This window comes from uncultured Pontibacter sp., assembly GCF_947495565.1.
Taxonomy (GTDB): Bacteria; Bacteroidota; Bacteroidia; order Cytophagales; family Hymenobacteraceae; genus Pontibacter.
Genome location: NZ_CANLZM010000014.1, coordinates 1 through 114,944 on the forward strand (window position 1 = coordinate 1; position 114,944 = coordinate 114,944).

Annotated in this window: 113 protein-coding genes and 2 tRNA genes (1 of these 115 running past the window's edge); 46 read left to right on the forward strand and 69 right to left on the reverse strand. The window is 47.6% G+C overall.

Annotation, left to right across the window (positions count from 1 at the left end; translation table 11 throughout):
• Positions 1-152 precede the first annotated feature (152 nt).
• From Q1B04_RS16330 to Q1B04_RS16365, 8 genes are all read right to left on the reverse strand, one after another.
• Positions 153-509, reverse strand: coding sequence for a hypothetical protein (locus Q1B04_RS16330; protein WP_299760738.1), 357 nt, complete (start codon positions 507-509; stop codon positions 153-155).
• A 109-nt stretch (positions 510-618) separates the two neighbouring features.
• Positions 619-1,146, reverse strand: a complete 528-nt coding sequence (locus Q1B04_RS16335) for a hypothetical protein (protein WP_299760740.1) — start codon at positions 1,144-1,146, stop codon at positions 619-621.
• Between the two features lie 877 nt (positions 1,147-2,023).
• Positions 2,024-4,054, reverse strand: a complete 2,031-nt coding sequence (locus Q1B04_RS16340; protein WP_299760742.1) for a TonB-dependent receptor — start codon at positions 4,052-4,054, stop codon at positions 2,024-2,026.
• 56 nt (positions 4,055-4,110) lie between these two features.
• Entirely contained in the window at positions 4,111-4,920 is an 810-nt protein-coding gene (locus Q1B04_RS16345) for a FixH family protein (protein WP_299760744.1), read from the reverse strand.
• Positions 4,921-5,105: 185 nt separating this feature from the next.
• Positions 5,106-5,477, reverse strand: a complete 372-nt coding sequence (locus Q1B04_RS16350; RefSeq protein ID WP_299760746.1) for a hypothetical protein — start codon at positions 5,475-5,477, stop codon at positions 5,106-5,108.
• 196 nt (positions 5,478-5,673) lie between these two features.
• Positions 5,674-8,079, reverse strand: coding sequence for a TonB-dependent receptor (locus Q1B04_RS16355; RefSeq protein WP_299760748.1), 2,406 nt, complete (start codon positions 8,077-8,079; stop codon positions 5,674-5,676).
• A 169-nt stretch (positions 8,080-8,248) separates the two neighbouring features.
• The gene (locus Q1B04_RS16360; RefSeq protein ID WP_299760758.1) at positions 8,249-8,806 is read right to left on the reverse strand and encodes a PepSY-associated TM helix domain-containing protein; all 558 of its coding nucleotides are present in this window, start codon (positions 8,804-8,806) and stop codon (positions 8,249-8,251) included.
• Positions 8,807-9,032: 226 nt separating this feature from the next.
• Entirely contained in the window at positions 9,033-12,230 is a 3,198-nt protein-coding gene (locus Q1B04_RS16365) for a glycosyl hydrolase (RefSeq protein ID WP_299760760.1), read from the reverse strand.
• Positions 12,231-13,155: 925 nt separating this feature from the next.
• On the opposite strand from Q1B04_RS16365, the gene Q1B04_RS16370 reads away from it, so the two are divergent.
• From Q1B04_RS16370 to Q1B04_RS16380, 3 genes are all read left to right on the forward strand, one after another.
• A complete protein-coding gene (locus Q1B04_RS16370; protein WP_299760761.1) occupies positions 13,156-16,119 on the forward strand; it encodes a TonB-dependent receptor in 2,964 nt (987 codons plus the stop codon).
• Between the two features lie 11 nt (positions 16,120-16,130).
• Positions 16,131-17,612 (forward strand): RagB/SusD family nutrient uptake outer membrane protein, encoded by a 1,482-nt coding sequence (locus Q1B04_RS16375; protein WP_299760762.1) that lies wholly within the window; start codon positions 16,131-16,133, stop codon positions 17,610-17,612.
• Positions 17,613-17,822: 210 nt separating this feature from the next.
• Entirely contained in the window at positions 17,823-20,960 is a 3,138-nt protein-coding gene (locus Q1B04_RS16380) for a glycosyl hydrolase (protein WP_299760764.1), read from the forward strand.
• Positions 20,961-21,239: 279 nt separating this feature from the next.
• On the opposite strand, the gene Q1B04_RS16385 is transcribed toward Q1B04_RS16380, so the two are convergent.
• Positions 21,240-22,424, reverse strand: a complete 1,185-nt coding sequence (locus Q1B04_RS16385; protein WP_299760766.1) for a M12 family metallopeptidase — start codon at positions 22,422-22,424, stop codon at positions 21,240-21,242.
• A 536-nt stretch (positions 22,425-22,960) separates the two neighbouring features.
• Here Q1B04_RS16385 and Q1B04_RS16390 point away from each other — a divergent pair.
• Positions 22,961-23,650, forward strand: coding sequence for a LuxR C-terminal-related transcriptional regulator (locus Q1B04_RS16390; RefSeq protein ID WP_299760768.1), 690 nt, complete (start codon positions 22,961-22,963; stop codon positions 23,648-23,650).
• A gap of 193 nt (positions 23,651-23,843) precedes the next feature.
• Here Q1B04_RS16390 and Q1B04_RS16395 read toward each other — a convergent pair whose 3' ends face one another.
• Both Q1B04_RS16395 and Q1B04_RS16400 read right to left on the reverse strand, forming a co-directional pair.
• Positions 23,844-24,686, reverse strand: coding sequence for a pseudouridylate synthase (locus tag Q1B04_RS16395; RefSeq protein WP_299760770.1), 843 nt, complete (start codon positions 24,684-24,686; stop codon positions 23,844-23,846).
• A gap of 103 nt (positions 24,687-24,789) precedes the next feature.
• A tRNA-Glu gene (locus Q1B04_RS16400) sits at positions 24,790-24,864 on the reverse strand.
• A gap of 201 nt (positions 24,865-25,065) precedes the next feature.
• Here Q1B04_RS16400 and gap point away from each other — a divergent pair.
• From gap to Q1B04_RS16420, 4 genes are all read left to right on the forward strand, one after another.
• Positions 25,066-26,058, forward strand: coding sequence for a type I glyceraldehyde-3-phosphate dehydrogenase (gene gap, locus Q1B04_RS16405; protein WP_299760772.1), 993 nt, complete (start codon positions 25,066-25,068; stop codon positions 26,056-26,058).
• Positions 26,059-26,314: 256 nt separating this feature from the next.
• Positions 26,315-27,166, forward strand: coding sequence for a universal stress protein (locus Q1B04_RS16410; protein WP_299760774.1), 852 nt, complete (start codon positions 26,315-26,317; stop codon positions 27,164-27,166).
• A 99-nt stretch (positions 27,167-27,265) separates the two neighbouring features.
• Complete coding sequence (locus tag Q1B04_RS16415; protein ID WP_299760776.1) at positions 27,266-28,147, forward strand: YegS/Rv2252/BmrU family lipid kinase; 882 nt, start codon at positions 27,266-27,268, stop codon at positions 28,145-28,147.
• Positions 28,148-28,215: 68 nt separating this feature from the next.
• On the forward strand, positions 28,216-28,563 hold the full coding sequence (locus Q1B04_RS16420) for a translation initiation factor (RefSeq protein WP_299760778.1): 348 nt from the start codon (positions 28,216-28,218) through the stop codon (positions 28,561-28,563).
• A gap of 81 nt (positions 28,564-28,644) precedes the next feature.
• Here the strand turns inward: Q1B04_RS16420 and Q1B04_RS16425 are convergent, their stop codons facing one another.
• The 7 genes from Q1B04_RS16425 to Q1B04_RS16455 all read right to left on the reverse strand — a co-directional run bounded on the left by Q1B04_RS16425 (position 28,645) and on the right by Q1B04_RS16455 (position 33,658).
• Positions 28,645-29,067: a hypothetical protein gene (locus tag Q1B04_RS16425; RefSeq protein WP_299760780.1), complete on the reverse strand. Its 423-nt coding sequence runs from the start codon at positions 29,065-29,067 to the stop codon at positions 28,645-28,647.
• Between the two features lie 19 nt (positions 29,068-29,086).
• The gene (kdsB, locus tag Q1B04_RS16430; RefSeq protein WP_299760782.1) at positions 29,087-29,827 is read right to left on the reverse strand and encodes a 3-deoxy-manno-octulosonate cytidylyltransferase; all 741 of its coding nucleotides are present in this window, start codon (positions 29,825-29,827) and stop codon (positions 29,087-29,089) included.
• 68 nt (positions 29,828-29,895) lie between these two features.
• Positions 29,896-30,597, reverse strand: coding sequence for a DNA alkylation repair protein (locus Q1B04_RS16435; protein ID WP_299760783.1), 702 nt, complete (start codon positions 30,595-30,597; stop codon positions 29,896-29,898).
• A gap of 227 nt (positions 30,598-30,824) precedes the next feature.
• Positions 30,825-31,154 (reverse strand): hypothetical protein, encoded by a 330-nt coding sequence (locus tag Q1B04_RS16440; RefSeq protein WP_299760785.1) that lies wholly within the window; start codon positions 31,152-31,154, stop codon positions 30,825-30,827.
• Between the two features lie 101 nt (positions 31,155-31,255).
• Positions 31,256-31,522 (reverse strand): hypothetical protein, encoded by a 267-nt coding sequence (locus tag Q1B04_RS16445; RefSeq protein ID WP_299760787.1) that lies wholly within the window; start codon positions 31,520-31,522, stop codon positions 31,256-31,258.
• Positions 31,523-31,601: 79 nt separating this feature from the next.
• A complete protein-coding gene (locus tag Q1B04_RS16450; RefSeq protein WP_299760789.1) occupies positions 31,602-32,300 on the reverse strand; it encodes a hypothetical protein in 699 nt (232 codons plus the stop codon).
• Positions 32,297-33,658: an NfeD family protein gene (locus Q1B04_RS16455; protein WP_299760791.1), complete on the reverse strand. Its 1,362-nt coding sequence runs from the start codon at positions 33,656-33,658 to the stop codon at positions 32,297-32,299. The genes Q1B04_RS16450 and Q1B04_RS16455 overlap by 4 nt, the downstream gene beginning before the upstream one ends.
• Before the next feature lie 107 nt (positions 33,659-33,765).
• Here Q1B04_RS16455 and Q1B04_RS16460 point away from each other — a divergent pair, with 107 nt between their 5' ends.
• Positions 33,766-34,533 carry a DUF4905 domain-containing protein gene (locus tag Q1B04_RS16460; protein WP_299760793.1) on the forward strand — a complete coding sequence of 256 codons (768 nt, stop codon included), beginning with the start codon at positions 33,766-33,768 and terminating at the stop codon, positions 34,531-34,533.
• Positions 34,534-34,538: 5 nt separating this feature from the next.
• Positions 34,539-35,498 carry a LysM peptidoglycan-binding domain-containing protein gene (locus Q1B04_RS16465; RefSeq protein WP_299760795.1) on the forward strand — a complete coding sequence of 320 codons (960 nt, stop codon included), beginning with the start codon at positions 34,539-34,541 and terminating at the stop codon, positions 35,496-35,498.
• 214 nt (positions 35,499-35,712) lie between these two features.
• Here the strand turns inward: Q1B04_RS16465 and Q1B04_RS16470 are convergent, their stop codons facing one another.
• The 6 genes from Q1B04_RS16470 to Q1B04_RS16495 form a co-directional block, all read right to left on the reverse strand.
• Positions 35,713-36,711, reverse strand: a complete 999-nt coding sequence (locus Q1B04_RS16470) for a beta-ketoacyl-ACP synthase III (protein WP_299760797.1) — start codon at positions 36,709-36,711, stop codon at positions 35,713-35,715.
• 147 nt (positions 36,712-36,858) lie between these two features.
• Positions 36,859-37,800 (reverse strand): phosphate acyltransferase PlsX, encoded by a 942-nt coding sequence (gene plsX, locus Q1B04_RS16475; RefSeq protein ID WP_299760799.1) that lies wholly within the window; start codon positions 37,798-37,800, stop codon positions 36,859-36,861.
• 51 nt (positions 37,801-37,851) lie between these two features.
• The gene (rpmF, locus tag Q1B04_RS16480) at positions 37,852-38,049 is read right to left on the reverse strand and encodes a 50S ribosomal protein L32 (RefSeq protein WP_046311713.1); all 198 of its coding nucleotides are present in this window, start codon (positions 38,047-38,049) and stop codon (positions 37,852-37,854) included.
• A 50-nt stretch (positions 38,050-38,099) separates the two neighbouring features.
• Positions 38,100-38,645, reverse strand: a complete 546-nt coding sequence (locus Q1B04_RS16485; protein WP_299760803.1) for a DUF177 domain-containing protein — start codon at positions 38,643-38,645, stop codon at positions 38,100-38,102.
• 71 nt (positions 38,646-38,716) lie between these two features.
• Positions 38,717-39,739, reverse strand: a complete 1,023-nt coding sequence (gene pdxA / locus Q1B04_RS16490; protein ID WP_299760805.1) for a 4-hydroxythreonine-4-phosphate dehydrogenase PdxA — start codon at positions 39,737-39,739, stop codon at positions 38,717-38,719.
• 7 nt (positions 39,740-39,746) lie between these two features.
• Entirely contained in the window at positions 39,747-41,180 is a 1,434-nt protein-coding gene (locus Q1B04_RS16495; RefSeq protein WP_299760807.1) for a leucyl aminopeptidase, read from the reverse strand.
• Between the two features lie 159 nt (positions 41,181-41,339).
• Here Q1B04_RS16495 and rsmA point away from each other — a divergent pair, with 159 nt between their 5' ends.
• From rsmA to Q1B04_RS16520, 5 genes are all read left to right on the forward strand, one after another.
• The gene (gene rsmA, locus Q1B04_RS16500) at positions 41,340-42,125 is read left to right on the forward strand and encodes a 16S rRNA (adenine(1518)-N(6)/adenine(1519)-N(6))-dimethyltransferase RsmA (RefSeq protein WP_299760809.1); all 786 of its coding nucleotides are present in this window, start codon (positions 41,340-41,342) and stop codon (positions 42,123-42,125) included.
• Between the two features lies 1 nt (position 42,126).
• Positions 42,127-43,479 (forward strand): magnesium transporter, encoded by a 1,353-nt coding sequence (mgtE, locus tag Q1B04_RS16505; protein ID WP_299760811.1) that lies wholly within the window; start codon positions 42,127-42,129, stop codon positions 43,477-43,479.
• Between the two features lie 167 nt (positions 43,480-43,646).
• Positions 43,647-44,603 carry an NAD(P)-dependent oxidoreductase gene (locus Q1B04_RS16510; RefSeq protein WP_299760813.1) on the forward strand — a complete coding sequence of 319 codons (957 nt, stop codon included), beginning with the start codon at positions 43,647-43,649 and terminating at the stop codon, positions 44,601-44,603.
• Between the two features lie 362 nt (positions 44,604-44,965).
• On the forward strand, positions 44,966-45,439 hold the full coding sequence (greA, locus tag Q1B04_RS16515; RefSeq protein WP_299760815.1) for a transcription elongation factor GreA: 474 nt from the start codon (positions 44,966-44,968) through the stop codon (positions 45,437-45,439).
• A gap of 3 nt (positions 45,440-45,442) precedes the next feature.
• Positions 45,443-45,844, forward strand: a complete 402-nt coding sequence (locus Q1B04_RS16520; protein ID WP_299760817.1) for an HIT family protein — start codon at positions 45,443-45,445, stop codon at positions 45,842-45,844.
• A gap of 613 nt (positions 45,845-46,457) precedes the next feature.
• On the opposite strand, the gene ruvC is transcribed toward Q1B04_RS16520, so the two are convergent.
• On the reverse strand, positions 46,458-46,964 hold the full coding sequence (gene ruvC, locus Q1B04_RS16525; RefSeq protein ID WP_299760975.1) for a crossover junction endodeoxyribonuclease RuvC: 507 nt from the start codon (positions 46,962-46,964) through the stop codon (positions 46,458-46,460).
• Between the two features lie 90 nt (positions 46,965-47,054).
• On the opposite strand from ruvC, the gene Q1B04_RS16530 reads away from it, so the two are divergent.
• The 11 genes from Q1B04_RS16530 to Q1B04_RS16580 all read left to right on the forward strand — a co-directional run bounded on the left by Q1B04_RS16530 (position 47,055) and on the right by Q1B04_RS16580 (position 56,919).
• Complete coding sequence (locus Q1B04_RS16530) at positions 47,055-48,044, forward strand: lysylphosphatidylglycerol synthase domain-containing protein (protein WP_299760819.1); 990 nt, start codon at positions 47,055-47,057, stop codon at positions 48,042-48,044.
• A complete protein-coding gene (locus Q1B04_RS16535) occupies positions 48,041-49,189 on the forward strand; it encodes a glycosyltransferase (RefSeq protein ID WP_299760821.1) in 1,149 nt (382 codons plus the stop codon). The genes Q1B04_RS16530 and Q1B04_RS16535 overlap by 4 nt, the downstream gene beginning before the upstream one ends.
• Entirely contained in the window at positions 49,170-49,427 is a 258-nt protein-coding gene (locus tag Q1B04_RS16540; protein WP_299760823.1) for a hypothetical protein, read from the forward strand. The genes Q1B04_RS16535 and Q1B04_RS16540 overlap by 20 nt, the downstream gene beginning before the upstream one ends.
• 630 nt (positions 49,428-50,057) lie before the next feature.
• Positions 50,058-51,281: a PP2C family protein-serine/threonine phosphatase gene (locus Q1B04_RS16545; protein ID WP_299760825.1), complete on the forward strand. Its 1,224-nt coding sequence runs from the start codon at positions 50,058-50,060 to the stop codon at positions 51,279-51,281.
• An 83-nt stretch (positions 51,282-51,364) separates the two neighbouring features.
• Positions 51,365-51,994: a polysaccharide deacetylase family protein gene (locus Q1B04_RS16550; protein WP_299760827.1), complete on the forward strand. Its 630-nt coding sequence runs from the start codon at positions 51,365-51,367 to the stop codon at positions 51,992-51,994.
• A complete protein-coding gene (locus tag Q1B04_RS16555) occupies positions 51,991-53,082 on the forward strand; it encodes a glycosyltransferase (protein WP_299760829.1) in 1,092 nt (363 codons plus the stop codon). Before Q1B04_RS16550 ends, Q1B04_RS16555 begins: the two co-directional genes overlap by 4 nt.
• A 234-nt stretch (positions 53,083-53,316) precedes the next feature.
• Positions 53,317-54,084 carry a TatD family hydrolase gene (locus tag Q1B04_RS16560; protein ID WP_299760832.1) on the forward strand — a complete coding sequence of 256 codons (768 nt, stop codon included), beginning with the start codon at positions 53,317-53,319 and terminating at the stop codon, positions 54,082-54,084.
• A 1-nt stretch (position 54,085) separates the two neighbouring features.
• Complete coding sequence (locus tag Q1B04_RS16565) at positions 54,086-55,153, forward strand: type I asparaginase (protein WP_299760834.1); 1,068 nt, start codon at positions 54,086-54,088, stop codon at positions 55,151-55,153.
• A 61-nt stretch (positions 55,154-55,214) separates the two neighbouring features.
• Positions 55,215-55,302: transfer RNA gene (locus Q1B04_RS16570), tRNA-Ser, on the forward strand.
• Positions 55,303-55,343: 41 nt separating this feature from the next.
• Positions 55,344-56,627: a phage integrase SAM-like domain-containing protein gene (locus Q1B04_RS16575; protein WP_299760836.1), complete on the forward strand. Its 1,284-nt coding sequence runs from the start codon at positions 55,344-55,346 to the stop codon at positions 56,625-56,627.
• 67 nt (positions 56,628-56,694) lie between these two features.
• Positions 56,695-56,919 carry a hypothetical protein gene (locus tag Q1B04_RS16580; protein WP_299760838.1) on the forward strand — a complete coding sequence of 75 codons (225 nt, stop codon included), beginning with the start codon at positions 56,695-56,697 and terminating at the stop codon, positions 56,917-56,919.
• 180 nt (positions 56,920-57,099) lie between these two features.
• Here Q1B04_RS16580 and Q1B04_RS16585 read toward each other — a convergent pair whose 3' ends face one another.
• The 36 genes from Q1B04_RS16585 to Q1B04_RS16760 all read right to left on the reverse strand — a co-directional run bounded on the left by Q1B04_RS16585 (position 57,100) and on the right by Q1B04_RS16760 (position 85,948).
• The gene (locus tag Q1B04_RS16585; RefSeq protein ID WP_299760840.1) at positions 57,100-57,915 is read right to left on the reverse strand and encodes a DUF2971 domain-containing protein; all 816 of its coding nucleotides are present in this window, start codon (positions 57,913-57,915) and stop codon (positions 57,100-57,102) included.
• A 277-nt stretch (positions 57,916-58,192) separates the two neighbouring features.
• The gene (locus tag Q1B04_RS16590; RefSeq protein ID WP_299760842.1) at positions 58,193-58,477 is read right to left on the reverse strand and encodes a hypothetical protein; all 285 of its coding nucleotides are present in this window, start codon (positions 58,475-58,477) and stop codon (positions 58,193-58,195) included.
• On the reverse strand, positions 58,470-60,323 hold the full coding sequence (locus Q1B04_RS16595) for a hypothetical protein (RefSeq protein ID WP_299760844.1): 1,854 nt from the start codon (positions 60,321-60,323) through the stop codon (positions 58,470-58,472). Before Q1B04_RS16595 ends, Q1B04_RS16590 begins: the two co-directional genes overlap by 8 nt.
• 22 nt (positions 60,324-60,345) lie before the next feature.
• A complete protein-coding gene (locus Q1B04_RS16600) occupies positions 60,346-65,055 on the reverse strand; it encodes a strawberry notch-like NTP hydrolase domain-containing protein (RefSeq protein WP_299760846.1) in 4,710 nt (1,569 codons plus the stop codon).
• Positions 65,048-65,209: a hypothetical protein gene (locus Q1B04_RS16605; protein ID WP_299760848.1), complete on the reverse strand. Its 162-nt coding sequence runs from the start codon at positions 65,207-65,209 to the stop codon at positions 65,048-65,050. Before Q1B04_RS16605 ends, Q1B04_RS16600 begins: the two co-directional genes overlap by 8 nt.
• A 74-nt stretch (positions 65,210-65,283) precedes the next feature.
• Positions 65,284-65,508 (reverse strand): hypothetical protein, encoded by a 225-nt coding sequence (locus Q1B04_RS16610; RefSeq protein WP_299760850.1) that lies wholly within the window; start codon positions 65,506-65,508, stop codon positions 65,284-65,286.
• A 28-nt stretch (positions 65,509-65,536) separates the two neighbouring features.
• Positions 65,537-66,271: a hypothetical protein gene (locus Q1B04_RS16615; RefSeq protein ID WP_299760852.1), complete on the reverse strand. Its 735-nt coding sequence runs from the start codon at positions 66,269-66,271 to the stop codon at positions 65,537-65,539.
• The gene (locus Q1B04_RS16620; RefSeq protein WP_299760854.1) at positions 66,271-66,507 is read right to left on the reverse strand and encodes a hypothetical protein; all 237 of its coding nucleotides are present in this window, start codon (positions 66,505-66,507) and stop codon (positions 66,271-66,273) included. Before Q1B04_RS16620 ends, Q1B04_RS16615 begins: the two co-directional genes overlap by 1 nt.
• A gap of 67 nt (positions 66,508-66,574) precedes the next feature.
• A complete protein-coding gene (locus Q1B04_RS16625) occupies positions 66,575-67,153 on the reverse strand; it encodes a glycosyl hydrolase 108 family protein (RefSeq protein ID WP_299760856.1) in 579 nt (192 codons plus the stop codon).
• Positions 67,154-67,155: 2 nt separating this feature from the next.
• The gene (locus Q1B04_RS16630) at positions 67,156-67,797 is read right to left on the reverse strand and encodes a hypothetical protein (RefSeq protein WP_299760858.1); all 642 of its coding nucleotides are present in this window, start codon (positions 67,795-67,797) and stop codon (positions 67,156-67,158) included.
• Positions 67,784-68,470 (reverse strand): hypothetical protein, encoded by a 687-nt coding sequence (locus Q1B04_RS16635; protein WP_299760860.1) that lies wholly within the window; start codon positions 68,468-68,470, stop codon positions 67,784-67,786. Before Q1B04_RS16635 ends, Q1B04_RS16630 begins: the two co-directional genes overlap by 14 nt.
• A complete protein-coding gene (locus Q1B04_RS16640; protein WP_299760862.1) occupies positions 68,470-68,652 on the reverse strand; it encodes a hypothetical protein in 183 nt (60 codons plus the stop codon). The genes Q1B04_RS16635 and Q1B04_RS16640 overlap by 1 nt, the downstream gene beginning before the upstream one ends.
• On the reverse strand, positions 68,645-69,511 hold the full coding sequence (locus Q1B04_RS16645; RefSeq protein WP_299760864.1) for a hypothetical protein: 867 nt from the start codon (positions 69,509-69,511) through the stop codon (positions 68,645-68,647). Before Q1B04_RS16645 ends, Q1B04_RS16640 begins: the two co-directional genes overlap by 8 nt.
• Before the next feature lie 233 nt (positions 69,512-69,744).
• On the reverse strand, positions 69,745-71,076 hold the full coding sequence (locus tag Q1B04_RS16650) for a hypothetical protein (RefSeq protein ID WP_299760866.1): 1,332 nt from the start codon (positions 71,074-71,076) through the stop codon (positions 69,745-69,747).
• Positions 71,069-71,383 (reverse strand): hypothetical protein, encoded by a 315-nt coding sequence (locus Q1B04_RS16655; protein ID WP_299760868.1) that lies wholly within the window; start codon positions 71,381-71,383, stop codon positions 71,069-71,071. The genes Q1B04_RS16650 and Q1B04_RS16655 overlap by 8 nt, the downstream gene beginning before the upstream one ends.
• Entirely contained in the window at positions 71,380-73,125 is a 1,746-nt protein-coding gene (locus tag Q1B04_RS16660; protein WP_299760870.1) for a hypothetical protein, read from the reverse strand. The genes Q1B04_RS16655 and Q1B04_RS16660 overlap by 4 nt, the downstream gene beginning before the upstream one ends.
• A 6-nt stretch (positions 73,126-73,131) precedes the next feature.
• Positions 73,132-73,965, reverse strand: coding sequence for a hypothetical protein (locus tag Q1B04_RS16665; protein ID WP_299760872.1), 834 nt, complete (start codon positions 73,963-73,965; stop codon positions 73,132-73,134).
• Between the two features lie 25 nt (positions 73,966-73,990).
• Positions 73,991-74,299, reverse strand: a complete 309-nt coding sequence (locus tag Q1B04_RS16670; RefSeq protein ID WP_299760874.1) for a hypothetical protein — start codon at positions 74,297-74,299, stop codon at positions 73,991-73,993.
• Between the two features lie 26 nt (positions 74,300-74,325).
• The gene (locus tag Q1B04_RS16675) at positions 74,326-74,697 is read right to left on the reverse strand and encodes a hypothetical protein (RefSeq protein WP_299760876.1); all 372 of its coding nucleotides are present in this window, start codon (positions 74,695-74,697) and stop codon (positions 74,326-74,328) included.
• Between the two features lie 91 nt (positions 74,698-74,788).
• Positions 74,789-75,400, reverse strand: coding sequence for a hypothetical protein (locus Q1B04_RS16680; protein WP_299760877.1), 612 nt, complete (start codon positions 75,398-75,400; stop codon positions 74,789-74,791).
• A 64-nt stretch (positions 75,401-75,464) separates the two neighbouring features.
• Positions 75,465-75,923, reverse strand: coding sequence for a hypothetical protein (locus tag Q1B04_RS16685; RefSeq protein WP_299760879.1), 459 nt, complete (start codon positions 75,921-75,923; stop codon positions 75,465-75,467).
• Positions 75,924-75,955: 32 nt separating this feature from the next.
• Positions 75,956-76,528 (reverse strand): hypothetical protein, encoded by a 573-nt coding sequence (locus Q1B04_RS16690; RefSeq protein WP_299760881.1) that lies wholly within the window; start codon positions 76,526-76,528, stop codon positions 75,956-75,958.
• 51 nt (positions 76,529-76,579) lie between these two features.
• Entirely contained in the window at positions 76,580-78,265 is a 1,686-nt protein-coding gene (locus Q1B04_RS16695; RefSeq protein ID WP_299760883.1) for a transglutaminase-like domain-containing protein, read from the reverse strand.
• A 9-nt stretch (positions 78,266-78,274) separates the two neighbouring features.
• Positions 78,275-79,147 (reverse strand): transglycosylase SLT domain-containing protein, encoded by an 873-nt coding sequence (locus tag Q1B04_RS16700; RefSeq protein WP_299760885.1) that lies wholly within the window; start codon positions 79,145-79,147, stop codon positions 78,275-78,277.
• 2 nt (positions 79,148-79,149) lie between these two features.
• Complete coding sequence (locus Q1B04_RS16705; RefSeq protein WP_299760887.1) at positions 79,150-79,620, reverse strand: hypothetical protein; 471 nt, start codon at positions 79,618-79,620, stop codon at positions 79,150-79,152.
• Between the two features lies 1 nt (position 79,621).
• Complete coding sequence (locus Q1B04_RS16710) at positions 79,622-79,891, reverse strand: hypothetical protein (protein ID WP_299760889.1); 270 nt, start codon at positions 79,889-79,891, stop codon at positions 79,622-79,624.
• Positions 79,892-80,158: 267 nt separating this feature from the next.
• On the reverse strand, positions 80,159-80,368 hold the full coding sequence (locus Q1B04_RS16715; protein WP_299760891.1) for a hypothetical protein: 210 nt from the start codon (positions 80,366-80,368) through the stop codon (positions 80,159-80,161).
• A gap of 715 nt (positions 80,369-81,083) precedes the next feature.
• Positions 81,084-81,731: a recombinase family protein gene (locus tag Q1B04_RS16720; RefSeq protein WP_299760893.1), complete on the reverse strand. Its 648-nt coding sequence runs from the start codon at positions 81,729-81,731 to the stop codon at positions 81,084-81,086.
• Entirely contained in the window at positions 81,718-82,059 is a 342-nt protein-coding gene (locus Q1B04_RS16725) for a hypothetical protein (protein WP_299760895.1), read from the reverse strand. Before Q1B04_RS16725 ends, Q1B04_RS16720 begins: the two co-directional genes overlap by 14 nt.
• Before the next feature lie 183 nt (positions 82,060-82,242).
• Positions 82,243-82,647, reverse strand: a complete 405-nt coding sequence (locus Q1B04_RS16730) for a hypothetical protein (RefSeq protein WP_299760897.1) — start codon at positions 82,645-82,647, stop codon at positions 82,243-82,245.
• 10 nt (positions 82,648-82,657) lie between these two features.
• On the reverse strand, positions 82,658-82,984 hold the full coding sequence (locus tag Q1B04_RS16735) for a hypothetical protein (RefSeq protein WP_299760898.1): 327 nt from the start codon (positions 82,982-82,984) through the stop codon (positions 82,658-82,660).
• A 3-nt stretch (positions 82,985-82,987) separates the two neighbouring features.
• The gene (locus tag Q1B04_RS16740; RefSeq protein WP_299760900.1) at positions 82,988-83,197 is read right to left on the reverse strand and encodes a hypothetical protein; all 210 of its coding nucleotides are present in this window, start codon (positions 83,195-83,197) and stop codon (positions 82,988-82,990) included.
• Entirely contained in the window at positions 83,194-84,765 is a 1,572-nt protein-coding gene (locus Q1B04_RS16745) for a primase-helicase family protein (protein ID WP_299760902.1), read from the reverse strand. Before Q1B04_RS16745 ends, Q1B04_RS16740 begins: the two co-directional genes overlap by 4 nt.
• On the reverse strand, positions 84,740-85,219 hold the full coding sequence (locus tag Q1B04_RS16750; RefSeq protein WP_299760904.1) for a hypothetical protein: 480 nt from the start codon (positions 85,217-85,219) through the stop codon (positions 84,740-84,742). The genes Q1B04_RS16745 and Q1B04_RS16750 overlap by 26 nt, the downstream gene beginning before the upstream one ends.
• A gap of 4 nt (positions 85,220-85,223) precedes the next feature.
• A complete protein-coding gene (locus Q1B04_RS16755) occupies positions 85,224-85,487 on the reverse strand; it encodes a hypothetical protein (protein ID WP_299760906.1) in 264 nt (87 codons plus the stop codon).
• 128 nt (positions 85,488-85,615) lie between these two features.
• The gene (locus Q1B04_RS16760) at positions 85,616-85,948 is read right to left on the reverse strand and encodes a hypothetical protein (protein WP_299760908.1); all 333 of its coding nucleotides are present in this window, start codon (positions 85,946-85,948) and stop codon (positions 85,616-85,618) included.
• A gap of 224 nt (positions 85,949-86,172) precedes the next feature.
• On the opposite strand from Q1B04_RS16760, the gene Q1B04_RS16765 reads away from it, so the two are divergent.
• The 8 genes from Q1B04_RS16765 (at position 86,173) to Q1B04_RS16800 (ending at position 97,430) form a co-directional block, all read left to right on the forward strand.
• Positions 86,173-86,556, forward strand: coding sequence for an XRE family transcriptional regulator (locus Q1B04_RS16765; protein ID WP_299760910.1), 384 nt, complete (start codon positions 86,173-86,175; stop codon positions 86,554-86,556).
• Positions 86,557-86,573: 17 nt separating this feature from the next.
• Complete coding sequence (locus Q1B04_RS16770; RefSeq protein ID WP_299760912.1) at positions 86,574-86,918, forward strand: hypothetical protein; 345 nt, start codon at positions 86,574-86,576, stop codon at positions 86,916-86,918.
• A gap of 387 nt (positions 86,919-87,305) precedes the next feature.
• Complete coding sequence (locus Q1B04_RS16775; RefSeq protein ID WP_299760914.1) at positions 87,306-87,587, forward strand: Arm DNA-binding domain-containing protein; 282 nt, start codon at positions 87,306-87,308, stop codon at positions 87,585-87,587.
• 24 nt (positions 87,588-87,611) lie between these two features.
• Complete coding sequence (locus Q1B04_RS16780; protein WP_299760916.1) at positions 87,612-88,547, forward strand: site-specific integrase; 936 nt, start codon at positions 87,612-87,614, stop codon at positions 88,545-88,547.
• A gap of 476 nt (positions 88,548-89,023) precedes the next feature.
• A complete protein-coding gene (locus Q1B04_RS16785) occupies positions 89,024-91,126 on the forward strand; it encodes an ATP-dependent endonuclease (protein WP_299760918.1) in 2,103 nt (700 codons plus the stop codon).
• Entirely contained in the window at positions 91,108-93,033 is a 1,926-nt protein-coding gene (locus Q1B04_RS16790; RefSeq protein ID WP_299760920.1) for a UvrD-helicase domain-containing protein, read from the forward strand. The genes Q1B04_RS16785 and Q1B04_RS16790 overlap by 19 nt, the downstream gene beginning before the upstream one ends.
• Positions 93,034-93,364: 331 nt before the next feature.
• A complete protein-coding gene (locus Q1B04_RS16795; RefSeq protein ID WP_299760922.1) occupies positions 93,365-96,541 on the forward strand; it encodes a TaqI-like C-terminal specificity domain-containing protein in 3,177 nt (1,058 codons plus the stop codon).
• Between the two features lie 457 nt (positions 96,542-96,998).
• Entirely contained in the window at positions 96,999-97,430 is a 432-nt protein-coding gene (locus Q1B04_RS16800; protein ID WP_299760924.1) for a helix-turn-helix transcriptional regulator, read from the forward strand.
• 91 nt (positions 97,431-97,521) lie between these two features.
• Here the strand turns inward: Q1B04_RS16800 and Q1B04_RS16805 are convergent, their stop codons facing one another.
• The 6 genes from Q1B04_RS16805 to Q1B04_RS16830 all read right to left on the reverse strand — a co-directional run bounded on the left by Q1B04_RS16805 (position 97,522) and on the right by Q1B04_RS16830 (position 102,206).
• The gene (locus Q1B04_RS16805) at positions 97,522-98,049 is read right to left on the reverse strand and encodes a hypothetical protein (protein WP_299760926.1); all 528 of its coding nucleotides are present in this window, start codon (positions 98,047-98,049) and stop codon (positions 97,522-97,524) included.
• Entirely contained in the window at positions 98,046-98,981 is a 936-nt protein-coding gene (locus Q1B04_RS16810) for a relaxase/mobilization nuclease domain-containing protein (protein ID WP_299760928.1), read from the reverse strand. The genes Q1B04_RS16805 and Q1B04_RS16810 overlap by 4 nt, the downstream gene beginning before the upstream one ends.
• Positions 98,956-99,351, reverse strand: coding sequence for a plasmid mobilization relaxosome protein MobC (gene mobC, locus Q1B04_RS16815; RefSeq protein WP_299760930.1), 396 nt, complete (start codon positions 99,349-99,351; stop codon positions 98,956-98,958). Before mobC ends, Q1B04_RS16810 begins: the two co-directional genes overlap by 26 nt.
• Before the next feature lie 107 nt (positions 99,352-99,458).
• Positions 99,459-100,415, reverse strand: a complete 957-nt coding sequence (locus Q1B04_RS16820) for a toprim domain-containing protein (RefSeq protein ID WP_299760932.1) — start codon at positions 100,413-100,415, stop codon at positions 99,459-99,461.
• 298 nt (positions 100,416-100,713) lie between these two features.
• Complete coding sequence (locus Q1B04_RS16825) at positions 100,714-101,658, reverse strand: zincin-like metallopeptidase domain-containing protein (RefSeq protein ID WP_299760934.1); 945 nt, start codon at positions 101,656-101,658, stop codon at positions 100,714-100,716.
• A gap of 77 nt (positions 101,659-101,735) precedes the next feature.
• Positions 101,736-102,206 (reverse strand): JAB domain-containing protein, encoded by a 471-nt coding sequence (locus Q1B04_RS16830; protein ID WP_299760936.1) that lies wholly within the window; start codon positions 102,204-102,206, stop codon positions 101,736-101,738.
• Positions 102,207-102,710: 504 nt separating this feature from the next.
• On the opposite strand from Q1B04_RS16830, the gene Q1B04_RS16835 reads away from it, so the two are divergent.
• Both Q1B04_RS16835 and Q1B04_RS20050 read left to right on the forward strand, forming a co-directional pair.
• On the forward strand, positions 102,711-102,995 hold the full coding sequence (locus Q1B04_RS16835; RefSeq protein WP_299760938.1) for a helix-turn-helix domain-containing protein: 285 nt from the start codon (positions 102,711-102,713) through the stop codon (positions 102,993-102,995).
• 35 nt (positions 102,996-103,030) lie between these two features.
• Positions 103,031-103,288 (forward strand): MIT C-terminal domain-containing protein, encoded by a 258-nt coding sequence (locus Q1B04_RS20050; RefSeq protein ID WP_366524719.1) that lies wholly within the window; start codon positions 103,031-103,033, stop codon positions 103,286-103,288.
• 85 nt (positions 103,289-103,373) lie between these two features.
• On the opposite strand, the gene Q1B04_RS16840 is transcribed toward Q1B04_RS20050, so the two are convergent.
• Complete coding sequence (locus Q1B04_RS16840; protein WP_299760940.1) at positions 103,374-104,348, reverse strand: nucleotidyl transferase AbiEii/AbiGii toxin family protein; 975 nt, start codon at positions 104,346-104,348, stop codon at positions 103,374-103,376.
• Positions 104,345-105,070, reverse strand: a complete 726-nt coding sequence (locus tag Q1B04_RS16845) for a DUF6088 family protein (protein ID WP_299760942.1) — start codon at positions 105,068-105,070, stop codon at positions 104,345-104,347. Before Q1B04_RS16845 ends, Q1B04_RS16840 begins: the two co-directional genes overlap by 4 nt.
• A gap of 687 nt (positions 105,071-105,757) precedes the next feature.
• Here Q1B04_RS16845 and Q1B04_RS16850 point away from each other — a divergent pair.
• The 10 genes from Q1B04_RS16850 to Q1B04_RS16895 all read left to right on the forward strand — a co-directional run.
• Positions 105,758-107,017: a DUF1036 domain-containing protein gene (locus Q1B04_RS16850; RefSeq protein ID WP_299760944.1), complete on the forward strand. Its 1,260-nt coding sequence runs from the start codon at positions 105,758-105,760 to the stop codon at positions 107,015-107,017.
• Positions 107,018-107,084: 67 nt separating this feature from the next.
• Positions 107,085-108,995: a P-loop NTPase fold protein gene (locus Q1B04_RS16855; RefSeq protein WP_299760946.1), complete on the forward strand. Its 1,911-nt coding sequence runs from the start codon at positions 107,085-107,087 to the stop codon at positions 108,993-108,995.
• Positions 108,995-109,798, forward strand: a complete 804-nt coding sequence (locus Q1B04_RS16860) for a hypothetical protein (RefSeq protein WP_299760947.1) — start codon at positions 108,995-108,997, stop codon at positions 109,796-109,798. The genes Q1B04_RS16855 and Q1B04_RS16860 overlap by 1 nt, the downstream gene beginning before the upstream one ends.
• Positions 109,795-111,165 carry a Qat anti-phage system QueC-like protein QatC gene (qatC, locus tag Q1B04_RS16865; RefSeq protein ID WP_299760949.1) on the forward strand — a complete coding sequence of 457 codons (1,371 nt, stop codon included), beginning with the start codon at positions 109,795-109,797 and terminating at the stop codon, positions 111,163-111,165. The genes Q1B04_RS16860 and qatC overlap by 4 nt, the downstream gene beginning before the upstream one ends.
• Positions 111,162-111,890: a Qat anti-phage system TatD family nuclease QatD gene (gene qatD / locus Q1B04_RS16870; protein ID WP_299760951.1), complete on the forward strand. Its 729-nt coding sequence runs from the start codon at positions 111,162-111,164 to the stop codon at positions 111,888-111,890. Before qatC ends, qatD begins: the two co-directional genes overlap by 4 nt.
• Before the next feature lie 570 nt (positions 111,891-112,460).
• The gene (locus Q1B04_RS16875) at positions 112,461-113,117 is read left to right on the forward strand and encodes a hypothetical protein (RefSeq protein WP_299760953.1); all 657 of its coding nucleotides are present in this window, start codon (positions 112,461-112,463) and stop codon (positions 113,115-113,117) included.
• 203 nt (positions 113,118-113,320) lie between these two features.
• Positions 113,321-114,061 carry a hypothetical protein gene (locus Q1B04_RS16880; protein WP_299760955.1) on the forward strand — a complete coding sequence of 247 codons (741 nt, stop codon included), beginning with the start codon at positions 113,321-113,323 and terminating at the stop codon, positions 114,059-114,061.
• Between the two features lie 11 nt (positions 114,062-114,072).
• Complete coding sequence (locus Q1B04_RS16885) at positions 114,073-114,330, forward strand: hypothetical protein (RefSeq protein ID WP_299760957.1); 258 nt, start codon at positions 114,073-114,075, stop codon at positions 114,328-114,330.
• A gap of 50 nt (positions 114,331-114,380) precedes the next feature.
• Positions 114,381-114,722: a hypothetical protein gene (locus Q1B04_RS16890; RefSeq protein WP_299760959.1), complete on the forward strand. Its 342-nt coding sequence runs from the start codon at positions 114,381-114,383 to the stop codon at positions 114,720-114,722.
• A gap of 58 nt (positions 114,723-114,780) precedes the next feature.
• Positions 114,781-114,944 carry the 5' portion of a hypothetical protein gene (locus Q1B04_RS16895; protein WP_299760961.1) on the forward strand. 88 nt of this gene lie beyond the right edge of the window, so 164 of the gene's 252 nt are visible here — the first part of the coding sequence; the start codon lies at positions 114,781-114,783; its stop codon lies beyond the right edge, outside the window.

The window sequence follows — 114,944 nt, forward strand, 5'->3', positions numbered from 1 at the left end:
TCAACGAGAGAAGGGAAAATATAAGAACAAAGAAGGTCTTCATCTATTTTTTTTATGATTTCGCTTACGCACAACGTGTTGGTGTATACCTTGTGCGAGGCCATCAGCCGAAGCATAGGGTATAAACTGTGTTGTGCTATCGTGCTTTTATTTCAATCTTTACGATATGTACCTGAAGCCTTTAATTCTTTTGTTAATAGAATCGTCAAAGCAACAATGTAAGCTATTATTGATGAGAGTGAATATGCAGCATATACTTCACGCGACCAGCCTTTACTAAAAGAACTAATTATTGATAATTGGCCATCTATTGCAAAGAATACCAGTTCGTAAAGAATAAAATAAAAAGTCAATCCTATTATTTTTTGTCTTCTTTCGATTAGATACTGCCTGAAAACAAGTGCCAACACCATTCCAATAAATAACTGAATTATAAGCACAAAACTTAGTATAAAGGGTGCCATTCCGACTTCACCCCCAGGTAAACTGGTACTGGTCACCCAAATCATAAAGGCAACCATTGTGAGTGCAGCGTGAATGAAAAGATACCTTACCAATTTTTTATTTTATTTTAATGTATGCAGCACAACGTGTTTGGCTATGGTGCATTTAAATGCACTATAGGCTTTGTTGTGGTATGGTGTTCTGCTTAGTGGCTTCTAAGTATTTTCTTCTTTTTACTATTATTACGATTGTTACTATTATCAATAAGGTCAAACAGATAGAGAAGAATAAATCAGCATAAATGTAGTCCCACTTTTCCTGATTAGTCATTTCTCTTTCAGTATCGTTTATTAAAATACTTCTGGAATAGGTCCTGACTTTACCCGCAGCAATTACCACATATACCAACGAAGGAATCAATGCGACACAAGTCGCCAATAGTCCTAAGAACAAGCCTTTTCTTTTACCTGTACTTATACCTATTCCACCGACAAATAGCAGTAGCCAGAATAAAAACACAGTGACCACTTCTAAGTATGGTCTTGGGTAACCAAAAGTATACGTGTCCAAGCCCCAAGTTTCACTATAAAACAGAACATGGTAGCCAGACTTAAATAAAAAATAAGAAGATACAGTAATAACCAAAACACCAGTTAAAATAAAGACCCAGCGGCTATTGATTATTCTTTCTATCATTTTCATCACTTCACTTTACCACAACTACTGTATAGTAGGAGTACCTACTCCTACTATCTGCACTATGTGTGGAGTACTGTTAAGACCTTTTCTACGGGTTTTCGTTTTAGATCTTGCTTTCTTTTCCATTCTTCCATAGCGCAACACTAATATAGTTAAGTTCTTCAAATTATCAAGCGGACTTACAATTTCATCCAAGGCGTAGGTGGCCACGTGCGTGTAAATTTCGGTGGTCTTACTGCTCCTGTGCCCTAGGTACCACTGGTAACTAAGGCATCTAAAGGCTCCGATTGTTTGTTAGGCCCGGTCATAACTACGCCCATAGTTGGTCGCAGGTGCTTTGGACGGTTCAGGGAGCGCTTGTCTACCAGGGCAATACTCAGAAAATGCTGGTGCAGTTGCTCTATGGTTTGCTGCGTTGTGTGCGCTACATAGCGTTTGTAGGTTTTAGAGTTTTTTATAAAGCTGCTCTCTTTCGGGTGTTTGCCTATGCGTTGATCGGGCTTGTACCAGAGGCAGATACATATTTTCCATTGGTGTGGTATATAACAGGAGCATATATGGTAAAGAGTAATACAAAGCCTAAAGTGACAAGTGTTAAAGCGCTACCCGTGAATTACCCGTGTATACCCGGGTTATCCGGGTATACACGGATATAGAGTGGCGGCCAGATTAATTTGGTGGCTAAAACAAAATGAAAAGCCGCTTCAGGTTAAGCTGAAGCGGCTTTTCTAGTTAATTGAAGTATGAATTTTATATCTTCAGCTATTCGGGTTTAACTGCAGTTGCAGAACATTGTAACGTGATGAAACCTTGCCAAAGCTATAATCTGGAGTACCTGGTACACTTAAATTTTATGCAACCACTAGTGCTATACTTTGGATCAGAACCCCATGGTTAACTGTAGAAACAAATTGCGGCCGGGGCGGCTTATTTTGCCCCAGTCCAGGTGCTCACGGTAGTTCACATCAAAGATATTTTCCACGCCGCCGTTCAGCTGCCATACTTTTTTCTCTGTCTCTTTCTTATACCCGGCGCGCAGGTGCCACAGCATAAAAGCGTTAGTTGGCTGCTCTGCAAAGTCCTCGCTGTTTCGGTGTTGCGCGGCTGCAACCTCCGTTTCGGCCTGCAGCCACAGGTAATCGCCTAAATACTTGCGTAGGGAGGTAACGTTGCGCAGGGGCGGCATCATCGGGAGCGGTTCTCCAGCCGCATCACAGCCATAGCTATACTTTATAGTGCTTACCAGTTGGGTATAGCCATTTAGGTTGTAAACAGCGCTTGCCTCAGCGCCAGCCAGAAATGCATGAGCTGTGTTCTGGTATACTTTCACACCGCGAGCTCCGATGGTCATGGCGCTCAGGTTTGGCGCGTATGAGCCTAAAATGTAGTTGTCTACCTTCGCTGTGTATGCTGTTGCCTGCAACCGCAGCCTCGGCTCTTGCCAGGACAGAGTCAACTCGCCCTGCATGCTTTTCTCGGCTTTCAGGTTGGGGTTGCCAATGTAGTCATACCCATCAAACTGGCTGAACAGGTAGAAGCCGTACAACTCGCTGGCTGTTGGCGCACGCCCGTTCAAGCTCCCCGAAACAGTAGCTTTTAGCTTCTGGAGCAGCATGCGGCTCAACTGCAAGGAAACAGACGGAATCAGAAACAGCTGCTCCGTGTCCGTATATCCAAACACTGACAACTGGTCGCGGCCCTCGCCGGTGGTAATAGAAAAATCCGAAGCGTTGAGGCGGCTGTTGAGCTGAACTTGGATTTTACGGCCAACCTGCAAAGTATATTGCGCCGCCAGCCCCGCCTGCACCTGTCGGTTATCTGGCCAGGTAAGCATATACATTGGCGTTTGGCCTTCCTGGTACATTGTCATGGAAGCTTGCAGGTGAGAAACTGATGCATCGGCCCGCAGGGTGAGGCTTTGGTGAGCGGCCGGTGCCGCAGTGCCTTCCATATACATGCCGGAAGTACGGCTCAGGCCGGGCATATCCATGCGTACAGGCAAGTCTGGGCGGGTGCTGTCATCCATGTAATGGGCGATCCGGTTGGCATACAGGCGCGCCTCCAGCCGGTTCCAGCGCCTTTCCGCATTCTCGCGCAGCAGGGTGAGGGAGGCAATTCTAGCCTGTGCTTCGCCCACGTCCATCGGCAGTGCTGGAAAGCCCATATCCCAGCCGGCATCTGCAATAAAATCAGCTTGTAAAACAAGGTCATCGTGCAGTAAAAACTTTCCGTTAAGGGCATAATTAGCCTTTTCGTACTGCGAGTACAGCACCCGTTCCCCGTTTCCGGCACGGTAGTTTTGGCTCTTGCGATAGGTTCCTGAGGCACGAAGTCCCCAAGTAGGAGTGGCATAGCTCAAGCGTAAGTTGCCCAGCACTGCACGGGCAGCTGTTTGGTAGCCGCTGCTTAAAGATCCTGATAACGTGGGCATGTCTGCCAGTTCGGCCTCAGCCAACTTCATGTTCAGGCTGCCGCCAATGGCTGCCCCCTGCATGACACTGCCCCCCGCTGTATGCACCTCCATACTTTGCAGGTTCAGTGGCTCGATGTAAATAGTGGCCGGGTCCATTTTGTCGGTGCAGGCACCCTGTATGCGCATGCCATCCACAGTTACACTGACCTGGTTAGGGCTGTAAGCACGTATGGTGGGCTCCATGCCATAGCTGCCACGCCTGATAAAAGAGACTTCCGGTATGCGCGATAGGAGCTCTTCTGTTGTGGCGGCTTGGTTGGCACCGTAAAACTGCTGCAGGTGCAACCGGTGGTTCTGCTGCTTAGCCGAAACCGCAACTTCTTGCAGCACAATGGTGCGAACGGTGTCGGAGGGTATGGCGTTTTGCTGGGCATAACCTAACTGCACAGCCAGCGTGTAGGCTGCCGCTATAAGGTACTTCTTTATGTGCTTTATCATTTTAAAATATGATGTCCGCTCCACAGCGTATAATGCCGGAGAGCAGACATACCCATCTAGAAGTTAACCTCAAAGTATAGCTGGCCGGCCTGGCCGGAGGCGTCGTTCAATGTAAGGTTCAGATACCATAAACCGGTCATGGTAAAGTTTACCTTGCCTTTGTAGTGCCCGTTGCTGGTGTGTGTCGGGTTTTGATTGTTGGGCGAGCCGTGGCCCATGGACGGCATTTCAGGGTCCAGTTCCATCGTCAGGTCTGTCGCAGCGGGGAAGTCCATCATGGTGTTCATTTTATAAACAGCCACCTCCAGATCGTTCACCCCGATTTTAGGCTGCTGCGGCTGCAGGTAAGCCACATAGTACCTGGTGCCATCGGTAGCTGAAACAAAAGACTTTAGGCGGCTGGTAGCAGGCTCTTGTACAGTGATCGGGAGGGTAACAGTGTCCGTCTGCCCGTTTGCCGTTACGCTGACTGTCAGAGACCAAGCGCCCATTTCCCCGGAAGGCATTGTAAAGACCACAGCGCCTGAAAAATAACCCTCTGCGACTTTTTCGGAAGCGGGATTCTCAAACGGGGTGGCATGCTTCATGGTCATCATATCCATCAGCGGCATAAAGCTGATGCCTGCCTCTTCCACACGCTTTCCTGCCGCGTCATATACAGCAACGTGCAGCGGGTTATACCCTGTGGTCAGTTCGCTTTCGGTGCTGTAAACCTTTACTTTGAATACATTTGATTCAGTCTGCCCTTCGGCAATTTTATTGTATGTCGTGGTAGGCTCTGGTGTTGGACTGTTTGAGTCGCAGCCGGTTATAAATAGCGTGGCAAGGCAAAGCGCCCACATGGTAAGGCATGTGTGTAATTTCATGATAGTTTTTTTAAAGCCCAGGAACGGGCAAATAATCAGGTATAAGTTATTGAACGCGACAGCAAGCCGCACTGCAAGAGCTGCATAGCCAGGTATGCCGCTACAGCTTCCGGAAAATCAGGCATAGCAAAGCCGGGCCATACTTTAAAAATGGCAGGAGACTTTATCCGGAACAGAGAAAAGACTTATACCTGGGGCGGGTGAAAGCAGGAGGGGAGGTAGGCGCAGCGGTAGCCGCTCTCACGGAAAATGCAGTATTTGGTGCTTTGAGCGGCAGGCACAGTAGCTGCTGCCCAGAAAGGCCCTGGTGTGGTAAATGGGCTAGAGTCCAGCTTAAGGGTGAGGCCCGATGCGTTACCCTCGGGTGCCTCGGCTTTTTTTAGCTGCTTTTTAAGGTAGCATTTGCCTTCGCACTGCAGTTCGGGCTTTGCCTTGTTCTCGCACAGCACCGCCGCGATGTAACTCTTGTTAGCGAAATAAGACGAGAAGACAATTCCCTTGTACATCACCTGGAACGTCATCAGAATTAACAATATTGTCGCTATTGTTGGTCTCATTTCGGCCGCTAAATTAAGACAAAATTGTTTGCCGTGATGATTTGCTGCTTAATTAAATTTGAGCTGGATAAGATTTTAGTAGGGGAGGAGGCAAAGAAAGCAGATACACTATGTTTAGTGACTCTGGAGAAGTATGGCAGTAGCTCAGTTTATGCTTAACATAAGCCCCGCACTTTATTAAATGCGAGGCTTAAGATTAGAAAGTAGCTCTTAGGGAAAGTATGAAGTTCCTGCCCGGCGCTGCAATGCCAGATGTATAGGGCCTGTAACGCTGGTTGGTGATGTTCTCCACACCGGCGCTTGCCATTAAATGATCTGATATTTTATAGAGCGCCTTGATGTTCAGGGTTGTCCAGGCTGGGGAATAAGGTTTGCCGTTTTCATCTATGGCATACATGTAGTCCTTGTCCTGCTCCTCGGGGGCCAGGTTTGCATTGCTTATTTCGCCGTTGTACACAGCATAGACATCTGCCTTAAACCTGTTTATACTATAGGTCAGGTGTGTGGCTCCGAACCAGGGGGCAGCGTGGCGCAAGGGTGCTGTTTCGCCGTTTTCCAGCTCTTCTTCCCCTTCTTGGTAGTTAAACCTGGAAGATAAGCCAATACCGCAATTAGTTGTTAACTCAACGCCGGCCTGAATGCCCCATACTTTCGCGTTTGCCGCGTTCTGGAGCGCTTGCACCTGGCTTTTCTCCCCATCGTACATAATGCTGTCTTGGCCATTCAACAAGAAATCGCGGCGCACTAGGGCATTGTTCAGGTGCGTGTAAAACGCGGAAGCATCTACTTTTAAGAAACTTCCAAACGTTTTGGCAATGCCAAAATCAACGTTGTAGGCATATTCCGACTCCAGGTCTGGGTTTGGCACAACCACAATGCCCGGTGCGGAGTCGAATACCTTCCCGATATCATCGATGTTAGGCGCGCGGAAACCGGTAGACAGGTTGCTGCTGACTTGCCAGGATGGCGACGGGTGATACACCAGGCCTGCGCTACCTGTAAGTGCCCCGGCATTAACCGCAGCTTCGGAAAAAGGGAAAGGGTAGAATGTGTTGTCAAACGCGGCATTAAGTATAAAATGGTTATACCTGGCGCCGGTTTGCAGGCTTAATCTTTCGCTGGGCTTAAACTGATAGGTGGCAAAAGCTGCGTAAGAGCTCCAATCAGAGCCATCAGGGTAGCGTGCGGGGCCAGTCACTTCTTCGCCGCTACGCACATTCTCATCGGTACCGCTAGAGTTTATCTTATTGTAAACAGCCTCGGCGCCATATAAAAGCAAGTGTTTCTCGGCAAGCTGCTTTTCAAAATCCAGGTTGGCAGACCAGGCACTTACCTTCTCGGTGCGGTTATACTTGGTTGGCTGGCCAAAATCCCGGTCGTGGCGACTTTCTTTGAAAAACTGGTGCGCCAGGTTTATACTTAGTTTATCGTAAAGTTTACCTCCTGCATTCCGCTCTATCTTCAAATGGTTCATCATCCATTCCTGTGGGCCGTAGTGCCATTCTGCTGAGCGAAGCGCGCCCTTGCGGTAACGAATCAGACGGTCATACCTGGCGTAATCAGAGGTGGTGGAGTAATGAAAACCATAGTTGACATCCCAAGCCTCGTTCGGGTTAAAGCGCACTTTCTGCATTAGGTTTATTTGATTGTAACCGGATGATGCCTGCTCGCGTGGATTAGAATTGGTTAGTACCTCATCGGTACCATTTATGGTTTTGGCATACTCCGGGCGCAGGTATTCTTCGGGGCCGTGGGTGCCCATGGTCAGGTTGTCGTAGTCGCTGTACGTGGCGCTGGTCAGGAAAGCCCATTTCTCTAAGCCAATGGAAAAATCGATATGGCCGGTTTTCTCGTTATTTGCCGACGACCAGCGGCTCGCGGCGCTACCGTTTACCTGTATCGTCTCGTTGCTTACCATTGGCGGCGACAAAGTATAAAAACTCATGACGCCGCCAATGGCATCGCTTCCGTAGCTTACAGAGCCTGGCCCGAAAAGCACCTCGGTTCTGCTCAGCGCAAATGGGTCAAGAGAGATTACGTTTTGCAGGTTGCCGCTTCTGAAAATAGCCGTGTTCATGCGCACGCCATCAACAGCCAAAAGCACACGATTCGTGGCAAAACCCCGGATCATCGGGCTGCCGCCACCTAACTGGCTCTTCTGGATGTATACTTCACCGCTGGCTCCGAGCATGTCGGCGGCAGTTTGCGGGTTTTGCAGCAACACCTCTGCCGTGCTGATGGTCGTTACTTTTCCAGGCACCTCTCGTTTCTCCTGCTTCCAGCGGGCCGCAGAAATTACCACCGCATCCAGCGACACATTGTCCTCAGGGAGCAGCACCTGAAATTTATTATTCTGAAGCTCGGCAAAACTTAGCGAAATGCTTTTGTAGCCAATGCTGCGCACGGTAATCTGAGTGGCATCCTTTAATGAGCTTATATCTGCCTTGCCCTGGCTGTTGGTAAGTATGGCATTGTCTGCGTTGCTGTATATCAGCGCTGCCTCCACGGGTAAGTGGGTAACCTGGGCTTTTACGGTTACTGTTTGCGCTTGCGTAGCAGAAGCAAGCAAGAGTAACATACCTATGTATAAAAATTTTTTCATACTGATTGAGTTTTATCTGCTGCCTTGTCAGTCAGCAGGTCCTCCTTAATTTCCGCTTCAACATGCTTCCGTATCATCTTCTGCACATGCTGCTTTATCTTTAAAGTGAGGCAAAGACTGGCAGTAGGCATTAATGAAAGGAAGCGATTTTGGGCATGTAGCTGGATTATTATTTTTTGAGTTGCCTAACTTTTCTGGGGAATAGCCAAAGTATAAATCCTGAAATAACCAGTGCCAGCAGGCCGAGGCCCAGCACATTCATACTTATCAGTTTAAACCCATCGCTGATGATGGAGCCGTCGTGCAGGTGCTCAATCCAGTCGGAGTGGCGGCGGGCCACAGAGAGTACGTTACCTGTGCTGCCATCAAGCTGCACCTCCCAGTAACCTTCGGCAAACAGCACTTTCACAATGCCTTTGTCTGGGCGGGCCTCCAGTCGGTCAATGGGTGTGTTTGGGAGTTGCTGCGCAGAGTCCAGGGCAGCCTGGGCAATAGTAGCCATCTCGGCCAGCGAAATCCATTGGGGTAAATCTGTGGTAGCGCCTTTTTGGGTTGGGGGCTGCAGCAGGTCGACATCCTTTTTCCAGCCCAGTAACAAACCTGTTACGCTGCTAACAATAAGAAACATGCCAAGCCCTAGCCCCAGGTAGCGGTGGTATACCCGGTAGGAGCGTAGCAAACCTGTAAGTCGCTTTATTTTTGATTTATGTGTTTGAGTAGTAGTCAAGTATAAGATCTTTTAAAGTAGGTTTTCCAGGCCGTAATCCAAGCATCTAAACATAATCCAAAATGGCCTTTAAGTATAGTTAGACAGGTTGTTAAGTAGTTGGTTTAAGCTTGTGTGAAATATAAAGAATATCAGGGGTAATGTGTAGGTTATTAAAAGCAAAAGCATCCCCCAGCACTAAAAAAATGCTGAGAGATGCTGATAATGCATAGCGAGATGCTGAAGACTACTCTATAGAAGAGGTCGCCTTGCTTTGAGCCTTTTCTTTGTTAAGGCTGATCGCATTTACACCTTTTTCCTTCACCAGCTTATTCAGGGCTGGCACATCTTGGGCTTTTACCTGCTTAAAGGCAGTCAGTTGTGCATCAATTTTAGATGTTACCTCCTGCTTAAACTCATAGGCTTGCTTTGTAGGCGCAAAGTCACCTGAGCTTACCTGTGTGGCAAGGTTTGCCAGTTTGTTGTTCAGCCGGATAGGGAAGTTCAGTGGGTCCTGGTTGCTGCGGTTTTTAGTTTGGTACAACGTTTCCTCTATCGTGGTGATCTTCTTATCTATCGCCTTCGCCGATTCCACCACATCTGCATAATTGTCCTGGCCTTTCAGGTTGCTCTGCAGGGTATTAAGCTGCGCCCGGATTGCTCTGATTTCCTTAATGGCATCGTGCGTTTCGGTTAGCTTGTCGCGCACATCCAGCATAAAAGCGAACTGCGCCTGCAGATCTTCCGGTTTAGCGTCTGAGCGTGGGTCTTTTAAAATAGTAAAGGCAGTTTCCTGGCTTTGGCCGCCTACGGTTAATCGGGCTTTATACTCACCTGGCATCGCTTTTGGCGATAAGTTGCCGCGGGCTCCCCAAAGGATCATGCCATCGAAGGTGCTGGCTGCCGGGTAATACATGTCCCAGACAAAGCGGTTCAAACCTTTCTTCACCTCAAGCTTCTCTTTCTTGTCTTTGGCGTCGGTGGCGTAGCTGCTGATAAGCTTTCCGCTCTGGTCCATGATCTCCAGTTTCACCACGTTGGCCGAGTCTGGCTTGGCAGGCAGGTAGTAATGCACCATCACGCCGCCCGGGTGGTTCTGGCCGGCTGTTTTGCTATCGCCACGGCTGCCGCCATTCATCTTGTAAGAGTCCATTGGCTTGTAAAGGTGGAACTTGCTGCTGGCAACTTCTTTGTCCAGCTGGTGCAGTGGGGTAAGGTCATCAATAATCCAGAAGCTGCGGCCTTGGGTGGCGGCAATCAGGTTATCGTTTTTGATGGTCAGGTCCGTAATCGGCACGATAGGCAGGTTCTGCTGGAATGGTTGCCAGTTATCGCCGTCATCAAAGGAGACATACATGCCATACTCTGTGCCTGCGTAAAGTAAACCTTCCCGTTTAGGGTCCATGCGAACAACGCGTGTAAAGTGCGTATCTGGAATACCGTTTGTTATTTTGCGCCAGCTTTTACCGTAATCCGATGTTTTGTACAAGTATGGGTTAAAGTCGCCGGTTTTATACTTGGTGCCCGCCACATACGCTGTGCCTTTTATACTTGGATGCACGTCGATGCTGTTGATCATCATCCACTCCGGCATACCTTTCGGGGTCACGTTTGTCCAGTTTTTGCCGCCGTCGCGGGTTACATGAATAAGGCCATCGTCAGAGCCTGCCCAGATAACGCCTTCCTCCACCGGAGATTCACCAATGGCGAAGATAGTACCGTAGTACTCCACGCTCGTGTTATCCTGCGTGATCGGACCACCCGAAGTACCAAGTTTAGAGTCATCGTTGCGGGTCAAATCCGGGCTGATTGTTTCCCAGGACTGGCCATTGTTTGTCGTGTAATGCAGGTGGTTTGAGGCTGCGTACAGCTTCTTGGGGTTGTGCGGCGAGTACATGATCGGGAAGTTCCACTGGAATCTATACTTCATACTTTCCGCGCCTGCGCCCATCGGGTTATCTGGCCACACGTTTACAACGCGTTGCTGCCCGTTTTCGTGGTTTACCATCTCCAGGAAGCCGCCATAGTTGCCGCCAAACACAACGTCCGGGTTTTCAGGGCTTACGGCCAGGTGTGCACTCTCGGCACCGGCTGTTTCCTCCCAGTCGTCTTCGGTAATGGCGTAGCCGCTGGAGCGGTGCGAAATACGAATGGTAGAATTATCCTGCTGCGCACCATAAATGCGGTACGGGAAGTAGTTGTCGGTGGTAACGCGGTAGAACTGCGCCGTTGGCTGGTTCATATACGTAGTCCAGTTCTCGCCGCCGTCCGTGGATACCTGTGCGCCGCCATCATCGGCAATAACCATTCGCTGTGGGTTTTCAGGCGCAATCCAGAGGTCGTGGTGGTCGCCGTGCGGGGCGTTAAAGCTTTCGAACGTCTTGCCGCCGTCCTTGCTGCGGTGGTATGATACGTTCATCACGTATACCTGATCCTCGTTTTTAGGGTCGGCATAGATGCGTGTATAGTACCAGGCCCGTTGGCGCAGGTTGCGGTCATCGTTCACCTTTGTCCAGGTTTCACCAGCATCATCGGAGCGGAATAAACCGCCTTCTTCAGCTTCTACCATGGCAAATACCCTGCGTGGGTTAACCGGGGAAACCGTAACGCCAATTATACCCAGCGTACCTTTCGGAAGGCCTTTGTTGCTGGAGAGCTCTTTCCAGGTTTCGCCGCTGTCGGTGCTTTTCCAGATGCCGGAGCCGGGGCCGCCGGAGGAGAAGCTGTAAGGTGTACGACGCACGTTCCAGGTGGTGGCGTACAGGTTTCTGGCGTTGGATGGGTCGATGATAAGATCTACAGCGCCTGCGTCTTTATTTGCAAAAAGAGTTTTCTGCCATGTTTTTCCGCCATCGGTGCTTTTATAGACACCGCGTGCTTCGGTAGGCTTGTACAGGTCGCCCATGGCAGCTACGTATACTATGTCCGGGTTATCCGGGTGTATCCGGATGCGGCCGATGTGCTTTGTATCTTTCAGGCCAATGTGCTGCCAGGTTTTTCCCGCATCCACCGACTTCCAAAGGCCAAACCCGGAAGATACGTTTCCGCGAACGGTTTGCTCGCCCTCTCCCACATAAATTACATTCGGGTCGGATTCGCTTACGGCCACAGCCCCAATGGAGCCGCCAAAGTAACCGTCCGAAATATTCTCCCAGGTAGAGCCGCCATCCATGGTGCGCCAAACGCCGCCGCCGGTTGCGCCACCATAATATAGGTTAGGGTGGCCGGGCACGCCGGTTACGCTGCTCATACGGCCACCTCTAAAAGGACCGATGGAGCGCCAGTTTAAGCCGTCGTAAAGTTCCTGCGGGAAGGTGGCTTTGTCAGATTTCCGGGCTTTGGACTTCTTCTGAGCCTCTGCCGGATGGCTGGTAACGATGAGCGCCAAAGCTGTAGCGAGCATGAGCCGCCGGGGCTTGAGCGCCGAGCGTAAAGCTGTGATCATATCTGAAGGTTTTTAGTTGATAAAAGTTTAGATTTTAGTGATGTGTAAGCATTGGTGGCGTAAGCTATTGTTTGGTGAAAGTTGTTATAACTATAATAAGGCATGAGTTAAGTATAAATACTTAATTTCGCAAAGATTTGAATATGATTATTTTTAATTTATGAACATGGTTTTGTGCAGCCATTGTTATAATTCGATGGTAAGTCAAACTTGCTGGCGTAACATGGAGTGTGCAAATAATAGTGTTTAGCTATTGAAATGCGGGTTTTAAGCTGGTTAATCTACTGATGCTATAACATTAGATATTGCATCATAATTATGCTGAAATTGCTGCAGGTGCATTTTGGTGGGTGCTGTTGTTGAAAATTAGTTTGCTAAAATGTTGATTTGCTTGAAAATAAAAAATATACTTACAGTCGTAAGCCTATTAATTTTGGTGAAGCCAGGTAAATAGGGGCTAAGAAAGCATCGTAATTGAAGCTGCAGTATTTGCTTTAGTTAAGGTTTGGTGAACCTCTGTTGATGTTCTTAACTCTTTGAAACTTGGCATTAACGTTTTTTACGAAGCTGTTTTACCGGCACATGTATTCCGCTTTCCGGAATTTGCCGGTTCTGCAACAGTATTTCTCAGCGATTTTGACGAATGAGGGTATGCGCCTTGTTCGGAGCTGATTACTTTTCTACTACTCGCATACTATTGATCTACAGCTGGCTAAGTTTGGGCGCTTCTTTCAAGCGCATCCGGATGCAGCCACGGAACCCAGGAATTACTTTTCTTTTGGAGCCCTGTAACAGCAGGTAAAAATTGCATTTTAAGGATAATGTGATATTGGCGAAGCCATGCCTTTTTCTTAATATGATTTTGGATTTTACCATTTGCTGGCAGAGTTAAACAGTTTTTTTCTAACAAGTAAATGATTTACTTATGAAACACTATTTACTCATTGTATTTTTGACATTGTGCGCGCCTTCTATGGCTGTTTTAGCGCAAGGGAGAACCGTTTCGGGCAAAGTAACTTCCGAAGCAGACGGTTCTGAATTGCCGGGAGTTAGCGTGGTGCTGAAAGGTACTACCACTGGCGTAACAACAGGCCTGGATGGGTCTTATCAACTAAATGTGCCAAGCAATGCAGGCACGCTGATGTTTCGCTACATCGGTTTTCAAACGAAGGAGGTGGAAATCGGTAGCCAGAGCGTTATCAATGTGCGTCTGTCTTCTGATGTGAAGTTGCTCAAAGAGGTGGTGGTGACTGGTTATGGCGAGCAGGACCGAAAGACACTGACCAGCGCCCAAACATCGGTCAGCTCCGAGGAAATAGCAAACCTGCCAGCCGCCAGCAGCGACCAACTTCTGCAGGGCCGCGCAGCAGGTGTGCATGTTGCTGCTAACTCCGGTACACCGGGTGGCGGTGTGTTTGTACGTGTGCGTGGTACCTCCTCTATAAACGGCTCCAGCGACCCGCTGTACGTAGTGGACGGCATTCCGATTCAGGCGAACAACTTATCTGACTTAGACTTAGGAGGTGGCACAACCAGCCCCATTGCAGACATCAACCCAGCCGATATCGAATCGATGGAGATTCTGAAGGATGCATCGGCCACGGCCATTTATGGTGCCAGAGCGGCAAACGGTGTGGTGCTCATCACTACCAAGCGCGGCAGCAGCGGCAAAGCAAAAGTAAGCTTAGGAGTATACCACGGTACACAGTATGCTCCTAGGAAACCTGAAGTGGTGGATGGCCCAACATATGAGCGCCTAATCAACGAGGCTTTTGTAAACAACGGCAAGGCGGCTCCTTATGCTAACCCAGATGCAGCCATCTCTACAGATTGGTCAGATGCTATTTTCAGGTCGGCAAGCATTTCAAACTATGATCTGTCGGTGAGTGGCGGCACGGATAAAGTGCATTACCTGGTATCAGGTAACCATTTTAACCAGGAAGGCGTGCTGATCGGCTCTGATTTTAAAAGAAACAGTGCGCGTGTAAACCTTGATTTTTATCCGGTGGATAAACTGAAAATAGGTACAAGCATTTTATACTCCAGTAACAAGCGCAATCGTTTAAGAAACGATGATAACATTTCAGGGGCTTTACCAGGGGCTATCAACTTTCCGTCTGACCGCCCATACTACCAGCCGGATGGTTCCTACTCTAAGTTCAGTATTTTTGAGAACCCGATTGCCGCTGTAGAAGAAAGCGACATCAAGATGAACACCAACCGCTTTTTGGGTAGCCTGTATGCCGAGTATGAAATAACAACCGGCCTCCGACTGCGCTCCAGCTTTAGTATAGACAACAGTTCTATACAGGAAGACCTGTATGACAACACCTTGCTAAACAACGGGGCAGGCACGAACGGCTACGGGGTTTCGCAGGCAACGCAAAGCGAGAACTGGATTCAGGAGAACGTTTTAAGCTATGAGTTTGCCCGAAACGACCATTCGTTTAACGTGCTCTTAGGTACTTCACTTCAGGAGTCTGAGTATTCTATCACGGAGGCAATTGGAGAGCAGTTTCCGAGCAACAACTTCCGTAAAATTACCTCTGCCGCTGTGCAACGCGCCCGTTCTAACGCCTCCAGCTGGGGTATCGCCTCTCTGTTTACGCGCATAGGCTACGACTATAAAGACAAATACCTGGCGACCATAAACGTGCGCCGCGATGCATCCTCGCGCTTCGGTAAAGACAACCGCTGGGGCACATTCCCTTCACTGGCCTTGGGTTGGATAGTGTCAGAAGAGCCTTTCTTTGACGCTGCGCCAGCATTTATCGGCGACGTTAAAATAAGAGCGAGTTATGGTATAACAGGTAACCAGAGCGGCATCAACGATTTTCAGTCGCTTGGCCTTTGGACAGGTTCTGCCTCCTATGCAGGCTTGCCGGGTATCAGCCCGCTGCAGTTGGCCAACAAGGACCTGAAGTGGGAAACCACGGCACAGACAGATATTGGCTTAGATTTCAGCCTTTTTGGTGAGCGCATCAATATCATCGCTGATTACTACGTGAAAAAAACATCTGATTTGCTGTTGCAGGTGCCGCTACCAAGAACCTCAGGTTTCAACTCACAGTACCAAAATTTTGGCAGCCTCGAAAACAAGGGCTTTGAGCTGGCGATCATCGCGAACGTAATCAACTCAACTGATTTTACCTGGAATACCAACTTCAATATTGCCACCAACAAGAACAAGGTAACCAAACTGGCAGCACCGTTCAACGTGTACAACCGCGACCTGTTCAGGTATGAGGAAGGCTATCCGATGTTCTCCTTCTATTTTCATGAGCAAACCGGCGTAGACCCTGCCACAGGCGATATTCAGTTTGCCGACGTGGACGGAGACGGAGAGTTTGACCCGAACGTGGACCGCAAGATTGTAGGCGATGCCAACCCGGACTTTTTCGGGGGCTTTACAAATACGTTCAAGTATAAAGCGTTTGACCTTTCGTTTTTCCTGCAGTACTCCTACGGTAACGACCAGCTTAACTGGAACCGCTTCTTTAACGAGCACGGCGGTACGCGCGACTTTAACTTCAATGTAAGCCAGCTGGACAGATGGCAGAATCCGGGAGACCAGACTATGATCCCGAAGATGACTGCAGCCAACTATGCGGGCAACCTGAGGCCTTCGCGCTTTGTGGAAGATGGTTCTTACATGCGCCTCAAGAACATCACGCTTGGCTATACGCTCCCGCAGACACTGCTTAGCAAAGTGGGTATCTCTTCGGCCAGAGTTTACTTAACCGGCCAAAATATCTTTACCATCACAAACTACACTGGCCTTGACCCGGAACTGACAGGAATTGGCGATAACCCACTTATTCAGGGCGTTGAGTTCTTCAGCCTGCCGCAGCCTCGAGTATTCATGGGTGGTTTTAATCTTAGCTTTTAAGGAGGATTTTTATGCATACAACTATAAACAAATCAATGGCCGAAGCGGCCATAAAGCTCAGAAAGAAATTAGTTAGAGGAGTAGCAAAAAGGAACGCCGTTTATATGATCGGGCTAGCCTGTTTGCTGGGAGGCGCCAGTGCCTGCGAAACCCTGGACCATGAGCCGCAGGCGGAGGTATCGGATGATGCAGCAATCTCTGACCGCAAAGGAGCGCAGGCAGCATTGGCTGGGTTATATGACCAACTCCAGAGCAGTAACTATTATGGTGGCAATTTCATGATCATGTCGGATGTGTCGTCGGATGTGGCGCAAAGTATAGGCTCCTGGGATTTTTATCGGGAAATGGACACTTACCTCATCGATAAAAGTAACCTGGAAAATGGCAACCTCTGGACTAGGGCATTTAGAGCGATAAACGTTGCCAACAACATTATTGACCAAGTGCCACCGTTGGCTGACCTTTCTGAGGAAGAGAAAAACGCTATAATCGGCCAGGCATATTTTGTAAGAGGATTGGCATACTTCGACTTATCCAGAGTTTACGGCGGTGTACCGGGTGTTGTAGGAAACCTGGGCGTTCCTATCGTTACAATGCCTTCAAGGCAAGTGGATGATTCATTGTTCCCGTCCAGAGCAAGCTTGACGGAATCTTACGGCCAGGCAGAAGCGGACTTTCTGAAAGCGCTAGAATTGTTGCCCGAAAAGTATGGTGATGACAACACTACCAAATCTCAGGCAGTGAAAGGAACAGCAAGGGCACTGCTCTCGCGGTATTACCTGTATGTTAATCAGCCAGGACAGGCAGAAAGTTATGCCGATGCCGTAATTGCAGATCCGAAGTATACTTTGTCGCCGAGCTTTGCCAACATCTTCAGCAGTAAGTTTACCTCAGAGGCTATTTTTGAGCTCAACTTTAACAGTGCAGACCAAAGCACGATTAACAATTGGTATTTCCCGTCATCCAAAGGTGGCCGCGGGGATGTGGCAGCGCATTCAGATTTTTATGCGGAGGCAACTGCTAACCCAGATGATGTACGCGGTATGATGTTCGGCTATTACGAAGGCAAGGATGTATACTATCCGACAAGGTATGCCAATACCAGCGGCATAGATAATATCCATATCATCAGGCTTGGCGAAGTATACCTAAACCGTGCGGAAGCAAGGGCGAAAAGCGGAGATATTAGCGGTGCCCTGGAAGACCTGAATAAAATCAGGGAGCGGGCTGGCATTGACCCGATCGAAGACCTGACTGACCAGCAGGAAGTGCTGGAGGCAATCTGGCAGGAGAGAAAGCTGGAGTTAGCCTTTGAAGGACATAGCTTCTTCGACCTTGTACGCACTGGCCAGGCCTTAAGCGTAATTTCCGGAGTGCCGCGCACCAATGGCCCCGATGTAGACCTGCTAGACCCGAACCGGCAGGTGTTTCCAATCCCGGCCTTCGATATTGATGCGAACAGCAATCTGGTGCAAAACGAAGCGTACAAATAGGATACGATGCAAAAACCACTATACATACAGCCTGAAAAGCAAGTGCTGCAATGTATTATGAAGTTGCCAAAATCGGTGCAGGGCCTTCCTGCACCGATTTTTTTATGCCTGTCCGCAAAGCTGGGGCTGGTTCGTAGCCATCCGGAAGCCAGGTTTTGTATTTCCATACTTGAATCATTCTTTCAGACTCATTTTTAAAAGATAACGCTTATGAAAAGTATACTTACGCTTATTTTTCTGATTGGCCTGGTCGGGCAACCGCTTGATGTAGAGGCGCAGCGGAACAGAAAAAAGTCAAAAACTAGTACGAATAAGGTCGGTGCTACAGCGCCTGAGTTTTACAAAGCGATGGAGTGGCGCAACATTGGGCCTTACCGAGGTGGCCGTTCCGTAGCAATTACCGGCGTACCCACTAAGCCAAGCACATTTTACGCAGGCTATACCGGTGGCGGACTCTGGAAAACCACTGACTCCGGAAGCTCCTGGAAAAACATCTCCGACGGTTATTTTACCGCCAGCTCCATTGGGGCGATAGATGTAGCCACTAGCGACCCGAACGTGATTTATGTAGGTACCGGTGAGGCTGCTGTGCGTGGTGTAATGACAGTGCACGGCGACGGCGTTTACAAATCCACGGATGGAGGAAGCACCTGGAAAAACATAGGCCTGAACAATACCAGGCAGATATCCAAGGTAAGAATCGACCCTAAAAATGCAGATATAGTATACGTGGCCGCACAGGGCAGCCCTTATGGAGCCAACAAGGAGCGTGGCATTTACCGCACCAAAGATGGCGGGAAGAACTGGGAACTGGTGCTGCACGTGGACGAAAACACCGGCGCCAGCGACCTAAGTATGGATGTGACAAATCCCAATGTACTGTATGCAGCCTTCTGGCAGCACCGCCGCTACCCCTGGAAGGTAGAGAGCGGTGGCCCGGGCAGTGCCATCTATAAATCTACGGATGGCGGCGATACCTGGAACAAGCTGGAGAACGGCCTTCCAAAACTGATGGGTAAAATCGGGGTGGCTGTATCGCCGGCAAATCCGCAGCGCGTTTGGGCCATTGTAGAGGCTGAAGATGGCGGCTTGTTCCGTTCCGACGATGGTGGCAAAACCTGGGCAAACATCAACAAAGACCGTACGCTAAGAGCGCGGGCCTGGTACTACATGCACGTATTTGCTGACCCCGTGGATGAGAACAAAGTATACGTGATGAATGCGCCGTTTATGAAATCGTTGGATGGCGGCAAAAACTTTACGAGCTTGGCAACGCCGCACGGCGATAATCACTTTTTATGGATAAACCCACTGCAGCCACACATCTGGGCCAACGCAAACGATGGCGGCGGCAACATCTCGCATAACAGCGGCGAAAGCTGGTCTACGCAGCAAAACCAGCCCACGGCACAATTTTATCGCGTAAATGCCGACAATAAATTTCCGTACACCGTGTACGGTGGTCAGCAGGATAACTCTACGGTAGCCATACCTAATGCGCATCCGGGGCCAGGCATTCCGTGGTCTGCGTTTTATCCGGTGGGTGGCTGTGAGTCGGCGTACGTAGCCTTCAACCCTGATGACCCGAATTATATCTATGCAGGCTGTTACCAAGGCATCATTAGTGAATGGAACGCCGAAACCAAAAGTACGCAGGATGTCATGGCTTACCCGTTCCTGGGGCTTGGCTCCAAGCCGCTGGATCAGAAGTATCGCTTTAACTGGAATGCGCCCATCATCGTGTCTAAGTTTGACCCTTCGGTGATTTATCATGCCGGTAATGTGGTACTGCGCTCTAAAAACAGAGGGCAATCCTGGGAAGAAATCAGTCCGGACTTGACGCGCAACAAGCCGGAGTTTTTAGAGAATGGTGGTGGCCCGATCACGAACGAAGGCGCAGGTGGCGAAATATACCAAACCATTTACTACCTGATAGAGTCGCCGCACGACCAGCAGGTGCTATGGGCCGGCTCCGATGATGGACTAGTGCACGTAACCAAAGACGGCGGGAAAAGTTGGCAGCAGGTTACACCTAAAGGGCTAACTTCCACTACGCTTATTAATGCCATCGAAGTATCGCCGCACGAGCCCAACACAGTATACTTAGCCGTTAACGATTACAAATCAAACGACTTTACGCCGCATGTCTTTAAAACTACTGATGCCGGAAAAAGCTGGAAAAGAATTGTAAATGGCATCAAGGCAGAACATTTTACAAGAGTGGTAAGAGAAGACCCAAAGCGGAAAGACCTATTATACTTAGGCACTGAATCCGGGCTGTATGTATCGTTTAACGGAGGAGAGGAGTGGAAACCGTTCCAGTCGAACCTGCCCATCACACCTATACTTGACCTGAAGGTGCACCAGGACGATTTGATTGCCGCCACCGGTGGCCGCGCCTTCTGGATACTGGACGACCTGACGCCGCTTCATGCGCAACAGAGCCAACTTACTTCCTCGGATGTGGTGCTGCTAAAACCGGCAGATGCCATTCGGGCCGACTTTGTGCAAAGCAAGAAAGCCGCGGAGTCGCTGTTAGGTGAGAACCCGCCGCATGGTGCCCTGATTCATTTCGCGGTGAACAAGGCCGTGGATACAACAGCTTTAAAGCTGGAAATATTTGACACAAACGGAAGCCTGATCAGAACACTATCTTCAAAAGCGGAAAATGAAAAGGATAAAATTAAAGTAACGCAAGGCCTGAACCGTGTGCTGTGGGACCTGAGCATACAGGCAGCTAAGCGCCCTGATGGTTTGCTGGCCGGTTTTGGAGAAGGAAACTACCGTGCGGTGCCGGGCAAGTATAAAGTAAAGCTAAGCTACGGCGGTAAAGTACTGGAAGAAGACTTTACGGTGAAAGGCGACCCGCGCTACCAGGTGCCTGCCATGGCCTATGCAGACCAAGGCAAGATGCTGGAAGCCATACAAAGTAATCTCACAGAAATTTACCAGTATGTAAACAACATCAGGCTGGTAAGAAAACAGGTGAACCTGGTGAAGGAAATTATAAAGAACACGGATAAAAACGATGCGCTTCTGGCATACGCTGATTCCATCATAAAGCAGACTGAGGCAATGGAAAAACTACTGGTGCAGCCGCAGCAGCAAACCTTCCAGGATGTTATAAACTTCGATAATAAGCTGGATAACCACTTTATCCACTTAACTGGTTTGGTTGATGAAGCTGTGCCACCGGTTACTAGCGGCCAAAAGCAACGTTACCAGGACTTGCAGAAGCAATGGGTGGCTGCCAAAAGCAAGATAGACTTGTTTATGAAAGAAGATGTAAAGCGCTTCCATGAGAAACTGCAACAGCAAAACGTAACCCTGATTGGGCTCGTGAACTAGCGCAACTTGTTTATAGAGTATGCTTGCGACTCGGTGCTAAAATAGCACGGCACCTTGTCTGAAGTACATTAAAAACCTCTCAATTAAAGTTGAGAGGTTTTTTTATAAGTATAGAGCTGTGTCATTATGCTGCTATTGCTCTGGATACGCTTCTGATTTTTATCAAGGATAATAAATCAGTTTTTAAATGGAAACCTGAGAGCTTCAGGTTCCGAATTTGGCTTTTGTATGATTCTTGATCAAAATTAGTTTACACTTAAAAAGCAGTACACAGACTTCTTAATTCGAAGCAAGTGATACCAGCCCTGTTTTGTATTCTTCTATCATAGCATAAAGATCGGATGCTTTTGGACCTGTTATAAAGTGAGACATTTGAGGTGATGAGGTAGTATGAATGCGCTTCTGTGTATAACTAAGCTGCGTGTGAGCTCCTTGTAGGTTACCTTTTTCCATCAATTTTTGTGCACTAACAAGCATATCCCTAAAGGTTTTTAATCGGCCGGCTGCAGACTTGCCAGGCCCGTAACCTACTATACTCTTTTCTAAAACATAGTTATCGAATGCCATAATTATCTGGTCTATCTCAAGTAAGACCGGAGTTGGATACATAGATTCGATGATTGACACATCACCAGGTGACAAGACATCTCTTTGAACTTCGTAGAAGGAGCCATCTGCTTTGGTGATTGTAGGAGCACCGTTTTTAGAAAAAGCCCAACCTTCATACATCATGATGGAGCCAAAGTCAAACGGACCATGATCAAACCCGTCAAACCCTTGCTCATCATATGTTTGGAAGGCATGAAGGTATCCATCTTGAATATTTTCAGGGTAAATCTTTACATACTCATCCCTATCAGAGCGACTCTGCTCATGCCATAAACCAACAGCGTGGCCAATTTCATGAATGGTGCTTCCTGTTGTACATCCTTCTCCGATACTTATAAACTGGTTGCCACCAATCATGCCAACGTAGGAATAACAGCCCTCGTCATCTCCAAAAGTTACATAGTTACTTTGTGTGGTGCGCTTAACAAATTTAAACCCTGTGTTGGCCTCCCAGTGTGCCATGGCCTCATAAACTCTTTCCTGGCGCTCCAGGTTAGGGTCAATGACATAGGGCACGGTTTTGTTGGGCCATCTGGTGGCTAACGCAGAGCGCCCTGTTCCCTCAGTTCTGGTTTTGGATTCACCGTCAGGAGTTGCACCTGCTGAAAGCTGGTCTTTGGAAAGGATAATATCACCCTGGAAAACAGGCTTTTGGTTGATTCTGGAAAATTCAATGGGGTGGCCATACAAATATCCGCTTTCTTTAACGCCTACCATACCAGGATAGGCTTCCTCAACCTTATTAACATGATTGCTTTCACTAACAGGAGCGGCTACAGAGCTCTCCGTGTCTTTTTCACAAGCTGTAAGCAACAGTACAGCCATGATTGCCATAAATAAAGATGTTTGTTTCATAGGAATGTGTAGTTATGATGTGAATAATAAATTTTAATAAAGCAGAGCATCTAAACGTTGAGCAAATACCCTTAAGAACTAATGCTATTGCAAAGCTTAAAGGTTGCTTAGAAGCAAATTGAGTAGTGACAGCTTGTTAAATTGTCAAACCCAGTATTCAGGATTCAGAATATTAAATGTGATGTATAAGGTATTTTCAGAAATAAACCTAAATATGGTCTGTTTAATAATTTTTATAAACGTATCTGAATAGCGGGGCAATAGCAATACCTATTTCCATGTAATTTATATCGACCTATATTTGAATATGCCATGAAAAGGCGAAAGCTAAGTAGCGGAGTTGGATAATAGCGTTTGAAACTAATGAGTTGTTGTTTTAGAACACCTACTAAGTATAAATTTATGCGCTATACTTCAATCAGTTTGATTATGCGATTTTAATTATGTCAAACTGTATGCATGATTTTGTTGCTAATTGATACCCTAGTTCGATAGTTGTCTGCCGAGTCTGTTGTTATACTTTATTTGTAACGCTTATGCATAAAGCACCATTAAGTAAAAGCTTAGAAAAGAAGATAGAGAATAAGATAGCCTCCATTGCAGCTGTAGCCGATGATATTCCGGGTGTGTTCATTATCCATGATCTGCGAGGCTATTCGGTAAAATATATCTCACCGGCAGCTGAGGCTTGGTTAGGCATGTCACTTGAAGAGATCAAAAAACTAGGCGATCAGTATCTAACCCACTTCTTTAATGAAGAAGATTCTGAGGATTACGTACCTAAAATAAAGGGGCTGCTGGAGCGTAACAATCCGGGAGAGACCATCTCATTTTTCCAGCAGGTGCGCAGTTTAAACTGCCAGGAATGGGTATGGCACATGAGCAGCATCAAGGTTTTGCTGCAAGACGAGCAGGGCAAGCCATTACTATCTCTTACCATTTCTTTCCCCATAGACCCACTTCACCATGTAACTGCCAAAGTTTCGCGGTTGCTGGAGGAAAATAATTTCTTAAGAAAGCACTTGCACGATTATAACAAGCTGGGCAAGCGAGAGCGAGAAGTATTGCGGCTCATGGCATTGGGCAAAAGTGCTCCAGAAACAGCAGAAGTCTTATTTATTTCTACGGCCACAGTAGAAACTCATCGCAGAAACATCAAGCAAAAACTTAGCACGAACTCCTTTTATGAGCTCTGTGAGTACGCAAGGGCTTTTGATTTGATTTAAGCACAGCTAAGAATTGGGCAAGAATCTTATATACCTTCTAAACTTGAGTTAGAGAGATTTTTTGAAAGGGATATATTTTACTGATTCGTAATGTACCTGGTACCTCTAAAATTTAGAAAGTAGGGCAGAGGAGGCCAAGTCATGAACAAAGGGCTCAAGTTTTAATATACAAATGCCAAGATTTGTAAGATGCTTAAAATACTGCTTCTAATACAAGTGCGGCAGCTTGCTCAGAAACTGGTTTTTCATCCAAATCCATGCCTGTAAGCATGTGCGCCAGGATGGGTGCGCATTTTTCGCGGCAGGCGGGGTAAAAATGTTTGTGCTTCCAGGTTGCCGTCTTCGGCGATAAGCCCCACCAGAATTCTGCCATTGCCAGCGGTTCCATGTGCTGCTGAAATGCGTACTGCAACAGTTTGGGAGCTGCACACTCGCCCGCACCCGCAGGAGGGTTACTATTTGCCGTAGCCTGGAAAATAGTGCGTAAACTTTTCTCTGTACCCGAACGGTTTAAGAAATGATACTGATCGAAGAGCTTTTGCTGCAAAGCAACGGAGTTAGACTTGCGTAACTTTAACAGCAGATCTATACGGGCCAGGCTTTCTGTTGTCTTTAGTTTTTTGAGTGTGCTGATCTCCTGATTGAGCCGCGTCAGTTCAGCCATACCAATATTCAGAAAACTACCTTCCGTCAGGCTGTCGAATACCGGAGGTACAAACCTGGCGTGGTGGAAACTGCCTGCCAATTTCCCTGAAAAAGCAGCTAAGTATCCTATGTTATTTTGAGTTGAGCGGACAACCAATACACCAAACATTTTGCCGATGACTGCACCCGCCTGTTGTTTGCCTAAACCGAAATTATGCTCCCAATTCGCCTCCGCATCCAGGTATTGCTGAAGTTCTGCAGCAGCCAGTAAACTCAGCGGGTGAGGGGTGTAATCGAAAGGGTAAGTGAATTTTTCAGGTAATGAGCCAGCTGCGATAGGTGCATCAAAAGGTATGAAAAACTTGTTTTCGGGGGCTGTGGGTACTTTCAAGTTTATTTGGTGTAATCTGGCTTATATGAATGCTTCTGGCAATAACGATTAAATATCCGAACTAAAACAAAAAAGCCGCTCCAGTTTTACCTGAAGCGGCTTTTGGTAGCCCGTAGGGGAATCGAACCCCTGTTACCAGAATGAAAATCTGGCGTCCTAACCCCTAGACGAACGGGCCAAATGTTTTACTATAACGTGTCTTTCTTGTTGATTGACGGTGCAAATATAGCAGGTGATTTTAATTTTGCAAAAGCTTAGGTGAATTATTTTTCAACTTTAAGTGTAATCCATTAAAGATCAGTAGGGAAAAAAATATTGGTTTTACACTATACGAAGTCGTAACTTCGCATCATAATCAAACTCTCAATAACTAGATACCATGTCTAAAATTAAAGTTGCAATTAACGGCTTCGGCCGAATCGGCAGACTTACTTTTAAGGCTCTGCTTCAGAAAGAGAATGTAGAGGTAGTTGCCATTAACGACCTGACAGATACTAAAACACTGGCACACCTGCTTAAGTACGACTCTGTACACGGCAGATTTAACGGAACGGTAGAGGCTACTGAAGGCGGCATTACCGTAAACGGCAAAGAAATTAAAATTACGGCTGAACGTGAGCCAAAGAACCTTCCTTGGGGCGATCTTGATGTAGATGTAGTACTTGAGTCTACCGGACGTTTCGTGGATGAAAAAGGAGCTGGTGGCCACCTGGAGGCTGGAGCAAAGAAAGTTGTTATTTCTGCCCCTGCCAAAGGCGATATCAAAACCGTAGTGCTTGGCGTGAACAACGAGGTGCTGACAGGCGATGAGCGCATCGTTTCCAATGCTTCTTGTACTACTAACTGCCTTGCCCCAATGGCAAAAGTACTGGACGACACGTTCGGTATTGAGAAAGGCTATATCACGACGGTACACGCTTACACAGCAGACCAGAACCTGCAGGATGCACCGCACAGCGACCTGAGAAGAGCGCGTGCTGCTGCTTACTCTATCGTGCCTACATCTACTGGCGCGGCTAAGGCTGTTGGCCTGGTGTTGCCACACCTGAAAGGAAAACTGGATGGCGTAGCAATGCGTGTTCCTATTCCGGATGGCTCTTTAACAGACCTGACTGTAGTCCTGAAAAAGCCGGCAACGAAAGAAGAAATCAACGCTGCCATGAAGAAAGCGGCTGAAGGTGAAATGAAAGGCATCCTGGAGTACACTGAGGACCCAATCGTTTCTATCGACATCATCGGCAACACGCACTCTTGTATCTTTGATGCAGAGATGACATCAGCTAATGAAACACTTGTAAAAGTTGTAGGCTGGTACGATAACGAAGCTGGTTACTCTAACCGCGCAGCTGACCTGATCACACGCATCGGATAATTAAATCCGTTTTGCTGAAGTATAAAAGAAGGCCTATCCTGCTAAAGGATAGGCCTTCTTTTTTGCCTCCTGAACAACATCTTGAGCAAAGGAGTATAAAATGATTGAAATCATAGTTTATACTATACAGCTATTATATATTTATACTTTGCCACGGCTTAAAACTTTACCGCAGTTCCTTTATAGTTGCTTCAGCTGTAAGAAAGCCTATTTTATACTTTGTAGATCAAAACTATCAACCTAAACCACACAAGACATGAGAAGGATTTTAGTACCCACTGATTTTTCGGATGAGGCCCGAAATGCTTATGAAATAGCCATCTCGGTAGCGCGCCGCACTGGAGCCGCCATCAAGCTCCTGCATGTGGTAGAAACGCCATACTATTCGGCTAACTTCAGCGCCACCGGCGATGTGATGGTGGGTTCTGACGGCATGGAGCAGGTATACATGCTGCGTCTGCTCGAAAGTACCAAAGCGCAGATGAAAGAGCTGTTGCAAGCTGTTCCGCACGAAGGCGTTCAGGTGGTGCACGAGGTGGATGTGGACCGGCCTATCAATAAAATCAGAAGAACGATAAAGGAGGATAATGTGGATCTGGTGGTGATGGGATCTAAGGGATCGAGCGGGTTGGATGAGTTTCTGATTGGGTCTAACACCGAGAAAGTGGTGCGTACTGCAGCTTGCCCGGTGCTGACGGTGAAAGGCAGAATCAAAGACTTTGATGTAAAGGAGGTGGTGCTGGCTTCTGATTTTAAGCGGGAGGTACGGCATGCGATGGATCAGTTTAAAGCGTTTCAGCAGCTGTTTGGCGCACGTATGCATTTGGTCTATATCAATACGCCGGGTGCATTCGAGTCGAGCTCCAATGTGCGTCAGAAGCTGGAGTACACGGCAGAGAAGTATGGCCTGCAGAACTACACGATCAATGTTTATAACGATGTGATGGAGGAGGACGGCATCCTGCATTTTGCCAACGACATTCGCGCTGACCTGATTATGATGGCTACGCACGGCAGAACTGGCTTCGCGCACCTGCTAAGCGGAAGTATTGCCGAAGATCTGGTGAACCATACCAGTATTCCGGTGCTCACGGTGCATCTGAAGTAGAAAGACAGAAAGTATACTTAAAGCCTGCTGCCTCCGCAACAGGCTTTTTTTATTACCACCTGAAAAAGGTATTTTTGTTCTCAGGCCATCGCCCATACTATGAGCAAACGTACTAAAATCCGCTTTATCATTAACCCGACCTCGGGCACCAACAGCCGCGTGGATGTACCTGCCCGTATTCAGAAGTATCTTGACAGCAGCAAGTATGATTGTAGTATAGAATATACAACTCACGCAGGACACGCACCTGAGTTGGCAAACGAAGCTGCCAACCAAGGAGTAGAGGTAGTGGTGGCTGTGGGGGGCGATGGTACCGTAAACGAAGTCGCTCGTGGGCTTTTGAACACAGAGACGGCATTGGCAATACTTCCCAAAGGCTCCGGAAATGGCCTGGCGCGGCACCTCGAAATTCCGATGGGGCTGGAGGGAGCGATGCGCATTATCAACCAAGGGCACGTAACTACAATAGACAGCGGCCAGATTAACGGGCACCCGTTCTTTACCACCGCCGGTATCGGCTTTGACGCCTACATCAGCTCAGTGTTTGCCGGTAACAAAAAGCGCGGTTTACAGACGTATGTGGAACTGGTGATGAAGGAGGTGCGCAACTATAAGCATCTGCCCGTAAAAGCAAGTATAAACGGAGATAACCTGGATACCGACTGCTTCGTGATGGCCTTTGCCAATGCCGCTCAGTATGGCAACAACGCCTACATTGCACCCACTGCCGATATTCAGGATGGCTTACTGGATGTGTGCCTGGTGCGCCGCCTGGATCTGGTAAAGGCGCTGAACCTGAGCTATTGTATGTTAACCAAGCAACTGGCCAATGCTGATAGCGCAGAATATTTTAAGACGGACCATGTTACCGTGCAGACGGAGGAGGATATTATGTACCACGCCGACGGCGACTACCTGGGCAAAAGCAGAAATTTTGAGGTAAAAATGCTGCCGCTGTCGCTTAAGGTGCTGGTGCCTTAGAAGTTATGTATTGCGAATTAAGAATGGGTTTGTTGGCTCAATCCTTCAGAAATCATTGATTATATAAGATGCGAGATAAAAATAAGAAAGGCCGGCAAGGCGTAGTATACTCCACCAGCCAGGATTTCAACTACGAGTACGAGCAGGGAAACGAGCAGGAAACGCTGCCCCCACAGCAGCAGAACCTGAAAGTGATGCTCGATAAAAAAGCCCGTGGCGGCAAACAGGTAACGCTTATCACCGGATTTACAGGCACTGAAGACGACCTTAAAGAGTTGGGCAAAATGATTAAAAGCAAGTGCGGTGTAGGCGGTTCTGCCAAAGAGGGAGAGATTATGATTCAGGGCGATTTCAGGGACAAGGCGCTGCAGGTGCTGTTATCTTCCGGTTACAAAGCTAAAAAGGCGGGAGGCTGAGAAGGAGTTTGGGAATTAGAGAGTTAGAAAGTTGACAATCTTAAACTGCTAAACTCTTTAACTCGCAAACTTTTTAACTCTTTAACTTAACTTGTCTATGTATTTCTTTGGTCCCTCCAGGAGCCAGTAGTTGGCGCTTTGCTGCACAAACACGTTGCCGGCAAGGGCCGAGGCTTTGGGAGGCGTCGGTTTGTAGACCTGTAGTGGCTGTTTCTCTTGGCTAGCTTTTACAAAACCGGCATCCTGCAGGCAATGCTGTAGTTGGTTTTGGGTATATTTTTTTACCGGCACGCGCAGCGCAGTACGGCGGTACAGGACCAGCATGGTTATGCTAAATAGCAACGAAAACACAGCCGCGTTAAAAGCTATCTCCTGCAGCACTAATGTTATACTTGCCCCCGAAAATTTCCCGCTCAGGCCATACCATACGGCTGTCAGCAAGCAGTACATCGCAAAAAAGTATAAATTAAGCCGCACAAAGCGCAGCAAAGTATAGTGGCGCATGTATGGTAGTGTTGAGTGATTAATCCTGAATTTGCTGAATGGCTCGCTCCAGGTCTTCCGGTGTGTCTATGCCGATGGTTTCGTGGTGCGTGATGGCTGTGGTGATTCGGTAACCGTTCTCCAGCCAGCGTAGCTGCTCCAGCGACTCAGCCAGTTCTAGCGCAGACGGCGGTAGCTGTGTTATTTTCTCCAGAATATCAGTGCGATAGCCGTAAATTCCGATGTGTTTGTAGTAGGTATGCTGTTTGTGCCAGATATCGTTGGGTACGTTGCGGCAATAGGGAATAGGCTGCCTGCTGAAGTATAAAGCCTCTTTAGCCTTGTTTAGCACCACTTTTGGAGAATTCACATTGAAAAGCTCCTCTGCCGTCTCCACTTTTTTGATGAGGGTTGCCAGCTGCGTCTGCGGCTCTTCAAAACAACTTGCCACTAAATCAACCTGTTCTGGATGTATAAAAGGCTCATCTCCCTGTATGTTGATGATGTACTCAAAAGGCCGGTTGTGCTGCTTGTATGCTTCAAAGCAGCGGTCGGTGCCGCTCTGGTGCTGGCTACCCGTCATGACAGCTTTGCCGCCAAACGCTTGCACGTGCTCCAGAATCCGGGTATCATCTGTAGCCACCAATACTTCTGCCAAACGCGACTTCTTGGCCTGTTCATACACCCGCTGGATCATACTTTTGCCTTTGATATCGGTAAGTGGTTTGCCCGGGAAACGGGTGCTGGCGTAGCGTGCGGGAATAATGCCGAGTATTTCCATAACAAGTTACAGGTTTGGGATGAGCTTCAAAGTTACGTAAGAACCGCCACTAATCCAGCGGACGAAGGTTAGCAGCGGGCGGTTTTCTTTTTTTGACGGGGCCGCTGGGCAGCTTTATCTATGTAGGTAAGCGCATCCGGCACTTTGCAGGCTGTGCCACCCATGGCTACCTGCACCTTCCCAACTTGCCCGGCAGCAACTTTAGCCGGCTCTGCGAGCTGTGGCACAAAAGTGGCGGCGGCAATTATAAAACCATTCATGGTGTAGCGCACGCGGTTTGGCTGTTGGTGCAGGGTTTCTGCTACGCGGTTCAGGAGCTGCTGCAGGTGGGGCAGGTCCAAGGCGTTATCAGGTGTTATGCTTAGCAGATGGCTCAGGGTGGCCCAGCCGGCGGCGGCTATGTTCTCTTCCGAGGCTTCTATCCAGCGCAGTGCCAACTCCCAGCCATAAGCCGCCTCTGCCGCCACTTGGGCCACGGTATATTCGCTTAGATAATACCAGTAAGCCTGCTGCACCCATTCCTGCAAATCTTCTTTGGTCATGGCTTTTTCATCGGCAATTAAGCCCGCCAGGTACATGGCATCGGAGTTGCCGGTGCTATAAAGCTCTTTGGATAGTGCGTAGTGCTTTTTGATCTTCTTCTGCAGCGGTTTCAGGTCGCCTACTTTCACCCCGAAGAATGGCTCGCGTGCGCCATGTTTGGCAAGTGTACTTTTGGTGGTGCTGTTGCCGAGGCTTTCCAGCTGCTGCATTACTTCCGAAAGAGTCATAAATAAGTGCCTTAGTTGCTGAAACAAGATAAGATAAAGCCTTTGCTCTTGCAAAAGCTTTCGTTACTCCTTATCCTGCTGGCTGCGAGAGGTCAGTACGATAAGGTTAGTAAGTAAGTAAAGGCCGAGGTAAAGGTACTTTGTCATTAGTTAAATTTTAAGGCGTATACCTTTAAGAGGAACTTTTTAAACAAAAAGTTGCATCGACATGATAAATATTCAAATTATTATTGTGCGTCTACAGAAATCACTCGAACGGCAGGCATCACGCGGGGCTGGGGCAACATACCGCAGCGGCGGTCAATCGGGTTTGGTAACGGTTCATACTTCAACTGTACCAGGCTGATTTCCTGTTGCTTAAACTTATCAGGTATGGCTTCTTCGTTTTCGGGCAGGTAGCGCTCTCCGCCAATCTCAATTTCAAATCCGCAGCCGTCGGCCGCAATCTCGCCGGTCCAGTGGAGGGTAGCGATTGTTTGGGGGTTGGCAGCTTCCTGCTGAGACGGGCTCTGACAAGAGGCAAAGGCTAAAAGCGCCAGGAGTAGGAGTGGTTTCATACTTGTACAGTTTTAAGGGAGTAGTTCTGAATTTAACTTTTTCGTAGCTCTATGATTTTAACAATATTGGTTTCTGCGTTGGCTTGGCAGTACGGCTGTGTCTAGTGGTAATTGATGATAGTGGCTTCTACCTCAGTTGGAGAACCTTCTTTGTAGGAGCTGCTGATTTCATCCTCATTTGTCGGCTTATATTCTGTTTCGTTGATTCTGAGCATAAAACCGCAGCCGTCCAGCGCATAATCACCGGTCCAAACAAGGGTGGCATCCACGGTTTCTACAGTGGTGTTAGTTTCTTCGTCTTTGCAGCAGGAACTGAGCAGAAGTATACTTGCCAATAGCAGGGTGAGGGGCAGGAGTGTGCGTATCATACCTTTTCTCTTTATAGCAAGAGTCAGAGTTGGCGGACAAGGTTGCAGGGCAGCGCTAAATAAGTGAAAATCATTGAGCTTAGTGCTCAACTGTGGGAGGTGGTGTATAAGTAACCTTAGCTCTGACCGGCGGTGGCGGCGGCGGAAGTCCGGGCGCGGGAGGTATATTGTAAGGTAAGTAAAGCTTATCATCTATAGTTTTGACAAATTGCTCGCTCTTAGTTGTTGAAGCACCCAGAATGCGCTTACCTTCCGCAAGTTCCCAGGAATTGTAGTCCATTGCTTTATACAAGCTCTCCAGTTCCTCAGGTAGCTTGTATGGCACAAAACCAATCGTATATACTTCACCATTAGACTTTACAACCTGAAAGAACAGGCTTGGGCCACAGTACGTAGGCGCCATTTCATCCGAATTTTCCCAATCATGGTAATAAAACTGATCTCCCTCCAGCGAAGCAAACTGTTCCAAAGCTGAAACCAATGCCGCTTTAGAGGCAAATCCGTGCTGATGATGTGAGATAGAGTCGTTATAGAAGCCAGTCCATACTTCCATCTTGCCATTTTGAGGTTGCAGCGAAGTATAGCCAACCAGTTTTGGCTTAGGCTCCAAAAAGTCGTCCTCTAAGTTGATGTAGCCTTCCATGGAATCCTCCGGATAATAGTACCTGAACTGCACCAGGTGCACCTCCTTTATGCCGTGGCTTTTGATCACCTCCTCCTGCGGTTGGCATCCAGCAAGTATGGCTACTGCCGCAAGTATAAAGTATAGCTGCTTCATACTACAGGCTCGATTTTCTTTACACGGAGTGCAAAAGTGCTTTGGTCTATTACCTGCACGGTATCGCCTTTCTCAATGAAGCCGTCACGGGCCTGGGCGTCGTACATCACATCGTCTATCATCACACGGCCGGAAGGGGTCATGCGGGTATGGGCAATGCCGGTTTTGCCAATCAGGTGCTCAGCGGTGTTGGCTGAGCGGTAGCCCTCTTTGCTATGAAAGGTATTGTTTAGCACTACATGCTGCATGGAGCGGCTGTTGAGCAGGCGGTTCCAAGTGAGCGCAATGACAACAGCTGCACCCACCATGCCGGCCACCACCGAAATCATACTTCTCATCAGGTTTTCGGAAGGCACAAACGTAAAGTCGAACATCTGGTTGTTCACCATCACCAGCACCAACGATACTACTGTAAGCGCAATTCCGCTGATGCCAGCTATACCGAACCCCGGAATCACGAACACCTCCAATAGTATAAGTATGATTCCGGCCACAAACATCAGGATCTCCCAGTTCTCAGCAAGGCCATTCAAGTAGTAGGGCACCAAATACAACACACCAGCCACAATGGCAGCCATCAACGGAAAACCTACGCCCGGCGTTTGCAGCTCAAAGTATAAACCGCCCACTATAATTAGCAGCAGGATGCCGCTAATAAACGGGTTCAGGAAAAATGAAATGATGTTGTCGGTGGTGCTTAGCTCGTAACGGATAATCTCGGCATCCTGCAGGTTCAGTTGCTCCAACACGCCCGCCACGTTGGTGGCAGTGCCTTCGCAAAAGCCATATTTGATAGCCTCAGATGTTGTTAAGCTCAGCACCTGTCCGGCAGAAAGGGTGCTGTCCACGCTGGCCTCTACCATGGCCTCTGCCATATGCGGGTTGCGGCCGTTGGCCTCAGCAGTGGAGCGCATGATGGAGCGCATGTAACTCTGGTATTTTCCGGGTGCTGCTTCTCCGTCGGCACCTACCACGGTGGCGGCCCCAATGTTGGCACCCGGAGCCATATAAATACTGTCGCAGGCTAAAGAGATAAGAGCACCTGCCGAGGCGGCGTCTTTGTTGATGAACACATACACCGGTTTTGGGTATTCCAGTAGGCGCGTCCGGATCTCGTCTGCATCGTTCAGCGCACCTCCGAAAGTGTCAAGCTCCAGCAGCACATGGTCAACCTCCTGCGCCGTGGCCTCCTCCAGTGCCAGCTCCACATAGCGGTTGGTGCGTGGGTCAATCTCAGACTTTACTTCCATCAGCAGTACCTTTGGTTTAGCCTGTTGTGCAGCAGCAGACAAAGGCAGCAGGAGGCAGAGCAGCAGCGTGTATAAGATCAGATGCCGTAGCTTTAGGTATATTTCCATAAATTTGTAGCAGATTAAGAGTCAGGTTCAGCAGATAATATAGTAAAATCCATAAGCATATCATACCGCTACTTTTTACATACGATTTTAAAGCCCCTGTGTGGCGCATGAGGTTAGACAGCAGCACTGCCTGCCTTGCCCTGGAGGTTCGCGACCCTGACCTGCTGCTCACGCGGTTTTATACTTTGGATACCCCCGGCCTTACGTTAGAGGAGCTTAAACTGCCTCAGGCGCAGACTTGGTGGCAGGGCCTGGAGGATGCCGAGCACGGGAACATATACTTGCACGGCTACGGCAACCGGCAGCTGGGCCAGCACAAAGGTATACTTGCTTTTGATGCATCAGGCCGAAACAAAGTTTGGGAAGCAGCGGAGTTGGCTTTTTATGGCGTGGCAGCAGCAGGAATTATTGCCTATAACCCGCAGCAGCCAGAGGGGGAGCTGCAGGTGCTTAGCCCTGTCACCGGTGAGCCTACAGGCAAGATATTAAGCCAGCAACAAGCCGCCGGGGAGGTGGCCCGCTATAACCACACACGCTTCCAGGATTGCCTGTACCCCACACTTTACCGTGAGGGCGAGGTTTACTTTGAGCAGGTGCAGGCTTTTATTCAGGAGCAGTTGCAGCTGCAGGCTGTTAAAGCCGTGGAGTACGCCGAAACCGAAACACACCTGGTGATCAGTTTTTATACTTCCGGAGAGGATGGTAAACTGCAGAACGAACTGGCAGTATTCGACCTGGCGGGAGAATTGCACCAAAAGGTGAAAATTGGGAGCGATTTGAGTGGGCTTGGTTCAGATACTTTTTTTATCTTTAAGCACAATTTATATTTCATCCTGAATAAAGACATTCTACAGGTTTTTCAACTTTTAGCCTAGCCCTTATGTTACGATCTTTTTTACTTTCACTTGTAGCAGTGCCTGTTCTCTCTTTTTCGGCTAAAGCCCTTGACATCAGTACAGTACGTGACTCGGTGGGGGTGGAGCGCAAGAGCGGCAAACTCTTCGTTCAGCACAAAGTAGAACCTAAAGAGACGCTTTACGCTCTCTCCAGAAAGTATAGCGTACCGGTAGCTCAAATTGTGGAGGCCAACCCAAGCGTGCAGACAACTATTAATATCGGCGAAATTGTGCTGATACCGCGCGGTTATGTATCAGCGGCTGCAAACACTGCTACCAAAAGCACAGCGCCTGCAGCCAGCAACCGGACTTACACTGTAAACAGCATCGGCAATAAAATGCACACCGTGGAGCCAAAGCAAACGCTTTACTCTGTGTCCCGCCTTTACAATGTTTCTGTGGAGAACTTACGCTTCTGGAACAAGCTGCCGGGCAACAACATTGAGATCGGGCAGGAACTGATTGTAGGAATAGGGGAGCCAACGCCTACCCAGAAGCCGGTATACATGCCTGAGTCTGATGATGAAATGACAAAAACTGCCGACTCAAACGCTGTAGCTTCTGCCGGGCCTGCTACTCCTACTTCTGTAGGGGCAACACCTGTTACTGTTACAACCAAAGAGCGTACAGAGGAATGGGGCACGGAAGAGGAAGCATCAACCGCTAACACAAACAAGATGATTGAGTCTGGGATGGCCGAAATGATCGACCCGAAGACAAACGATACAAATAAATACCTGGCGCTGCACAAAACGGCCCCTGTAGGTACTATCATGCAGGTTAAGAATGCCATGAACGGGCAAGTAGTTTATGTGCGCGTTATTGGCAAGCTGCCAGAAACCGGTGAGAACGAGCGTGTTGTAATTAGATTGTCTAAAAAGGCATATCAAAAGCTAGGGGCTGTAGACCCACGCTTCAGAGTTGAGCTTTCATACATGCCATAAGGCTTGATAAGCATTCATTAAATTTGAAAGAGAGTCGGTGTAAGCTATCTCTCTTTTTTCATTGCCATTACTTTATGAAGCAGTAAAGTTGAATCATTCCGGCACTTAAAAACCTGTTTGTGCGGCAGAAAATAGCGCATGGGCTATATATCTAAAACAGCAGAGGCGGCCCAAACCGGAGCCGCCTCTGCTGTTTATACTTTATACTGCTGTTTTATTTTGAATCGTATGCCCACTTCAGGTAGATAGCACCCCAGGTAAAACCGCCGCCAAAAGCAGCCAGTACAATATTATCGCCTTTCTTTAGCTGGCTTTCATACTCCCAAAGGCAAAGCGGGATAGTGCCGCTGGTGGTATTGCCATACTTGTGGATGTTCAGCATCACTTTCTCGTTGCTGAGGCCCATACGGTTAGCAGTAGCCTCAATAATACGCTTGTTTGCCTGGTGCGGCACCAGCCAAGCCACATCGTCACCGGTCAGTTGGTTGCGCTCCATGATCTCTGCAGATACGTCAGCCATACCTTTCACAGCGAATTTAAACACCTGTTGCCCCTCCTGGAAGGCATAATGCTCACGTGCCTCTACTGTTTCAATAGTGGCAGGCTTGCGGCTCCCACCGGCTTTCATGTGCAGAAACGGAGCTCCACTACCATCAGACTTCAGAATAGAATCCTGAATGCCCAGACCCTCTGTGTTAGGCTCCAGCATGACAGCCCCGCCGCCATCACCGAAAATAATACAGGTAGCACGATCCGTGTAATCTACAATAGAAGACATCTTATCGGCTCCCACTACTATTACTTTCTTATACTGGCCTGACTCGACAAACTTAGACGCTGTAGCCAGGGCAAACAAGAAGCCTGAGCAGGCAGCCTGCAGGTCATAACCGAAAGCGTTTACGGCACCCACTTCAGCTGTTATTAGGTTAGCCGTGGCCGGAAACACCATGTCAGGCGTAGTGGTGGCACAGATAAGCAAGTCTACTTCCTCTGGCTTGGTGTTCGTTTTTTCAAGTAAGTCTTTCACTGCCGGCACCGCTATATGCGATGTACCCATGCCTTCGCCCTTCAGGATACGCCTCTCCTTAATGCCGGTTCGTGAAGTGATCCATTCATCGTTGGTCTCAACCATCGTCTCAAGCTCCTGGTTAGTAAGCACGTAATCGGGTACGTAGCCACTTACACCGGTAATGGCGGCAGTAATCTTACTCATTTGTTAATTTAGTTTGGGTGATAAAGATTAAGGGAGGCAATTTAATAAAAAAAACTTGGCATAACCTGTCAGTTTCTTTAAAAAGAATCTTTTAACAGTTTATGCCAAGTATAAAGTGTATTTGTAGGCTTACGCCCCGCAGCTTTATTATTCGCTGTAGTGTTTCTTGATGCGCTCCCAAACTTTAGAAGAGACCATTTTCTGTGCCTGTAGCACCATGTTTTTTACGGCTGTCGGGCTTGATACCCCATGGCCAATCACTACGTTGCCGTTAACACCTAATATAGGGCTTCCGCCTTCCGCTTCGTAGTTAAACTTATCGAAGAAGGGGTCGCTAATGCCTTTCTCATGCATCACGTCGTAAAGCGACTCTGCCATTTTAAGGATAATGTTGCCTGTATAGCCGTCGCACACAATTACATCCGCCTTATCGTTAAAAAGGTCACGACCTTCTATGTTACCGATAAAGTTAATGTTGGTGTTGGCCTTCAGGCGCTGGTGAGCGGCCTGAACTACCACAGTGCCTTTGCCTTCTTCCTCGCCAAGGTTCATTAAACCAACCTTTGGGTTTTGGATGTCCAGCACGTATTTAGCGTAAATAGAGCCAAGCTCGCCGAATTGCTCCAGCACTTCAGGCTTGCATTCTGCGTTAGCGCCTACGTCCAGTATAACCCCGTATCCACCGCGCAGCTTAGGAACAAAGTTCGCGATAGATGGACGCAGGATACCCTCAATTGCTTTTACGCTGAACATGGCTCCAACCAGCATGGCTCCAGTATTACCGGCGCTACAGAAAGCATCAGCTTTCTGCATTTTTAGCAGGCCAAAGCCTATAGCTATGCTGGAGTCGGTTTTATGCGTCAGGGCCTTGGTAGGGTGTTCGCCCATCTCAATTACCTGGCTGGCATTTACAACTACGATGCTGTTACCTGTGTAACCATATTCCTTGAGCAGACTGTTCACTACATCCTCTTTGCCAATCAGCATGATGGATGTACCTTCGTCTATCTCCTGAGCAGCCATAATAGCACCTTTCACAATTGCTTCGGGTGCAAAATCACCGCCCATGGCGTCTAAAGCGATTCTCATTTACAGGGGGTGTTAAAATTATACAGTACTAAAACTAAAGCAGGCGAATGCTTACTGGGCGTTAGTTGTATAATTTTTGATAGCCAGCTTGCCTTTGTGATACAGGTCGCCGTCTACCACGTAAGCATGGTGATAAAGGTGTGGCGTGTCTGTAGTAGGGCAAATTGCAATGGCTTTTTCAGAGAGACCCTGATGTGTTCTTCTTTTATCTCTTCTGGTCTTCGAAATCTTACGTTTTGGATGTGCCATTTTTAGTTAATGATTTACTTACGTTTATACTTTATACTTCTGAAATTCTTTTAGTTAAGGTTTCTAAGGGCGTCCCAGCGCGGGTCTGTGTCATCCTCGTCGTCCTCATCCTCGTCTGTGTCAGCGTCGTCGCGGGAGCTGTAAATCAGGATATCCCGATCATCTTCCTCCTCCTCGTCTTCTTCCTCCACAAAACGTGGGTGCAGTTTCTTCATCGGCAGCGACAACCCGATATAATCGTACAGGTGTTGCGCAATGTTGATTGCCTGCGTGTTTGGCGTTATCTGCCACAAGTCGTCATCCAGCTCCACATTCTCGTCTCCATACTTGATACGGAACGCAGCCTGAACATCTAACGGGTAGTCAAACTCCTCCAGGCTTCTGTCGCAGGTTAAGCGTACATGGCCCTTAATGTCGAAACGGAAAGTAAGCAGCGACTCTGTCTTATCCAGTTCCACATCAGCAGTCAGGTTGCCGCCAAGTATAATCTCCTTCCCGAATTCCTCAAAAAAGTCATCGTTCAGCAGAAACTCATACTTGTGTTTCCTGTTACTGAGCTTGGCAATGCCGATTTCATAATCTCTTAGCTTCTTCACACCAATCGACTCTTTATTGCAAGGTTGCAAAATTAGAATATAATTCTGATAAATAAAATACTCTGCCTTATTTATACTGCAGGATTTGCCTCTAGTTGGCGTTTGCGGATAATATCGCAGGCAAGGAACAGCGCTTCCCGGAAAGAGGTTTCATTGGCAATGTGCTTTGCTGCAATATCATAGGCGGTGCCGTGGTCAGGTGAGGTACGCACAATTGGCAGTCCGGCCGTATAGTTTACGCCGCTCTCAAACGCCAAGGTTTTAAACGGAATCAGCCCCTGGTCGTGGTACATGGCCAAAACGGCATCTACTTGGCGGTACTGCTGCATGCCAAAGAAGCCATCGGCAGGGTAGGGGCCAAACACCAGGTGCCCGCGCTCTTTCATCTGCATAATGGTCGGGCGGATAATCTCTACATCTTCTGTGCCCAGCAAACCTTGCTCACCGGCATGCGGATTAAGACCCAACACCGCTACGCGCGGCTTCAATATGCCAAAATCATTGCGCAGCGAGCTCAGTAAAATAGTCAGCTTTCGGATTAGCAGCTGCTCCGTTAGCTTGCCAGAAACATCCTTTAGAGGCATATGACCGGTAACGGTAGCTACGCGCAGATCGCCGCTCACGAGCAGCATCAGGCTCTCCGGCGCATCAAAATAAGAGGTGAGGAACTCCGTATGTCCAGGAAATTTAAATTCTTCTGCCTGAATATTGTCTTTGTTGATTGGAGCCGTTACCAACCCGTCCAGAAAACCTGCTTTCAAATCCCGGGAGGCTGTCAGTAAAGAATCCAGCGATGCTTTGCCGGATTCTGGCGTTGGTGTGCCAGGGTTTAGTTCAAGGTCATGGTCCCAGCAGGTAATCAGGTTAACCTTACGAGGTGCAAGGTCCTGTACAGATGTTGCCTGCTGGTAGTTAAAATGCTCTGAGTGCAGTGCCTTGCGCACTTTATTGAGTACTGCCGCTGAGCCGTAAATGACTGGCGTGCAGTAGTTGAGGATGCGGTTATCAGCCAACGTTTTCACGATTACCTCTGGACCGATGCCGTTGGTGTCGCCGATGCTGATGCCTAATTTTATTTTATACTTGTTATCCATGTCTGGTTTATCGTGCCAAAGCGCTAAGGTAGTTGTAAACTAAACGAACACAAGTACCTGTGCCCATTTTGCCACGGTAAGAGTCTTCGCCGTGCAGGTAAGCCGTGCCGGCAATATCAAAGTGCACCCAAGGGTAGCTGGTGAAAACCTCCAGAAACTTACCGGCCGTGATAGCGCCTGCGTCGGCACCGCCCAGGTTCTTGATATCCGCCACGTCCGATTCAATCTGTTTTTTATATTCGTCCCACAACGGAAACTCCACCAGGCGCTCATGTACGTTCTCACCGGCTTTTTTGAGGCCGTTCATCACTTCTTCGTCTGCCGTGCCCATGGCCACAGCGGCTTCTTTGCCTATCGCGCGCATCGCGGAGCCTGTGAGTGTTGCAAAATCCAGCACCAGCTCCGGGTTATACTTTTTGGCAAAGCTCAGTGCGTCGGCAAGTATAAGACGGCCTTCTGCGTCGGTGTTCAGTACCTCCACAGTCATGCCGTTAAACATTGTAATCACGTCGCCGGGGGCCACAGCTTGCCCGCCGGGGCGGTTGTCGGTGGCAGGTATCAGGCCGATGACGTGCAGCGGCAGTTTGTTTTTGGCCACGGCATAAAGTATACCAGCCACGGCGGCAGCGCCTGCCATATCGGATTTCATGAAATCCATGGAGTTTGGCGTTGGCTTCAGGCTCAGGCCACCGGTGTCGTACACCACGCCTTTGCCTACCAGCACGTATGGCTTGCTGTTTTTAGCGTTCTCCGGCTTCCACTCTATAATATTAAAAGTGGCCGGTTCATCACTGCCCTGGTTTACGGCCAGCAAGCCGCCCATTTTCAGCGACTGTATCTGAAGCTCGTCCAGCACCTCGGTTTTAAAGCCAGCCTGATCGCCCAGCTCCTCCAGCTGCATGCTGAACTGCGTGGCCGACTGGTGGCTGTGCGGTTCGTTTACCAGGTCGCGGGCCTGCAACACGGCTTCCAGCACGTTGCCAAGCTCCAGAACCTGCTGCTCTGTTACCTGCTCATCTGCAATAGTTACACTTTGCAGCGGGCTAGGTTTGGCATCTTTGGTTTTATGCTTGATGTATGTATAGTTGCTCAGGTAAATGCCCTCGGCCAAGTATAAGCCAGCTCCGGAATCGGTTTTATCAAGTACCGAGATACTCGCCACCTTATCCGTTTTCAGCTGCTTTAATAAAGTATGGCCCGCCTGGCGGATAGCTTCCTTGCGGCTGTTCTCTGTTTTATTGTCAGGGGCCACCACTAGGTATACGCGGTGCGTATAGCGGTTCAGAGGTATGAATGTAGCCTCCTGCTGTACCTGCTGCTGCACATACTGTTGCTCCTCGGGCTGCAGCTCTTGTAGCTGCCTTACCTGATCTTTGGCCACTATCAGGGCCAGATCGGTATTTTTCGTTAAGCTTGTATCGTATTTAAGTTGTGTTGGCATCTGTCGTTCGTATCTTTGAGAGCGCAATATAGTAAGTATAATACGTAATGCGAAAACCGGAGCCACCGTGGCTTTTGCCGGAATTTGCGTACAATTAAAGTATAACGGTTTTAAGCGGAAAAGTATACTTTGCGCCCGCAAAACCATAAGCAACACAACGTGAGCAACGTAAGACCCAAGAAGCACCTGGGCCAGCATTTCCTGGTAGACCAGAACATTGCAATAAAAATAGTGGAGCAGCTCACGCTGCCAGGCGGCGTGCAGGACGTGCTGGAGATAGGCCCGGGTATGGGTGTGCTCACGCAGTATCTTTTGCAGCACAAGGAGTATAGCACCACAGTAGTAGATATTGACCGGGAGTCTATCGCTTACCTGCAGCAGCACTTTCCGCAGCTCGGCGACCGCATCATCTCTGCAGATTTTCTGAAAACGGACCTGAGTACGCTGTTCCCGGGCAGGTTTGCCATCATCGGTAACTTTCCTTACAACATTTCGAGCCAGATCTTTTTTAAAGTGCTGGAGCACCGCGATGTGGTACCGGAGGTGGTGTGTATGCTACAAAAGGAAGTGGCCGAACGGCTGGCTTCGCCTCCGGGCTCCAAGGCGTATGGCATCCTGAGTGTGCTGCTGCAGGCGTTTTATACCATAGACTATAAATTTACGGTAAGCGAGCATGTGTTTAACCCGCCGCCAAAGGTAAAGTCGGCGGTAATCGGGCTGGTGCGTAACAATGTGCAAAAGCTGGCCTGCGATGAGAAGTTGTTTCACCAGGTGGTGAAGATGAGTTTTGGCACACGCCGTAAAACGCTGCGCAACTCGCTACGAAATTATAACTTGCCGCCCGAAGTACAGGCCATGCCCGTATTTGATAAGCGCGCCGAACAGCTTTCGGTGCAGGATTTCGTAGAACTGACCCAATTAGTTGAGCAGAGTATAAAACAATAGTATGCAGGTAGAGATCACACGTGAGTATATTGAGCAGGTAGAGGGGGCCATTGAACGCCAGGACCGGGAGTTTATTCTGAGTACTATGGATGAGATGCACCCTGCCGACATTATCACGGTGCTCTACGAGCTGGATGCCAACGAGTCGCGCTACATACTGGACCTGCTGCCGCCGGAGGTAGGGGCTGAGATCCTGAGCGACCTGGATGAAGACATCCGCAACGAGTTCCTTGATAAATTTACCAGCGAGGAGATTGCCCGGTACCTAAGTCTGATGCACTCTGATGATGCCGTGGATATTCTGAACGAGCAGTCGGTGCAGACGCGGGAGGAGGTAATCGCCCATATCGATAACGATGAGCAGGCTGCCGCCATCCTGGACCTGCTGCACTACGAGGAGGACTGCGCCGGCGGTCTGATGGCAAAGGAGCTCATAAAAGTAAACCTGAACTGGCGTGTAAGGCAGTGTATAGAGGAGGTGCGGCGGCAGGCCGAGCGGGTAGCCCGAATTTATACGGTATATGTAGTCGATAACCGCGATAAGCTGCTGGGCCGCGTCAGTGTAAAGCGCCTGCTGCTCTCTAAAGACGATACCCAGGTAAAGGATATTTACAGTGAGGATGTAATCTCGATTGAGTCTTACAAAGACGAAAGTGAGGTGGTAAGCGTGATGCAGCGCTACGACCTGGAAGCCATACCTGTAGTGAATATACAAGGCCGCCTGTTAGGGCGTATCACCATCGACGACGTGGTGGACGTAATGCAGGAGCAGGCCGAACTCAGCCGCCAGCTCATGACCGGTATCTCCGAAAATGTCGAGGAAGACGACAGTGTGCTGCGTATTTCCCGCGCCCGTTTGCCCTGGCTGATCATAGGTATGGTGGGTGGTTTGCTGGCGGCGCATTTCATGGGCTTTTATGAGGATGATATAGCGCTGCTGCCGGCCATTGCGCTTTTTGTGCCGCTCATAACGGCTACGGGCGGTAACGTGGGCATCCAATCCTCTTCCATCATTATACAAACCCTGTCCTCAAACGAGGTGATGTTTGATAACATTACGCAGCGTTTGATTAAGGTGGTACTGGTGGCGCTGCTCAATGCGTTCATCATTTCCATACTTGTTTTTGCGGCTACGTACCTGTTTAAGAGCGATTTTACACTGGCTATGGTGGTGTCGGTGGCTTTGTTCTCGGTTGTGATGCTTGCCTCCATGATGGGCACGATTACACCTATGGTTCTGGACAAGTTCGGCATCAACCCTGCCGTGGCAGCCGGGCCATTTATAACCACCGCCAACGACCTGTTAGGGCTAACGATCTACTTCGGCATAGCGCACATGCTTTATAATCTTTAAGTAATATTTATCTTGAACAGCTGTTTTTCAAGCCTGACGACTTAAAGCAGCTGTTTTAGGTTACAGTCAAAGTATAAACTGAAGCTCAGGTGAAGTATAAAAGCTACAATTCATCATCAATAAGAGTAAAATATAGTCAGGAAAACTTAATCAAACCTTAAAGACCAGTGCTAGACAAACCATCCAAATCCTCTGTTCTAATTATCGATGAGATACATCCGAGCATTTTTATTATGCTGGATAGTATAGGTGTGGAGGCAGATTACCGGCCAAGTATAAAGCCGGAGGAGGTGCGGGAGGCGCTGAAAGGCTTTGAGGGACTGATTGTGCGTAGCAAAATGCGCATTACAGCAGAAACGCTGGAGCTGGCTAACAACCTAAAATATATAGCACGGGCAGGTGCCGGAGTAGACAACATAGACCAGCAGGCGCTACAGGAGCGCGGTATTGCTCTGCTTGCCGCTAACGAAGGCAACAGCCAGGCGGTAGGTGAATTTGCAGTAGGCACACTGCTGGCGTTGCTGCGCAACATCTCCCGCAGCCACAGCCAGGTGCAGCAAAAAGTATGGCTACGTGAGGCAAACCGTGGCGAGGAAATCTATGGCAAAACCGTGGGCATTATCGGGTTCGGGAACATGGGGCAGCGTTTTGCGCACACACTCTCTGGTTTCGGGTGCCGCCTGTTGGCTTACGACCGCTTTGCACCCGAGAAGATTAGCCTGCCGGTAACTTCGGTAACGCTGGAGCAGATACAGGCAGAAGCCGATGTGGTAAGCTTGCACATACCGTTTATACATGAAAACCTGGGCTTCGCCAGCGATGCCTTTTTCAGTAGGTTCAGTAGGCCTGTTTGGTTCCTGAACACCTCTCGCGGCGATGTGGTGGATCAGCAGGCGCTGGTACGACACTTACAGGCGGGAAGTATAAAGGGCGCCGCCCTGGATGTGCTTGAAAATGAAAAGCTGCAGACCCTGACTGCGCAGCAACAGCAGGATTTTGACTTCCTGGCTTCCGCCCCCAACGTTATACTTACCCCGCACATAGCCGGCTGGACGCATGAGTCTTACGTGAAGATTAACGAGGTGCTGGTGCAGAAAATACAGCAGCTCCTGATGGTAGATTAGCAATTGCTGAGGCACAAACTTAAAACAGCAAGGTTCTGAAAAGCTGCGTTTAACATTTACCAAAGAGCCATACTTAACCCGATTATTACCCATTGCCGTAGTAAATAATACAGGAAAATAAATTCTGCGGTATATCTTAAATATTTTTATCTTTGCTTTATACATCCGCAACGGGGGAGGAGCTTCCGTGTGCTCAAGAAATGTAAAAAGTCAGGCTTATGCTAAACTTGGTGGCCGCTAAAAGTATAAAAGGCGCCACACTGGAAAAGAATTAAATTATTTTACATATTTGGCAAAAAGAACGGTTATGCAGGCCATAACCGTTCTTTTTGTTTTTGTGTTTTAAACGTGAAAACCTAACTATGAGCAAGATTAATTATTACACTGCTGAGGGGCTGCAAAAGCTGAAAGACGAGTTAGCAGAGCTCAAGACGAAAGGCCGTTCTGAAGTGGCGCGGCAGCTAGCCGAAGCCCGCGATAAAGGCGACCTTAGCGAGAACGCCGAGTATGATGCAGCCAAAGACGCGCAAGGCCACCTGGAGCTAAAAATCTCCAAGCTGGAAGAGGTAGTGGGCAACGCCCGTCTTATCGACGAGTCGAACCTGGACTCCAGCAAAGCACTTATCCTCTCCAAGGTGAAAATCAAGAACCTGAAGAACAACATGGTCGTTGATTATACTTTGGTAGCCGAGGAGGAGGCTGATTTGGCTTCTGGTAAAATCTCCGTAAAGTCACCTATCGGAAAAGGCCTGTTGGGCAAGTCTGTGGGTGATGTGGCTGAGATCACGATACCGGCTGGTAAAATTGAGTTCGAAATATTAGAAATTAGCCGCTAAACTATGGAAGCTTCGATATTCACTAAGATTGTAAATGGTGAGATACCTGCCTATAAAATAGCAGAAGACGACCGCTATCTGGCCTTTCTGGATGTTTTCCCGACCGCCAAGGGCCATACCTTAGTCATACCGAAGCAGCAAATAGACTATATCTTTGACCTGGATGACGAGCTTTACCTGGGCCTGATGGCTTTTGCCAAAAAAGTGGCCGCTGCCGTAGAAAAAGCCGTGCCCTGCAAGCGAATTGGAGTGGCCGTGGTAGGTATAGAAGTGCCGCACGCACATGTGCACCTCATTCCGCTCAACAGCATGCAAGACATGAACTTCGCCAACAAAAAGCAGTTCAGCAAAGAGGAGTTTGAAGAGGTAGCAGACAAAATCAGAAAAGCCTATAACGCCTCTTAACCCACATCTGGAGAAAGAAATTTACAAGAGCCGGCGCTACAGAAGCGCTGGCTCTTCTGGTTTAGGGTGAATGATGATGAAGGTAGTGTATTATTACTGTTCCGGGTTTCGGAGGCAGCGTTCTGCAGTACCGGGGCCAATCATCCCAGCCCTGCTATTACCCCACCCCAGCCCTCCCCTAAAAACAGGGGAGGGAGTTCGGTTCAAGCTCCATTAGCGGTGGCTATCGGATACTGATCCCAGTCTTTCCGTGGGGGTAGGGGCCCTCGAAAAGAGCGCCTTGTGAGATTCCGGTGCCCGTGAGGGCATTGCGACCGAAGGGCAGCAAAGGAAGGGAACACAGCGCGATGCGGGAAGACGAGGCCTCCCTTAAAGAGGGCCCCTACCCCCGCCTGGAGGGAGCCAAAGCCAGAGGTGAAAAAAGTAGGTTGTAAGGCTGTGGATAAGCAGGAATTACAAAGTATAGCTTGGTTCAAGTTGCAAAAAGCAGCGGCTATGCAAGTATAAAAAGCACGGGCTGCAAGCCCGCGCCAGCGATTCGGTGAAGCAAGCAGTGGCTAAAGTATAAAGGCACAAGCAGACGCTTCGCCAGATAGAATAGGTGGCAATAAACCTACTTACTCGCCAACCTATCCGGGTTATCCGTCAGAAAGCTCTTCCAGGACTTGCCGCCCTGCTTGGCATTGTTGCCCTTCTGGTAATGGTGGCAGAGTGCCACGCCCAGCGCATCGGTGGCGTCTAGCAGCTTCGGTACTTCCTGTATCTTCAGAATCTGCACCAGCATACTAGCCACCTGCTCTTTAGAAGCGTTGCCGTTGCCCGTGATGGACTGTTTGATTTTTTTAGGGGCATACTCTACATAAGGGATGTCACGGGAGAGGGCAGCGGCGATGGCCACACCCTGCGCACGACCCAGTTTGAGCATACTTTGCACATTGGTGCCATAGAAGGGAGATTCGATTGCCAACTCGTCGGGCAGGTACTCGTCGATGAGTTGTATCATCCGGTCAAAAATTTTCTTTAACTTGATGGCGTGATTACTGTAGCTTTTCAGGTGAATAACGCCGAACTGCAGCACCTGCACCTTAGAACCAGTCACTTCGATCAGGCCGTAGCCCATTACCTGTGTGCCGGGGTCGATGCCAAGTATAAGTTTATTGGGTGGTAGTGCAGTAGAGTAAGCCATAGGGTGCAAAAATAAGACATTATCTTGAACATCAAGCTTCATAAAAAATTCCTTTTGGTGCTGGCAAAGGTGCTGGTGGTGGTGCTAACGCTGTTCCTGCTCTACCAGGCCATCTTTACGGCCCCTGATACCTTTCTCAGTTGGGGCGGTATTCTGAGCGGGGCCCTGCAGAGTCCGCAGCGCTATCTGTTTATACTTACAGCCATCCTGATTCCTCTGAACTGGGGTTTTGAAGCCAGGAAGTGGCAGCTGCTGGGGCAGAAGCTGGAGCCGCTGTCTTTCTGGAGGGCGTATCGTGCGGTAATGGTCGGGCTTACGCTGGGCTTCATCACCCCAAACCGGCTAGGCGATTATGCGGGCCGTGTACTGGAGCTGAAAAGCCGGCAGCGGCTCGAAGCCATTGGGGCTATCTTCATCGGCAGGTTCTGCCAGCTTGTTGCCACTGTGCTGGCTGGGTCGGTGGGGCTGCTATACTTTATACTTGTCTTTGCCTGGCAGGCTTATCCGGGGGTATCGCTGAGTGTGTTTATGCTGCTGCTTGCCCTGTGTGTTGCCATGCTGCTGCTGCTCTACAACGCCAAAGCCATGGTGGCCGTAGTGGCTGCCATAAAGCCGCTGCGTACCTTCGTTCCATACCTATCTATTATGGGCACCTATACTTCGTTTGAGATGACACGGCTGCTGTGGCTCTCGCTGGGGCGCTACACTGTATTTTTGGTGCAGTTTATACTGCTGCTCATACTGTTCGAAGTCCGGTTGAGTCCGCTGCAATATCTGAGCGGGGTGTCCGGTACCTTTTTCCTGAAATCGGTGGTGCCGTCTGTTAGTTTACTCTCTGATTTAGGGGTGCGGGAGCTGTCGGCTATGTACCTGTTCGGGCTGCTGGGGCAGGCGCGGCTACAGGTGCTAAGCGCCAGCCTGAGCCTTTGGTTACTCAACATTGCGGTGCCGAGTGTGGTTGGTCTAGCCTTTGTGCTGCGCCTGCGGCTTTCACGTAAAAGAGTGGTGGCATGAGGTGGCTTCTACTCTTTTCGCTGCTCTGGTACAGTTGGATTATTTTAAGCAGGTGGCTGGCCTGGAAACGCATGCCTGCTGTTACTGCTCCGGCTAACTTTCAGCCTGCCACGCCTATCACTGTTATCGTGCCGGTGCGCAATGAAGCCGAAAATATACTCGACTTACTGCATGACCTGGAGCGGCAGAACTACCCACGCGAACTGCTAGAGGTGCTGGTGCTGGATGATCACTCCGAAGATGATACAGCTGCCTTGGTGAGACGGTTTATACTTGAGCCAAACCTTAAAGTCAGATGTCTTCAGTTAGATGATTATGTAAAGCAGTCTGGCAAGAAAGCAGCTGTGCAAGTGGGGGTGGAGCAGGCCGAAGGCGAGCTGCTAGTGTTCACGGATGGCGACTGCCGTGTAGGGCCGGAGTGGCTGCGAACGTACGCCTTTGTGTACGAAACGGAGCATCCATACTTTATAAGCGGGCCGGTAAGTTTTCATCATACAACTACTCACTTTGAGCGGATGCAGCTGGTGGAGTTTGCCAGCCTGATCGGGATTGGGGGAGCTTCCATTGCGCTGGGACAACCTAACATGTGCAACGGCGCAAACCTAGCCTACCCCAAAGCAGTTTTCGAGAAAGTACAAGGTTTTGCTGGCAACGAAAACATTGCCAGCGGAGACGATGAGTTCCTGCTGCACAAGGTAGATAAATCCTTCCCAGGGAGTGTTTTTTTTATGAAATCACCTGAAGCTGTAGTTTATACAAATGCTCGTAAAGATCTGATTTCCTTTGTGCAGCAACGGGTAAGGTGGGCCAGTAAATGGAAATCTTACCAAAGCCTACAGGTGCAGCTGGTAGCGCTCTGTGTGTTTCAGGTTAATCTGCTGCTTTTTGTAGCCATTCCGTTGGTGCTGTGGGGTAGTTTAGCTTTTGAGGTGTTTTTAGCAGCGTATCTGGCTAAGTTTTCAGTCGATTTTTTATTTTTAAGCCTAGTAACAAAATTTTTGCAGGAGCGCCGGTACCTGTGGTACCTGCTTCCCCTGCAGTTCGTATATATTCCGTACGTGCTGATTACCGCTGTTTTGGGCCTGTTTGGCCGCTACAGCTGGAAAGGCAGAATCATCAGAACTAATGAGCAACAACGAGTTTGACATACTGGACGAGCTATACTTCGTTACTTCGTACCCCGATCTTAAATGTACCCTTTCTTTAAATGATGCTGAGCTATGCACTGCTTTACAGTCCCTTATAGCGCAAGGCTATGTCCGGATTCTTTACCCTGACCAGGACACGGAGCATGAGTACAACGAAGCAGAATTTGGAGAAAAGTGCCAGCATTACTTCTACCTTGCCAGCAAGGCAGGTTTAGTTGTACACAACTCTATCTAGCCACTTAAAATAAGCAGGTTGCTACGGGTAGCACTATCAAATCCATTAGGTTAAAGTATGATTTATACTTTGGTGCTGCCACTAAATACCTGCTTATCTTCTTTAAGTAGTATCTATAGCAACATCTCTTAAATAGCTGATTACTAGGAGGTATTAGTTGTGTAAGAGGGTTGTTGTTTCACTAAACAAGTATGCGTGGTAAATCAGCTGGATTTAACCTGTTTTATAGCTTCAGAAAGTATATGCCTAACTCATGTACAGGTAAGCTGAAAGAATAATTTACCTGTAAGTTGTTATGCATCTGTGCCTTTTGTGTGCATGCCTGATTTTTTGACTTCCACTGTTAAACATGATCCTGCTGGTTATCGTTATTGGCTCAGTTACCTTGTTGTCTTACCTTGCACAATTTCCTTACGCTCTTACCACATTAAAGCTGAATTTGTTGATCGGAAACTCTATCGTTACCAGCTACGGATAGGTAGGAGTAATCAAAGGTTTTCAGGAGATCAGTGATAAAGCTGTTCTTTTTTTACTATTTTTACCCAATACCCGCACGCACTTTTTTAATGTTTACCCTTCAAAAGGAGCATAATTTAAGGCTGTGCAACCGATACTAAATGCCAATTCCGAATGTCTGATATAACTGTACCCAACCCACAGCAGGAACTGAACCTGAAGAAGCTGGAGTTAGCGGCCTTGCTCGAAATTACGCAGGCAATAAACGCTAATTTGCCGGAAGGGGCATTGTATAAAATATATCGTTTTACCCTGCTGGCCCAGCTAAGTATAAACCGCCTCACCCTGTATGTGCATGATGAGAAGTGGCGCTGTACCATTAGCTCAGGCGCTAGCCAGGACTTTACTAAAGCGCCCTTGCCCGAGGCGATACTGCAGGTAAAAGAGATCACAAAAATCTCCAAACTGCAGGTGGAGAAGAAGTGGCGCTGCTTTGATATCGTTATACCGATTTTGCACAATGGCAAGGTGCTGGCTTTTGTATTGATCGGCAAGATTGATAAATATTCCAGCAACCTCGATGCCCTGAACTTCATCCAGACAATCAGTAATATTATGCTGGTTGCCATTGAGAACCACCGCATGGTAAGGCAGCGTTTGGCACAGGAGTCTATCCGCCGCGAGATTGAGATTGCCCGCGAAGTACAGTCAATGCTGTTCCCGAAGAGCCTGCCCAACGACAAGGACGTAGCCATACATGCCAGCTACATTCCGCACTCTTCTATAGGTGGCGACTACTACGATTTTATTGAGATTGATGCCGACCAGTTTCTGTTCTGTGTAGCTGATGTGTCTGGAAAAGGCGTGCCGGCCTCTTTGCTGATGTCGAATTTTCAGGCGGGGCTGCGCACTTTACTCCGGCAGAACTCGGACCTGAACACCGTGGTGTCTGAGCTCAACAACCTGATCTACCGAAACGCAATTGCCGAGAAGTTCATCACCACTTTTGTGGCAACCTATAACCGCCGCACCCGCGAGCTGTGTTATGTAAACGCTGGCCATAATGCGCCTATTTTGTTATATGAAGATAACTCACACATGCTCCTGAACGAGGGGTGCACCATGCTAGGCGTTTTTGATGTGCTGCCGTTTATGAATGTTGGCAAAGTGCATGTGCCGGAGAAATCTATTGTGCTTGCCTACACCGATGGGCTGACGGAGGTTTTTGATGAGGACGAGGCGGAGTTCGGGATAGAGGGCACGATCAACTTCCTGATCCGGCACCGTTTCCTGAGTTCCAAAATACTCCACCTGCAGCTGCTAAGCGAGATTAACCTCTACAACGAAGAGGCTAACTTCAACGATGACATCACCTTACTATCCTGTCGTTTTAAGTAATCTTGGCTGCTGATTGTTATAATCATGCTACCACGTTTTAAAGGTTACTGCAAACTATTAAAAGTTAACAACCAAACATCAACTTGCTCCGCCTCTTTAAAACGCCATGGCTGCTTATAAAGCTGATGCCGTCTTATACCTGGCACCGCGCGGTGCAGGGAAAGGTGCTGTACCTGACTTTTGACGATGGCCCGATTCCGGAGGTAACGCCATGGGTGCTGCAGCAGTTGGAAACCTATAAGGCAAAGGCAACTTTCTTCTGCGTAGGCGAAAACCTGGTAAAGCACCCGGACATAGCGCAGCAGGTGCTGGCGCAGGGGCATTTGCTGGCCAACCATACGTTTAACCACCTGAAAGGCTGGCAGACCCCGCTTCAAACTTACCTGCACAACACTGCCCAATGCCAGCAGGAGCTGGAGCAGCTGCAACCAGCTTCTGGAAAGTTGTTTAGGCCACCGTATGGGCGTATTACAGGCAAGCAGGCAAAAGAGCTGCGCGGTACCTATGAACTGGTGATGTGGGATGTGCTCACCAACGACTATGACCAGAACCTTTCACCGGAGAAATGCTTGCGGCAAAGTATAAAAAGCACCCAAAGTGGCAGCATTATCGTATTCCACGACAGCCTGAAGGCTCAACGTAACCTGATGTATGCCCTGCCGCGCTTTCTGGAGCACTTTACCAAACTGGGCTATACTTTCGACACCCTATGATCGTATCGATAGCCTATTTTATACTTTACTTTTCTCTTTTTCTGGTGCTGCTGGCCCTGTTGGTGCTCAACCGAAAATCTTATACTTCTAAGCTGCCGCACCAGCCGCACATTAGCATTCTTATTGCTGCCCGCAACGAAGAGCATACTATCCTCCGTTGCCTGCACGCGATTGAGGCGCTCGATTATCCGAAGCATAAAATGGAGGTGCTGCTGGCCGATGATGCCTCCACCGATAGTACCCGGGCAGTAATAGATGATTTTATCCGTGATAAGCCGCACTATACTTGCATTACCATTACCCAAACTTTAGGCAAAGCCAAAGGCAAGGCAAATGCGCTGGCGCACCTCGCCAAAATAGCCACCTCCGATTACTTTTTTTACACCGATGCCGACATTGCCGTGCCGAAAGAGTGGGTGCAGGCCATGCTTTCAGAGATGAAGGAGGGGGTGGGCGTTGTAACTGGCATCACCACCATAGCGGGGAATGGCTTTTTCGCGAAGCTGCAGGCCATGGACTGGCTGTATGCGCTGGGGCTGATGCAGGTGGTGTCGGACTTGGGGCTGCGCGTTACCACCATGGGCAACAACATGCTGCTGCGCCGGCAGGCGTATGAGCAGGTGGGCGGTTTTGAAAGTATAGATTTCTCAATTACGGAAGATATCGCCATTTTTAACGAGGTGCTGAAGCGGGGCTGGGGTTTCCGGAATATCTACAGCCCGCATGTGCTGGCGCTTTCTACGCCGGCCCCTACGTTTTCTGCGTTCCTGCAGCAGCGCAGGCGCTGGATGCGCGGCTCCATGCACCTGCCGCTGTACATGGCCGTGATTTTTATACTTCACTCGGCTTATTACCCGGTGCTGCTGCCGTTTTTTACTTATACTTCTGTGGGCGTTATGCTCACGATCTTTAGCATCAAACTATTCTTGCAGAGCCTCTACCTGCACCTGTGCCTCCGTCGGCTTGGCCGTAGCGCCCGCTGGTATATGTACTTCTTCCTGGAACTGTACCTGGTTATTTCCTCCATTATCCTGATTCTATACTTCTTTTTGCCAATCAAAACCAGATGGAAGGGGAGAAAGTATTAAGAGTTGGGGAGTTTAGGAGTTGGAAAGTTATAGAGTTCAGAGTAAAGCGTGTTGTTTGTAGGGATAGGTCGCAACCTGTCCGAATCATGCACATTTTTCTAATCCTCCACATCCTTCTAATCCTGCAAATCCTGATTCAGACCAACCAACAAGTATAAAATTCCTAACTTGCAGGTACAAATCAGAAGTAGCACCTACATTGATTGCTGATCAATGTTAATGGATAATTAAAAAATGAACTTAGTTGATTCACACGCACATATTTACTCCGAGAAGTTCAACACCGACAGGGCAGAGGCCATGGAGCGGGCGCAGCAGGAGGGAGTAAGCAAAATATACATGCCCAACATCGACCATACTTCCATTGAAGCCATGCTGGAAGCGGAGGAGAAGTATAAAGGTGCCTGCGTTGCCATGATGGGCCTGCATCCTACTTCCGTGAATAAGGATTTTGAGCGGGAATTATACCTGGTAGAGGAGTGGCTGAGTAAACGAGCCTTCGCAGCGGTGGGGGAGTGCGGCATAGACCTGTATTGGGATAAGACGTTTCTGCCGCAGCAGCAGGAGGCCCTGAAGGTGCAGGTGGAGCTGGCTAAAAAGTATAAACTGCCCATTGTGCTGCACACCCGCGACTCGTTTAACGAAACTTACGACATTATAGCAGCTGCCCAGGACGGCAGCTTGAAAGGTATTTTCCATTGCTTCAGCGGCTCTGCAGAAGAGGCCGAGAAGGTGAAGGAATTAGGTTTTCTGATGGGCATTGGCGGGGTAGCTACCTTTAAAAACGGCGGCTTAGACAAGGTGCTGCCGCATGTGCAGTTGGAGAACCTGGTGCTGGAGACCGACTGCCCTTACCTGGCTCCAACCCCGCACCGTGGCAAACGCAACGAGCCTGTATACCTGCCCCTGATAGCGCAGCGTGTGGCCGATCTGATGCAGAAACCTGTAGAGGAAGTAGCCGAAAAAACCACTGCCAACGCCCTTAGCCTCTTTAAATTGTAGCATGCAGGTTGTAAAAGTAGACATAGACACTGCGGCGCCGCTGCACCCGGAAGCCTCCATACTTATTATTTATACCGGGGGCACCGTAGGGATGGTGTTTGATGATAAGGAGCAGCACCTGGTACCATTTAACTTCTCGCAGATTACTGAGCATGTGCCCGAGTTGCGGCAGTTCAACTACCTGCTGACGGTGCTTAGTATAGAGCCGGCCATCGATTCGTCTAACGTATCGGTGCAGGACTGGCTTATGCTGGCCCGGCTTATAGAAGAAAACTACGAAAAGTATGACGGGTTTGTCGTGCTGCACGGCACCGACACCATGGCCTACTCGGCCTCAGCCATGAGTTACCTGCTGGAGAACCTGCAGAAGCCTGTGATTTTTACGGGTGCCCAGGTGCCCATTGGCCGTATCCGTACAGATGCCCGCGAAAACCTGATTACGGCACTGCAGATTGCAGCCACTAAAGAAAACGGAAGAAGCGTGGTGCCTGAAGTATGCATTTACTTCCGGAACTTGCTGTTGCGTGGCAACCGGTCTAAAAAAGTGGAGAGCAGCCACTTCGATGCTTTTAAATCTGATAACTACCCGCCATTGGCCGAAACCGGCATTGATATAGAGTATAGCTATGAGCATATTCTGCCCCACCCGCAGCATGTTTTTCGGGCACACCAGCAGATGAGCGATAAAGTAGCCATTCTGAAGTTGTTTCCGGGTATTACGCGGCAGGTGGTGCAAAGTATACTGCAGGCACCGGGTTTGCAGGGAGTGGTGCTGGAAACGTTTGGCTCAGGTAATGCCCCGTCTACACCTTGGTTTCTGGAGCTGTTGCAAGATGCGCTCAACCGGGGGGTGCATGTCCTGAACGTGTCGCAATGCGATGAGGGCAGAGTGGTGCAGGGACAGTATGAGACTAGTACGCATTTGCTGCATATGGGCGTAATAGGTGGTGCCGATATCACAACGGAAGCCGCCATAACCAAGCTGATGTTTGTGCTGGGACAGGATTTGGAGCCAGGGCAGGCTAAGATGCTTTTGTGCGAGAATCTGCGCGGTGAGCTCAGTGTGTAAAACTATAAACAAACTATACTTGCAGATGTGCTGATTATTGGTGTATATTTGCACCATAATTAGAGAGCTGTCCGAGTGGTCGAAGGAGCACGCCTGGAAAGTGTGTATACCCCAAAAGGGTATCAAGGGTTCGAATCCCTTGCTCTCTGCTGTAAAAAAGGCCTTAGAATACCTCTAATGGCCTTTTTTTATGTCAAAAAATGAGGTCGCGACACTATTCGCGACACTAAACATGGCTAAATCGGACACGGCGACACCTTATAAACTAGCCCGCCTAATCATTCCACAAACCGATAAAGGCAGGCCCGACCTGAATGCCAGATGGTCCATTACCTTCTGGGTATGGGACGATGACAAACAGAAGAAAGTTCGGATCGTGCGCGATTGGGATATTAACCAATATGCCACTGTAGCCGAGCGCAAACAAAGGGCGTCTGTGATAATCAATGAGATTAACAAAAAGCTCAAAAAGGGACATGTTATTTCGAAGGCTGAAAAGAAACAGGTAAAGTTCACACCTAAAATAACAAAGGATACCCTGACACTGAAGGATGCCATTGACAACTACATAGCTGAAAACAGGTCTTCGCTCAGCCCGAACACAATAGCCGGTTACGTTACGCTGAAGAATACGCTATTCCCATGGCTTGATGATCAAGGGCTGTCTGATATAAAACTGATTGATTTTGATGGGGAGGCAGCAAAAGCCTTCTTTAACTACCTGAAGCTAGAGAAAGTGGTAATCCGGAAAGGGGTAGAGGAAATTGGGGTCTCAAACAAAACATTCAACAATTACCATACGAATTTAAACCGCATCTATAATGCGCTTATAGCTGATGGTACCATCAAGAAGAAGAACAATCATATTCAGAAAATCAGCAAAAAGAAGAAAGTACATACTAACAAGCATGTTCCCTTTTCGAATGAGCAGCTGAAGCTTATTAAGAAGTGCATTTTGGAGAAAGGCGATGAGCAGCTATACCTGTTTATCAACTTCCTGTACTATACTGCTGCTAGGCCAGCCCGTGAGCTGCGGCTGCTGCAGGTGAAAGACATACTGGACGAAACGATTTTTATACCGGCAGATCGCTCTAAAGTGGGCGTTGGCAGGCATGCCTTTATTCCGCCGGCGCTGGAAAAATTAATTAAGAAGCACAAGCTGCGCAGCTACCCGCCCGACTACTATGTGTTCACCCGAGAGGGCAAGCCGGGGCCGGAGCATGTGGGCAAAGTATACTTTTATCTGCGGCACAGGGAAGTGCTGGAAGAACTGGGCATGACTGATCAGGAATATACTCTCTATGGTTATAAGCATACCGGCAACATCAACTTATACCAAGCTACCAAAGACCTAATTGCCATTAAAGAACAAAACGGCCACACTTCGCTGGACCAGACCTATAATTACATGGTAAAGCTGGGGCAGATTAGGAAAGGAGAGATATATAGGCAATTTCCGGAGTTCGGGAAGTAAGATCAACAAAAAGACCTGTAAGGAAGAGACTTATATTTACTATATAACTTAAAATAAATTTATACTTATGACTTGGCAAGAACAATTCGGAGAACAATTTGAGAGGTACCGCAAACAAAGAGAAGTCTTAGATGAGCTGAATCGAATAGACCGCAGATTAAAGGAACTGACACGGGATAATCTGGATGCAACAGAGAGAAACGAAGATTTATCTGAAGAGCACATTAAAGAAACAGATGAGTTGGTCAAACAATGGCAAGAAAACCTAAAAAGGTTCTCTGATTTGAAGTAACAAAATAGCCCTACCTATGAAGTGGGGCTTCTTTGTTACAGCCTGCTATAGCCAATGATATTTTGCATCCGAGTAGCGTTGCTATACCTGTGGGAAGTGGTGATCGGTATAGGGCTGCTCCTCCAACTCCCTTCTGAGCACAAGCGTTCTGCCTATGGAGGTTTGCTTAACAATCTCTAATTAGCGAGCATCAAGTATATCGAAACGTTTTAGTTTCACTTTATACTCATTGCTTTCAATAAGACTGGCTAATGATTGCTCCTCTTCATCTGACCTCGATGACCCTAGATATACCTCAGCAACAGCATCCTTGCTAAAACTAGCAAGGTACATTTCGTTTTTATAAATACAGTGTTTAGCTACATCGAGGCATAAGGACCTGATTTCCTCTTCTTTAGTAAACCTTAATCTCTTTTGCAGCGCCCAGACCACCAGTGCCTCCTTTTCCTCGTCATCCCAATCTACACACTTTGGCATTTTAGAATATTTCACCCTTGATTGCAAACAAAATCTATTAATGGTATTGGACCTAAATCCAATACATACTCCAGCTCCCTTTTCAGCGTAGTTTTCCCAAAGGTGCGCATTGTCAGACCTTATAGAGAAACAGGCTACTCCAAACCGGCTTCTTAGAGCATTTAGTCCTTCCCTAAATATTGAATCAAAGAATTTCTCGTCAAAACCTTTTACTCTCATGAGTTTGATCACAGTTTTAGCGTCGGCATTTGGTTGTGCCATGTATGCATTAAGAAATTTCTGTTTATTTTGTCTATACCTTATGATTGACAGATCCAGCTCATCAGGGTCGTTTTTTAGTAATGAAGCAGGTTGGTTGTAACGCAGTTCTGAGTTGCCTAAAATGCTTAGAGCGCTTTTTAAACTAGTATAGTGGTATATAACTGGATCCGCTTCCATAAGGCAGGCGTTATCAATGCTTAAATAGTGAGCTGCGGCGTAAGCACGTAATCTTTGTTGATATAGTTCAGTTGGATTCATCGTGTTTTTTTTAATAAAGATAGGTAGTCGGCATATACTAAGACAAATAATTTATAGGTAAGCTATATGCAAAAGCTAAAGTAGGGTTAGGATGTATTCTTTGCTGTCAATAACATGATTTCAGATCATATTGTAATTATAGTTGGCGACGTAATAGGTGCACTAATTACTATACTAAGATCAGTGTGGTATTAATTATGAAAATAAAAAAGGCCCTTGCTAATCACAGGGGCCTTTTTTATTACTCGAGTATCGCCATAAATGGCGGGGTTGGTCACTAAACAAAAACGTTCCTGATGTTGCCATACAGGTCAAGGCCCTGCTGCACCGTGTTAAATATGTCGGTTATTTTGCTACCGCCATTATTTTGGACAAGCGCATTATTGGCTGCTGCCGCTTTTTGCTGTGCCAACAAGGCCTGCTGCTGCTGATATGCAAGCTGCTGTGCCATCAAGGCCTGCTGCTGTTGCTGGGACGCTGCCTGCTGGCCTTTGTCCTTATTGATCATGTACATTGCCCCCAGTCCAAGAGCGGCAACTACTAAAATGGTGTTGTTATTCATTGGTTATAAGTTTTTGGTTGAACACATCATACTTTTTGCCCATGCTCTCGCTATCGGCATAGCGGTTTTTTTCGCAGTAGGCTATACCTGGTAAATCTACTTGTATGACGATGCCAGCGTCATACTCTGCCATACTACCGCCTCTGGCTGTACCGGCGCTGGTGCTTTGGAAAATAATAAGAAAGAAGGTGTTAGGGAAGTCTTTTCTAAGCCTATCAAACTCCTCCTGCTTCACATTTAACTTGCTCCAACTGTCGATAGCCACCACATCAAAGTGTTTCGCGGCCTCTCTGATGGTGTCAATGCCACTGGGTGAGATTGAGGCGGCTTGTACCAACCTGCGGTTCTTTGGCTTGATATAAGCCTCGCTCATGCGCTTTACCAGATCTGAGCCTTTGTCAATCTCCAAGGTGAAGGAGGCCACGTTGAACCCCATTTCAGCGAAAATATCCTTCAACTGGTAGAGCAATCGCGTTTTTCCGGCTCCCTTATCACCCCTAAGCGCGATGGCAAACTCCTTGCGCTCGATCTTCCCCAGGAACAGGCCTAAGTCACCTTTCAGGCGAAAAGTGTTTTTAGAAGTGTCAACTCCTGGTTTGTCAATCGGTGTGAACAGGCCTTGCAAAGTCTTAGGAAGCTTTAATTCTTTTTCCTTTGGCAGGGCTTTTTTTTTTACGCCTGCAAGCGTTGTTTTTGTGCAGCCGCAGCTTTGATCATCGTTACCAGGGCATCCCAAGCCTGAAAATTCTGGAAGTGAGCCCAAACCGGACAAACCAGGAGTGGAGGCCATTATTTGATTCCCGTTGCTGAGGTATGCCTTTAGGCTCTGCTTGGCATTTTTAAACAACCCGTAGTAAGTATCGAACTTATGAACAGTCTCTTTCTCCTCCGCTCGCTCCATGTCCTGCAGCAGCTTCTTTGCCTTAGCTACATCTGGCTTTATATCCATCATTGGGATAAACCGCTTTAGGAGCTGTACGGTAGGAGCCACTTTGGATTGCTTTACAAACTTATGGAGTAAGGCCAATGTTTTATTGGAAAGGTCAATCTCTATCTTTTTAATATTTTCCTCTCCCATAGAGTCAAGCACTGTTTCTAGCCTATCCTGCACCAGGTTGATTGCGTCTGCATTCGGGCTGCTCTTTCTGATCTTGCGCTCTACGATGTACTTATTCAGCCTGTCATAAAGCGCCTTCACTTGCTTGAAAGTCTTGGTCTTACCGTTAAATCCGATGAACGTCTTTATTACCTGCTCTTCCTCTGTAAAGTGCTCCTGGTAGGAAACTGGCGTTACATGCTTAACCGGTTTTTCTTTCTTTACTTTGGCGGCACTGGTTTTCTTTTTGGCAGTAGCTGTTTTTGCTTTCTTGCCGCCTGCGACTTTTTTTCCTATTGCTAAATCCTGCTCATGCAGCGAAATCCAGCCTTTAATAGTATCCGACTGCTGCTTGGTGAACTCACCTGCTTTTATCCTGCTAAAGAGCGATAAAGCAAGTTTTTCCAGCTCGTCAAATGTTTTGGTGCCCTCAATAGCGTAGCGAGCATCGGTATAAGCTTTGCCGCTATCTTGGCTGCTAGTATCCACTGTAAGGCCTCGATCTCTGGTAGGAACAATTTTCTTTTTAGTGTAGGTGAATGCTGGTTGTTCCTCGGGTAGATAGGCAGGCAGCTTTTCAAAATACAGGTCAACCATCTCGCGTATCTCGGGAACCTGGTTGTAAGCGAGCCAGTCATCTTCTGCAGCCTCTATGGTTACGGAGTGGGCTTCCCTGATTGCCTCAGGCATCTGTGAAAATTCAATTTTTTTAGCGAAGTTAAGGTAATTTGATGTAGTGAACTTTTTCATCGGGTGTATGTGATTGAGAGTGTTAGGCTGCTTTTGATTCCAGGTTCAGTAGCAGCAGTTTTGCCTGTACTGCCCTGGCTTTTAGTTTCAGTAATTTGAATTTGTCTGCGGTTGGTTCTTTCTTGAGTGCTGACACATAGAGCGTAGGCCACTCGGGCACTGTTTTCGGCGCCGTTATTTTATCCTTGTATAACCTGGTGAAGTCTGACTCGTTCAGGTTGATGCTGTCTGACTGCCTCTCCTGTAGCCACTTCACAAGCGACTCAATTCGGTCCGGTCCGATCGTGCCTACCATCTTGTCTGACTGCTTTTCGAAGATCTGCATGTCCATTAGGCTCAGAACCTCTTTGTTGAGAAAAAACCAGCCGCCGGACTTCTTGGTACCCGCTACCATAATTTTGAAATAGTCTACTCCGCTACCGTGGTCGTGCTGCTTTATGATGGATACACCTTTTCCGGTTACAAGTGAGCGTCCTACAACCATGGATTTGATGTGCCCGATGGCCTGCATGATCGGCACGGTGACGGACTTGTTAGACTCCTGCGGCACCCAATACTCCGGCATCAAAATGCCTTTTCTCTCACCGCCACCCTTTAAAGTATAACTCACGAGCTTGCCTTTAAACTGATCGAAGGCCTGAAGCAGGTTGCCGGTCACGATATAGCGAGTCTTGCTATCCTGGCTACTTTCTTTAATGGCATCCTCCCAGTAAGCATCAATCATCTGGTCACGCTCCTTGGAGTACATGCTGTAGGAAGCGCCCCGGATGGCGTTGATGGCATCATGGTTACTGGCCGGAATCTCCAGATACTTCACGCTGTGGGCAATGGCAAAGCGCAGGCGCATATGGCTAGGGGCGAAAGGGTTTTTCTTCTTGCGGTCAACCTTAAAGCCGATAAACACGCCGCTGGCATACTCATCACGGCCAATGCTGTACTTGATACCTCTGCCTATTGTAAAAAAATTAACCAAGCCATTGATGAACGAGTAGCGGTTGTTCCAGGAGGTCTTGATCTTGTTGACCGAAGCCTCACGCGCCTGCCTCAGCTCTGCTCTACGCTCGGCTAAGGCCTCTGCCTTATCTGCATCCACCAGCTTCAGTATCTTCTTTTCGCTGTGGATGTTAGCCTCTAATTGATCGTAGTGCCTGTTTTGGTCGGCCACCTCACTGTTTGCCCTTTCCTGCATGAAGGTTGTTGCCTCACGGCGAAGCTCCTCTTGCTGCTCAAGAGGTGTTTTGCCTGAAAGTGCCTCCTGTACCAGGTTCTGCACCTCAGATTTAGTGAATGGCTTGCGGAGCACCTTCGCGCGTACGGTTTCCAGAATCGTGTTCTCGGAGAAAACAGAAGTGCCGCCTTTACCTACCTTGGCAATGCGGCTGTCTATCGTTTCGGCCTGCAAGTCCATCGCCTCTACTTCCAGGTCATACTCATCCTTGTTTTTCAGGTCATTAATATAATCATCGTAGGCTGTGGTAATGTCCTCGTAGAACTGCTGCTGCTCCGCGCAGGAAAGCACGGCCACACGGCCTGATACCTTGTGCGCAAGCGAAATAGCCGCGCCCCTGGTATCAGCTTTCTTTTCCTCATCCTTGCCCAGGCCTAGCGGATCACCAAGCTTAAAGTTCATGTCAAGGTTCTCGTTCAGGTACTTGTTCACTACCTCATCCCCATACTTGTTCAAAAAGTCCGGCACGGAAAGCACCGCCTCGCTCTGCTTTTGGTTGGAAGAAGTATTAGCATCGAGCGACTTGAGTTTCTTCTGAAGCATCATCATCAGGCGCTTTTCGGCAGGAATGGCGCTGATCACATAGTCATAGATAGGGGGAATGTGCTTCAACTGGCCAGTGCGGTTGATCCTGCCGCGCTTCTGTACCTCGGTGTTGATGTCAAGCTCTGCCTGAAGTATCAGCATCACGCGCTGCTTCACCTGGTCAGCCGGTACAACCTTGGTCGGCACAGCGTGAGCTGAGGCACCCGTAGAGCCGGACTGGTTAATCATCAGCACATCCACCTCATTGTCGTTGAAGGCACGGAAAGCATCGTTTGTGGCTATTTTCTCGCGCAGCATCACCAGGCCTTTGCCGGTTTTCTCATTCATCTGCACTTCGTACTTGCGGCCCGTCACCTCAGCCACGGAGTAACCGGCGGCCTCAATACGCTGCTTTACGGCATCTATCGGGGATATGGTCACACCGGAGGAAACGGTTTTGATGCGCTCGGCAATCTGAAAGTACTTGAGTTGCGCCTCCGGAGAGAGCTCGCTTACATCGATCTGCTTTTTCTCCTTACTGCCGTCGTGGTCCGTGACCGTGTAGCGCATCACCCCATCCAGGCCGCGCTGCAGAACAGTGGCAAAGTCAATGTCGATTATAGAGCCGTTGCCCACAGGGGAACCTTCGGCATCCTCCATCTGCTCTATGAAGCTCCCCATGGTAGAGGCAAAGGCAATAACCGGCTTCTTTCCTTCCTTCAGGCGCTGTATGGCACGGTCTGCCACCGTGTTTGCCTTGATGGAGAACAGCATTTGGTTAATCACTTGGAATATCTTGCTGAAGTAGGGGGAGTTGTCCACACCTGCTGCAGAAGTACCACCGCGTTTTTTCACCTCTTTGCCCTCAGCCACGGCAATAGAGTCCATTTCGTCAATGCTCGGCTCCACATACGTTTCTTGGAAACCGATGATTTCGCGCATGATCTCGGTCAGGTTGTCGGCAATGGCCTTGTGCTCCATTTCCTTGTCAAGCTTAGGCTCGCCTGCTGTTTTGTCCAGGGTAATATAATTCACTTCTATACCCTCGAAGCTGCGCTCCCTGCGTATCATCTGACCTTCCTGCACCAGTTGTGAGGAAAGTATCTCCTGCAATGCCACACCTCCTTTTTGAATGGCCTCCACCAAGCCTTCTTTGCTCAGGTTGGCATCCGACATAGCTGTTTTCATGGCGTAGAGCGGCAGGTTATCGCTTCGCTTGGCGTAAGTGGCAGAAAGGAACAACACGCCTTTGGCACTGGCCACGATATCCTGAAGGAAATTACCCGTGTTAGACTCTCCGCTCGCGTTGTGCGACTCGTCCATGATCACGATGTTGTTGCTGGCAACATCCCTTAGCCACTCTGGCTTGGCCGGAGAGCGCTCGGGTGAGCTGAACTGAGAATAGGTAGCCACTGCATAATGGAATCCGGCAGGCACTTTGCGTGATTTGATGGCATCCTTGAGCTGTTGGTCCGGAAGCGCCTCATACACCACCTTGCCACGCTCATCCTTGATCTTGGTTTTTTTGTCGCGGCTGTTCACGATGAACGGCACCAGGTCAGCAGAGCCGATGGCCACCAGGTCGCGGTAAAGGTCACTGAAGAGGTTTGGCTTCTCTGTAATGAACACCGGCTGTTTTTCCTGGTTCACGCCGTAGCGAATGAGCGCTGCGGCCTGCCTGCCCTTGCCAATGCCGGTCTGGTCCCCGATGATCATGCCCTGTCCACGTGCCTCAATGTTGTAGATGGCCATCGCTACCGCATCGATCTGCTCTGCGGCCAATGCCTTGCACATGGCTGTTTTGGTAGGGTAGGCAAGCCTGTGCTGCACGAAGGCGTCTATATCGCCACCTACGGCTATTCTTATTTTGTCAAGCGAGGAGAATGTCTCCTGCGCCATCATGTCCGGCACATGCGTATCGAGCACGATACAGGCGTTGGAAGTCGGGGTGTAAGGCATCCCCAGGGTCTCCAGGAGAAGCAGCTTCGCTTTGATGGCCTTTGCTTTAAGGGCTAGCATTTTCATGTTGGGTTTTGGTGCAGGAGTAGTTTCTAAATATTGCGTCACGCGGTTAAATAACTCATCATAAGTGCGTACCACGGAATCTTTTTCTTGTTTGATGGGAGCCGCACCGGTCGGCTCCGGCTTTCTGCCGTTGATAAGGATCAGGCGCACATCGAATCCGGTGCCCTGGCGTGAGTAGAGCTTCTTGCCGTCGATGTTCACCACATCATCCACATGGTAGTGGCGGTAGAGGTAATTGAAGAATAGTCTGTTCTTACCAGCTTGTATGCGGCCTTTGGCATCCCAGGCAGTGTGGCCCCCGATCACCATGGCGGCTCTGCCGGAATCCTTCAGGCAGTCAAGGGCGCGTATGGCCATCACGTGATCCACGGTATCTATCTTATAGCCGTTGAATTCCACTGCATCGGTTTTGCCGAAGGGTGGGTTGGTGATCACGGAGTCGTACTGTTTTGCCAGGAAGCGGAAAGGCTGTGTTGCATCCTGGTTTCCAACATACCTGTACCCTTGTGTTTTCAGGTTCTCACGCCTCACCATGTCAATCTCGTTCACGTCCACGCTTCCAGGCCAGGCAGCGATGGTCAGCAGCCCGTTACCGGCGCTTGGCTCAAACAGTTTGTTGGGGAGCTGGTCAGCTTTGGTATAGATGCCTGCCAAGTAACCGATAGGTGCTGGAGTGGAGTACTGCTGCAGCAGCATGCTTTGGCTGGTGCGGTGCGACAGGGTGACCTGGCTGTTGTAAAGCGCTACGATGGAGTCGAACCGCTGCTTTATGGTGCCTGGCCTGTGCGCCAGCTCCCGAGCCCGAAGCACAATGGCAAGCTCTGTCAGTTCCTTTACCAGCGTCTTATCACCGATCCCGTAGCTGCTGGCCAGCTTCTCAACTGAGGTTTTGCTGTGTTTGTGCCCAGCCACGAGCTCCGCCTTGATGGCGGCGACGAAAGCTTTTCTATCCATTGTCTGCGGCATTGGTGTTATCGGATCCCGCACTTCCTGAAGACACGGCCGCATCCGGTGGTGCGGGCTGCTTGCGCTCGCATACCACGCATAGCCCCAGGGCGAACTCAACCAGGTTAATCAGTTTTCTATTGCAGCTCTCGCATCGTTCCATGGCAGGAGGTTTAGTCAGGTGAGGTTTGAACAGCCATAGCAGCCACATTATGGATGGCTGCTATGGCTGTATGTTTATCTGTTTTTGCGACTGCCTTTAACACCCGCAGTCTTTTTTTTTGTGGTTTTGCGTTTGGCTGCAGTGGCCTTCTTTTTGGTTGTGGAGGCTTTCTTCTTAGGAGAAGCAATTTTTTTCTTTGCCGTGGTTTTGCGCTTGCGCGTGGCAGGTTTCTTTTTGCCGTTAAGCATGTTGTAGCCTAGCACAGCTCCTGCGCCTACGGCAATAGATAATGGGTCCATTTTTTAAGTATTAAGGGTTAAAAATTAATTACAGTGAAGGTTCTTTGGGTGCAGGCTTATTGAATAGACTCAAAGTAAGGTGCTTCAGGAACAGGGCTGAAAGTACGAACACGATGAGAGCTCCAATAACCAAGGCAAAAGGCCAGATGAAATTGCGCCATATCCACATGGCCGGTGACTCTTTCTCCTGTTCCGGCTGGTAAGAATGATTTAGGTGCACCGGCACTTCATAGCTGCTTTCTATCTCCTGCTCAACACTGTCTTTCAATGTTTCTTCTTTGCATTTGCACTTGCTGCTGAGATTGCCTTTTTCATCCAGGAATGTTTCCACTTCAGCGCGATCGCTTTTTTGCGTGTACACCTGGTTGGGCTGCATCTTGCTTAACTCTACCTGCAGGCCTGCGGAATCTGCCTTAACGGTGTTGGTGATGATGGTTTTAACTGTGCCGGTGCTCTTGATCTTCAGCGTATCAAGCTGTGAGCTGGCGCTGTTTTCCTTGGAGCCGGTGCATCCGGCCAGCAGTAGAAGGGCCAGGATCAACGGTGCCTTTCTGGTGATCAGGTCACGCAGCGCACCTTTGGTTTGCTTGGGCATGAGCATGAGGCCGGTGCTGAGCAGGATGGGAAGTATCGCATCTGTCCAGGTCACGGCCTCGACCTTAAACACGCTCGCAATGGTTGCCACAAAAAGCGCGAGGCCTAGCAGCGTAGTTCTCCAGCCGCGCACGATGTTGGCGGCTGCGTTTAGTAGTAGTGCTTTCATTATTGTGGAGATAAAACTTTTAGGGTGGATAAGTACAGCGCTGCGTCTGTCTGTTCGGCGGCTTTCCTGGCTGCGCTGCTGTATTTGTCGCCCTGATGGCCTGGGTCCTTTCGGAACCGTGGCTTGTGCAGCGGCTTTTGGTACTTGAGGTTATCCCTGTAGGCAGGGCAGACTGGGGTAACACAGCCTGATAGTGTCGCCGCCATCAGGATAGCGGCAAGCAGGTGCTTGCTCATGGATTAATGTCTTGAAGTTGCTTGTATTGGTACCAGGCCAGCCCAACGCCCGCTAGCAGGATCAGCGTTAGGCCAAGGTCTTTTTTTCGATACTGTCCGGAAAGCTGTCAACCCTGCTAAGCCAGCCTTTCAGGAACTTGCCCTGCGATGGCTTTGCATTGACTGTCGCTATGTGGTAAGCTTTTCTGGCTTCCTTGAACTTTTGGTAGAACAGGTTAGCATCTACATTATTAAGAGCCGGAAGCGTCTGCTTTGTGCCTACCACACCGTCCACGTCCACGGCAAAACCAAGCTGGCGCAGCACGCGTTGAGCCACCTCAATGCCGTTGCCGCCCATCAGCACGTGGGAGTCGAACAGGATATCGGCTATCTGCTGATTTTTGATAGAGTTTCCAAGCATCGTGTTCCAGAAGCTCTGCCTGTAGAAGTTCTTCACCAACACCTTCAGGTTGTAGTCATGGATCACTTCCCCTTGCTCCAGTGGTCGCACGGCCTTAATTGCGTCAATAAGCGCCCAGCCAGGCCAATTCGGCCAGAACTTGCGAGAGATGCCCTGGTAGGTTTCTTTTCCCATGTCGCCGGGTACATTTGCGTAACCGCCCTCACGCGGTATCAGGGCTCTGTAAGAAATGTCGTAGTTAGCCACGGTTAATTTTTAAAGTAGTTAATGATGTCTTTAAGCTGCGCCTGTGTTTTGTCCACCATAGTGCCGAACTTCCGCTTGTGCTCGCTATACTCGCTGATGCTGAAGCGGTACACCTCCTTTGCGTCAATCCACACGTTGTAGGAGACTCCAGAGATGGTAACCACTGCCTGAAGCATATTATCCTTCGTTTGGCCGTTCCAGATGCCGACGTACTTGCCGTGGTCCAGGTGCGTGATCTTGTCTCTGCCGTAGCCGGTGGAGATGGCGTAGTCGCTGCCGGTGCTGGCGTAAAGGCCCTCGCCGTTCCAGCTGTTCACTACCAGATAGATCGTGTTGCTGCCAGCGGGGGCCACCACCACCGGGGGCGTAGTTACTGGAGCAGGCGCGGGTGTCGTGGAAGGCTTGGAGCCGCCGGTCGGGGCAGGGGGGATGCCTCCAGGCATGGCCTCCCCAGACTGAGGCACGGTGCTGTTGCCGGAGACATTGGACCAGGCAAGCAGGCCTCCCAATACCGCGGCACCTATCAGCCACCCGCTGAAGCCTTTCCGGTCAGCCTTTGGCTGCGGCTTGTAGGTATTCTTCTTGGCTGTGCTTTTGCGCGGAGTGTTAGATTTGGTAAGCGGTTTTTTTCTAGGCGGATACATGGTTTTTGATTTTAGCAGTCGCACTGTCGATATAGCGCATCTGCCCGTTGTACATAAAGCCGTGGAGTACCTGGCCGTTGGCTACCTGCATGCTTTCCAGGTAGGAACCGAGGGCTATATTGGCTGGCACAGGCTGCAAAGGATTTAGTTTCTGATCCAGCACGAGGCCAGGTGAAACAGTGGCGATATACTTCTTGCCCTGTGCAGGTAGTGCGCCCAGGCCTGTTGAGAGAATTCCCCTGAACCTGGTCATTTCCTCCGCGTTGAGGTCACTCTGCAAATCCTGCAGCAGGTCACGCTGGTAGAGGGCTCTGTACTTCTTGGCCACATCGTCAAACCCCACCAAAGCACGATTGCTATGAATGTCTTTCGCGGCTGCAAATACCACGGTGAGGTTCGTACCGTCACCGATGGTATCGTTTGCCCACTCGCTAGTGATCATGCCGGAGTAGAGTTGCATAGCCAGGTTTGCCGCCAATCCCTCTTTTGAATTCGGGTTGGATATGTCATCCATCACCCCGTTTCTGGCTGCGTCAGTGAGCAGTTTTTTTATCAGGAAATAGGAGCCACCTGCTGCGGCCAGAAGCAGAACCCCATTCACTGCCTTGGTCATGGCGCTTTCAGGCATACCAGGCATTTGCACGTTTATAGCAGGGAGGGTAGAGCTAGCCATTAGATGAGGTGTTTGAATTGCCTGATTTTGAAGTTGATTCCGAAGGTTTTAGACTTTTGTGCCAGCAGGAGCAGGTTGTCCGGCTCTATGTTGTTGGCGATGGTCTGTAGGGCGGCAAACAGGCTCTGTGCCTGAAGCTGGTCGTTTGCCTTGATGGTAATCTCTTTCTTAAATTCAGACATGTTGCGTGCTGCTTATGATTTGCGATAGGTTTAGCTTGTTTTGAGATACCAGAAGCGCCACCGCGTAAAATTCCCCGATTGCCTGCTCTGATTGGCCTTGCAGCCAGGAAGTTAAGTTGTTATAGGCGTTCTGCGCCTCCGGAGAGAGATGTTCAACCGGTGACGGCTCCGGCACACCTCCGATCTGCATGGGAATCGCTTTGTTGGTGAAAGCGCTGATAAGTACCCCCAACAGCTCCGGTTTCGCCTCAATCACAGAAGTGGCGCGGTCAACCAGGCCGTTCAGACCTTTAGAGGTGCTTGCCTCGATCTCCAGCTTCTCCAAATTGAACTCCCGATCCTTCAGGCTCAGGTCCTGCTCCAGCCGCCATCGCTTCTCGCGCTCCTCGCGGATCGTCTGCTCGTGCATCCGGACAGTGTCTCGCAATTCTTTGATCTGCTCTTTCAGGTCATTTACCTGCTGCGCTTTCTCGTTGAGCAGGTAGTTGGCCGTTCCGTTTAAGCCCAGGCCCTCAATAAGCTGGCTGTTCTGGTTTTGCTGCGGTTGCTGGTTGTACGATGGGATGATGCCTGACATGTCGTTGGCTTGGTTAGGGTTAATCAATAGGTAAGTGTCGCTCAGTTTGTTTCTGCTGCCGTTGGGCGCGTAGACCTCCAATGAGATGCGGCAGTTCGGGTAGTACATGAAAGCGCTTTCCACCGTGGAGCGCAGACGCGGCTCGTTGAATGGCTCCTGGCTCATCAGGGTTTTCTTTGGTAACTCATCGCTGGAAGCGGTGATACTGCAGAAAATGGCTTTGTTTCTTCTTCCGTTGATCTCTAAGATCGCCTGGTCAAGGGTGGATGGGACTAAGTTCATGTTTGCAATAGCGTATTTTGTTGGGCGGCATTTACCACCACCGTTTTCTAAATCTCCTCTTTTGCTTTGGGCTAGATCGGTGCCGCTCCATCGTCAACGCTCGCAGGGCCACACGGGGAGGTGGCACGGGCTGATATCGCTCCAGTGTCATAGACCCAAGCGTAAGTTCGGGCGGCCTGCCTGTCCTTACACTCTCCAGTGTAAAGCCTCTAAACTCTACCTCGATTGCCATTTTATGCTGTAATTGCTAGGTTGTTCATTTTGAAGGCAATTTTAAAATAGGCCCCTTTCGGGATCTGAACCGAGGCTGGGCTAAAGGAATCGTCGGCGACGCCTCGTCCTTCGGCATCCAGCCGTACCCTGCGAAAGAACTCCTGCGTTTTCCACTCCGGGATGCCCTGGTCGCTGTCAGCAATGGCCAATTGGAAGTCAAAAGCCTTGCGTTGGTTTTTGGTACTGTTCGGCGCTTCGGAACGGGAGCCGATAAACTGCTTCGCGTTGCCGTTTGTCACCACAAAGGAGGCGCACAGGTTGACCATGTCGAACTCAATGGCTGTGCCTATATTAATCCATGTGGATTCATAGCTGCCCTGGCCCCGCTCTAAGTCCAGGAGCATAAGCCCCCTGGCTACGGAATAGGAAAGATTGCTGCTGCTCTCCCTGAATGTGTCCCATAAGCTTTCTGCCGAAAACCGGTAGCCGATGCGCTTTGCCCCTAACTCCAGTCCGTCATTGGCCGCATCCCGCAGGATGCAATCTGGCTTCATGGTAAAGTCATTTTCCCAATAGCTAATGCCGTCTCGCCCTCCTGAGTAGTCGTTGAAGATGTCTCCTGGCGCTACTTGGTAGCCGTTCACCTGGTAATGCCCCTCACCAAAAAGCTTCCATTGTGCGTTGCTGTTGCCGGAGAACCCCCCGTAAATGTTGTTATAGTTGAATTCCATTCCCCCCGGCCTGCTGGCTGGGAGAGCTATGCTTAAACTGTTGCAATTGATGAAAATATTGTTGCGGACAATAAACCCGCCGCCTGCATTTCCGAAGCTTCCTGAACAGTTTGAAAATGTATTGCCTGTTAAAATCCCCGCATAGTTTGAAGAGGACGTGTTGGAAAAACGGCACTCATTCATTATGCATTTTTGGATGCTGAAGCGAGGCAATCCCGAAGAGGTGCCTGTTGCCGAATTCAAATAGCAGTAATGCAACTCACATTCATCAAGCAGCACAGTAGCGTTTTGATTAAAAACAACATAGGACGTACCTTGCCAAAAAAGAAGTTTAAACCCTCTAACAGAATTTGTGTTGGCTGAGTTAAAGCAGGTTGTGCCGTCTGGCAAGGAAGAGCCGTCACAAACGGCCAAGCCTTCTGCCTCCCAATTAATTCCCTTGCTCGATGATGGCAAGCCTTCTGCGAAGTAGCCGCGGCAAATAATCCTTTGCCCTGTAGATGCGCTTATATAAGCCCTGTTAAGTGTGGCAAATGGGTTTTTATCCGTTCCGTTGCCGCTCATGTCATTGCCGAAATACGAATCAACGTACCAGTTTCCGGCTTTTGAAAAATTAGCCATTTATTACCTCCAGGTTTAAGTAGTGCGTGCCAGCAAAGGCTGCTGGTGTGCCGTAAGGGTGCTGGTATCGGCATTCCACTGTCGTGCGAATTACCAGCCCTTCCTGCGTTGAGATATCGTGAACTAGCCAATCATATCTTTTTGGCAGACCGGGAGTGTCATCTCCCTTCCATACTGATATGTCCTGATTGGCACCATTGTAACTGAATGCAATAGCGTTGATATAATCCTGTGTTTCTGCATTTTGCTCCGTGAAAAGCAACTCGCTGTTATATATTAGATTATTATTAATATGAAGTTCCATCATTGGTAGATTTCAAATTCAATTCGGTTCGCTGAGATAGTATGATAGTCCACGTAGTTAAGTCCTGGTGTGACAAAATCTCCTGAAATTTTGCGGAACTCACTTGTGAAAGTTGGAACGACATTCCGGCTGCATATCAGCTCCAGCCGCCCCACAATCCCTTTTTTAAATGCTGCCAAGTCAGCCGAAAACTGCATTGTAGTAGTGATATTGGCTGTTATAATGCGCTTCCTGTCAAACTTAATCGCATAGTTAGTTGTTAGATCACCAATGTCGTTTTCGTTTACATCCAGCTTGTTCAATGCCGCCTGAAGCCCTTCCACTTCAGCTATTGGGTGTGCATGGTTCGGTAGCCAAGGGTTGTTGATTTTCTCTTTTTCCTCCGGGGTTATGAATTTGCGGGTCTGTGTTTCTGTGATTTGGTCTGCATTGTAGTCTCCGGCCTGCGGTGTTACCACTCCTTTGCGGCCAAACACACTGGAAACTTCCGATGTATTGTCTACCTTGTCCCATATCGTGCCGTCCGATACCAGCCAATCGCCCACCCCAAGCTCAAAGCCGTGCTGCGTTCCGGCAACTCTCACTACATAGTAATGCCCTAGTGCCGTGGTTGGGTCTGCCAAGACAGGTATATTGGCATTGGCATCAAAACTCCCTTTGTACTCCAGCTGTCCGAGTACTGAATCTGGAAGCTGCGCCATATCTATCTTGCCGTTTACAAGGCGAGCCTTGTCGGCAAGTAGAGCATTGACCTCTGCCTCAGTATAGTAGCGGTCGTCATGGTTATGGCTGGAGGGCTGCGTGCTGTTGCCTGGCAGAACCTCCGTCCATACGTCCGATTGGTCCCCTGTGCCCTGCAAATCCAGTTTTTCTGCGGCCGCCTCTGTATCGTAAGAGTATTTGAGCGTTTTGTTCCCCAGGCTCATGTTGCTATAGGTGCGCCTGCCGATCAGCACGGCTGCACCGCCCCCAAGAGGCCTGCCGTACAGGTCGCGGTATGGCTGATTGTCCCAGAACTCATACACGCCATCCAGATCATCATGGTAGGAAATTGTCGTGCCACTGTAAGTTCCGGCCACGTACCCAGCAGCAAACGGTAATTTAGGCTGAGGCGCATTGGCTATGTTAAACACGTAGGCAGGGCTAAGAAACATCTCGAAATGCTCCTCCACCATGTAATTCTCATAGCCAGCGTTGATCTGGTCGCTGTAGGTAAGCTCCAGCACGTTCACGTCAGGAACGGTCTTCGTCACGCGCTCAGAAGTGCCTCCTCCAGTCAGGTTGCCCGTTAGCTTGAAGGTGCGCGGCAGCAATTTGCCGTTTGCAGCCGTTGCTGTGGCATCTTCCCATATATCCACGCTCATGCCGTGCCGGCGAAGGGAGAGAGGGATGGCATTCCTGCTGGCAATCGTTTCGTACTGGTGCAAGCCACCTTTGCTTAGGTTGGCATCGCTGGAGCCGGACACACTTGCCGCAACATCCTTTGTCCAGGTAAGCAGATTGCTGGAAAGCACGTACTTTCCGTTGTTCTCCGCTATAGGGTCAAGATGCACATAGCCTGTGTTGCCTGGACTTAACCATGACTTTGGGCAATCCTGCAACTCCGACAGCGTGGCGAAGCTCTTCGGGTGCCCTTTGATGATGTTGCCATCTGCAAGAGGCACTCCTTTTTGCACCTGGTCATCGGTTAGCCCAATGGTAGCAGGAAATTTTGTGCCCGCTACTAAGTCTGATTGATAGCTCATTTGAAATTATCCGATTGTGCCAATTTTGAAGGTGTAAGGTGAGCCACCGCCCAAGCCTTTGCCTAAAGAGCGTATCACAAAGTACTCTGTGGCATCCTGCTGCAGTATGCCGTTCGCTATTTCCGCGTCGGTTCTCACCTTGATGCGTGTTGCGCTTTCAGGGTTTGTCTGGTCAGAGCCAAGGAACTCAAAAACACGAAGCCCCCAGGCCACCGGGGCCAGGTACAGTATGTAGTCATCAGCTCCAGGAGTGGCTGTTACCTCGCTCATGTGCTGGTTGAATGCTCCGTGTTTGGTTAGGTTCGCACGAACCCAGGCTTCCGTAATGGTTTCGCCCTCCACGTTGCCCTTACCGTGGTAGGCTTTCACGCCTATTGCCCACTTGTCGTTTGGCTGGCTTGAAAGCACTCCTTTCAGGTCTCTTGCCCTAGCGGTATAGGTCTTTGGTGTGTTGAGCAGTATGCTGGAATCAAAAGCGGTTACAGTGAAATCTCTTACCCCAGCCTCCAGCGAAGTGCTGGCCGGAACTGCACCGCCTCCGATCATTATCTCTGCCAGATCAGGTGAATTTACCTGGCTTGTGCCTCTGGCTGTAATCCGCACCTCATTTACTATCGTACCTCGCTCAATTGTCATGAACGGTACGAATGCTGCGCCTCCGTTCAGCCTGAAATGCCCTGAGATAGTGGCAACCGGTGGCAGTTCCTTCACCAGGTAGGACATAATAAAGTCTTTCGCTGTAAGATACTTATGGGGCTGGTTGAACTTCGTAGGGTCATCGAAGTTACGCCCAACCACATCAATGTTTATCGGACCTGCGCCCTTTGCCCTCTGTGACATTGGTTTTGATGCTCCGGCGGCCATACTATCTTTTGTTAGGGCAGGTAAATAATATTTTAACAATCATGCCGTCGTTCCGGGCTGATTGCGCCTCTTCCCCAGGGTAAGTATAAACCTCACCGAACCTGCCGTATATTTCCCCGATGAATACATCGCCCACGCCCGAGTCAAATGTGCGTGAGGTGTCGGGCTTCACCTTTAGCCAGGTGTTGCCTTTGTCAAAAGATAGTTCAAGCATCGTAGTGCCGTCGTTCTCCACGGCAAAGCCGATGCAGTCGGTAATGTCCGTCTGAAACTCTTTGATATAGCGCTCGGGTGAAATGTGGGCTGACATGGTTTGGGATATGAGGGTAGTGATGATTAGCGGTTTTTCTTACCGGTCAGCTTGAACACGATATCGTAGCTGAGCTCGGCTGTAAGCACTTCGGGTATCTGCGTGACAACAGTCAGCTTCTGACCGCGAATAGGAGGGGTGATGGGCTTGATGCGCTGGCTTGGGGCAACGTCGGTGCTCACGATCCAGTCATCCTTGTGGGTTTGCTCCTGGTATGTATCGGAACTGTCCTTCAGGCCGATCTTGTAGTTTGGGATGCCTCCGTTTCCGCTTTCGTAGGCGGCTACGCCCTGGCACTCGCTGTACTGCTCGTCCAGCACTACAGAATCATTGTAGGTGCCTGCGGCAGTGCCTACAGGGTATGTTACAGTAAGGGTTTGTGACCTGCTCTGGCTCATCTTTTAAAAGTATGAAGTGAGAGAATTTGAAAGTTTGGAGAGGCCCTGTTGTTGTTAGCGGGCCTCTCCGTTGATTTGATGTTGGGGAGGCCTAGCGAGTAGTCGCGGCTCCGATGAAGTGCAGCTCAATGAAGTGGTTGTCCACGTTTCCGATGCTTGCGCCTTTCGGGAAACGAAGCTGCACGTTGATCTTAGACTTGGAGCGCAGCACCTTGATCACGCCTGACTCAAACGCGTCCACAGCGCCTGAAACCTGCTCGCTCTTAGAACCTACCAGCAAATGGCGCACAGGTATAGTCAGTATATCCTTGCCGTCCTGAGCGATTACTAGGTCAGCGTTGGCAAGCACCGCAGGCACATCATCGTATAGGTTGCTGTACTTCAGCAGGGTAGGGTCTGTCTCGCCGCCAGCTTTCGCAGACTTCGCATAGCCTAAGCGGATTTTCTCCAGGGCAAGGTTGCGGGCATCTTCCAGGATGTTACCGTTGAAAGTACACTCACCGTCTACCTGCTGCGTATTGGCGGTCAGAAGGTCAACGATGCCGCCTTTGTTGGTGATGTTCAGGCGCAGGTACTCCATGCCGTTTGTGAACTTCACGCCAGAAGCTGCGGCTCTTTTGAAATCAGGCTCGAAATTGCCGTCAACGTAACCCATGGCTTGCAATAGGGCAACGTGGCCCACTAAGAAAATAGAATTTCTCATCTTTAAGAGATAATTGTTTTAACGTTTGATTTTGATTTGGAATTGGTTTGAAAAGAGGGGACTGCTAGTCCTGGAACATACTTGCAGGGTTCACGCGCTGTGGCTGCTCCTCCTGGTATGATCCGGCCAGCATGAGCTGGTTTGCCGTGTTCTCGTAGTACTCGTAGGGCGGAAGCTCCACGCTGCCCAGACCTGAAAGCATCGGCACTGTTTTGGCCAGGAAGCCTTTGATGCCGGAGGTGGCAAGAGCGCCTGTCTCGTCCACGGAGTAGCCGTTGGCCACCTGGATCACACCGCCGATGGACATGCCGTGCAGTGCTGCAACGGCGGCTTCGTTCTTGATGTCCATTACCGCTGGCACCAGTATACCGGCTGCGGTCAGGATAAGCGGCACGTGCTTTTTAACGGCTTCAGGAGCCTTCTCCTGCAAAATCTTGCCGATTTTGTTAGCGGCAACGATGCCTGCGGCACCAGCGCCTACAACAATGGCATTGCTTTGGGCTTTTGTTGAATTGAATTTCATGAATTTAAAAAGGGTTATGGTTTTACTAAGGGTTAAAGCACGATCTTCCTATTGCCGGAGGGGCGCTGATTGGCGTTTGATTTTGGTTTGCTTCTGGTTTGCTTTTTCTTTTTCGGCACTCCACTCAGCCCTCCGGACTTGGAGCTGCCTTTAGGCTTGGACATGCCGCTTGCGAGCTGTATCGCTACATAGCCGCCCAGGAGCAGCCAAACCAGGCTCATTCCTCCAGCGCTTTCCTTCTTCACCGCTACCTCGGCACTTGTAACCGTAGCCTGCGTTTGGATCGGTTGCGTGCTCTGCGTGAAGGCGCCAGAGCCGGAGGAATCGGATGCGTCAAGGCCTACTTCCTTGAAAAGCATGTCTAACATGCACTGCGGTGTGTTGCAGTCGTAGTTTAAAGGCATGGTCGTTGGTAATTGCGTTGGTAATACTGTTGGCGGCGGTGTGATGGCTGGTCCTGGTACTGGTATGACAATGGGTGCTGGCATCAGTCGTTGAGGCTCCTGGTGGGGCATGCTGTACATGCCCCCGCCGCCGTACCCGCCGTCATCCAGGTACATGGCCTCTTCCTGGGCAAGTCTTACGAGCCCGAGATTTCGTTTCATTTTTTCATGGTAAGGAAGTGCTACAGATAAGTATGTGAGCTGTTACGCGCCTTATTTTTTGGAGCTTTTGAGCACCAACAGCAGCAGCAGAATCCCTCCGCCTACCAGGTACATCGTACTGTCGCTGCCTATCGGCTGCGGGTTGTTGTACCGGGGCAAATTGGCATAGTACTCTGCTTCGCTTTGAGGAAAAGGCGTATTCATGTTGATGTTGCCATCCTGCGGATAGTCCAAGTTCTCTGGTTTGGACGTATTGGCATTTGACAGCATCTTATTAATGGCTACTGTGGCAAGGCCTGCGACAATCTTCAGGATGATGGGCATGGCCGCTGCTGTGCCCGTTTCTGCCGCCGCTCCCAAGCCTTTCAAAAGATCATGTTTCTTCACCCCATGCTCCCAGCCCTGCAGTATGTTTTTCTGAAGTGAATCCTCGTCACCCTGAAGGCCGCGCCAAATCTTGTGCACGTCATCCAGCTTTTCCTTCAGCTTGCGCCATTCGTTCATTTCCAGGCCTTTGCTCTGTGCCTCCTGCTCCGTCCAGTAGCCGTAGCCCAGGCGCTCGGACATGTGAAAAAGGTTTATTTTAAAGGCCAGCAGCAAACCGTTTCGCATCAGAATCGAAAGAGGGTTGAGCTGTATGACCTTTTCAAAAGTCCATTCAGCCGCATTTTTAATACCTTCCCAGGCATCGCCTGCTTTGTCTCCTGTCCACTCGGCTGTGTTCTTAACGCCCGTGGCTACTGCTTTGGCTGCATCGCCCACCTTGTCGCCCACGTAGCTGGCGGCGTTAGATATACCGCTTCCGATAGCTTTGAACATGGATTTAGGCCATCCAGCCAAAGAGCCAAATCCTGCTAAATCATCGCTTTCTACAGCATATTGGTTTAACAACTCTGTTCTCTTTTGCCCATCATGCCAGTTGGCCAGCAGTGTTTCAACCTGTTTTCTAAACTTGGATCCGGCCTGAGCTGTTAATGCTTTAGGATTCGCTTTCAGTTGATCCAGGGTGTTTTCAAAGTGCAGCCTCATTCTCTCCAGCATATCCAGATACAGCGTTGCTGCAGAGTCCACGGCTCCCAGGCCTGCCAATGGTTTTTTTCCGAAGTCGGTGAACTCATTGCCGAAGCCAGGTGCTACAATATTACCCACGCTAGGTGTGCCGTTGAGGAATTGGATCGGTGTGCTCATCTTTCTGTCGTGCTTTGCAGAGTATGGTTCTTCGTTGTTAAACCTGTCCACCACACAGTCAATCGTGTAGTAGTCGGCGGTTTGATTTAGGTTTGAATTCGGTTTGATCGGCACCACCACATAAATGTGCTGCCAGTCATTTGCGTACTTGGTCATCCGGAAATAGTGCTCTATCCCCAGGTTGGTAAGTATACTGCTGATAAAAATGCTGTAGCAATCGCAGTCAACGCCTTCTTTCCTGTCTTCCCAGGAGCGCAAAGGTCTCCTGAGCTGCTCCACACCGGCTTTATCCAGCTTATACTGGATGTGCCGGTACACGAAGTCGAAGGTGTTGCTGCACGTTTGCTTTAGGTTTGATCCCCTCAGCTCCGGCGCGATCAGCGCAGTGTCTTGCAGTGTCTCATGCACAATCTTCTCCATGAGCCTGATGGTGGTAAAGACGCTTCCGCTCTTGCTTAGCATCGGGTCTGTGCGCTTTAGCTCACCGCGCCTGAAATACCTGTCGTAATCGGTGCCCGGGCTGAGTTTTCGCCTGTATTGTGCCTGCATCGCGTTTTTTTATACCAGGGTTAGTAACCCGTTCTTTCCTACAAGCTTTTTGATGTAGGCGCTCGGCTCTGCCTTTCTCTGGTCATCCAGCCTTGCCACCACTTGGTTAGGAGAGCCCGTCATGAGCGCCCCTTTCTTCATGGCATTGTAACCCATGTTATAGCGCACGACAACTTTGTCAAGGCGATAGCCTCCGTCAGCCTCTTTGTGCTCATCCAGCAGGATGCCCAGGAAGATGGAGCCGATCAGTATGTTGAGCTTCGGGTCGAACAGGTCTGACTTGGTGATGAACCTGTTCTTAATGATGCCGCCGTACTTTACCTCAGTACCTAGGTCGCGCATTTTAAGGATTCCCGAGTCAAGCCTGTTGCCCAAAGTCTCTCGCAGCCAGTCCTTCTCGTAGTTGGAAAGGCGCTTTTTAATGTTCTCCAGTGCCACCGTAAACACGGCAGTGTCAGGCAGGAGCTGCATCAGCCCTACAGCGTTGGCTCCGGACACAGCATTCGGATTGCCTCCGCTCTCGATGAAGATCATGGCAACGATCAAGTCGAAAGGCACGTGCGTTACTGCCTCCACGGCCTGTATCGTCTTGCCGTAAGTGCGCTTGATGTCATCCAGAGCAGCATGCACATTAGGTAGCTGGTGTGACTGGTAGTAAGTGTAGTCCACCATCGGCACACGCAGGTTGGTGATCTTTATTTTGCCTGTCGGCAGTCCGGCCATCGTGCCCTTTTGGAACATGATGTACCGTTCCGCCTTGGCGGCAGGTGTCAAGGGGTCTTTAGGTGTCAGGGCGGCATACAGAGCCAGAAGCGCCCCTGCACCAAGCAGCACCTTGAGGCCTGTTTGATTTTGGTTTGATTTCGGTTTGATAGCTGTCATGCCTACATATCAAATATCTGCCTGATGGGCTCCGCGCGGAGGCCTAGCACAGTAGGTGTTACATTAATACGAATGCGCCTTTTAAAGCCTCCGGACGATATTATAGTGTACAAGTCGGTCAGCATATTCATAATGGAACTGGTCATGTCCACGGTAATTTTCGTCTCGGAGCTTCTGCGAACGATCCAGTTATTAAGGTTTGGCCTATTGGTGGCGAATTCTACCCAATTGCCGCCATCCTCATAATCTGCCGTTACTTTCAGCGTTTCGATTGGCAGATCCACATCATGGTAATTATATAACCTTACCTGCACAGGGAAATTGACCATTGCCCCGCCTACGGAAGGCATTTCAGGTTTGGTGACGAACACTTTTAGGTCGGCCACCGCGTTCTTTGCCCTGCTGGCAGAGCTTGTAACCATATACAGCACGAATCCGGCAAAACCGGCTATCGCTATTGTTGAGCCTCTCATTCTATCTTCCTCGTTTCAACCAGGTGCTACAAATCATCAAAAAGGCCTCGCGGTTCGATACCAGGTATTCCCCCAGGTACTTCACGGTAAGCGATGTGATGCCGCCCACGGCTCCGTACCAAATCACTTCGATGCTTCCGGTGAGGGAGATCTCTGCCAGCATGGTTGAAGGAACCTTTGTTACAGAAAGCAGGAAGCCTGCGAAGAAGGTGAGAATGTTTAAGATCAGGCCTACGGGCGTTGGGGCAGGCGGCATGGCATCAGTAATCATCTAAGAATCATAAAAGCGTGCTACAGTTCGTGTTTCGCGTTGTTGTTGATTCAAAAGTACTAGGAGGGTTACAACCGATTTCCGGTTAGGGGAGGCAAGGCGCAATTATGGGAGACAGGGAAAATTACGGCAGTTTAGGGGGTGATTTTTGAGGGGTTCCGGTTTGATTTCCGTTTGATTCCTGATTGCAGAGGTGCAAAAAAAGAGCGCATGAGTATGCACTCATGCGCTCTTATACCTGAATATGATAGTTTAGTTATAGCAAAACTACAGCTCTACCTCATGCTGATAGCCGTAAAATGGCCCAAAATGCTTTACTATTACCTTAACCTGCTTTGGATTGAACACTTTTCCTCTGTAAGTGCCGAATTCTCTCACAAACTCTTCGTCTTCAAACCAGGCATTAAGTGATTTCACGGTGATGCCATACAAATTTGCCACGGAAGATTTATTATAGGTCGGAATAGCCTTAGACATTGACTTAAAACGATGGCAAAAAGGTGATACGATGTATAAATATAATGAATTCACTATAGATGCGCTACAAATCGCATTAAAGTACCCGCAAATTATACAATTCTGAAATTATCAAAAAATTGTAGAATAGATAACTGTAGCATATAGTAACTATTAGTAATAGGTATACCATCAATAGGTAGGTGCTGAAAAAGTCGGTTTTTTCCAAAAGTATGCACGGGATTTGTATAATTCATGTAAAATACGTCTTTTATTGCCATTTTCTTTGTATTAAACAAATTCATACTATGCACGGATTTTTGCACAAGTATGCACAGCTAAAGGCAAGTATGCACGGAGTCCGTGCATACTTTTGCGATTTCGTGCATACTTTGTGCATACTTTGTGCATACTTTTGTATGCAAATATTGCTTATACTCTCTTTATTCTATCTTTTTTAGGTTTGTGCATAGAATTAGTAAATAAAATAGGGTACCCTATGTTTACGCTTCCAAAGAAAGGGTTTGAAGTGGAGTATAAAGCTCTGTTTTATTGTACTAATCCTTTGCTTCTAACCAATTGAAGAAAGTAAAAATACCGGCAGGCATGTGCAAACTATATAGCACAATGGTTGGCACCTTCACAAGTGGGGGCAGTAAACACTGCGGTATCACAACAAAAGCGGCGTTGCCACCAGGTGCAACGCCGCTTTTGTTATTGTAGAATTAAGTTTGATCTAGGTTTGATTCAGGATTGCTTTCTTTACTTTCTGTACCGTAACCTGGCTTACTTCGCAAATGGAGGCCACGTCACGAATGCTTTTGCTTTGGTTAAGGTGGTATACTACGTTCTTATACTTGTCTAGGAGCTGCTGCTCGTTGGTAGTGGTGCCTTTCTTCCTGCCCAGTGTTTTGCCCTGGCGTTTTGCTTCTGCCAGGCCGGAATGGATGCGCTGTATGATTGTTTCTCGCTCCCATTCGGCAAATTCCAGCATGATTGTGAAGAACAGCTTTGCTATTACATCGGTCTTGCCTTCAGGCGTAATGCTCTCGATGTTACGGTTCAGTATTACCACTGAAACCTGAAGCTCCCTGAGTTGATCCAGAACCTTCAGGCCTTCCAGTGTCTTGCGTCCCAGGCGAGAGATCTCAGTCACGAGCACCTTCTTGATGACTCCACTGCCTGCTAGGTCTAACAGCTCTTTTATAGCCTGCCGGTGTTCGTTTTTCTTGGCACCGCTCATTTTCTCAGCAATCACATCTATTATAGCATAGTTCTGTTTCTCACAATAAGCGGTAAGGTCTGATACTTGCCTGCTGTAGTCCTGGCCACCGGTTGAAACACGGACGAACAATGCTACAGGAATGCTCTTATCTGACGTCATAGCTGCTCAACTCTGTGTGGGTGATTCTTCCGTACCTGGTCCGGTAGCTTACCTGGTCACCGACCTGGTGCTGCTTGAAAGTATAGCTGGTGCACCGCACAACAGTGGGGCTGCCATCCGGCTTGCGAATCACCAACTCATAAATCGAAGCGTCATACGCTGGATCATTGGCTACCTCCTGAGCAAAGATGGAGCTGGAGTAGGTGTGAACGGTGCTGATCACCACGCCTCGGTGGTCTTTGGTATAGCTGAAGTTTGTCTCAGCAAACGAAAAACAAACAATGGCCAACGCAACAATGGCAACCAGTATTGATATAATCTTATCCATTAGAATTTAGTGATACATCCTGCCATTGCGATTGTAAGCAGGAGCTTTGATAGGAATTGTCTCATTTTTGGTGTGTTTACTGTACTATAAAAATCACCTGTTTTTCGTGATACACCTTTAGGTGATTTTTACCAGGCAAAACAGGCTCTAAAGCCGCTTTTTGCCTGGCGTTTTCAGTAGGGATTATTTTGATACACCCAGTGCCGGTTGACCATGGCCTTTTAGTATCGGGGCCAGTGATTTTTCCAGTTCAGCAATGCTATCGGATTTGAAGTGCAGATTAGTGAGGGTGTGTCTTACAAGCAACATGGTGTTGGGCCAGTTGATGCTGCCTTTGCTGTCGTAATGATCACAAATTACAACAAGCTCCTTTACTGCGTCAAGCTCAGTGTGTATGGTCATGCCTTCGCAGGCCTTCAGCAGTTGTGCAGACACTCCTTTAAGTTTCGCACCCTTTCCAGGGTGTTCAACTGTATCAGCTGCATTTTTATAATGAAAGCCTTTCATGGTAAGCTTCGCATCAATATTGGGAGTGAGCTCGAAATTCACTGAAGGGAAATACTTAGCTTTTGGTTTATTACTGGACATAGCTGTTTGATTATATGAATGGGTTGAAGTAAAATCTATGAATGTGCAACTCGTAGTCGGAGTCAACTTGGGTGTGGTATTTGGTTAAGCAGGAGGGGCAGCTCTGGCGATGAAAGTAAGATGCGGTTGCAACCACGAACGGATGGCCTATTTCAGTGAAGCCCAGGTTTTCCTTGCAGCCTGGCTTCACACACTGCCAATTAGCTCTAGCCAGTGCTAATCCTTCAAAAGTGGTGAACTCAATTTTAGTGACTGCTATTACTCCTGCGGCAATCAACTTGTCCCTGTGCCGCTCTGCTCTGCTAGCCTGTAGCTTGTTTAGAAACCTTCTGAGCATATCTTAGTCGTTTATGATTAAGGAGCTTTTGAACTGAAAATCTAAGCCAGCTTGTAAGCCAAACTCAAACCAGTGACTGCCGCTCCAACCCGCAGGGAGCTCTACCTGGTACTGCCCGTCAATCTCTGCCTCTATTGGATTCACTTTGATGCCGAACTTCTTTGCCGCTGCGTGTAACGGCTGCACTAACTCTGAATTGATTGTAATTGTCATGGGTTTGGGTTATTTGGTTTACTTCTGAAAATGATATAATCTGCGCCACCTCTTCTTACTTCGTCCTCTGTTTTGTTTATAGGCCTAAAACCTTCCGAATACTCTGCGTACATCCGCAGCCAGGAGGTGAAGTGGCGTTGTTTGAATTTTGGGGTATCGAAGTCAGGATAGCGCTCTATGAACTGTTTAAACAGTGCTTTTTTATCGTATTCTATGCCGAACTCTATCTTCAGGTCTTCCATGAATTCGATGAACTCAATGCTGGATTGGTCGAGTAACTTCCTGGCTTCCAGGTTAATGCTCTTGGTTTGGTACAGGCCTACCTTAAGGAAAACCGAGGTGCAGTACATCATAAAGTTGTCGTACCTGGCCCACTCTTCAGTATCCCAATCTGTGAAGAACCAGTGGCCGTACTCATCTTGGGGGCTTCGCTTATCGGAGAAGTAGTCTGAAAACTCAAACTCTACGGTTCTGTCTCGGGCTGATGATCCCTGAATTTTGATTGTCTTGTTAGTCGAGATAATCATCTTCAGTTTTACCGTGAATGGCTGGAGCCCTTTCTTGTTTACCTTGACACCCTCCGTTATGTCGTTGAACAGCAGTTCGATGTTGAAGTACTGGCGCACGTCGTTCAGGTGGACAATCTGCGTGTCTATGTTTACTTCCTGGTACTTGAACTGGTCACGCACCGGATCAAAGTCTTTGCCGTTGATCTCGGTATAGTTTCGCATGTGCCCCAAGCTTTTGCAGAACAGCGTTTTGCCCGTTCTTCCGTCAGCTACCTCGCTAATCTTGCTATCAGTGAGAATGGTGGCCTTCAGCTTATTCTCAGTGTAAGCATGAAGGTTGTAACCGATGATTGAGCAAAGGCTCTTAAAGCGCTCTTCATCCTCGCCACATACTTTGCCTATGAAATCCGCGAAAACGCCACAGCTCTTATAATCCTCAGCTTTTTCAAAGTCAATAAGCTTGAAGTTCCTACTAAGAATCTGATCCTTCCACAGGTAGCTTTGCAGTTTACTGTATTCGTTTATTTGCCATCCATCTTTGGTGCACACCACATACCCGTTGTTGTAATAGAAGAAGGCCTCAGTTTTTGAGTCCCTGTTAATCTCAATAAAGTGGTCGAGTACCATTCTGTTCAGCTTGTCAGCGGAAAAGTAGCTGCCCAGCGCTTTATAGAACTTGTTGGTGAGCATTTCAGCGTTTAGGCGCTCGTAGTCATTGTAATCAAGTCTGCCCAAGTGATTTATCACCTTATCAGTGATCTCGTTTACCGAAACTTCTGAAATCACCCTGTTTTCAATCATCACAAGTATAGACCTGCCTTTCTCAATATCGTATCTGGCAAATCCCAGGCTTTTGTAGAAGTTTATCAGCTTTACATAGTTTATGGTGATGTCCTTGAAATTGCCATCAGTATCAGTCTTCTCGGTAAAAAACCTAATGCTTTCTTCAAGCTCTATCAGTTCGTTTTCAGTCTCCTGGCTTGCTGGCTTCTCCTTTACAATAATCTCCTGATCTTTCGGCTTCTCCGGTAGTTTAATTGGCTTTCTCTCTATCGGCATGGTTATTCAGCTCTTCAGCCTCTTTTCGTTTTCTCATAACATATTTATAGTATCTGTCCACTTCGCGCTGGAATGCCTTGTCCGGTCTGAGCAACGTATTGTCATCCATCACTTCAGAAGCAGAGTCATGCACCTTACTTATCAGAACCATAAATTCTTCGGGGTCAACAGAGAGGTTGCGCATCTGAGTAAGCATCCGAATCATTAATCTGATTTCGTTCCCGAGCATCACCTTCTCCACCATCAGCTTCAGTTTCTCCAGCTCGTGTATTTCCATGATCTTCTCTACCTGGTTGTAGAAGTCTGTCAGGAAGTTGATCTCATCGTCCACAGCCTTGAGCCGGTAAGCCGGCGCACGGTCTGATTTGAGTTGAGCCAGGTACTTCTCCTTTTCATTAATCATCCTGATGTAGTCATCAGATTGAAGAAGCCAAGCCTTGCGCATCATATCCATAGGCTTAGTTGTTAAAAATTGCTAGCTGCAGGCTGTCTGCCAACTGCTGTAAATCAGACTGCTTTCTCTCCACAAGCACTTCTATCTTCCTCAGGCGCTCACAAGCCTGAGCATGTTGCCATCTGAGTGATTCGCGCTGCTTATACTCCTTGGCCATATCAATGCCGGATGTCAGTTCTTTTTGCTTCTGAAGCAGCTCTTTCTGCTCATTTTCCAGTTCTCTTATGTCCTGGCGTGTTAGCTTAATATTCTCGTATATATCGCTCATCTTTATCTAGCTCTTTGATTTTCTCATTGATTATGCCCCATCCGGTAGACCAGATAGGCTGTTTGTCGCGAAGAGAGGTTAGTTTCACTATATGGCGTGTAAGCAGAGGTTGCTGTGCGCCTTTACTCTTAGGCCCTTTTGGTAAGACCGATGGCATCGCTTACAGCTTCTTTTACATCCTTTGTAGTTTGTGACTTAAGCTGCTTCAGGCTTTTATTGGATGCCAGCTCATAGTTGCGCAGCTTATCGGTGGTAGTATTGAAAAAAGCGGCATAACACGCTAAGCGATCATCCTTTATGGACTTTGAGCTACCTTTTTCAATTGCACGGTCTTTTCTGAAGGTAGGGGCAGGGATGCCATATTCTTTGGTAACCATTTTTTCGATGGTGCTAATTGCCAGACCTCGCTCTGTTTCCATCAGCAACTTATTCAAGTTGTACTTGTACTCTTTTGTATTCATTTCCTAAGAATTTTTAAGTTTTATATATAGTGTTTTGCGCATGTTTGGCACTGTTTTAGTCTTCTGAACTCTATTCAAAGCCTTTGAAAAATTCATAGCACAAATGCCCCTTAAATTATCTATATTTATCAGGCATTTATCCGTTTTGGATAGGCAAATATGTACAGGTAATACATACTATCCAAATACTACATGTAAAATTTTTACATAAAAATTGTCATTAGATGCATATAGGTAAGAGAATCAAGGAGATAGTAGAAAAAAGCAGGATTACTAATAAGGAGCTGGCAGATAGGGTAGGGACTTCAGAAAATAATATTTATAAGATCTATAATAAAGAACACATCAGTACAGATGTCTTATTGAAAATAAGTAATGCTCTTAATATTGAGATCCATTCTTTTTTCGATTCTGAGGGAAGTGATCATAAGTCAGGAGTTGTACAACAAAGTGTGTCTGGAGGAAGCAGAAATGTACAGGTTGTTGGGACATATCAAGATTGTATGAATGAACTGATTGCAGCTCACCAAGTGATAATTGCTGAAAAGGAAAAGAATAGTCGTCTTCAGCAGGAAATTATCGAAATGTTGAAAGAACGGAAGAAGTAAAACGTAGTATACAGAGGATGAACGTAGAACAAGTCGTTGACCAAACCATGCCTGGTAACGGAGAGCTGGAGGCAGAAAAGGTAGTTAGTGTGATTGTTAAACTAACTAAGACGCACGATGCCTTTGTTAACATGTATCCTGAGCTTACGCTGCTAGTGGATGCAGTGGTGGGAGAGATTACAGTAATTGAGCCGGACGTTGAGGATTTGTTAATGCTACGCTTGCTGAACATCATTCATCATCTCAACATTAATGCAGAGAAGTCGGAGGTTTACAAAGAGCTTCGCAAGAACTTCCAGTCTGACTTATACCACCATATCAATAACAATTTGCCGGAGTACAAAGGGGAGTTTTACCTATAAGCTCGCGACACCACAGGCGACACTAGCCATTCAAAATAGCTCGCGACACTTCGCGACACCTTTCAAAAACGCTTAAATAAGGCTATTTGCCAGCATTTTCAAGGGGGCTGTACTGGTTCGAATCCCTTGCTCTCTGCCAAATACCTTATCAATTAGCATAAAAAGCCCTTAAATCAGCAATTTAAGGGCTTTTTTGTTTTTAGTCCTACCTGAATTTTACATTTTCTCTCCTTTCTGAGGTAGCAAATTCGGGTACCCGAAACGGTTCCGATTCCGGGTACCCGAATTGCTGTGTAACTAACTGGCCATTAATAAGATGTACAGTTATTTTACATCTTGTGGAGCCTTCATTTGATTGTTAGATTTAAGAATAAAAGGAGAAGCGAAATGGACACCAGAATCAGTATCCTGTTCTACGGCAGGAAAGCAAAGACCACCAGAGACAATCTTGTGCCGATTTACCTGCGCGTCACGCTACAGGGCCAGCGGCTGGAGCTAAGCACCCACCGCTACGTCTCGCCGGCACGATGGTCAGCCGAGGCTGGCAAAGTGAAGGGCAGCTCAGCAGAGGCCAGAAGCGTAAATGCTTATCTGGAAACCCTCAGAACAAAGGCATATGGCCACCACCGGGAGCTGCTCGAAGAAGGCAGGCCCGTGACAGTAGAGTAGTCGTTCAAGGAGAAGTGGTCGGGAGTGGAGGAGAAGCCAGTGCTACTGCTGGAGGTGTTCCGCATGCACAATGAGCAGATGAGCAAATTGGTGGGGAAGGACTATGCCCCGGGGACCATGGACCGCTACAGCACCTCCCTGCAGCACACACGGGACTTTATCAAGTGGAAGTTCGGCACGGAGGACATCGACGTGAAGAAGCTCTCCTATCAGTTTATCACCGACTACGAGTTCTGGTTCAAGACAGTCCGAAACTGTGCCCACAACACGACGATAAAGTACTTGGCCAACTTCAAGAAGGTTATTCACATCTGTCTCAAGAACGGCTGGCTGGAGCGCGACCCCTTCCTGGGCTTCAAGATGAGCAAGCGAGAGGTGGTGCGCGAGTGCCTCACCGAGGCCGAGCTGCAGCGGATGGCGGAAAAGGAGTTCGTCACCGACAGGCTGGGCCAAGTGCGGGACGTGTTCCTCTTTAGCTGCTACACCGGCCTTGCCTACGTGGACGTGCAGCAGCTCAAGCGCTCGGAGATCGGGGAGGGCATGAACGGGGAGCGGTGGATCTTCACCAAGAGGCAGAAGACCGAGACGCCCTCGCGGATCCCGCTCCTGCCGGTCCCCCTTGAGATTCTGGATCGCTACCAAGACCATCCGCAGTGCCTATACCAAGACAGGGTACTGCCGGTGCTAAGCAACCAGAAGATGAACGCTTATCTAAAGGAAATAGCCGACGTGTGCGGTATCCGCAAGCCGCTCACATTCCACATCGCCCGCCACACATTCGCCACCACAATTACGCTGAGCAACGGGGTGCCTATCGAGACGGTCAGCCGGATGCTGGGGCACCGCAACCTGAAGACCACGCAGCACTACGCCAAGATTCTGGACCAAAAGGTGAGCGATGACATGCAACAGCTACGGGGCAGGCTTGTGCTAAAGAGAGAAGCAGCTGACGAGCTATAGTCATTGTCTGATCACGACCTGTCTCAAACTCATCTCCAGTTTGTTTACTTGTAAAACGGCACCATTGAGGGACAGGATGGCGAACCCATACTCGCTTTCCTTATTCTAAATCCTAGAGGCATTTTCTCTAAAGCTAGCCTAGCATTTATGAAGATAAAATAGATAGTTTAATAGGCTACCTCCTTCTTACCTTTCGAAGTAACCAACTCATTATAAAAAGCAACAATTAATACTATCAAGTTGGTTGTATCTAAAAAATAATATATAACTATAAAATATTAAATTTATTCTCAATATCTTTAGAAAAGCATGTTTAAGAGCATATGCAACTCATGCATATAGCTTAAATAGAAGGGATAGGCATTTTAGTAATTAGTAGCCAATTAATAATACACATCACAGCATGGTGTTTTTCATAAATGAGGGCTAAAGAACTTATTTGAAACAAACTTATAATAAAGGGATATTGAGATTGTATGAAAATATTTAAAATTGAAATAGATAATTACCGATTATTAAAATGCTTTTCCATGGACTTGGAAAAGGACCTTTCCCTAGTTATTGGCAAAAACAATACTGGTAAAACATCTATTCTTTCTGTTCTTGATAAGTTTTTATGTAAACCTGATAAAAACAGATTTACTGTTGACGATTTTAATATTGACTTTAAGAATGAGCTCAAAGCTATAATCAATGCAGAAGAGGCTTTAACTGAAGAAGGCTATACACGCTTAGGAATAAGGCTCAAGCTTTTTATCGAATACACAGAAGCAGATAACTTGTCCAATATTAGTCGATTAATGATGGACCTAGATCCAGACAATAATTTTATTGTTCTCGGTTTTGAATATACAATGGACTTTGCTGGGTATTCACAGTTGAGAAAGGAGTACCGCGAGTATGAAGCTAAACAAAACAAAAAGAAGGAGGAAAAGCAGCAACAAAACCAGAACTACAAGATCAGCACTTTATTGGACTTCTTAAAATTGAATCACACAGATTATTTTAAGATAAGTAAACACTCATTGGGGTATGATTCGGCTACAAAAAAGGCAAATGAGAGCATATATATAGATTTAAATTCTGAAAAAATAAGCATTGCCGATATAATTAACTTCAAATACATAAGCGCCAAGAGAGATGTGACTAATAAAGATATTGATAAGACACTTTCAGGTCAAACATCACGGATATATAGGCGCACCGAGGCTAGTGATGAACAGAACATAGCCGTTGAAGATTTCAAAGACAAACTAAGTGAAACGGATTCTCATCTAAGTGGGATTTACAAGTCCCTTTTTAATAATATAGTAAAGAAAGTTAGGGATTTCGGCGGTGTAAAAATAAATGAATCTGAGATTGAAATTATCTCTACTCTTCAACACCGGGAACTACTTGAAGGAAACACTACTGTAGTTTACAAACATGATGCGGACAATCATCTACCCGAACACTACAATGGTTTGGGCTACATGAACCTCATCAGTATGATCTTTGAAATAGAGATCCTTGTACATGAGTTTGAACGGGAAAAAGAGAAAAGGCCTGCAGACATAAATTTACTATTTATAGAAGAACCGGAGGCACATACCCATCCTCAGATGCAATATGTTTTCATTAAGAACATAAAAAGACTGTTAGGTGAAGGCATTAAGCGGAAAGATGGAGAGCATAGGGACTTGCAATATATCATAAGCACTCATTCTGCTTGCATTGTTGCAGACAGTGATTTTGACGATATCAAGTATTTGAGAAAGGAGAATGAATGCGGAGTAATTGCTAAAAACTTGAAAGACTTGAAACAGGATTATGATGCCACAACTACTCAATATCAATTTCTGAAACAGTACCTAACTATCAGCCGGGCAGAAATATTCTTTGCTGACAAGGCAGTATTAATTGAAGGAGATACAGAACGCATACTTGTTCCAACACTTATGCGAAAGGTGGACATTGAAGAAGAAAAGAAGTATGCAGCATCAGTTGATCCTGATGCATACCTGCCATTGCTTTCTCAAAATATTTCTATTGTTGAAGTTGGAGCATATTCTCAAATTTTTGAAAAATTCATTGATTTCTTAGGGGTTAAAGCATTGATAATTACCGACCTTGACGCCGTTGATGATGAAGGGAAAAAGTGTAAAGTCGCTTTAGGCGTTGATTACTCTAATGAGGCAATTAGATCTTTCTTCGGTGACCCTTCTTTTAATAATCTCACGGGCTTTCTTCTTACAGACAAGATTTTCAGTAAAGTTGAAGGCTCTTGGGTGAACCAAGTAGATGGAAAGCTCTGTGTTGTGTATCAAACCAACGAGAACGGGTACAATGCTAGGAGCTTTGAGGATGCATTCATTAACATTAACAAAGAATATATAAAGAATAACAAAAGTAGCTTTAGAGGGCTTCAGCATAAATCACATTTTGATAATGGCCTCGGACCTTATGAATTGGCTGAAAAGTGTATAAAAAAGAAAACACATTTTGCCTTGGACATCCTCTTCCATAGCGATGCAGATTTCAGTAACTGGGAAATTCCCTCTTATATCAAAGAAGGTTTATTATGGTTAAAGAAAGATTAACATTAGAGCCAGAAGTACAGGAAATTTTCCAGTGCATTGATAGCAATTGTAATTTTTTATTAAGCGGAGGTGCGGGAAGCGGAAAAACTTTTTCTTTGGTCCAGGTTATCAGACAGGTAATTATCGAAAACCCAACTGCCAAAGTCGCTTGCATGACATATACTAATGCGGCAGTTAAAGAAATTGAAGATCGTGTAAACCATAAGAACCTAAATGTGTCTACTATTCACGACTTTTTATGGGATAATATCAAGCATTTCCAGAAGGAGCTAAAATCTGCCATTATTACATTAGCGAATGATGTAGAAGCTAAAATTTCTATCGATGAAGAAAGAGCTATTCCGGCCGATTATTTTAATAATCTTGAAAAAGGGGTTCAATACAAAGAGTACTTAAAACTCAAAGAAGGAATTATTTCTCATGAAGAATTATTGATCATAGCGAATTTCCTTTTCGAAAATCACCCAAAGCTTAGCTCTATCGTTCAAGATAAATTCCAGTTTATTTTCATTGACGAATACCAAGATACAAGCAAGTCAGTCGTTGCTATTTTCTTAAATCACTTCAAAAAAAGCCAGAAGAAAAACCTTATCGGGTTCTTTGGAGATGCCATGCAATCAATTTATGATGATGGTATTGGGAACCTAGATGAATACAAGGGAGATGCAGCAGATATGGTCCGTGAGGTCAAGAAAACACAAAATAGAAGAAGCCCCCTAAAAATAATTGAATTGGCTAACAGATTAAGAACGGATGGAATAGTACAGGAGCCTTCAATTGATGAGGGTGCACCGAACATGGTAGCTGGACAGGTAAAAGAAGGCAGCATTCTGTTTATTCATTCAAATAATGGTGATGTTGCAGCAGTAAAGCAGTACTTGACCCATAACCACAATTGGGATTTTAGCAATGCCAAGGAAACTAAAGAATTAAATCTTACCCATAACCTAATTGCTGATAAAGCTGGTTTCCGGACGCTGATGGATATTTATGATAGTGATCCAGTGATTGGGTTGAAGAATGATATCTTAAATAAAATAAAAAACAGCAATAAGAAAGGTTTACCTGAGATTGAGATAACCGAAGATGATAGTTTTGATACTGTTGTTAATAAACTTCAACTAAAGAATAAGCAAAGGCAACTCAAAAAGGAGTTACTGCTTCAAGATGACAAGAATGCCAAGCTTTATAATCAACTGAAAGACATGCCTTTCTCAGAAGTTAAAAAAATCTATATTTCTAAAGACGCCTTAATTGACGACAAAAAGCAAGATGAAAATGACGATAACAAAAAAGGGTCAAAACGTGACAGTTTGATAAAACACCTCTTTAAGATCCAAAATAATATCGTATTATACAAAACCGGGCGATACAACGAGTTTCTTAGAGTTACTGATTATAGATACAAAATTAACCAAGTTACAGATAAGCGGACTTTAAAAAATAATATTGAAAGTTTAGTCAATGTAGGTAATAAAACAATTGAGGAAGTAATCAATGATGCTCATGAAAGAGGTATTTGCCTAATAGATGATACATTAGAGAAGTTTATAGTAAAGAATGAGTACTTATATAATAGAGTAAAAGAAGTTCAATTTGACGAATTTCAAAAGTTGTATGACTACTTGGAAGGTAAAACTCCTTTCTCTACACAGCACAAAACTAAAGGAACAGAATTCAATAATGTACTTGTTGTTTTAGACAACGGGGGCTGGAATAACTACAACTTTGAAAATCTATTTCTAAACACAGGTACAGAAAGCGTTCTCAAAAGAACACAAAAAATATTTTATGTTTGCTGTACCCGGGCAAAAGAAAATTTGGTAGTTTTCTATCATAACCCTAGTAAGCAAGTGATAGTTTCTGCAATTGAGTGGTTTGGAGCTAAAAATATTGTAGCCATTTAAAAAGTAGATACTACTACATTGAGATAAATATTGGTTGCTATCTATAACATCAGTGCTACTCTCACTCCTATTGTATAAGGTTAAACCATGGGAGAGGAAAGAGCATGAGGCAAAAAAGGTAGAGGAGCAAAGTGTTTTATAATGACAACACGGCATTCTTCGTATTGGAGCAGCAAGAGTTCTCTTCAATGATGCTTGTACAACTGTATTCTCTGAACTTAACCTGCGCTTTATGAAGAGAACCTTGACCTGTGCAATTGAAAGTTAGCGTCAAATTATGCATAAAGCTAAGTTTGCTTTAACTTACTCTCCGTAAATCTATCCCTAGTCAATGACGCAACTGTACTCCCCAATATTCTCCAAAAAATATCTCAAAACGAAGGCCCAAAACTTCCATCTATCCCAGTTCCCGGACCTGTCAAAGAAGCGGGCACTCATCGAGAAATGGCAGAGTGGCATCAGAAGCGGAAAAATTTTAAAGCAAAAAGAAGAGGAACTACAGAGTGAATTCCTAAATAGTTTTTTTGGTGAGGTGCTTGAGTATGTGTACAGCCCAGATGCAACGAGGTGGAACTTAAGCAAAGAGCATAAATCAGACTCAGACAGTACAAAGGCTGACGGTGCATTGGGTTATTTCTGGATGTTCGGTAGTGAGCGTAAGGCAAATGTGAGGACTGTGATCGAGCTAAAGGACGCGCGAACTGACCTAGATAAGCCGCAGAACCGTCTCCACGACAAGCGCAGTCCCGTTGAGCAGGCCTTTAGCTATGTTCCGAAGGCTGGCGGCAATTGCCGCTGGGTACTGGTCAGCAACTTTCTGGAGATAAGGCTGTACCACCACTCCGACCAGAGCCGCTATGAGCAGTTCTATGTAATGCAGCTGCATGAGGAGGAAGAGCTGCTTCGCTTCCTGTTTCTGGTGCACAAGGACCGACTAATCCTAGAACACGGGGAGTCGCTAACAGAACAGCTTTACAGGGAGCGGCAGGCAGAGGAGCAGAAGATCACAAAGAACTTCTACAGTGACTATAAAAAGGCCCGCCTGGAATTGTTTCGGCATCTTCACAGCCAGAACCCAGAGGTACCAGAGCTAATAATATTCCAGAAAACGCAAAAGCTGCTTGACCGAGTGGTATTCGTGTGCTTCTGCGAAGATCTGACAATCATACCGCCGTACACTTTCCGTGGCTTGCTGAGAGCCGTAAAGGAGGACAAGTTTAACAGGCAGGACACCAAGATTTATGAGCGGGTGAAAGGCTTATTTCATGCCATAGATAAAGGCTATCCAGAGGAAGGAATAAACAAGTTTAACGGGGGGCTATTTGCTCCCGACGCGCTGCTTGACAACCTGCAAATTAAGGACAGTACGTTGGAGCATATCATCTCCCTGGAGAAGTACGATTTTGCCTCGGATCTGAATGTGAACATCCTAGGGCACATATTCGAGCAGAGCATCTCGGACATTGAGGAGACAAAGGCAGAAATAGCTGGACAGGACTTTGAAGCCAAAACCGGGAAAAGAAAGAAAGACGGCATATTTTACACTCCAGAGTACATTACCCGCTATATCGTGAAGGAGGCCGTGGGAGGATGGCTGCAGAACCAGCAACAGGAACTAGGCTTTGAGAAGCTGCCCGAGCTTACTGAGAGTGACTACGCCAGCATCAGGTTCGATGCAAAGAAGAAGCTGGTGACAAATAAGACGGTGGAGAAACACCTAAAAGCTTGGGACGCTTATCGGGAGGTCCTGCGCGACATCAAGGTGCTGGACCCAGCCTGCGGATCCGGCGCATTCCTGAACCAGGTGTTTGATTTTCTGTTTCAGGAGGGGCAGCGCGTGAACAAGGAGCTTGCCCGCTTGCGTGGCGGGCAGTTTGAGGCCTTTGACCTTGACAGGCACATCCTGAACAACAACATATTCGGTGTGGACCTGAACGAGGAGAGCGTTGAGATAACAAAGCTTAGCCTCTGGCTAAAAACTGCCAATAAAAGTAAGGAGCTCACAACACTTGATGCTAATATCAAGTGCGGTAATTCCTTGGTCTCTGATCCAGCAATTACTGGAGAGAAGGCCTTCGACTGGCAGCAGGAATTCCCTGATATCTTTAAGCTGGGCGGCTTTGATGTTATTGTGGGTAATCCTCCTTATGGAATACTGATCGGCAAAGAAGAACAGCGTCATTTCGTCGAGCATTTTCCGAATACCAAGTATAAGACAAACCTGTATGTGCTTTTTCTTGAGAGAATGTTTCAAATATTCGACAAAGGAGTGGTCCATTTCATTATCCCAAAGTCCCTCCTGTTTAACTCGTACTACGAAAGCATCCGAAGACACCTAATTGAGCATTCGGAGATAAACGAGATCTTCACTATAGCCGAAAAGGTGTTTGAGGATGCGGAAGTTGGCGGAAGCTTATTACTGCGATTCACGATAATGGAAAATCCTGATCCGAATAACGTGGTGCGATTAGCATCTGTCGAAACAACTGAGAACTTTATCACTTCCTTGGATATAAAGGAAAACAGTTTGCCGCAATCATTCTTCTTAAGTGTCCCTAATTGTGAAATATCAGTTGTGTCAGCAGATACCCAGTCGATACTGCAAAAGTTAAACAAGCTTAGCACCATAAAAGCCTATTACACTTTGAAGAACGGGCTGAACCCAGGAAACGTGAAACATATTTTGATATCTAAACATCCTGAGACAGATAAGCACAGACCCATTATCTGGGGAAAAGACATATCGAAATACAGGGTAGAATGGTCAGGCGAATACATTAACTACGACAATACTTTAGGAGACCGGATCAGCTTAGAGGAGATAAAGTCTAAGGATGGCATGAACAAGCAAAATCGCATTGATTTTGCCTTACGCACACCAGACTTATTTGAGCGGGAAAAGATTGTGATCAGAAAAACCGGGGACTCTCTTATAGCCTGTGTTGATAGAAGTAGTTATTACTTCGATACGCTGGTGCATGGCCTATACCAAGAAAAGGAGGAATTTGATCTCGATTATCTGGTGGCCCTGCTTAACTCAAGACCTGCTACACTGTTTTACCGCTTGTTACATGATATTAAGGGTAAGGCCTTTGCGAAGATTAGCTTGGATAACTTAGCTTCATTTCCAATACCAGAAGGAACTCCAACAGAAAGAGAGCTATTAGCCACAAAAGCAAGAAGTGTAGCGAAACTAACCCAAGAACTGTTCACGCTATCTCAGAAGTTTCTAAAGCTGCTCTCCAGTGAACTAGGTGTTAGCAAGCCTACTAAGAAGCTAGAGAAATGGTATGAATTGAATTGGGAGGACCTTACCAAAGAACTAGGTAAATCGAAGGTTAGGTTGAGCCTGCCTCAAAAAGCTGATTGGCTTTCCTATTTCGAGGTGCAGCAAAAAGCTGCTGCTCAAATACAGCAACAACGTCAACGTTTAGATGATGAGATAAATCAGACGGTCTTTCAACTCTATGGGCTCACAGTTGAAGAAATTGATCTGATAAGCAAATAGTCTCAAGTACTACCTGCTTAACATAAGGTTACTTTTGAGCTTGATTTAGCACTTCACGGACTGACAAAATCAAGCTTCTGTAATTAGCCTGTTGGAAAATTTTTGGAAGAAAGATCAGACGATATTCTTGCTAACTTCGGACGCCTCACATAGAGGCACATAAGCCAAATGAATGAAATCACGTTTTGAAGGTAGATCTCAATTATATCTAGAAGATTTGAGACTTTCTCTATATTTGCTAAGTGAATTTTCCTTTAGAGCGAACAAACATAGCATTGATTTTTAAGAAAGTTTTCACCTTTCAAAAGTGAAGTATCATATAAGGACTGGTTTTCAATCTTTATATTACGTCTTAAAGGAGAGATATCTAAATAGGTGTTGTTTAATACAGGCAAGTTCTTGTTATAAACATAATTACATCACTTGCTTGAGTACTTTATTTTAAGTATATTAATGTATGGAAATAGCAGAAAGAAAACGACCGATCCACTTAGGCGACCATGTGAGAAGAATGCGAACCGCATTGGGAGTAAAGCAGGCTACGCTTGCAACGGAACTAGGTACTACGCAGCAGAATATCTCTCGTATTGAGCAAGAGGAGGATGTGGATGATGTTACATTAGGAAAGATTGCGAGTGCTTTAGGTGTATCTGCTGAGGCAATAAAAAACATCCCGGAGGATGGGCACGTTTTTATTCAAACCTTACATGATAACTCTGTCGGTAATGCCTCGAACTCAGGAAGTGGTCCTGCAGGAAGCTTTTCTCAATGCACCTTTAATCCTCTAGACAAGATTATGGAACTGTTGGATGAGAACAGAAAGCTTTATGAGCGCTTGCTTGCAAGTGAGCGGGAGAAAATTGAAATTTTGAAGCAACAGAAGGGCTAATAGTTAGTCGAGCAGTGCGTAAAGTGGCCGGGTTATAAGCCACTTCATGCTGCTGATTTTTATTTTCTGTTTGAGTACTCGCTGTCTACTATCACTGCGGAGTAGAGACTTGAACTTCCAAAAGTCTGACTTTCTGCTCAGCCTCCTCTGGATTACTATAATATACTGAATCTGCCCATATAGCCGCTTCTTGGAAAGTCTGTCGAATCATCCTATACTTGATATCGGTCTCCTCCAACATGCCGTTCTCCCGGAAAAGGCTGAAGCACATTCCAACTGAAACTGCAGCTGTTAGCAAGCATAGGATTCCCCCGATCACAAAGCCCCGTGACCTGTCCTCAAAATGGTGGTGGTGCCGGACGGGCAGCACCTTAGGCAGTTTGGTAACCGTCTCCTGAATTGAAGCGATTAGGGCATAAATTTGAAGGGCCTGCACGCTTAGGTCATGCCGCTTGAGGAGTGTTTTCAGCTCTTTAAATTGGCTGCTGCAATCAGGTGCTTGGGCAATCTGTGGCGGATTCAGTGCAGGCTTCTCTTCGAGCTTTTCCAGCCGCTTGCCTTGCAGGGCCAGCACGCGTTCCATATCTAGGAGGCGTTCCTCCAGTTCTTCCTGTTTCATAAGCGAATTCTCTTTTTCTTTCTGCGTTTCTTTTTCTTGAAGTGGTGGTCATTCGCGTCTGCTGTCTGCCCTGTGGTGGGAGAAAGCAAGCCCTCACGCGGGTCAGGTATTAATTCTCTACCATTGGAAGTGCAAGAGAAGGATGAGCCTGTTTGACCATGTGTACTGTGTTGCTTGGAGCCAAATGGCATCAACTGCGCCTGCTGCCTGTGCTGCTCCAGCTGTTTGCTGATGGCCCCGTAGCTTAGGCTTCTGTCGATACTGGATCCCTTAAAACTGAGCTCGCCCAGGCGGAAGCTTATTCCCTGCACCTGTTCCGTTCCCCTCTTGTACTTGTAGTCGATGGAAATGCCTTTGCCTCGGAGCAGGCTTTCCAGTTCCTGCCAAGTATTAACCTTTGAAAGCACCTGCCGGATCGCGTCGTGCAGTTCGTACTTAGCTTTGTCGGCTCCCTTTAGGCGGTGGCGGTTCACCTGCCCTTTGCCCGGGGCCAGATAGTAGCCGTGCCTCTCAGTCAGTTCCCGGCATACCTTCGCGTTGCGCCGGCGCTGGAATTTGTCCGTGATCGTCTTACCTTCATAGCTGACGCGGTTGTAGACAATGTGCACGTGCGGGTGCTCCCGGTCCCGGTGGAGGACAATTAGGTACTGCGTGTTCTGAATCTGCATCTTCTCCATGTACTCCCTTGCCCGCTGTGCCATTGCCTGAGGACTCAGTTTTGCCTTGTCCTGCACGCTCCAGTTCAGGGCGATGTGCCCCACGGCCTTTTCCAGCTCCGGGTTTAGCTTGCGCTGCAGGTTGAAGTCGGCCACCATAGAAGCGACAGTGTCCGTGCGGATGCCGTCCGAATCCAGTACTGTGGCTTCTGACTTCAGAACTACATAGCGCACGCAGCCTGAGAAGCTCTTACCTGTCATCACCTTTCCGATCATCCTTGCCGATTTGCTGAAGTGTGTGGTTGATCTCGTCGAGCGCCTGGCGGCACTTGCCCTGCACCGACAGCAGCCCTTCGCGGTGCGCTAGTCTAGTCAGTTGGTTGAGGTTGTTCGAGAGCCCCGAGAGCATGCGCAGCAAGGCCGCCTCCTCTGGTCGGAAACGTGCTACGACCACCGCTTTCTTCGCCGCTGCCCTAAACCAGGCCGAGACGCTCAGACCCGCCTCCCGGGCCTTGCCTGTGATGAGCAGCCGCTCCGTGTCTGTCACGCGCACCACCAGGGTATGGCTCCGCTTCACCCGCTTGTTGGGGCGGCCGCCCTTCTTTCTCTCGTGGCTTTGCTGCAGCTGTGCTGTCTCTTTTTCCATACTCTTGTTGCTTCACTTTGTAAAAAGAATCCCCTGCTGCGACCACCGGGAGCAGAGGGGCCGGTAAGAGTTTTTGTATGACAAAAACACAAACTTGCTCCCTGCTCTTAAATGCTCTTCCTCATAGCCCCTTTCCAAGCGTCAAGTCCCTGCAGCAACCGTTTCGCCTGCCGGGGCTTGGCCACCAGCAACTCATTCACATCCTTGTAATTTTGGTAGGTGGAGGAGAGGTCTCGGCATTTCAGTTCTGATCGGAGAAGTCGCTCACTCGCCATTCTGCCCGCCTGATCATTATCTAGGAGGAGAAGCACCTGTCGGTGCTGGCCGATTACATCCATACTCTTTCTTAGCTGGGCAAGTGAGTTGAGGACAAGGAAGCTTGCGCTGGCTTTGAGGTTTGGTTGAAGCTCGAGGAGGGATAGGAAATCCATGAATCCCTCGAGGAGGCAGACCGTGCCGGCGCCCCGATCGATATAGGTGATGTCCTTGGGGGAGGAGGAGCCCTTGAACCAACTGTTGCGCAGCTCATAGCCGCCAGAGCGATTGGCAAACCCAACCGCTTCATACTGCTTGGTGCCGATGGAGAAGCTGACCGCTTGGCAGAAGGGGGCAGCCGTTTGCAGTCTAATGCCGCGCTGCTTCAGGTAGTTTGTCAGTTGGGTATTATCCTCCAAGGGCTTTGCCTCCAGTATTTTGATGCCGGTGGAGGGTGCTGGTGTGACAGCCGGAGCTTCCCGCTTAGCTTTTTTTCCAAGCGGTTGCATGCCTAGGGTAGCTGTTGCCGCTGAAGCTATAGTCTGCCCGGAGAGGAGCTGGATGACCTCTTGGATGGTGGCAGTGCGGTGCAGGCGCATGGCCAAGTCGAAGATTTTGCCGCCCTCGCCGCTGCCGTGGTCGTACCAGCGGTTCAGCCGCGTATTGACCTTGAAGGAGGGGGTGCGCTCGGCCATGCGTGCCGGGGAGATGTACCACCAGTCACAGCCCCTTTTGTAGGCTGGCTGTATGCCTTGGTTTGTCAGAAAATCGGTGATGGCGATTTCGCTGTTGATCTGTTGAATGTTCATCGTTTCTTGTTTTTTGCAGGTGTGAAGGCACTTTCGTTGTGTAGCTGCTGCGCTGTGGAGAGCATGGCAGCCTGAGAAAGTCTACATTGTTTCATGTTGTTGATTCCTTTTAAAGGTCGAGGAGCAACACTAAATTTTTTCACAAGGTGATATCCAGTTGGGAAAAATTTATACAAGCGCATTTAAGTTGAGATGAGCCGATTGAATATGTTATTCAGCTCATTTCTATTGTTTATTTGAGCCGAATCAGTGTTATGTAGAAGGGCCATCCGCTTTACCAGACAGCCCTTCGCTTTCCCTAAGCTGCCTGCTTATCTGCAAGTGATGCTCCTTTGTCGGATTCGGCTTTCTGGTCCAAGATATAGCTGGCGGCTTTGAAGGCCTTGGTGCCGGCGTAGATAATCATTGTCTTGTCTTCCCGGAGCCGGCTGATCCAGCCCTGCAGGTAAGCCACTGAATTTTGAAAAACTGCCTCCCGTATGCCGGTGAAGGCGCAGAGGAAACTGGCGCCCATCTCAGCCACAAGCTCCTCTTTGCTGTAGGCCTCATCCCCGAACCGGCTGACCTTATCCTCCTCTGTGAAGCGGTTGAGACGAGTGTGGTGGCCCGTGGCGTGGATGAGCTCGTGGAAGAGCGTGGCGTGATATGCCTCGGGGGAGAGGAAGCGGTTGGGGTCCGGCATCTGCACCATGTCCTTGGCTGGCGCGTAGTAAGCCTGCGTGCCGCCGTGCAGGACCTTCGGGCTAGGCTGGGGGAAGCTGTCCACCACGTGTTGGCAGGCTTCGAGTATTTGTGGCCCGGACCGTTCTGGCATGCTGGGCAGGTGGAAGTCTACACCCTCCACTTGATCGATGTTGAACAGGGTCCACAGAAATGGAATGAACCTTTTGTAGGGGCGGTCTTTCCCCTCGGCTGCTAAATTTATTGGTTGCTCCCTCTCTTTCGCCTCATAGAGCTTCCTGTAGACGATGGGGGTGCCTTTCTGGCCCTTCCGCACGCGGCCGCCCATCTCTTGCGCTTGCTTAAAAGTGATAAAGAAGGGCGCTGCATAATTGTTTTTCTCAGTGACATGTTGGAGGTAGAAGGCGTTGAATCCCTCATAGGGACGGCCGGAGGCGTAGTTCTTGGGAAGCCCGTACGAGCTCCATGGCTTTTGCCAGATGGCTTTTCCTTGCTGCAGTTCAGCAATGATTTCGTTTGTCACCTGCTCGGCTAGGTGGTTGAATTTCTGATAGGCGTTCATAATGGTCAATTTTAAAGTGATGAAAACAAATGGAAGGGTAGGAGGGCCGTGAACGGCCCCTGCAAAAGAGAGAGGGGCTACAGGAGCCCCTCGTCTGCTAGGGAGTAATACCCCTCGCTGGTGAGGATGATGTGATCGAGGACGGCGATGTCAAGCAATTCCCCACCCTGCTTCATTTTCTTGGTCAGCTGCAGGTCGGCCGCGCTGGGCTTTAGATTGCCCGAGGGGTGGTTGTGGGAGAGGATGATGCCGGAGGCGCAGGCCTTGAGGGCTGCCGCGAAGATGAGCTTGGGATCGGCCACGGTGCCGCCCACGCCGCCCGTGGAGACCTCGTAGATGCCCAGCACCCGGTTGGCCCGGCTCAGGAGCAGGACCTTGAACTGCTCGACGAACTCCAGTCTGCCCGGGTCCCAGCTGGCTTTGAGCACTTGGTAGCTGTCGGTGGAAGAGGTGACCTGCGGTCTTTCGGAGGGTTTTACCTTGTTGCGGTAGGAGAGCTTGATCTCGGCTACTCTGGCGAAGGCGGAGGTTTGAACGGTCTTTTCCATAATCTCTTGTCTTTAAGTGTGAGGAAATTGATTATGGTGCCCCGTCTGCCTTCGGAGCCGGACTAAAGGCAAGGTGGAGCCAAAGAAAATGCGGAGGGTCCGCCGCAGGTGGATACCCATTTTGTTTGGACTACCTTGTTCCTGTGTCCGGACCGCAAGGCTACCTTAGCGCCAAACCAAGTGACGTTGGATATTGTCTTATGAATGGCTTTAAGAGTGGGATTTATAGGAAAGCTATTGCTCTTTTGACTCCTGATGATAACGATGCCCCCTTAGCCAATGGGGATAGGTTTTACATGTATCGGCCTTGGGTGTAAAATGAGTTTTAAACTTCTGGGAAAAAGCCGGATACGTCCTGATTTAGGCTAAAATGATAAAATTTTAAATACACTTGGAGCGTGTTTTCTTGGCTTTCAGCTAAAAAAAATCACAAGTAAGGTTCATCTTGTGAAAAGAAAGGAAGATAATAGGGCATCTTTCATCTGTAACCAAACAAGATAAACGATGGCTGTAGAAATTATCACCAAACAAGACTTACTGGCTTTCCACAGGCAGCTACTAGAGGATCTATCTAAGTTAATTGGTAAACAGCAAGCCGAGGCGCCTAAGCAGGTGCTTAAGTCCGCCGAGGTGCGGCGTCTGCTTCAGATTTCCCCCTCCACGCTGCAGAAGCTGCGGGTAGAGGGCACGTTGCCCTTCATCAAGGTGGGAGGCACGCACTACTATCGTCAGGAGGATATCACTAGGCTCCTGAATGGAAAGGGACGCGAGCATAATCTCGGATTTTAGCTATAGGACTTTTACAAGCAAGCGGGAGGTAACGGGTGCCTACACCGCCCGCACCTGTTCCTCTATATGGCGCTGTTGGCCCAGAGTCGAGGGACAGCTTTTCTAGTGAATCTCTTCTCCTTTGTGTTTATTTTAATATCCATGACCGGTCAATAGAGCTGAGTAATGGCTGGGAAATCGTGCTTGGAATAGGAGTAGGTATTTTCCTAAAAACCAATGGCCGTTGCGGTATAACAGCGTGCTATCAAGATAAACAGCTGTGTAAATCCTGTGAAATAACTTTTCTTTTTTGATTCTAAGCTGTAAAAAGCGATTAGTCCCACATGCTGTGGGACTAACTATAGTAAACAACTCTACAAGATCTGATTTTGGGCTATGTCAACTTTTTCTGTATTCAAAAGTCCTGAGGTGAGCAGCGACTGTTTCCAAGTCAGCAATTACTTCCTCTGGGTCAGGAAGCGTGCCATACACAAGGGAACGGAATTCTTGTTGGTAAGCTGTCTCTAAAGAATTCCAAGCTCCTCTTACATCGGCGAACAGCAGGCAGGCATCCAGCGGATGCAGGGCCCAGTCCCCCTGAAACTCGCTGTTGCGGGCATCATCGGTCTGCACAGCCTTGATCATTTGGATGAAGTCCTCGCTGTGCAGAAAGGAGACTACTTCAGGTACTTTCAGCATGGCATGCAGGTCATAGGCATGGCGGATCTTACTGCCCAGCTCATCTATGGGTTTCTCGGCATAAGAGGCCCGCACCAATGCCAGCACTTTCTCGGTGAAGGTGCGCTCCAAGCTAACCACGCTCACCTCAAAAGGCTCTAGTCCGTACCGCCTGATCAGGTCCAGCAAGCCGCGCTGAGCCATAAACTGGCTGATATAGGTCTTAATCGGCATCAGCTGGTGTGGATTAGGGCTGGCAAAGGAGTTGATCTCCACCAGAATCTTGTCGGTTGCTTGGCCATAATCTCCTTGTAGAGTGGCCCCGTAGTCGTGCAGCGTTTTGCGAAAGCGGGAGCCTTTACTTGTACGGTGCGGATCATCTACCTCCACCATATCCTTCGTGATTTCTTTCGAGATTTTGCGGATCAGCTGCATGACCTGGTTGTTTGTCATGCCCTCGTCGGCGTTGATGGCTAGGTCGATGTCCTCGGAAAAGCGCTCAATCAGGTTATAGGCCTTGGATAGGGAGGTGCCGCCCTTGAAGATGGCCTGCTTTAAGTAGGGGGAGTGGGCCAAGCGGTAGAGCACCAGTGTTACCCAGTAGTCTTTCTCCACATACACATCCCTGATCTGCAGGAACTCTGCCGTGGTCGTAATGGCGTCGCGGAACACATCCGGGTTTTGGTGCAGGTTCATATGATATTCCAGTCTTTCCTGTTGGGCAATATGCTATCCCTAATGCCCAGTTTGTATTTAGTCAGCGGGTTGAGTGACTCCCTTAGCCTGTCCGCCTCCTGTGCATACCCCAGCTGCTCCAGCAGTGCTCCCAGCAGGGCGCGGGTAGCGGGGTTGTAGTCCAGCGCCAGCTCTATGAGTCGATCCGTGTCGCGTTCGGCTAATTTTTCTATATACTCAAGCATCATGAGGATTGTCCTCTCGTTGTTGCGGTCCGGGATCTTCTTGAAACCTCGCAGTGCATCCAAAATCTGCAGCTTGTCAATGTCAGACTCCTTGAAGTTGGTGGGGCTCTGCACATAGCGGATTTTGGTTTTTCCAATGTTGGCCACCCGGCGCTGCTTGCGAGTAATCAGCGTCACCACCTGGGGAACCTGCGTTGTCAGGCCCAGCTGGTTGTAAAGCCCCAGACCGCTCTCGTACCCTTTGACTTTGCCTTTGGAGGTGCTGAGGCTCTTGATGATCTCTTTTTCAGATGGTTTTACTTTCCCGAAAACGGTCTCCTTCGGCTTGTAGTAGCGGCCTTTCGCCAATCGGTTGATAACCCCTTGCTTGGCCAAGCGGCTGAGCGCCGCTGCTAAAGCCTCTAACTGGCTGTCACTTACCTGAAAGTCGGCATAAGTCAGCAGCTGCCCTGGTGGGGCTTGCTCAATTCTTTCCCGGACTTGCTGCATTATGCTCATGTTCTGCTTCCTGTATAGCGTATAATCACCATTCAAAGATAAGCATTACTCTATTTATGTGTCAAGTTTTTTTGTTATAAAACTTGACAAAGAGATATGGATTGGATATCATATATATCAATTATGTCAGTGATCGCTTCTACTCCACTATCTAAGCTTATTTTCTCAAGCTAGAATGTTCAATCAATCGAACATGGTTTCAATCAAGAGTAGATGCACATATCCAGTCATGAAGCAAAGTTTAGAATAAAAATTCAAACATCCTGTAATGACTTGGCGGAGAAAGGATTGCTTAGGAAAAAAGGCTGTGTGTATGCAGAGGCCGGAATATTAGTTAAATGTTGGATAAATTCTGCATCAGCTTAAACCAGCTGATGCAGAGAATGACTTGTGTATAAGAGACGATAAGGGTCGATACAACTGCCCTTTTTGCATCAGTATAACTCAGACTGTATTATGAAACGAAATATTGACATTATAATATATAACAAATTAAAAATTATAGTATTTTGCACCCCTAATGATACCTCAACCCTCAAAACAAACGTCAACCAATCCAATGCCCGCATGACCCACACTTAGGGCAATCCGCATAGCTACAGATACTGCTACCATGTCCATTTTTTAATCTCTTTAACTGTTACAGCATACACTGAGACAGCCACTGGAAAACGATCTTATACAGATATGCATAAACTTTTACTTACCTTTCTTGCCTTTGGCGTGCTTACAATCAAGCCTGTCGTTGCGCAGCTGAAAGTAATCAACCCTTCCGATCAGACCGTCTCCTTCGCTATCGGCTATCACCACGAGAAAGGGCTTATCAAAAGCTGGCACACACAGGGCTGGATCAACATTGCGCCTCGTGATTCTGCCACACTGCTGCCAGACGGCATCACAGGCGGGCAATTCTACTACTTTGGCAGGCTTGCCGGGTGCGACCAGCTCTTCCAGGGGCAGTACGCACTGCAGATTCAGCCGACTGAAGCCTTCTCCATTGCCAATGCGGTATCAGATAACCCTATCACACTTAGCAAAGGCCTGCAGAAAATGGGCTTTGTAAAGGTGGACGTACCGGAAGGCAGGAAGCAGCATACGCTGCGCCTGCCGGTGCTCAACTGCACCCAGGATGGTATCAGGCAGGGCACTTGGACGCTGTACTTGGACCGCGATAAAGAAGAAGTGCAGCAGGAGCAGGATGCGGCCTATATCCGGAAGATCAGCTACCAGAGTGGAAAGCCAACGGGTCTGGTACGGGATTACTATGCCAAGACAAAGTTGTTGCAGTGGGATGGGAAGCTCATTAGCGAGCGCCCAGAATTGAGGCAGGGCACTAGCATCACCTATAATGAGAAAGGGCAGAAGGTTGAAGAAGCAGTGTATAAAGACGGCCAGCTAATTGGCCAGGTACGGCGCTGGGGAGATGACGGAAAAGAGATTCTGAAAACCAAGACATACAAGACCATAACTGTACTTGAGCCACAGGTTGGCTACTTGGTGAGCTACTATAACCCGGGTAATAGTCGTACACTTATTCCCGTGACGCTCCCAGAGAACACCGTCCGATGGTACTATGAATTCACCGCCTACCGCAACAAGGCAGATGTGGAAGCAGTGCGGAATACTTTTCAACTAGCATCAGAGCTCTCCATGTTCATTGATCAGACTGGCTTTTTGAAGCTGGCCACGGCCGCTCTGACACCACCTGCTGGAGGTGACATCTGTAATGTATACTTGATAGAGGATAAGCTTCAAGCGCAAGTCTTTATGCAGAAGCAGCCTAATTTTAAACGTGTTGTAGATGCTTCCCGGACTAGCCTTACATCAGCCGTGGTGCCCGTACAGCACAATGGTAAGCAAGTTTACCTAGGGCTGCACAACCCAGCTGATGTGGACGGAATCTATTTTGCCATTGAAGTAGTGGCAGTAGTGGAGGAAGAAGATTAATAAGAATAAACTGATTTAGACTTGCTCATTACATGTCTTTCTTGAACAACAATTAAAATGAAATATTATGTGGTCTGACTGTGAAACAACAAATGACTTACTTGGCTTCCGTGTACATGCGGATTTAATAGAAGCTCTGGTGCTGGATGAAGGAATATTGCCTGTGACTATTGGTGTATTTGGAGACTGGGGAAGTGGCAAGTCAAGTATTATGCGAATGATGGAGTCTCGCCTAAAGGATGTAGATGAACACACAGTTTGCTTGTATTTCAATGGGTGGGTCTTTGAAGGGTACGATGATGCAAAGGCTGCGTTACTGGACTCTATTCTAAAGGTTTTTGACGATGAAGCAAGATTTGGCCCTGCAGTTAAAAAGAAGGCGCTCCAACTCTTTAAGTCGGTAAACTGGATGCGGGTTATGGGGTTAGGCTTCAAAAATGTTGCTCTTCCCCTCATCCTTGCCTCTATGGGCGGTCCAGCAGGAATTGGTGCAGCGCTCTCAGGGTTCTTACCGAAAGCTGTTGGGAAGAAGATAGCAGGTGTAGTTGGCCTAAGCGGTAAAAGCGATGAAGAAGGAGAGAATCCTGAAACTGAAGGAATAGGAAACCTTTTAAATGAGTCTCCAGAAGAGAAGGCTATGCTAGTTCGTGAATTCAGAGACAAGTTTGAAGATTTAATAGCGGAGACGAAAATAAAGCGTCTTGTAGTTCTTATTGATGATTTAGACAGGTGCAGCCCAGAGAGATTAATTGAGAACCTGGAAGCCATTAAGCTGTTTTTAAACGTACCTCGTACTGCGTTTGTAATCGGCGCTGATCCGCGCATTGTCAAGCATGCTATCGAGTACCGGTATAAATCACGCCTTACATCAGATGATCCCACCAGTGCTGACTATAAAACAGAACACATCAGTGATCAGTTTGTGAAAGACTATCTGGAGAAGCTGATTCAGATTCCTTACCACCTGCCGCGACTTTCAGATCCTGAAGTTGAAACATACCTATCTCTGCTATTCTGCGAAAAGTACCTAGCAGAAGAAAGTCACCAACGCGTTTTGTCTAAGTTTAACGAATTTAGAACGGCAAACAGATACGGTACTTTTGGATTCGGAGACATCAAAGCTCTTCTAAGTGAAGAAGAGATAAGTGAACTACGTAAAAGCGCGCCATTGATTACTTCACTAGCGCCGGTTATAACAGAAGGACTGAAAGGTAACCCTAGACAGATCAAACGCTTTCTAAATTCTTTTACCTTGCGTACCAGGTTAGCCAATGTAGCAAAGCTTGCCACTTTCAAGCTTGATGTCTTGGCGAAGCTTATGGTGCTAGAGTACATTGAACCCGAGTTATTTAGAAAAATGTATGATTGGCAGGCAACCCAACAAGGAGAGCCTGAAGAATTGGCGGAACTTGAGCAGTTAGCAGCAGATTCTAAATTGGAAGACATAGGATCAAAATATGGAACTGTTTGGAAGACAAGTAGGCTTAAAAGGTGGTTGCTCGTAGAGCCAAAGCTAACTCATGTGGACCTTCGAGATTACTTTTGGCTTTCTCGTGACCAGCTTTCTACAAGTATTAGCGGAGCATCTCTTATCCCTTCCCATATTAAAACAGTTTTTCAGAATCTCCTGAACTTTCAATCAGAGACTATACTTAGTAAGATATCGCAGGATGCAATTAGCACCTTACAGGATGCTGAACAGGAAACTATCCTAGATATGTTAGTTCAAGAAGTAATTAAGCGTCCAGCAGAGCCAAAAAGCCACCGCGTATTTTTTGAGTTAATAGGCTTCGAAATGCCAACAGCCCTCTCTCGCTACAAGGATGCATTAGGCAAAACAAATCATCTAGAGATACCTTTCCACTTACATAATACAATAAGACTTATCAGTAAGAGAACTCCTTCTATCATGGAGTTAGCTGCTGTCTATGACCCTAAATCGAAAATCGGAAAAGCCTTTGCCACTAAATCAAAATAATGGGAACTACACAACGCATAGTGCCAGGAGTAACCGGAGAACCTAACTGGGGGAACACGTCCCGGGGAGTAACAGCCATTGCAGGCACAGTTAATAAGGAGCAAAGTGAGCAAGAAAAAGATGAGCCGGATGTAAAAAGGCAGCAACAACTAACCAAGCACCTTCAAAAGCAGGTTGGGCAAACTGTGGGGCGTCTAATTCAGGCAGCAGGAGGGGGTACATCCATCAGCAGTGGAAGGTCTGCCACAATGGGCCGTTCAGGGAGAATAGGAGCAAAACGGCTTTCCACTTTCTTTGCTACTGTTGCTTCTAACGGGCTAGCCACTGCCCTGTCAACGCCGAACAACCCTTTAGCAAGCTTGGCGGGTCTTACCATTGAGCAGATTATTCAACGTATCATTCTTTACTGCTCTGATGGCAGCACAGGAATGGACGAGACGGCAGCTAATGCGGCCTGTAACCACCTTATGGAGCAGTACGCAATACAAGCTCAAACACCAGCAGATTTTGAGCTTGTATTGCAAGCAGCGGTTGGAGCAAGTGGGGTAGAGTTCATACTTTGTGAGTACTTTGGATACTATATCTTTGAGCATTTATCTCAGCGCTTCTTGGAAAAGATTACCCAGGACAGGGGGCAAGCAGTTTCCTCGGCTACATTTGATGAAATAAAATTAGATGTCTTAGGGCGCGTGCGCGTGCTAGGAGCTAGCTTGAGCATTTCAAATATCAATTGGCAGGGCTCACAGGGGCAGCAAATTATAGACGGTATCTTTAACGACGTATTGACCATCTTCCAACCATGAAAATAGATATTTCCTTAATATCAGCTAGTGCTTTAGACGCTGATGATGTACTGAGAGCAAAAGTTATATTTACTGATCGTCGTTCTACACCGATTGCACAACAGCATGCCGACGTTGTCATTAATTGTAAAGGCATAATGGATCTGTGCACCAATGCCCCTAAAAGTGCATTTGACTTTTTCTTTATAGCTGCATGTGCTTACGGTATAGATCGCTTTATCGAGCGCAGGCCATATTCAATCGATGGTTGGTCACGTGAAATGAAAGTGTCTTTCCCTGTATTAGATCCGGGAAGCTGGCAAGGCAAGGAGAAGTCGTTAGCTGATATTCTTTCTTTCTTAACGGGGGATTATTGGGAAGTTCAGTTTACAGCAAGTCCTTTAATTTTGCCTGCAGCTAGTAATTATCCTTTTTCTCATCCTAACATTGACCAAGTCAATCTATTTTCTGGGGGGCTCGATTCTCTAATTGGCGCTATAGACTTTTTAACAGAGGCACCCAAAAAGAATTTACTGCTCATCTCCCATTATGATAAGAACATGCCAGGGCCTAAGGGAGACCAGAAAAAGCTTTTTGATAAGCTTTCACAAAAATTTAAGCAACCTATACTTTGGAGTGAATCTGTGGGTGTATATTTGGAGAACGCCACCCTGGCCACTAGAGAAAATACATTAAGGAGCCGTTCCCTTCTGTTTATCAGCTTGGCCGTGATGGCCGCCAACGCCTATGGTACAAATCTTCCCGTGTGGGTGCCTGAAAATGGAAGTGTTTCACTGAATTATCCCCTAAGCTCATCTAGGCGAATGGCATGCAGTACCCGAACAACACATCCTCGACTCCTTCGAGACATCAGAAAATTGCTTTCAAATTTAAACCTCAGTGATAACGTTAAGAACCCATATGAGCTTTTAACAAAAGGGGAAATGGTGAATCGATGTGCTGATAAGTCTTTCTTAATGAGTATAGTGGGAGAATCTAACTCTTGCGGAAAGCGCGGGCATCGAAGAGGTTGGAGAGCTCAGGCCTCTCATTGCGGTGTGTGTATGCCCTGCGTCTATAGACGTGCAGCCCTAGCGGGAAGCTCTGACCCAACAAATTACGGTTTTAATATAGAGGACCTACGCCGTGATTCTACAAATACTCGCCTTATTAACAAGCGGGGTCAGGATTTAAATGCCTGTCTCGATTTTTTAGGTACTCCTTTAAATATAGAAACAATAAAGGTAGAACTTTTAATCAATGGGCTGAATGACTTAAATAGCTTATCACAATATGCGATCGTAGTTAATAACACACGAGATGAGCTAAAAGATTGGATTAGAAGGAGCCCAGACAGTATGATTCGAAATAAAGCAGGACTTTCATGATAGATGCACATTGCCACATAGATTTATACCCAGACCCTTTAGCGGTGGCGATGCGTTGTGAGCAGGCTGGTCTATCAACTTTAGCCATGACTAACCTTCCCAGTCACTTTCAGCAAGGTATACGTCATTTGCATGGATTTAAACATGTGAGGCTTGCATTGGGCATGCATCCACTCTATGCTGACCGCCACGAAGAAGAATATACTTCTTTTGCAGAATGCTTTGACATGACATCTTATATTGGAGAGATAGGTCTAGATTTCAGCAGGGAAGGTATCCAAACCAAAGATATTCAATTAAGAAGTTTTAAGTATATTCTAGAAAAAGTGCATGGCAAAAAGAAGCTTTTAAGTATTCATTCACGATGTGCCGAAAAAGAGGTTCTAGAATTGCTGGTAACTTATAAAATTAAAATGGCTATTTTCCATTGGTATTCGGGGTCTGCAAACGTTTTAAAGTTAGCCGCGGCCCAAGGCTACTATTTCTCTGTTAATCCAGCTATGATTAAGTCAAATAAAGGTGCAGCTTTGATCGCACAAATTCCTAAGAAATTATTTCTAACGGAAACAGATGGACCTTTCGTGCAATGTGGTAATAGAGTGGCTGAACCATCTGATGTTAAGCTAGTGATAGAATACGTTTCACGCATTTGGAAAGTGCCTATTAATGACGCGAAAGAACAAATTGCACAGAATTTTAAGGATGTACTTAAGTTGTTACGTTAGTAGAGCAGCCGGTTATTATAAGTTTGTTCTTACTACATTAAGAGTTCAACAAAACATGTTACCGTGAAAGACTTGTGTAGAAGACGTTGTATGAACAATTAATTATAAGTTATTTTTTGCTTTCTTACAATTATATAGTATATCAGAGCCTTTCGTTGAGGTTCTTCAAAATTTAGACTAATCTTTTTTAGGCTCCATAAAGTTTATTTTTACCCTAGTGCTATGTTTTAGAAGCCAATATTTTAATTTAACCCATATCGTATGTTAAGAGATAAAGATAAGCGGAGGCTAAGTATAAGTATTGGAAGTATGGGAGCCAAAAATTGTAAAAAGCAACTGATGGCGCTGCAGAAGCATTATGCACTGCTAGAATAATCCTTGGACTATTAAGATACGATCATTGAGCGGTTGAAAAACCAGTAGTAGCTGTTGAAAAAGTCATAAGTAGGCTGAAAGCAGCTTAGTCTAATAACTAAGAGTATCCAACTGTGGAAGTGGCATTTTATGGAATAAAATTCAACGACTAATGAATCAGAACAAATAATAGAATGATTTCAAAGGAGCCAGGATATGATTCAGCCGCGTAATTTGCACTTAAGCATATTATTATACCTTCAGAAATTCAATGGAGATGGCCAGTTTCATTCATTGGATCAGTTCTTTGAAGGTGTAAATGAGAGTTATAAAGACTCAGTTATACAAGATCTTAAAGCTAGGGGATTAATTAGGACCATTGGCGGCTATTATAGAAATACTGAAGCTTGGCCTATTTTTCTAAATATTATTTTAAGTATTATATTTTTTTGTGCTACTGATATAAGAGGCAAAAACTGCAGGTACGTACCATTAAATGGAATGTTAACATTTAAAGGTGCTGAATATTTGAGCAAACAGTTAAAGGCGACACTACTGAGAGCAGCTCACGTAGAGATCAGTAATAACTCTAATTCTAATATCATTTTCAATTCACCAAGTGCCACCATTAGTGTGACCAGCGCGAAGGATAAACAGGAATTAGTTGATAAAATTATAAATACAGTTAGAGCTGATACCAATATACAGGTGCAGCAGCGCATGGAAATGGTGTTGGTGTTGGCAGAGTTAAGATCTGAAATAAGAAGAGGCACTGTAGATAAGGCTCTCCTGCAGCAAATTAGTGCATGGTCAAATATAGCCTCTATTGGCTCTTTTGTTCAGCAGCTACTTATCGGCTTTGGAGGTACATAATTTTAAAATCTGCAGCTTTTAAAGTAATGGTAGCCACAAGATAATAGCGGATATCAACCCAATGAGAGTTTTGCCTTAAAGTCTCCTTGATTAAGATGCTCACGAGTCAGTGTAAAATATTTGCTTGCGAAACTAGTTTTTGTTTCAAGTGGAAAGATAACTTCTGATCTCATATAGTGTGGCTATTAGTACAAAACGAAGCTATGAAAATAGGAAACAATCTTACTATCGAAATTCTGAGCTACCTAGAGCAGTTTGGCTTATATGGATCTGGCAAATTCCATAACCTAGCTGCCGTTGTAAGAGCTTTTGACTACGATCTTCTGAAAAGCATTTTGGATGATCTTCAGGAGGAAGGGTACATAAAGTATTGCGGAGGAGAATTATTACCTCTTCCCTTTGAAGAAAAAGATTTCGAATTCATAGATATTGATATTCCTCCTCTTCACCGATACATGTACACAAATTTTCAAGGGAAAATTACTCCCAAGGGTGCTGATTTGCTTAAAAGCTTATTAGAGGTGAATCCTTCAGGCGCATCAATACCCTGCTTCCCAAATGCACAGAAGAACTTAAAGCAGGAAATACTGGAATATTTGGACGAATTCTATGGTGATGGTAAAGATTATTCTCTGGAGCACCTGTTTTTAAATGTTGATAATAATCATAGAGACTCTATTTTAAGGAGCCTGAAAGAAGACGGATTCATAGATTATAGAGGCGGCCGGCTTTTTTGCGTAGGGTGGGAAAACCTTACTCCAGAAGATATTGTTAAAAATACTCCGCCTATTTTGGGAAGGATGAAGAGGAAAGGTAAGGAATACCTCAGATCTTTGAAAACTGAGCAAGCAGAGATTGTAGTTCGTGACTCTAATCAAAACATCTTTATAGTGAATTCCCCTTTTGCAAAAGTAAATACAGGTCATAATCTAGGTCCAAAGTAGCATGATATATAATGGTTGAAAGAAGTAATCAATTTTTAGAAACACTATTATATTTAGAGCAATTCTATGGGGATGGAGAGTTGCACTTATTAGAGGAGTTTTTTGAAGGCGTTCCTAAAAAAGCTAAAGAAAATGTGCTTTATGACCTCTATAAAGATGGGTTTATTTTAACTGAAGGAGGGATGACAACTGGAGGCCCAGTATTCATGACACTTTATCAGGATGGATCATCAAGAAACATTGACCTACCTATAAATATCACCCTCTAAAAGGGCGCATTACAAGAACAGGTATAGACTATCTAACTAATCTAATAAAGATGAATCAAGAAGGACAAAATAAAGGAGGCGTAAACATAAGCGGGGTCTCCGGCTCTAGTATCATAGTTGGTTCACCGCATGCTAGTATTACCGTTAATAACTCACCAGATCAGTTAGACCAGGTAAATCTGATTATCGATAATCTTAAGTCCGATTCTAACCTGAAGGATATGGAGCGAATGGAGATGTTGGAGTTGATGATCGAGTTGAAAAGTGAGCTTAGAAGAGGTCCGGTAACAGATCAGAGTCTTATTGAGCGAATAGCTACAGTTGGTTCTGGTATAGCTACGGTAGCGACTTATTTGCGTCCCTTACTACTTGGTTTCGGAGTTGTAATATAAGCTCTTTAGCTACAAAAACATCCTATTCTGTGCCGATATTAGTTTAAAGTATAGTAACATGAGCAATATAAACCTATACGATCGTATTCTGCTTTATCTACGGCGGTACTATGGCGATGGCCAATTATATCCTGTTGCCGGAGTGTTTATCGATGTGGAACGCAAAACACAGGTAGCCATACTACAGGAGCTTCAGGATGCTGGTCTGGTTGTATTTGAGGG

Coding starts and splice junctions, on each gene's coding strand:
- Q1B04_RS16445 (WP_299760787.1), bottom strand. CDS start 31,522: ATGATACGCACACTCCTGCCCCTCACCCTGCTATTGGCAAGTATACTT.
- Q1B04_RS16645 (WP_299760864.1), bottom strand. CDS start 69,511: ATGAACTTAGTCCCATCCACCCTTGACCAGGCGATCTTAGAGATCAAC.
- qatD (WP_299760951.1), top strand. CDS start 111,162: ATGATAGATGCACATTGCCACATAGATTTATACCCAGACCCTTTAGCG.
- Q1B04_RS16440 (WP_299760785.1), bottom strand. CDS start 31,154: ATGAAACCACTCCTACTCCTGGCGCTTTTAGCCTTTGCCTCTTGTCAG.
- pdxA (WP_299760805.1), bottom strand. CDS start 39,739: ATGGATAACAAGTATAAAATAAAATTAGGCATCAGCATCGGCGACACC.
- rpmF (WP_046311713.1), bottom strand. CDS start 38,049: ATGGCACATCCAAAACGTAAGATTTCGAAGACCAGAAGAGATAAAAGA.
- Q1B04_RS16390 (WP_299760768.1), top strand. CDS start 22,961: ATGCATAAAGCACCATTAAGTAAAAGCTTAGAAAAGAAGATAGAGAAT.
- Q1B04_RS16750 (WP_299760904.1), bottom strand. CDS start 85,219: ATGGATATGATGCGCAAGGCTTGGCTTCTTCAATCTGATGACTACATC.
- Q1B04_RS16575 (WP_299760836.1), top strand. CDS start 55,344: ATGTCAAAAAATGAGGTCGCGACACTATTCGCGACACTAAACATGGCT.
- Q1B04_RS16535 (WP_299760821.1), top strand. CDS start 48,041: ATGAGGTGGCTTCTACTCTTTTCGCTGCTCTGGTACAGTTGGATTATT.
- mobC (WP_299760930.1), bottom strand. CDS start 99,351: ATGGAAAAAGAGACAGCACAGCTGCAGCAAAGCCACGAGAGAAAGAAG.
- Q1B04_RS16435 (WP_299760783.1), bottom strand. CDS start 30,597: ATGACTCTTTCGGAAGTAATGCAGCAGCTGGAAAGCCTCGGCAACAGC.
- kdsB (WP_299760782.1), bottom strand. CDS start 29,827: ATGGAAATACTCGGCATTATTCCCGCACGCTACGCCAGCACCCGTTTC.
- Q1B04_RS16820 (WP_299760932.1), bottom strand. CDS start 100,415: ATGAACATTCAACAGATCAACAGCGAAATCGCCATCACCGATTTTCTG.
- Q1B04_RS16410 (WP_299760774.1), top strand. CDS start 26,315: ATGAGAAGGATTTTAGTACCCACTGATTTTTCGGATGAGGCCCGAAAT.
- Q1B04_RS16810 (WP_299760928.1), bottom strand. CDS start 98,981: ATGATCGGAAAGGTGATGACAGGTAAGAGCTTCTCAGGCTGCGTGCGC.
- Q1B04_RS16560 (WP_299760832.1), top strand. CDS start 53,317: ATGAACTTAGTTGATTCACACGCACATATTTACTCCGAGAAGTTCAAC.
- Q1B04_RS16805 (WP_299760926.1), bottom strand. CDS start 98,049: ATGAAACAGGAAGAACTGGAGGAACGCCTCCTAGATATGGAACGCGTG.
- Q1B04_RS16495 (WP_299760807.1), bottom strand. CDS start 41,180: ATGCCAACACAACTTAAATACGATACAAGCTTAACGAAAAATACCGAT.
- Q1B04_RS16600 (WP_299760846.1), bottom strand. CDS start 65,055: ATGGATAGAAAAGCTTTCGTCGCCGCCATCAAGGCGGAGCTCGTGGCT.
- Q1B04_RS16465 (WP_299760795.1), top strand. CDS start 34,539: ATGTTACGATCTTTTTTACTTTCACTTGTAGCAGTGCCTGTTCTCTCT.
- Q1B04_RS16785 (WP_299760918.1), top strand. CDS start 89,024: ATGAAAATATTTAAAATTGAAATAGATAATTACCGATTATTAAAATGC.
- Q1B04_RS16770 (WP_299760912.1), top strand. CDS start 86,574: ATGAACGTAGAACAAGTCGTTGACCAAACCATGCCTGGTAACGGAGAG.
- Q1B04_RS16450 (WP_299760789.1), bottom strand. CDS start 32,300: ATGAAGCAGCTATACTTTATACTTGCGGCAGTAGCCATACTTGCTGGA.
- mgtE (WP_299760811.1), top strand. CDS start 42,127: ATGCAGGTAGAGATCACACGTGAGTATATTGAGCAGGTAGAGGGGGCC.
- Q1B04_RS16540 (WP_299760823.1), top strand. CDS start 49,170: ATGAGCAACAACGAGTTTGACATACTGGACGAGCTATACTTCGTTACT.
- Q1B04_RS16890 (WP_299760959.1), top strand. CDS start 114,381: ATGAATCAAGAAGGACAAAATAAAGGAGGCGTAAACATAAGCGGGGTC.
- Q1B04_RS16730 (WP_299760897.1), bottom strand. CDS start 82,647: ATGTCCAGTAATAAACCAAAAGCTAAGTATTTCCCTTCAGTGAATTTC.
- Q1B04_RS16425 (WP_299760780.1), bottom strand. CDS start 29,067: ATGCGCCACTATACTTTGCTGCGCTTTGTGCGGCTTAATTTATACTTT.
- Q1B04_RS16655 (WP_299760868.1), bottom strand. CDS start 71,383: ATGATGGAACTTCATATTAATAATAATCTAATATATAACAGCGAGTTG.
- Q1B04_RS16855 (WP_299760946.1), top strand. CDS start 107,085: ATGTGGTCTGACTGTGAAACAACAAATGACTTACTTGGCTTCCGTGTA.
- Q1B04_RS16735 (WP_299760898.1), bottom strand. CDS start 82,984: ATGCTCAGAAGGTTTCTAAACAAGCTACAGGCTAGCAGAGCAGAGCGG.
- Q1B04_RS16355 (WP_299760748.1), bottom strand. CDS start 8,079: ATGAAAAAATTTTTATACATAGGTATGTTACTCTTGCTTGCTTCTGCT.
- Q1B04_RS16760 (WP_299760908.1), bottom strand. CDS start 85,948: ATGAATACAAAAGAGTACAAGTACAACTTGAATAAGTTGCTGATGGAA.
- Q1B04_RS16875 (WP_299760953.1), top strand. CDS start 112,461: ATGATTCAGCCGCGTAATTTGCACTTAAGCATATTATTATACCTTCAG.
- Q1B04_RS16860 (WP_299760947.1), top strand. CDS start 108,995: ATGGGAACTACACAACGCATAGTGCCAGGAGTAACCGGAGAACCTAAC.
- Q1B04_RS16580 (WP_299760838.1), top strand. CDS start 56,695: ATGACTTGGCAAGAACAATTCGGAGAACAATTTGAGAGGTACCGCAAA.
- Q1B04_RS16350 (WP_299760746.1), bottom strand. CDS start 5,477: ATGAGACCAACAATAGCGACAATATTGTTAATTCTGATGACGTTCCAG.
- Q1B04_RS16460 (WP_299760793.1), top strand. CDS start 33,766: ATGAGGTTAGACAGCAGCACTGCCTGCCTTGCCCTGGAGGTTCGCGAC.
- Q1B04_RS16850 (WP_299760944.1), top strand. CDS start 105,758: ATGCATAAACTTTTACTTACCTTTCTTGCCTTTGGCGTGCTTACAATC.
- Q1B04_RS16765 (WP_299760910.1), top strand. CDS start 86,173: ATGCATATAGGTAAGAGAATCAAGGAGATAGTAGAAAAAAGCAGGATT.
- Q1B04_RS16380 (WP_299760764.1), top strand. CDS start 17,823: ATGAAAAGTATACTTACGCTTATTTTTCTGATTGGCCTGGTCGGGCAA.
- Q1B04_RS16825 (WP_299760934.1), bottom strand. CDS start 101,658: ATGAACGCCTATCAGAAATTCAACCACCTAGCCGAGCAGGTGACAAAC.
- ruvC (WP_299760975.1), bottom strand. CDS start 46,964: ATGGGCTACGGCCTGATCGAAGTGACTGGTTCTAAGGTGCAGGTGCTG.
- Q1B04_RS16375 (WP_299760762.1), top strand. CDS start 16,131: ATGCATACAACTATAAACAAATCAATGGCCGAAGCGGCCATAAAGCTC.
- Q1B04_RS16705 (WP_299760887.1), bottom strand. CDS start 79,620: ATGAGAGGCTCAACAATAGCGATAGCCGGTTTTGCCGGATTCGTGCTG.
- Q1B04_RS16520 (WP_299760817.1), top strand. CDS start 45,443: ATGGAAGCTTCGATATTCACTAAGATTGTAAATGGTGAGATACCTGCC.
- Q1B04_RS16630 (WP_299760858.1), bottom strand. CDS start 67,797: ATGTATCCGCCTAGAAAAAAACCGCTTACCAAATCTAACACTCCGCGC.
- Q1B04_RS16670 (WP_299760874.1), bottom strand. CDS start 74,299: ATGTCAGCCCACATTTCACCCGAGCGCTATATCAAAGAGTTTCAGACG.
- Q1B04_RS16565 (WP_299760834.1), top strand. CDS start 54,086: ATGCAGGTTGTAAAAGTAGACATAGACACTGCGGCGCCGCTGCACCCG.
- Q1B04_RS16470 (WP_299760797.1), bottom strand. CDS start 36,711: ATGAGTAAGATTACTGCCGCCATTACCGGTGTAAGTGGCTACGTACCC.
- Q1B04_RS16620 (WP_299760854.1), bottom strand. CDS start 66,507: ATGAGCAAGCACCTGCTTGCCGCTATCCTGATGGCGGCGACACTATCA.
- Q1B04_RS16595 (WP_299760844.1), bottom strand. CDS start 60,323: ATGAAAAAGTTCACTACATCAAATTACCTTAACTTCGCTAAAAAAATT.
- Q1B04_RS16340 (WP_299760742.1), bottom strand. CDS start 4,054: ATGATAAAGCACATAAAGAAGTACCTTATAGCGGCAGCCTACACGCTG.
- Q1B04_RS16835 (WP_299760938.1), top strand. CDS start 102,711: ATGGCTGTAGAAATTATCACCAAACAAGACTTACTGGCTTTCCACAGG.
- Q1B04_RS16385 (WP_299760766.1), bottom strand. CDS start 22,424: ATGAAACAAACATCTTTATTTATGGCAATCATGGCTGTACTGTTGCTT.
- greA (WP_299760815.1), top strand. CDS start 44,966: ATGAGCAAGATTAATTATTACACTGCTGAGGGGCTGCAAAAGCTGAAA.
- Q1B04_RS16710 (WP_299760889.1), bottom strand. CDS start 79,891: ATGATTACTGATGCCATGCCGCCTGCCCCAACGCCCGTAGGCCTGATC.
- Q1B04_RS16650 (WP_299760866.1), bottom strand. CDS start 71,076: ATGGCTAATTTTTCAAAAGCCGGAAACTGGTACGTTGATTCGTATTTC.
- qatC (WP_299760949.1), top strand. CDS start 109,795: ATGAAAATAGATATTTCCTTAATATCAGCTAGTGCTTTAGACGCTGAT.
- Q1B04_RS16590 (WP_299760842.1), bottom strand. CDS start 58,477: ATGAATAACAACACCATTTTAGTAGTTGCCGCTCTTGGACTGGGGGCA.
- Q1B04_RS16455 (WP_299760791.1), bottom strand. CDS start 33,658: ATGGAAATATACCTAAAGCTACGGCATCTGATCTTATACACGCTGCTG.
- Q1B04_RS16720 (WP_299760893.1), bottom strand. CDS start 81,731: ATGACGTCAGATAAGAGCATTCCTGTAGCATTGTTCGTCCGTGTTTCA.
- Q1B04_RS16680 (WP_299760877.1), bottom strand. CDS start 75,400: ATGAGAAATTCTATTTTCTTAGTGGGCCACGTTGCCCTATTGCAAGCC.
- Q1B04_RS16555 (WP_299760829.1), top strand. CDS start 51,991: ATGATCGTATCGATAGCCTATTTTATACTTTACTTTTCTCTTTTTCTG.
- Q1B04_RS16675 (WP_299760876.1), bottom strand. CDS start 74,697: ATGAGCCAGAGCAGGTCACAAACCCTTACTGTAACATACCCTGTAGGC.
- Q1B04_RS16795 (WP_299760922.1), top strand. CDS start 93,365: ATGACGCAACTGTACTCCCCAATATTCTCCAAAAAATATCTCAAAACG.
- Q1B04_RS16610 (WP_299760850.1), bottom strand. CDS start 65,508: ATGGACCCATTATCTATTGCCGTAGGCGCAGGAGCTGTGCTAGGCTAC.
- Q1B04_RS16365 (WP_299760760.1), bottom strand. CDS start 12,230: ATGATCACAGCTTTACGCTCGGCGCTCAAGCCCCGGCGGCTCATGCTC.
- Q1B04_RS16695 (WP_299760883.1), bottom strand. CDS start 78,265: ATGCAGGCACAATACAGGCGAAAACTCAGCCCGGGCACCGATTACGAC.
- Q1B04_RS16755 (WP_299760906.1), bottom strand. CDS start 85,487: ATGAGCGATATATACGAGAATATTAAGCTAACACGCCAGGACATAAGA.
- Q1B04_RS16665 (WP_299760872.1), bottom strand. CDS start 73,965: ATGTCACAGAGGGCAAAGGGCGCAGGTCCGATAAACATTGATGTGGTT.
- Q1B04_RS16330 (WP_299760738.1), bottom strand. CDS start 509: ATGATTTGGGTGACCAGTACCAGTTTACCTGGGGGTGAAGTCGGAATG.
- Q1B04_RS16585 (WP_299760840.1), bottom strand. CDS start 57,915: ATGAATCCAACTGAACTATATCAACAAAGATTACGTGCTTACGCCGCA.
- Q1B04_RS16690 (WP_299760881.1), bottom strand. CDS start 76,528: ATGAAACGAAATCTCGGGCTCGTAAGACTTGCCCAGGAAGAGGCCATG.
- Q1B04_RS16775 (WP_299760914.1), top strand. CDS start 87,306: ATGGACACCAGAATCAGTATCCTGTTCTACGGCAGGAAAGCAAAGACC.
- Q1B04_RS16685 (WP_299760879.1), bottom strand. CDS start 75,923: ATGAAATTCAATTCAACAAAAGCCCAAAGCAATGCCATTGTTGTAGGC.
- plsX (WP_299760799.1), bottom strand. CDS start 37,800: ATGAGAATCGCTTTAGACGCCATGGGCGGTGATTTTGCACCCGAAGCA.
- Q1B04_RS16345 (WP_299760744.1), bottom strand. CDS start 4,920: ATGAAATTACACACATGCCTTACCATGTGGGCGCTTTGCCTTGCCACG.
- Q1B04_RS16885 (WP_299760957.1), top strand. CDS start 114,073: ATGGTTGAAAGAAGTAATCAATTTTTAGAAACACTATTATATTTAGAG.
- Q1B04_RS16335 (WP_299760740.1), bottom strand. CDS start 1,146: ATGAAAATGATAGAAAGAATAATCAATAGCCGCTGGGTCTTTATTTTA.
- Q1B04_RS16725 (WP_299760895.1), bottom strand. CDS start 82,059: ATGGATAAGATTATATCAATACTGGTTGCCATTGTTGCGTTGGCCATT.
- Q1B04_RS16615 (WP_299760852.1), bottom strand. CDS start 66,271: ATGAAAGCACTACTACTAAACGCAGCCGCCAACATCGTGCGCGGCTGG.
- Q1B04_RS16745 (WP_299760902.1), bottom strand. CDS start 84,765: ATGCCGATAGAGAGAAAGCCAATTAAACTACCGGAGAAGCCGAAAGAT.
- Q1B04_RS16830 (WP_299760936.1), bottom strand. CDS start 102,206: ATGGAAAAGACCGTTCAAACCTCCGCCTTCGCCAGAGTAGCCGAGATC.
- Q1B04_RS16790 (WP_299760920.1), top strand. CDS start 91,108: ATGGTTAAAGAAAGATTAACATTAGAGCCAGAAGTACAGGAAATTTTC.
- Q1B04_RS16370 (WP_299760761.1), top strand. CDS start 13,156: ATGAAACACTATTTACTCATTGTATTTTTGACATTGTGCGCGCCTTCT.
- Q1B04_RS16640 (WP_299760862.1), bottom strand. CDS start 68,652: ATGTCTGAATTTAAGAAAGAGATTACCATCAAGGCAAACGACCAGCTT.
- Q1B04_RS16800 (WP_299760924.1), top strand. CDS start 96,999: ATGGAAATAGCAGAAAGAAAACGACCGATCCACTTAGGCGACCATGTG.
- Q1B04_RS16545 (WP_299760825.1), top strand. CDS start 50,058: ATGTCTGATATAACTGTACCCAACCCACAGCAGGAACTGAACCTGAAG.
- Q1B04_RS16420 (WP_299760778.1), top strand. CDS start 28,216: ATGCGAGATAAAAATAAGAAAGGCCGGCAAGGCGTAGTATACTCCACC.
- gap (WP_299760772.1), top strand. CDS start 25,066: ATGTCTAAAATTAAAGTTGCAATTAACGGCTTCGGCCGAATCGGCAGA.
- Q1B04_RS16700 (WP_299760885.1), bottom strand. CDS start 79,147: ATGACAGCTATCAAACCGAAATCAAACCAAAATCAAACAGGCCTCAAG.
- Q1B04_RS16715 (WP_299760891.1), bottom strand. CDS start 80,368: ATGTCTAAGGCTATTCCGACCTATAATAAATCTTCCGTGGCAAATTTG.
- Q1B04_RS16880 (WP_299760955.1), top strand. CDS start 113,321: ATGAAAATAGGAAACAATCTTACTATCGAAATTCTGAGCTACCTAGAG.
- Q1B04_RS16740 (WP_299760900.1), bottom strand. CDS start 83,197: ATGACAATTACAATCAATTCAGAGTTAGTGCAGCCGTTACACGCAGCG.
- Q1B04_RS16840 (WP_299760940.1), bottom strand. CDS start 104,348: ATGAACCTGCACCAAAACCCGGATGTGTTCCGCGACGCCATTACGACC.
- Q1B04_RS16415 (WP_299760776.1), top strand. CDS start 27,266: ATGAGCAAACGTACTAAAATCCGCTTTATCATTAACCCGACCTCGGGC.
- Q1B04_RS16605 (WP_299760848.1), bottom strand. CDS start 65,209: ATGGAACGATGCGAGAGCTGCAATAGAAAACTGATTAACCTGGTTGAG.
- Q1B04_RS16635 (WP_299760860.1), bottom strand. CDS start 68,470: ATGGCTAGCTCTACCCTCCCTGCTATAAACGTGCAAATGCCTGGTATG.
- Q1B04_RS16660 (WP_299760870.1), bottom strand. CDS start 73,125: ATGAGCTATCAATCAGACTTAGTAGCGGGCACAAAATTTCCTGCTACC.
- Q1B04_RS16845 (WP_299760942.1), bottom strand. CDS start 105,070: ATGAGCATAATGCAGCAAGTCCGGGAAAGAATTGAGCAAGCCCCACCA.